The 115343-nt window shown below is 35.2% G+C and carries 96 protein-coding genes, 2 tRNA genes and 1 pseudogene (1 of these 99 running past the window's edge); 40 read left to right on the forward strand and 59 right to left on the reverse strand.

Annotated features, from left to right (window positions below; translation table 11 throughout):
• Nucleotides 1–433 precede the first annotated feature (433 nt).
• Together IWX83_RS03070 and IWX83_RS03075 are read left to right on the forward strand one after the other, a co-directional pair.
• The gene (locus IWX83_RS03070; RefSeq protein WP_196827554.1) at nt 434–922 is read left to right on the forward strand and encodes a hypothetical protein; all 489 of its coding nucleotides are present in this window, start codon (nt 434–436) and stop codon (nt 920–922) included.
• 256 nt (nt 923–1178) lie between these two features.
• Nucleotides 1179–3677, forward strand: a complete 2499-nt coding sequence (locus tag IWX83_RS03075; protein WP_196827556.1) for a DUF5686 family protein — start codon at nt 1179–1181, stop codon at nt 3675–3677.
• On the opposite strand, the gene IWX83_RS03080 is transcribed toward IWX83_RS03075, so the two are convergent.
• Both IWX83_RS03080 and IWX83_RS03085 read right to left on the reverse strand, forming a co-directional pair.
• On the reverse strand, nt 3674–4003 hold the full coding sequence (locus IWX83_RS03080) for a multidrug efflux SMR transporter (RefSeq protein WP_196827558.1): 330 nt from the start codon (nt 4001–4003) through the stop codon (nt 3674–3676). The two genes, IWX83_RS03075 and IWX83_RS03080, sit on opposite strands and share 4 nt — an antisense overlap.
• A 1-nt stretch (nt 4004) precedes the next feature.
• On the reverse strand, nt 4005–6275 hold the full coding sequence (locus IWX83_RS03085; protein ID WP_196827560.1) for a cation:proton antiporter: 2271 nt from the start codon (nt 6273–6275) through the stop codon (nt 4005–4007).
• Between the two features lie 197 nt (nt 6276–6472).
• Here IWX83_RS03085 and IWX83_RS03090 point away from each other — a divergent pair, with 197 nt between their 5' ends.
• Together IWX83_RS03090 and IWX83_RS03095 are read left to right on the forward strand one after the other, a co-directional pair.
• Nucleotides 6473–8890 (forward strand): RND family transporter, encoded by a 2418-nt coding sequence (locus IWX83_RS03090; RefSeq protein ID WP_196827562.1) that lies wholly within the window; start codon nt 6473–6475, stop codon nt 8888–8890.
• Between the two features lie 9 nt (nt 8891–8899).
• Entirely contained in the window at nt 8900–9196 is a 297-nt protein-coding gene (locus IWX83_RS03095) for a hypothetical protein (protein WP_196827564.1), read from the forward strand.
• Between the two features lie 166 nt (nt 9197–9362).
• Here IWX83_RS03095 and IWX83_RS03100 read toward each other — a convergent pair whose 3' ends face one another.
• Nucleotides 9363–9821, reverse strand: coding sequence for an RNA methyltransferase (locus tag IWX83_RS03100; protein ID WP_073352611.1), 459 nt, complete (start codon nt 9819–9821; stop codon nt 9363–9365).
• 1198 nt (nt 9822–11019) lie between these two features.
• Here IWX83_RS03100 and asnS point away from each other — a divergent pair.
• From asnS to IWX83_RS03115, 3 genes are all read left to right on the forward strand, one after another.
• Entirely contained in the window at nt 11020–12456 is a 1437-nt protein-coding gene (gene asnS / locus IWX83_RS03105; RefSeq protein WP_196827566.1) for an asparagine--tRNA ligase, read from the forward strand.
• Between the two features lie 87 nt (nt 12457–12543).
• The gene (gene rpoN / locus IWX83_RS03110; protein ID WP_196827568.1) at nt 12544–14010 is read left to right on the forward strand and encodes an RNA polymerase factor sigma-54; all 1467 of its coding nucleotides are present in this window, start codon (nt 12544–12546) and stop codon (nt 14008–14010) included.
• A 154-nt stretch (nt 14011–14164) separates the two neighbouring features.
• Nucleotides 14165–14752 carry a Uma2 family endonuclease gene (locus IWX83_RS03115; protein WP_196827570.1) on the forward strand — a complete coding sequence of 196 codons (588 nt, stop codon included), beginning with the start codon at nt 14165–14167 and terminating at the stop codon, nt 14750–14752.
• Between the two features lie 93 nt (nt 14753–14845).
• On the opposite strand, the gene IWX83_RS03120 is transcribed toward IWX83_RS03115, so the two are convergent.
• On the reverse strand, nt 14846–15436 hold the full coding sequence (locus IWX83_RS03120; RefSeq protein ID WP_196827572.1) for a thymidine kinase: 591 nt from the start codon (nt 15434–15436) through the stop codon (nt 14846–14848).
• A 245-nt stretch (nt 15437–15681) separates the two neighbouring features.
• On the opposite strand from IWX83_RS03120, the gene IWX83_RS03125 reads away from it, so the two are divergent.
• From IWX83_RS03125 to IWX83_RS03160, 8 genes are all read left to right on the forward strand, one after another.
• Nucleotides 15682–16761, forward strand: a complete 1080-nt coding sequence (locus IWX83_RS03125) for a hypothetical protein (protein WP_196827574.1) — start codon at nt 15682–15684, stop codon at nt 16759–16761.
• Between the two features lie 77 nt (nt 16762–16838).
• Nucleotides 16839–17558, forward strand: coding sequence for a 16S rRNA (cytidine(1402)-2'-O)-methyltransferase (gene rsmI, locus IWX83_RS03130; protein WP_073352625.1), 720 nt, complete (start codon nt 16839–16841; stop codon nt 17556–17558).
• Nucleotides 17555–18607 carry an NAD(P)/FAD-dependent oxidoreductase gene (locus IWX83_RS03135; protein ID WP_196827576.1) on the forward strand — a complete coding sequence of 351 codons (1053 nt, stop codon included), beginning with the start codon at nt 17555–17557 and terminating at the stop codon, nt 18605–18607. Before rsmI ends, IWX83_RS03135 begins: the two co-directional genes overlap by 4 nt.
• 13 nt (nt 18608–18620) lie before the next feature.
• Nucleotides 18621–18965, forward strand: coding sequence for a HopJ type III effector protein (locus tag IWX83_RS03140; RefSeq protein WP_196827578.1), 345 nt, complete (start codon nt 18621–18623; stop codon nt 18963–18965).
• Nucleotides 18966–19087: 122 nt separating this feature from the next.
• Nucleotides 19088–20278, forward strand: coding sequence for an ATP-binding protein (locus IWX83_RS03145; protein ID WP_196827580.1), 1191 nt, complete (start codon nt 19088–19090; stop codon nt 20276–20278).
• Between the two features lie 120 nt (nt 20279–20398).
• Nucleotides 20399–22090: a single-stranded-DNA-specific exonuclease RecJ gene (recJ, locus tag IWX83_RS03150; protein WP_196827582.1), complete on the forward strand. Its 1692-nt coding sequence runs from the start codon at nt 20399–20401 to the stop codon at nt 22088–22090.
• Nucleotides 22091–22100: 10 nt separating this feature from the next.
• Nucleotides 22101–23369 carry an MFS transporter gene (locus tag IWX83_RS03155; protein WP_196827584.1) on the forward strand — a complete coding sequence of 423 codons (1269 nt, stop codon included), beginning with the start codon at nt 22101–22103 and terminating at the stop codon, nt 23367–23369.
• A gap of 143 nt (nt 23370–23512) precedes the next feature.
• A complete protein-coding gene (locus IWX83_RS03160) occupies nt 23513–23869 on the forward strand; it encodes a hypothetical protein (protein ID WP_196827586.1) in 357 nt (118 codons plus the stop codon).
• On the opposite strand, the gene IWX83_RS03165 is transcribed toward IWX83_RS03160, so the two are convergent.
• From IWX83_RS03165 to IWX83_RS03180, 4 genes are read right to left on the reverse strand one after another with little or no spacing between them, the layout of a single operon-like run.
• Entirely contained in the window at nt 23866–24624 is a 759-nt protein-coding gene (locus IWX83_RS03165) for a UDP-2,3-diacylglucosamine diphosphatase (protein WP_196827588.1), read from the reverse strand. The genes IWX83_RS03160 and IWX83_RS03165 overlap by 4 nt on opposite strands.
• A gap of 4 nt (nt 24625–24628) precedes the next feature.
• Nucleotides 24629–25093 carry a 6-carboxytetrahydropterin synthase gene (locus IWX83_RS03170; protein WP_073355536.1) on the reverse strand — a complete coding sequence of 155 codons (465 nt, stop codon included), beginning with the start codon at nt 25091–25093 and terminating at the stop codon, nt 24629–24631.
• A gap of 34 nt (nt 25094–25127) precedes the next feature.
• The gene (locus IWX83_RS03175) at nt 25128–25301 is read right to left on the reverse strand and encodes a hypothetical protein (protein ID WP_169807426.1); all 174 of its coding nucleotides are present in this window, start codon (nt 25299–25301) and stop codon (nt 25128–25130) included.
• A gap of 6 nt (nt 25302–25307) precedes the next feature.
• Nucleotides 25308–26075 carry an enoyl-CoA hydratase/isomerase family protein gene (locus IWX83_RS03180; RefSeq protein WP_196827590.1) on the reverse strand — a complete coding sequence of 256 codons (768 nt, stop codon included), beginning with the start codon at nt 26073–26075 and terminating at the stop codon, nt 25308–25310.
• 126 nt (nt 26076–26201) lie between these two features.
• Between IWX83_RS03180 and IWX83_RS03185 the strand changes: the two genes are divergently transcribed.
• Nucleotides 26202–26275 (forward strand) — tRNA-Ala (locus IWX83_RS03185).
• A gap of 181 nt (nt 26276–26456) precedes the next feature.
• Here the strand turns inward: IWX83_RS03185 and IWX83_RS03190 are convergent.
• The 4 genes from IWX83_RS03190 to IWX83_RS03205 all read right to left on the reverse strand — a co-directional run bounded on the left by IWX83_RS03190 (nt 26457) and on the right by IWX83_RS03205 (nt 31134).
• Complete coding sequence (locus IWX83_RS03190; RefSeq protein ID WP_196827592.1) at nt 26457–27959, reverse strand: aldehyde dehydrogenase family protein; 1503 nt, start codon at nt 27957–27959, stop codon at nt 26457–26459.
• Nucleotides 27960–28172: 213 nt separating this feature from the next.
• On the reverse strand, nt 28173–29009 hold the full coding sequence (locus IWX83_RS03195) for an AraC family transcriptional regulator (protein ID WP_073355546.1): 837 nt from the start codon (nt 29007–29009) through the stop codon (nt 28173–28175).
• A 272-nt stretch (nt 29010–29281) separates the two neighbouring features.
• Nucleotides 29282–30022, reverse strand: a complete 741-nt coding sequence (mtgA, locus tag IWX83_RS03200; RefSeq protein ID WP_196827594.1) for a monofunctional biosynthetic peptidoglycan transglycosylase — start codon at nt 30020–30022, stop codon at nt 29282–29284.
• Nucleotides 30022–31134 (reverse strand): FAD-binding oxidoreductase, encoded by a 1113-nt coding sequence (locus tag IWX83_RS03205; protein WP_196827596.1) that lies wholly within the window; start codon nt 31132–31134, stop codon nt 30022–30024. The genes mtgA and IWX83_RS03205 overlap by 1 nt, the downstream gene beginning before the upstream one ends.
• 190 nt (nt 31135–31324) lie before the next feature.
• Between IWX83_RS03205 and IWX83_RS03210 the strand changes: the two genes are divergently transcribed.
• Nucleotides 31325–33226 carry a S9 family peptidase gene (locus IWX83_RS03210; protein WP_196827598.1) on the forward strand — a complete coding sequence of 634 codons (1902 nt, stop codon included), beginning with the start codon at nt 31325–31327 and terminating at the stop codon, nt 33224–33226.
• A 113-nt stretch (nt 33227–33339) separates the two neighbouring features.
• On the forward strand, nt 33340–35772 hold the full coding sequence (locus IWX83_RS03215; RefSeq protein WP_196827600.1) for an ATP-binding protein: 2433 nt from the start codon (nt 33340–33342) through the stop codon (nt 35770–35772).
• Here the strand turns inward: IWX83_RS03215 and IWX83_RS03220 are convergent.
• From IWX83_RS03220 to pdxA, 10 genes and pseudogenes are all read right to left on the reverse strand, one after another.
• A pseudogene (locus tag IWX83_RS03220) lies at nt 35769–37115 on the reverse strand (sigma-54-dependent transcriptional regulator). The gene IWX83_RS03215 and the pseudogene IWX83_RS03220 sit on opposite strands and share 4 nt — an antisense overlap.
• 120 nt (nt 37116–37235) lie before the next feature.
• On the reverse strand, nt 37236–37526 hold the full coding sequence (locus IWX83_RS03225; protein WP_196827602.1) for a hypothetical protein: 291 nt from the start codon (nt 37524–37526) through the stop codon (nt 37236–37238).
• A gap of 35 nt (nt 37527–37561) precedes the next feature.
• A complete protein-coding gene (locus tag IWX83_RS03230) occupies nt 37562–37858 on the reverse strand; it encodes a hypothetical protein (protein ID WP_196827604.1) in 297 nt (98 codons plus the stop codon).
• Nucleotides 37859–37888: 30 nt separating this feature from the next.
• A complete protein-coding gene (locus IWX83_RS03235; protein ID WP_196827606.1) occupies nt 37889–38185 on the reverse strand; it encodes a hypothetical protein in 297 nt (98 codons plus the stop codon).
• 268 nt (nt 38186–38453) lie between these two features.
• Entirely contained in the window at nt 38454–39800 is a 1347-nt protein-coding gene (accC, locus tag IWX83_RS03240) for an acetyl-CoA carboxylase biotin carboxylase subunit (RefSeq protein WP_073355552.1), read from the reverse strand.
• An 83-nt stretch (nt 39801–39883) separates the two neighbouring features.
• Nucleotides 39884–40363: an acetyl-CoA carboxylase biotin carboxyl carrier protein gene (gene accB / locus IWX83_RS03245; RefSeq protein ID WP_196827608.1), complete on the reverse strand. Its 480-nt coding sequence runs from the start codon at nt 40361–40363 to the stop codon at nt 39884–39886.
• A gap of 23 nt (nt 40364–40386) precedes the next feature.
• Nucleotides 40387–41385, reverse strand: coding sequence for a beta-ketoacyl-ACP synthase III (locus IWX83_RS03250; protein ID WP_073355557.1), 999 nt, complete (start codon nt 41383–41385; stop codon nt 40387–40389).
• Between the two features lie 170 nt (nt 41386–41555).
• Complete coding sequence (gene rpmF / locus IWX83_RS03255; protein ID WP_007137315.1) at nt 41556–41750, reverse strand: 50S ribosomal protein L32; 195 nt, start codon at nt 41748–41750, stop codon at nt 41556–41558.
• A 9-nt stretch (nt 41751–41759) separates the two neighbouring features.
• Complete coding sequence (locus tag IWX83_RS03260; RefSeq protein WP_196827610.1) at nt 41760–42302, reverse strand: DUF177 domain-containing protein; 543 nt, start codon at nt 42300–42302, stop codon at nt 41760–41762.
• Between the two features lie 85 nt (nt 42303–42387).
• The gene (gene pdxA / locus IWX83_RS03265) at nt 42388–43437 is read right to left on the reverse strand and encodes a 4-hydroxythreonine-4-phosphate dehydrogenase PdxA (protein ID WP_073355560.1); all 1050 of its coding nucleotides are present in this window, start codon (nt 43435–43437) and stop codon (nt 42388–42390) included.
• A 58-nt stretch (nt 43438–43495) separates the two neighbouring features.
• On the opposite strand from pdxA, the gene IWX83_RS03270 reads away from it, so the two are divergent.
• Entirely contained in the window at nt 43496–44083 is a 588-nt protein-coding gene (locus IWX83_RS03270) for a riboflavin synthase (RefSeq protein WP_196827612.1), read from the forward strand.
• A 33-nt stretch (nt 44084–44116) separates the two neighbouring features.
• Here the strand turns inward: IWX83_RS03270 and IWX83_RS03275 are convergent, their stop codons facing one another.
• The 3 genes from IWX83_RS03275 to mce all read right to left on the reverse strand — a co-directional run bounded on the left by IWX83_RS03275 (nt 44117) and on the right by mce (nt 45156).
• Nucleotides 44117–44344, reverse strand: a complete 228-nt coding sequence (locus IWX83_RS03275) for a hypothetical protein (protein WP_073355561.1) — start codon at nt 44342–44344, stop codon at nt 44117–44119.
• 193 nt (nt 44345–44537) lie between these two features.
• A tRNA-Ile gene (locus IWX83_RS03280) sits at nt 44538–44611 on the reverse strand.
• Nucleotides 44612–44754: 143 nt separating this feature from the next.
• On the reverse strand, nt 44755–45156 hold the full coding sequence (mce, locus tag IWX83_RS03285) for a methylmalonyl-CoA epimerase (RefSeq protein ID WP_196827614.1): 402 nt from the start codon (nt 45154–45156) through the stop codon (nt 44755–44757).
• A gap of 218 nt (nt 45157–45374) precedes the next feature.
• On the opposite strand from mce, the gene IWX83_RS03290 reads away from it, so the two are divergent.
• Nucleotides 45375–47027 (forward strand): Ig-like domain-containing protein, encoded by a 1653-nt coding sequence (locus tag IWX83_RS03290; protein WP_196827616.1) that lies wholly within the window; start codon nt 45375–45377, stop codon nt 47025–47027.
• Between the two features lie 6 nt (nt 47028–47033).
• On the opposite strand, the gene IWX83_RS03295 is transcribed toward IWX83_RS03290, so the two are convergent.
• From IWX83_RS03295 to IWX83_RS03310, 4 genes are all read right to left on the reverse strand, one after another.
• Entirely contained in the window at nt 47034–47801 is a 768-nt protein-coding gene (locus IWX83_RS03295) for an amidohydrolase (RefSeq protein WP_196827618.1), read from the reverse strand.
• Nucleotides 47802–48068: 267 nt separating this feature from the next.
• On the reverse strand, nt 48069–48815 hold the full coding sequence (locus IWX83_RS03300) for a succinate dehydrogenase/fumarate reductase iron-sulfur subunit (protein WP_196827620.1): 747 nt from the start codon (nt 48813–48815) through the stop codon (nt 48069–48071).
• Between the two features lie 88 nt (nt 48816–48903).
• The gene (locus IWX83_RS03305) at nt 48904–50904 is read right to left on the reverse strand and encodes a fumarate reductase/succinate dehydrogenase flavoprotein subunit (RefSeq protein ID WP_196827622.1); all 2001 of its coding nucleotides are present in this window, start codon (nt 50902–50904) and stop codon (nt 48904–48906) included.
• A gap of 13 nt (nt 50905–50917) precedes the next feature.
• Nucleotides 50918–51583, reverse strand: a complete 666-nt coding sequence (locus IWX83_RS03310) for a succinate dehydrogenase cytochrome b subunit (protein ID WP_196827624.1) — start codon at nt 51581–51583, stop codon at nt 50918–50920.
• Nucleotides 51584–51952: 369 nt separating this feature from the next.
• Between IWX83_RS03310 and IWX83_RS03315 the strand changes: the two genes are divergently transcribed.
• Nucleotides 51953–53314 (forward strand): hydroxymethylglutaryl-CoA synthase family protein, encoded by a 1362-nt coding sequence (locus tag IWX83_RS03315; RefSeq protein ID WP_196827626.1) that lies wholly within the window; start codon nt 51953–51955, stop codon nt 53312–53314.
• A 78-nt stretch (nt 53315–53392) separates the two neighbouring features.
• Here the strand turns inward: IWX83_RS03315 and IWX83_RS03320 are convergent, their stop codons facing one another.
• Nucleotides 53393–54874, reverse strand: coding sequence for a helix-turn-helix domain-containing protein (locus IWX83_RS03320; protein WP_196827628.1), 1482 nt, complete (start codon nt 54872–54874; stop codon nt 53393–53395).
• A gap of 161 nt (nt 54875–55035) precedes the next feature.
• Between IWX83_RS03320 and aceB the strand changes: the two genes are divergently transcribed.
• Both aceB and aceA read left to right on the forward strand, forming a co-directional pair.
• On the forward strand, nt 55036–56637 hold the full coding sequence (aceB, locus tag IWX83_RS03325; RefSeq protein ID WP_196827630.1) for a malate synthase A: 1602 nt from the start codon (nt 55036–55038) through the stop codon (nt 56635–56637).
• Nucleotides 56638–56687: 50 nt separating this feature from the next.
• The gene (gene aceA, locus IWX83_RS03330) at nt 56688–57968 is read left to right on the forward strand and encodes an isocitrate lyase (RefSeq protein WP_066075387.1); all 1281 of its coding nucleotides are present in this window, start codon (nt 56688–56690) and stop codon (nt 57966–57968) included.
• 73 nt (nt 57969–58041) lie between these two features.
• Here aceA and IWX83_RS03335 read toward each other — a convergent pair whose 3' ends face one another.
• Nucleotides 58042–60879 carry a sialidase family protein gene (locus tag IWX83_RS03335; RefSeq protein ID WP_196827632.1) on the reverse strand — a complete coding sequence of 946 codons (2838 nt, stop codon included), beginning with the start codon at nt 60877–60879 and terminating at the stop codon, nt 58042–58044.
• A gap of 202 nt (nt 60880–61081) precedes the next feature.
• Between IWX83_RS03335 and IWX83_RS03340 the strand changes: the two genes are divergently transcribed.
• From IWX83_RS03340 to IWX83_RS03350, 3 genes are all read left to right on the forward strand, one after another.
• Complete coding sequence (locus tag IWX83_RS03340) at nt 61082–62374, forward strand: aminopeptidase P family protein (RefSeq protein WP_196827634.1); 1293 nt, start codon at nt 61082–61084, stop codon at nt 62372–62374.
• A 276-nt stretch (nt 62375–62650) separates the two neighbouring features.
• Nucleotides 62651–63451 (forward strand): TIGR00266 family protein, encoded by an 801-nt coding sequence (locus tag IWX83_RS03345; protein ID WP_196827635.1) that lies wholly within the window; start codon nt 62651–62653, stop codon nt 63449–63451.
• 295 nt (nt 63452–63746) lie between these two features.
• Nucleotides 63747–64529: an alpha/beta fold hydrolase gene (locus IWX83_RS03350; protein ID WP_196827637.1), complete on the forward strand. Its 783-nt coding sequence runs from the start codon at nt 63747–63749 to the stop codon at nt 64527–64529.
• Here the strand turns inward: IWX83_RS03350 and IWX83_RS03355 are convergent.
• The 5 genes from IWX83_RS03355 to IWX83_RS03375 all read right to left on the reverse strand — a co-directional run bounded on the left by IWX83_RS03355 (nt 64526) and on the right by IWX83_RS03375 (nt 74979).
• Entirely contained in the window at nt 64526–65203 is a 678-nt protein-coding gene (locus IWX83_RS03355; RefSeq protein ID WP_231379786.1) for an ATP-binding cassette domain-containing protein, read from the reverse strand. The genes IWX83_RS03350 and IWX83_RS03355 overlap by 4 nt on opposite strands.
• A 295-nt stretch (nt 65204–65498) precedes the next feature.
• The gene (locus IWX83_RS03360) at nt 65499–68264 is read right to left on the reverse strand and encodes a PD-(D/E)XK nuclease family protein (RefSeq protein ID WP_196827639.1); all 2766 of its coding nucleotides are present in this window, start codon (nt 68262–68264) and stop codon (nt 65499–65501) included.
• Nucleotides 68265–68540: 276 nt separating this feature from the next.
• Nucleotides 68541–69983: an OmpA family protein gene (locus tag IWX83_RS03365; protein ID WP_196827642.1), complete on the reverse strand. Its 1443-nt coding sequence runs from the start codon at nt 69981–69983 to the stop codon at nt 68541–68543.
• Between the two features lie 112 nt (nt 69984–70095).
• Entirely contained in the window at nt 70096–71289 is a 1194-nt protein-coding gene (gene kbl / locus IWX83_RS03370) for a glycine C-acetyltransferase (RefSeq protein WP_196827644.1), read from the reverse strand.
• 48 nt (nt 71290–71337) lie between these two features.
• Nucleotides 71338–74979: an exodeoxyribonuclease V subunit beta gene (locus tag IWX83_RS03375; RefSeq protein ID WP_196827646.1), complete on the reverse strand. Its 3642-nt coding sequence runs from the start codon at nt 74977–74979 to the stop codon at nt 71338–71340.
• A 231-nt stretch (nt 74980–75210) separates the two neighbouring features.
• On the opposite strand from IWX83_RS03375, the gene rbfA reads away from it, so the two are divergent.
• Nucleotides 75211–75603, forward strand: a complete 393-nt coding sequence (rbfA, locus tag IWX83_RS03380; protein WP_066075410.1) for a 30S ribosome-binding factor RbfA — start codon at nt 75211–75213, stop codon at nt 75601–75603.
• Between the two features lie 3 nt (nt 75604–75606).
• Nucleotides 75607–76806 carry an FtsX-like permease family protein gene (locus IWX83_RS03385; RefSeq protein ID WP_196827647.1) on the forward strand — a complete coding sequence of 400 codons (1200 nt, stop codon included), beginning with the start codon at nt 75607–75609 and terminating at the stop codon, nt 76804–76806.
• Nucleotides 76807–76809: 3 nt separating this feature from the next.
• Here the strand turns inward: IWX83_RS03385 and IWX83_RS03390 are convergent, their stop codons facing one another.
• The 3 genes from IWX83_RS03390 to dusB all read right to left on the reverse strand — a co-directional run bounded on the left by IWX83_RS03390 (nt 76810) and on the right by dusB (nt 78401).
• The gene (locus IWX83_RS03390; protein ID WP_196827650.1) at nt 76810–77112 is read right to left on the reverse strand and encodes a type II toxin-antitoxin system RelE/ParE family toxin; all 303 of its coding nucleotides are present in this window, start codon (nt 77110–77112) and stop codon (nt 76810–76812) included.
• Entirely contained in the window at nt 77102–77335 is a 234-nt protein-coding gene (locus tag IWX83_RS03395) for a hypothetical protein (protein WP_073352880.1), read from the reverse strand. The genes IWX83_RS03390 and IWX83_RS03395 overlap by 11 nt, the downstream gene beginning before the upstream one ends.
• 73 nt (nt 77336–77408) lie before the next feature.
• Nucleotides 77409–78401, reverse strand: coding sequence for a tRNA dihydrouridine synthase DusB (gene dusB, locus IWX83_RS03400; RefSeq protein ID WP_073352879.1), 993 nt, complete (start codon nt 78399–78401; stop codon nt 77409–77411).
• Between the two features lie 296 nt (nt 78402–78697).
• Here dusB and lepA point away from each other — a divergent pair, with 296 nt between their 5' ends.
• Nucleotides 78698–80494 (forward strand): translation elongation factor 4, encoded by a 1797-nt coding sequence (lepA, locus tag IWX83_RS03405; protein WP_073209088.1) that lies wholly within the window; start codon nt 78698–78700, stop codon nt 80492–80494.
• 78 nt (nt 80495–80572) lie between these two features.
• Here lepA and IWX83_RS03410 read toward each other — a convergent pair whose 3' ends face one another.
• Nucleotides 80573–81505: a 1-phosphofructokinase family hexose kinase gene (locus IWX83_RS03410; RefSeq protein WP_073352878.1), complete on the reverse strand. Its 933-nt coding sequence runs from the start codon at nt 81503–81505 to the stop codon at nt 80573–80575.
• A gap of 105 nt (nt 81506–81610) precedes the next feature.
• Here IWX83_RS03410 and thiL point away from each other — a divergent pair, with 105 nt between their 5' ends.
• A complete protein-coding gene (gene thiL / locus IWX83_RS03415; RefSeq protein ID WP_196827652.1) occupies nt 81611–82657 on the forward strand; it encodes a thiamine-phosphate kinase in 1047 nt (348 codons plus the stop codon).
• Between the two features lie 71 nt (nt 82658–82728).
• On the opposite strand, the gene IWX83_RS03420 is transcribed toward thiL, so the two are convergent.
• The 4 genes from IWX83_RS03420 to IWX83_RS03435 form a co-directional block, all read right to left on the reverse strand.
• On the reverse strand, nt 82729–83424 hold the full coding sequence (locus IWX83_RS03420) for a response regulator (protein WP_196827654.1): 696 nt from the start codon (nt 83422–83424) through the stop codon (nt 82729–82731).
• An 18-nt stretch (nt 83425–83442) separates the two neighbouring features.
• Complete coding sequence (locus IWX83_RS03425; RefSeq protein ID WP_231379788.1) at nt 83443–85347, reverse strand: tetratricopeptide repeat-containing sensor histidine kinase; 1905 nt, start codon at nt 85345–85347, stop codon at nt 83443–83445.
• Between the two features lie 225 nt (nt 85348–85572).
• The gene (locus IWX83_RS03430) at nt 85573–85860 is read right to left on the reverse strand and encodes a 3-oxoacyl-ACP reductase (RefSeq protein WP_196827657.1); all 288 of its coding nucleotides are present in this window, start codon (nt 85858–85860) and stop codon (nt 85573–85575) included.
• 177 nt (nt 85861–86037) lie between these two features.
• Nucleotides 86038–86850 carry a LytTR family DNA-binding domain-containing protein gene (locus IWX83_RS03435; protein ID WP_196827659.1) on the reverse strand — a complete coding sequence of 271 codons (813 nt, stop codon included), beginning with the start codon at nt 86848–86850 and terminating at the stop codon, nt 86038–86040.
• Between the two features lie 480 nt (nt 86851–87330).
• On the opposite strand from IWX83_RS03435, the gene IWX83_RS03440 reads away from it, so the two are divergent.
• Entirely contained in the window at nt 87331–87846 is a 516-nt protein-coding gene (locus IWX83_RS03440) for a DUF3575 domain-containing protein (RefSeq protein ID WP_073352873.1), read from the forward strand.
• 57 nt (nt 87847–87903) lie between these two features.
• Here IWX83_RS03440 and IWX83_RS03445 read toward each other — a convergent pair whose 3' ends face one another.
• Nucleotides 87904–89445: a glycine--tRNA ligase gene (locus IWX83_RS03445; RefSeq protein WP_073352872.1), complete on the reverse strand. Its 1542-nt coding sequence runs from the start codon at nt 89443–89445 to the stop codon at nt 87904–87906.
• A 97-nt stretch (nt 89446–89542) separates the two neighbouring features.
• On the opposite strand from IWX83_RS03445, the gene IWX83_RS03450 reads away from it, so the two are divergent.
• Nucleotides 89543–90226 carry a ComF family protein gene (locus IWX83_RS03450; RefSeq protein WP_073352871.1) on the forward strand — a complete coding sequence of 228 codons (684 nt, stop codon included), beginning with the start codon at nt 89543–89545 and terminating at the stop codon, nt 90224–90226.
• Between the two features lie 334 nt (nt 90227–90560).
• The gene (locus tag IWX83_RS03455) at nt 90561–91169 is read left to right on the forward strand and encodes a superoxide dismutase (RefSeq protein ID WP_073352870.1); all 609 of its coding nucleotides are present in this window, start codon (nt 90561–90563) and stop codon (nt 91167–91169) included.
• Nucleotides 91170–91469: 300 nt separating this feature from the next.
• On the opposite strand, the gene IWX83_RS03460 is transcribed toward IWX83_RS03455, so the two are convergent.
• The 4 genes from IWX83_RS03460 to IWX83_RS03475 all read right to left on the reverse strand — a co-directional run bounded on the left by IWX83_RS03460 (nt 91470) and on the right by IWX83_RS03475 (nt 95572).
• On the reverse strand, nt 91470–93368 hold the full coding sequence (locus tag IWX83_RS03460) for an amidophosphoribosyltransferase (protein WP_196827662.1): 1899 nt from the start codon (nt 93366–93368) through the stop codon (nt 91470–91472).
• A gap of 128 nt (nt 93369–93496) precedes the next feature.
• Nucleotides 93497–94420 (reverse strand): PfkB family carbohydrate kinase, encoded by a 924-nt coding sequence (locus IWX83_RS03465; RefSeq protein ID WP_196827664.1) that lies wholly within the window; start codon nt 94418–94420, stop codon nt 93497–93499.
• Between the two features lie 95 nt (nt 94421–94515).
• Nucleotides 94516–94995, reverse strand: coding sequence for a ribonuclease HI (gene rnhA / locus IWX83_RS03470; RefSeq protein ID WP_196827666.1), 480 nt, complete (start codon nt 94993–94995; stop codon nt 94516–94518).
• A 7-nt stretch (nt 94996–95002) separates the two neighbouring features.
• Nucleotides 95003–95572, reverse strand: coding sequence for a phosphoribosylglycinamide formyltransferase (locus IWX83_RS03475; protein ID WP_196827668.1), 570 nt, complete (start codon nt 95570–95572; stop codon nt 95003–95005).
• A 176-nt stretch (nt 95573–95748) separates the two neighbouring features.
• Here IWX83_RS03475 and IWX83_RS03480 point away from each other — a divergent pair, with 176 nt between their 5' ends.
• The 6 genes from IWX83_RS03480 (at nt 95749) to IWX83_RS03505 (ending at nt 101136) form a co-directional block, all read left to right on the forward strand.
• A complete protein-coding gene (locus IWX83_RS03480; RefSeq protein ID WP_007137004.1) occupies nt 95749–95985 on the forward strand; it encodes an acyl carrier protein in 237 nt (78 codons plus the stop codon).
• Nucleotides 95986–96163: 178 nt separating this feature from the next.
• Entirely contained in the window at nt 96164–97417 is a 1254-nt protein-coding gene (gene fabF, locus IWX83_RS03485) for a beta-ketoacyl-ACP synthase II (RefSeq protein WP_196827670.1), read from the forward strand.
• A gap of 6 nt (nt 97418–97423) precedes the next feature.
• Entirely contained in the window at nt 97424–98164 is a 741-nt protein-coding gene (locus IWX83_RS03490) for a ribonuclease III family protein (RefSeq protein ID WP_196827672.1), read from the forward strand.
• A 114-nt stretch (nt 98165–98278) separates the two neighbouring features.
• A complete protein-coding gene (locus IWX83_RS03495; RefSeq protein ID WP_196827674.1) occupies nt 98279–98767 on the forward strand; it encodes an IPExxxVDY family protein in 489 nt (162 codons plus the stop codon).
• 5 nt (nt 98768–98772) lie between these two features.
• Nucleotides 98773–100203 (forward strand): pyruvate kinase, encoded by a 1431-nt coding sequence (pyk, locus tag IWX83_RS03500; RefSeq protein ID WP_091253635.1) that lies wholly within the window; start codon nt 98773–98775, stop codon nt 100201–100203.
• Nucleotides 100204–100365: 162 nt separating this feature from the next.
• Complete coding sequence (locus IWX83_RS03505; protein WP_196827676.1) at nt 100366–101136, forward strand: Bax inhibitor-1/YccA family protein; 771 nt, start codon at nt 100366–100368, stop codon at nt 101134–101136.
• A 139-nt stretch (nt 101137–101275) separates the two neighbouring features.
• On the opposite strand, the gene IWX83_RS03510 is transcribed toward IWX83_RS03505, so the two are convergent.
• The 3 genes from IWX83_RS03510 to IWX83_RS03520 all read right to left on the reverse strand — a co-directional run bounded on the left by IWX83_RS03510 (nt 101276) and on the right by IWX83_RS03520 (nt 105105).
• The gene (locus IWX83_RS03510; protein WP_196827677.1) at nt 101276–101791 is read right to left on the reverse strand and encodes a PAS domain-containing protein; all 516 of its coding nucleotides are present in this window, start codon (nt 101789–101791) and stop codon (nt 101276–101278) included.
• A 94-nt stretch (nt 101792–101885) separates the two neighbouring features.
• Nucleotides 101886–102968 (reverse strand): DNA polymerase IV, encoded by a 1083-nt coding sequence (gene dinB / locus IWX83_RS03515; protein WP_196827679.1) that lies wholly within the window; start codon nt 102966–102968, stop codon nt 101886–101888.
• A gap of 49 nt (nt 102969–103017) precedes the next feature.
• Nucleotides 103018–105105, reverse strand: coding sequence for a recombinase (locus IWX83_RS03520; RefSeq protein ID WP_196827681.1), 2088 nt, complete (start codon nt 105103–105105; stop codon nt 103018–103020).
• Nucleotides 105106–105525: 420 nt separating this feature from the next.
• On the opposite strand from IWX83_RS03520, the gene IWX83_RS03525 reads away from it, so the two are divergent.
• Nucleotides 105526–105993: a CYTH domain-containing protein gene (locus IWX83_RS03525; protein WP_196827683.1), complete on the forward strand. Its 468-nt coding sequence runs from the start codon at nt 105526–105528 to the stop codon at nt 105991–105993.
• On the opposite strand, the gene IWX83_RS03530 is transcribed toward IWX83_RS03525, so the two are convergent.
• The 7 genes from IWX83_RS03530 to IWX83_RS03560 form a co-directional block, all read right to left on the reverse strand.
• Nucleotides 105994–106470, reverse strand: a complete 477-nt coding sequence (locus IWX83_RS03530; protein WP_196827685.1) for a septal ring lytic transglycosylase RlpA family protein — start codon at nt 106468–106470, stop codon at nt 105994–105996.
• Nucleotides 106471–106553: 83 nt separating this feature from the next.
• Nucleotides 106554–106988 carry a hypothetical protein gene (locus IWX83_RS03535; protein ID WP_196827687.1) on the reverse strand — a complete coding sequence of 145 codons (435 nt, stop codon included), beginning with the start codon at nt 106986–106988 and terminating at the stop codon, nt 106554–106556.
• A gap of 95 nt (nt 106989–107083) precedes the next feature.
• Nucleotides 107084–110377, reverse strand: a complete 3294-nt coding sequence (locus IWX83_RS03540; RefSeq protein WP_196827689.1) for a TonB-dependent receptor — start codon at nt 110375–110377, stop codon at nt 107084–107086.
• A gap of 373 nt (nt 110378–110750) precedes the next feature.
• Entirely contained in the window at nt 110751–112409 is a 1659-nt protein-coding gene (gene pgi, locus IWX83_RS03545; protein ID WP_196827691.1) for a glucose-6-phosphate isomerase, read from the reverse strand.
• A gap of 184 nt (nt 112410–112593) precedes the next feature.
• Nucleotides 112594–113814, reverse strand: coding sequence for a peptidoglycan DD-metalloendopeptidase family protein (locus IWX83_RS03550; RefSeq protein ID WP_196827693.1), 1221 nt, complete (start codon nt 113812–113814; stop codon nt 112594–112596).
• 20 nt (nt 113815–113834) lie between these two features.
• Nucleotides 113835–114770 carry a tryptophan 2,3-dioxygenase family protein gene (locus tag IWX83_RS03555; protein ID WP_196827695.1) on the reverse strand — a complete coding sequence of 312 codons (936 nt, stop codon included), beginning with the start codon at nt 114768–114770 and terminating at the stop codon, nt 113835–113837.
• 2 nt (nt 114771–114772) lie between these two features.
• Nucleotides 114773–115343: the 3' portion of a DUF3108 domain-containing protein gene (locus IWX83_RS03560; RefSeq protein WP_196827697.1), read on the reverse strand. It continues 200 nt past the right edge of the window; 571 of the gene's 771 nt are visible here — the last part of the coding sequence; its start codon lies beyond the right edge, outside the window; its stop codon occupies nt 114773–114775.

Here is a 115343-nt window from a genome sequence, read left to right on the forward strand (position 1 = left end):
CAGGGAAAAGAATTAATTTTCTTTTCTTTGTTCTGAAAAAATATTTCATCTTCATTTGCGATTCCTGACTCTCGCATTTATTAATTGAATTCAAGCGATAATAAAAAACAGATTACAAAAAAAGCAATACTTTATGTGAAACCTTATTTTTATGAAGGTGACAAAAAGTATTTTGCCTATAGAATAGAATAAAAACCCCCCGCTGGCGCGAGCGTCTCGCTCGTGATGCTTGTTATGGATTAATATGATTGAGGTTTGTGCTAGTATGTAAAAAAAATTAGGATAAAGTGCGATACAAATTTTATTCACGAGCGAGACCATCGCGCCAGCTGAATACATCTGGACATGCAGATCTTTTATTTACAGATAGTAAAGGTTTTGGCAATTGCTCATTTGGTTGTTTTTTTAATTTACCAATAAAAAGAATTGATATATGGATATTAGACTAGTAAAAACAGTTTTAGTGACGGGGGTTATTTTAACTATATTTTCCTGTTCAAGCATTAAAGGCAGCACCGACCTCGATACTTATTATGGAGACGCTTTTTTTTATCCTGCATATTCAAAAAATAAACCGAGTCCTAAAAACGGTTGGATAATAGAATATAAAGAAAAAGCCTTTTTTGATTGTTTATTTCAAGGCTATAAAAACGATTCCATCTTTCGATTAATACAAAAAGAAAATTTATTTATCAATGCAGATAATATTCCAATGTCATTGTGGCCTAAAATTAAATCAGATAGTAAAAAAATAATACAGAATTTACCAGCTGCTGAATATTATAATGATGAAACAGACAAACATAAAAAATACATTTTACAAACTTGCTTATGCTATTTCGGTAGTAGAGAATTAGATTCAATTGCTAAAAAAGCTTATCAGAAACATATAAAAATGGAAAATCAGATATTTAGAGATTAATATTGACAAATTATATTAATTTCAATAATTCGACGATTTCAAGATTGTACTTTATATTTCAATTGTCTGTAATACAAAATTAGTTATATCCGTAAAATAGATGAACTTTTAGTGGTGAAAGAAGCCGAAATAATGAAGGTGTAATTATACCTTTCAGACAATAGTAAAATCCGTTCCCATTGGCGAACGGATTTTTTTATTGTTATTTTTGTCATACCAAAATGGGATTGTGCCCGTTTTACAGTAAATCCGTTGTATGAAGCAGTTGTGTTTGTTATTCTTTTTTTTATCGCTTTCCACTCAAGCACAATTTCAGGTAAATGGCATTGTAAAAGAATTTACCACTAACAAACCACTTCCATTTGCTTCGATTACTACAAATAACGGATTCAATACCATCTCTGATGTCGATGGAAAATTTAGCATCGCTACTCTACTTCCTTTTACGGAATTTACTATTTCCTATATCGGCTTTGCCAAAACAAGCATAACAATAGAAGAAAATAAAAAGTACTACGTGGTTATGCTCTCGCAAAAGACAGCTGATTTGAATGAAGTCTTGGTTCCAATTGAAAATCCCGCTTTAGCCATTATCAGGAAAGCTATTAAAAATAAAAACGGTAATAATCCTTTAAAAAAACTGAGTAGTTTTCAATTCAAATCGTACAACAAGCTCATCGTCACCGCAAATCCTGATTCTATTGATGGCCGAATCGATTCTATTTTTATCCAGAAATCTATTGGAAAACACTTCTCTAAAATTGATTCCTCTGATTATAAATTCAAAGAGGTCATTAGCAAACAACATCTTTTTCAAACCGAGAAAGTGTCCCAACATCAATTTGCTAATACTACATTAAAAGAAACCATATTAGGCACCAAAATGGCTGGTTTTAAGCAACCTGTTTATGAAATTATTGCGTTTAACTTGCAGTCATTTTCTGTTTACGATTCCAGCTATGAACTTTTTGAAACCAAATACAACAGTCCAATCGCCGATGATGCGCTAAACGATTACAACTACAAATTCTTGGACTCACTCCTCATTGACGGCAGAAATACCTATATGATTTACTTTAAAAACAAGAAAAAAAGGAAGGCGTCAGGACTGGAAGGGGTACTCTATATTGATCAAAATAATTTTGCAATCGCCAAAGCAGTCATGCGTATAAGAGGAGTTTTAGACATCAGCGGAATACACGCTTTTAAGTATATCCCCGATGAAAATCTATGGTTCCCAACAGACAAAACATTCAAAATTGTAAAAGGGAAAAATGATGACGATATAAAAATCCTTGGCGGAACCATTCAATTTGATGGCGATGTAGCGGACGATTTTAAACAACGGAAAAAAGTCGCTTCTGATTTTACGTATTTACTATCGCACACCAATAATTTTGAAATTCAGTATAATATTCCACTTCAAATAAAAAAATCAGCTATTTATATCGAAATCAAAGACGATGCAATTAACAAACCAGAACAATTTTGGGACACCTACAGAACAGACCCTTTAGATTCCCGAGATCAAAAAACGTATTTGGCACTAGACAGTATTGCTACCAAAAAACGAATTGAAAGTCGGATCCGTTTCGGACGAAAAATCATTAACGGATATTTACCTCTTGGAAAAGTCGATTTAGACTTGCGAAAGTTGTTCAGTTACAATAATTACGAAGGATTTAGATTAGGAATCGGCGGTATGACCAATGAACAATTTTCGAAAAAATTCAGGATTGAAGGCTATACTGCTTATGGAACGAAGGACGGTATTTTCAAATATAATTTGGGAATGGCCACTCGAGTAGGAAAGTTTTCTAATTCTTGGATTGGGATTTCCTATACTGATGATGTCCGAGAAATTGCAAGTACCGTTTTTACAATTGACAAGAAATCATTCAAAATTTACAATCCAATTCCCATAAACATTAGTACCTTTTACAATCATGTGAGCTGGAAATCGTATATAGAAACCAAAATAATTCCCAAAACAGAAAGCTACTGGGAACTTTCTCGTGCTGCTATTGAACCAAAATTTAATTACAGCTACAACCACAACGGGAGATCATTTACCCGTTATGTGATGACAACAGCCGTAGTTTCCTTGCGTTGGAATCCGTTCAGCGACTACATGCAAACCCCAGCTGGCCGAATCGAAGTAGAAAAACGATTTCCGAAATTTACGTTCCAATTCACAAAATCATTACCAAAAGTCCTGCAAAATGATTTTGAATTCAGCAAACTAGATTTCAAAACTGAGTATGAAAAAAAATATTTAAACGGTCAAAAAACAAGCTTACTTTTTGAAGCTGGGTATGCACTTGGCGATATTCCACTGACCCACTTATACAATACGTCTCCCAATAATATCACCAAGGAAACCATCATGCAGCGCATTACTTTTGGGGGGAAAAATAGTTTTGAAACGATGTTTTTTAATGAATTCTTCTCCAGTCAATACGCTTTTTTCCAATTTAAACATGGGTTTAGTCGTGTTACTATATTCAAAAAAATCAAACCGTCCTTAGTTCTTGTTTCTAGAATGGCTTGGGGAAATTTACGAAAACCAGAACAACATATTGGATTGGATTACAAAACATTGGACAAAGGTTATTTCGAATCTGGAATAGAGCTTAACCAACTTTACAAAGGCTTAGGATTAGGCGGATTTTACCGTTACGGACCCAATCAGTTGAGTAAATTTCAAGACAACATAGCGGTAAAAATAAGTTTCGTCCTTAATCTGGGACTTTAGTGATTAGAAACAAATTTCAATCCAATAATGGAACTGATTAACGTAGTAATAAAAAACAGTCGCCAGAAATCAGCCGGTTCTTTAAACACAAAAATTCCAACTAATACCGTTCCTACGGCTCCAATACCCGTCCATACTGCGTAAGCTGTCCCTATGGGCAACGTTTGAGTGGCTTTATAAAGCAACAGCATACTGATCGTCAAACATGCTAAAAATCCTGCTAACCACAAAGTTGCAGTCACGCCGCTACTCTCTTTGGCTTTGCCTAAACACGTGGCAAAACCCACTTCAAAAAGGCCGCCAATAATCAATAAAATCCAATTCATATTACTGTTTTAATATTAATACCGAAGGAACACCGCTCAACCAAATAGTTCTTGAATCTACTAAGGCTTTCCAACTTTCGAGACTGATTAGCATTAAATCTTGTTGGGCTAAAAATTCTTTTTTAATTATTTTATCGGTAATTAAGCTGAGGTTGTTTGGGTATTTTTGTTCCAAAGAATCGATCGCACTTTTCATTACAAAATTAGTATCGATATGCCCATTTACATCCAAAATAACGATTTTAGAATTATTATTGAAGACTAATTTTTGGATATAATCGATTACAAAAGAGTCTTCGGTGCTAAAAATTGGAATAAAAACATGGTTGACTTGCTGCAAATCTTTATCGATCAAAATCCCAATTGGCATTTTGGTTTTAGAAATAATTTGCCTCGTTCTTTCATCAAAAGGAGAGTTTTCAAACAAGCCTTCTTTTCCGGTAAACTTATCTATTAAACGATCTGGATTGATAATTCGAGTTGTAAAACCAATTACTTTCCCTAGTATGGTGCCTTCAAATATTGATTTTCCTAGACCCACCAACAACAAATCGTAATCCCCTTGATTGGCAACATCCGCAATTTCGGTTTCAATATCCATCGTTGCTTTAAAAATGGTTGTAATATCTTGTTTCAACAGTTGCGATTCTTCCACAATGGGATAAAAACTATTTTTCTCTTTATCTTCCATATTAAAAGTATGCACCTCATCACTCAAGGACAAGTGCATGACCGTAATACTGGAGGTATGTTTTTGTTTTTTAATCAAACTATTGGCCAATCGCAGCAAGGATTTCCCTTTTTCGTTATTCCCAAACGAAATTAAAATACGGTATTTATTCGCATTTGATGGTTCCAGAATTTCAACACCATCTTTTGTTTTGAAAATGTAATTAATAAAATCCAATGCTGGACCCGTCATGAACGTGGTCACTAAGGCCATAATGACCATCATTGTAAATACTTCGGGAGTCAAAACTTTAAGCTCTAAACCAATATTTAATACAATCAATTCCATTAAGCCTCTGGTATTCATCAAGGCGCCAATGGTTAAACTATCACGCCACGTTTGCCCCACAAATCGCGCCGCTAGAGCACTTCCTAAAAATTTCCCCACTACGGCTACCAAAATAATAAAACCAGTAACTTTCCATAAATACGGATCGTTAATAAGTCCAATTTCTGTTTTTAAACCCGTAAATACAAAAAATAAAGGGAGTAAAAGTATCAATGCCACATCTTCTACTTTTTCTATGAATATCGTTCTGAATTTTGGAACATCAGGCATAATTGCACCTGCCATAAATGCACCAAACAAGGCGTGAATTCCAATCACCTCCGTAGCGTAGGACGAAAGGATTAGGACCAAAAAGAAGATGGCAACAACCGGTTTTACAATGCTATCTTTAGATCCATATAAATCTCCAATTCTTTTTAAGAATGGTTTTACGATATAAATCATGGCTGCGACATACAGTACCGCTAACATGATGATGTACAGTGAACTTACGAAAGTCCCCGCTTTTACAATGGCAATGACCACTGCCAGAATGCACCAGGCCGTAATGTCATCTGCAGCAGCACAAGTGATCACAATAGCACCTAATTTAGTTTTATGAATACCCCGCTCCTGGACAATTCTAGCCAAAACTGGAAAAGCAGTAATGCTTAAGGCAATTCCCATAAACAAGCTAAAAGACAAAAACTTAACTCCTTCTGGCGCAAACTGATTGTACACAAAGTAGGCCAAGCCAATCCCAAGGGCAAACGGAATCACAATACTCGCATGACTAATTACTACGGCTTCATTGGCTTTGTTTTTGAGTACTTTTAAATCGAGTTCCATTCCTATAACAAACATAAAAAGGATTAACCCTATCTGACTCAAAAATTTTAAATTTCCTAAGGATTCAGCAGGAAATAAAGCTCCCGAAAATTCTGGAAAATACAATCCAAGTAAGGAGGGTCCAAGTACAATTCCAGCAATAATTTCTCCAATAACTGAGGGTTGACCAATTTTCTTAAAAACCCACCCAAAGACGCGGGCAACCAGAATAATAGTTATAATTTGTGCCAAAAGAATTGCTAATGGATCTTGAAAATTGTGTTGCATTGACGATAAAAAATCACCCCAAGAACCTTTTCCACTTTCTGGCGTCACGATAACTTCGCTTGCCTCTAAATTTTTACCTTTGGTTATTATCCAATACATTAATGCAGTAAAACCGCCTGTTACAACAAAATAAAACACAGTATTTCTATAATTCTTCATATCCATTTTTATGTATTCGAACCCCTTTCTAATCTGACAAAGATGCGCAATCCAAATGTATAATTTATATCCCACAAAATTATTTAATTGCAAATAAAAAACTCCCTTGAATACCAGCATAACACAACAAAAACTTTACCTTAAAACCAATACTTTATATTGGTTTTAATTACCTTTACCGCCGATAAATAGGTGATATGATCAAGTGGTTTAGTTTGGGATTTTGGGAGTTAATAGCCCGCCTTGTCCTTAGAAATAGAATTTTAATGTTATCCATTATTGTTGCGATAACAGCTCTTTTAGCTTTGCAATGGAAAAATATTCAGTTTTCATTTACCGAAGCTAATTTACTACCAGATGACAACATTGTCAACATTGAGTACAATGCCTTTTTGAATAAATTTGGTGAAGAAGGCAACCTAATTGTTGTAGGGATAAAAGATGATGCTTTTTTTACGCCTAAGGCTTTTGCCGCTTGGAACAAATTAATGACGGAAATAAAGGCACAAAAGGAAGTAGATTTAGTAGTCTCAATCAACGATTTAAAGCAACTTAATAAAAATGATTCATTACAAACCTTTGAACTTGTCCCATTTGTAAATGCCAAGAAAACAAATAGCCAAAAATACCTAAATATCATCAAGAAAGACTTGTTTCAAAACATGCCCTTTTATGAAGGATTACTTTTTAATAAAAAAAGCGGAAGTATTCGCTCTGCTATTTACCTAGATAAAAAAATCGTCAATACGGCAAAACGTAAGGATTATATTGTAAATGATTTAATCCCAAAGATTAATGCATTCGAAAAAGAAACAGGAATCGACCTGCGAGTTTCCGGAATGCCATACATCCGGACACTTAATGCCATGAGTATTGTAAGCGAAATTAGTTTGTTTATTGGTGCCTCTCTGCTACTCACGTCATTAATATTTTTCTTCTTTTTCCGATCGTATAGAGCCACATTAATTGCGATTTTAATTGTTATTATTGGTGTCATGTGGACTTTCGGATTACTAGGATTATTTAATTACCAAATCACTGTACTCACCGCATTGGTACCAACCCTAGTAATTGTAATAGGAATTCCAAACTGTATTTTCTTGACCAATAAATACCAACAAGAATACAGTGCGCACAGAAACAAAGCCAGAGCCTTGCAACGCGTTATTACAAAAGTAGGAACAGCTACTTTAATGACAAATTTAACGACAGCTGCCGGTTTCGCTACGTTTATTATTACAAGCAGTCAGCTCTTAAAGGAATTTGGTATTATATCTTCTCTAAGTATTGTTTCGCTGTTCTTTTTATGTTTAATTGTCATACCGATCTATTACAGTTATCAACCCGTTCCAAAACAAAAGCATTTAGAACATTTAGACAGGAATTATACCCGAGTCTTTATCCGATGGATCGAAAAAACAGTCAAATACAACAGACGATATGTTTATTTAATTGCGTTGATCCTATTTTCAGTCAGTCTCCTAGGCGCTTTTAAGATTAAAACATCAGGAAGTTTGATTGAAGACATGCCAAAAAACACGGGATTTTATAAGGATATTGTATTTTTTGAAAAAGAATTTGAAGGAATTATGCCTCTTGAAATCACGGTTGACACCAAAAGAAAAAAAGGCGTTATGAAGTTGTCTACTTTAGGCAAAATGGATGAACTGCAAGAAACTATCGAAACCATTCCAGAACTGTCTAAACCTATTTCAATATTAAATTTAGTTAAATATTCTAAACAAGCCTACTACAACGGTAACCCTGAATATTATGATTTGCCTAGCTCGCAAGAGCAAAGTTTTATTTTGGGCTATGCTAAAAACGCCACTAAAAACACTAAGGATAACTTAATGAAGAGCTATGTAGATAGCACAGGGCAAGTTGCTAGAATTACCACATTTATGAGAGATATTGGTACGGGAAACATGGTTAAAATTGAAGACAAGCTTTGGACTAAAGCCAATGCCGTTTTCCCAAAAGACCGCTACAATGTGGTAATGACTGGAAAGGCACTAGTATTTGAAAAAGGAACGCAGTATTTATTAGACAACTTAGTTAGCTCCTTATTGTTTGCGGTATTCTTGATTTCGTTATTAATGGTTTTTATGTTTCGTTCTTTCAAAATGGTGGTAGTGTCTTTGATTCCAAATTTACTGCCGCTCGTGATCACCGCTGGATTAATGGGTTATTTCGGAATTCCGTTAAAACCGTCAACAATTTTAGTATTCAGTATTGCATTCGGATTATCTGTAGATGATACCATTCACTTTCTGGCACAATACCGTCAAGAGTTAAAACAGAACAAATGGAAAATTAAAAAATCGGTTTTTGCTACAATAAGAGAATCTGGTATCAGCATGTTTTATACATCGGTGGTGCTTTTTGTAGGTTTCTCTGTCTTCATGCTCTCTGATTTTGGCGGAACTGTTGCCCTTGGGGGATTAATTGCCATTACACTTGCTTTTGGAATGTTGTCTAATTTGATGTTATTGCCTAGTTTGGTGTTAACATTAAACAAATCGTTAACCAATAAACAAGAATTTATAGAACCAAAAATCGATATTTTGAACAACCCAAATGAAGAAATTGACGATTTAGAAAAAAATAAATAAATTTAAATTATGAAAAATCTATTAAAAAGTACTGGACTAATTGTTTTGTTCGTTGGATTGTTTATTTCTTGTGGTGACTTATCTCAAAAAGCAGAGGAAAAAATCAATGAGTTAAGTAGTAAAACCGATAAATTGGATTCGCTAGTAAACAAAGAGCTAAAGAAGGTAAATGCACTTGATTCTTTAATCTCTAAAGAAGGCGCTAAAGTGAAAAAATTGGATTCCTTAATTAATAAGTCAACCTCAAAAATTGACTCCATTGCAAATTCTAAAATAAATTTATTAAAGAACCTCAATAATAAGTAAAGGAATAAAATACAAAAGTTCTGCTTTGGGGTTTGGATGCGGTACAAGCAGATATTTTTAATTCTGTTTGTAGTCATCAGGGAAATAATCATTCCGCAATCCATAAAGTTTCCAGTGGCCCGGATGTGATTTTTACCTCTACCCGTTTTTCGTAGCGGTAATTTTTTTAAGATCTGGGCTTATTTAGACCTCTATCATACAGTACAATACTTCCTGCAACGGATACGTTTAAGCTTTTTTCGGATTTGAATTTGACCAAATAGTGACATTTCTCAATCGCTTTTTTGGTAAGACCATTATCCTCCGCTCCTAATAAATAAACACAACGTCTTGGATGGTTGAATGTCTCTAAATCTGATGCATTTTCATCCAGCTCTACCCCAACTAAACGAGCGCCTTTAGGTAAATTTTTATAGAAATCGTCAAACGATTCATAATGAAAATAAGGTATTGATTTTACCGCATTGTGCGTATCGCAGGCTTGCTTAGCATAGCGATTCCCAATCGTAAAAATATAACTGGCGCCTAAATTTTGCGCCGTTCGCCATAAAACCCCTAAGTTTTCCGGTGTTTTACCGTTTTGAATCCCAATGCCAAAATATTCTGTTACAAAATTGTCGTTCATGGTGCAAAAATACAAAGTGTTGAGTAGTTTGCCAAGTTTTTGATTATTTGAAAAAGCAGGTTGCTTTTTAACTAGGGAATCTAGAAATGTTTACGGATGTATTTTTGGTTGCAAATTTTTCAACTTTGAGGATGTTATTTTGTGATTATTCAAGATTTTTTGATCAAAAAAAACGTACTGTCAGTAAAATTGCGATCTCAAAATTTAAAAATTATTTCATACGATCGCTTTTTCTTTGAACGGCACCTCAACTATCTTTAACAGATGTTCAGCGCGTCTTACAAACTTTAAACATTTCTAGACAATCTGGCATTGGGAGCCATTCCAAAAAACCAAGGCGAAATCTTGAAAAAATAAATCAATGAAACGTTAGAAACTTATTATAAAATTTGGACAAGTCTATTCCTCAAAATAAAAGATGCGCAATCTGCGCAACTATAATTTATCAATAATATTGAGTTTGATTAATATTAGCGCAACTACTATCATGAACTTTTTACTTATTGCAATGCTGCTAATTTTATTTGTTGGATTTAACCTATATATTTTCAATAAAATTCCTTTAGATAGAAGTTTGCAAAATATAATTATTGTTTTATGCTTTTTTATTCCTAACTATTTCTTACTCGACCATACTAATAAACATGAGAATCTTTTAAAGAAATATGAGTCTAAAAGAAATATGAATTTAGGATTTGGCTATTTTATGCTTAGTTGTGCTGCAATTTTAGTACTTGTTTTTTCTACGATATTATTTCCAGATCTTTTTGGACTTAAAAACGTTAAATAACACCACAGCTGCTGCGAGCCTTTCGCTTATGTCCAATGGCTAATTTACATTGCATTTCTTTAGATAAATAAACAAAAACAACTCCGCGATCGCGAGCTTTCCGCTCGTGCCCACTATCTAATTCATGTCCCAAAAAAGTACTTTCCAATAATAATAATAATAATAATAGCTAAAGAAAAAAGAATTTCAAAAACCGAAATTTCACACTCCCTAGCCCCGATAGCAATGGAAATCCTTATTGTTTTTGCTTTCAAAAAACAATAAGATTGTAATGCATAGCGGGAAATAGCTCCAAAAAACAAAAGGACCTTTGGATTGCTTCATTTCTCGCAATGACAATTACAAACAAATCATTTATATTTGCAATTCGGTTACAAAACAATTTTTAATATCAACTATATTCATAAAATGAGACATACAAAAGTTAAAGACTTACTAAACAGTGCCACGACGCTTCATGAAGTAAATGCAAAAGGATGGGTGAGAACTTTTAGAAACAATCAATTTATTGCCTTAAACGATGGTTCGACCATTGATAATATACAATGTGTGGTGGATTTTGAGAACACGCCAGACGAAACTTTGAAGCGAATTACTACCGGAGCGGCGATATCAGTTACTGGAATATTGGTTGAAAGTAAAGGTGCGGGTCAAAAATTTGAGATTCAGGTGGCTAAACTGGAAATCCTTGGCGACTCCGATGCGGAGAAATTCCCAATACAACCAAAGAACAAACCGAGTCTTGATTTCTTGCGTGAAAATGCGCATTTAAGAGTGCGTACCAATATGTTTGGAGCGATTATGAGAGTGCGCTCAGTGTTGTCATACGCAGTGCATAGTTATTTTCAAGAAAAAGGTTTTGTGTATGTAAATACGCCAATCATCACGGGATCAGATGCGGAAGGTGCAGGTGAAATGTTTAAAGTTACCGCTTTGCCATTTGACGGAACACCAAGAACTGAAGACGGAAAAGTGAATTATAAAGAAGATTTCTTTGGGAAAGAAACGAACCTTACGGTTTCGGGACAACTGGAAGGAGAAACTTTTGCGATGGCTTTGGGACAGATTTATACTTTTGGACCAACCTTCAGAGCCGAAAACTCGAATACGTCGCGTCACCTTGCGGAATTTTGGATGATTGAGCCGGAAGTGGCGTTCAATGATTTGAATGACAATATGGACTTGGCAGAAGATTTTATTCAGTACGTAATTAAATACGCATTGGATAAATGTCCAGAGGATTTGAAGTTCCTAGAGACGCGTTTGTTAGACGAAGAAAAATCAAAACCGGTTGCTGAAAGAAGCGAAATGGCTTTGCTTGACAAATTAAATTTTGTTTTGGAAAACAATTTCAAACGTGTTTCATACACCGAAGCAATTGACATTTTAAGAGATTGTACACCAAATAAAAAGAAAAAATTCAACTATATCATTAACGAATGGGGCGCTGATTTACAATCGGAACACGAACGTTACTTGGTGGAAAAACACTTTAAATGTCCGGTAATCTTGTTTGATTACCCGGCAAATATTAAAGCATTTTACATGCGTTTGAACGAAGACGGAAAAACGGTTCGCGCCATGGACATCTTGTTCCCTGGAATTGGAGAAATTGTGGGAGGTTCTCAAAGAGAGGAACGTTTTGATGTTTTAGTTGAAAAAATGAAAGCCTTAGGAATTGACGAAGAAGAATTATGGTGGTATTTGGATACACGTAGATTCGGTTCAGCAGTACACTCTGGTTTTGGACTTGGATTCGAAAGATTGGTTTTATTCGTAACCGGAATGACAAACATTCGTGACGTAATTCCTTTCCCGAGAACGCCAATGAATGCGGAATTTTAAAAATTTGTTTCAGGTTTAAAGTTTAAAGTTGTTGAACGTTCTGCAACCTTAAACTTTAAACCTTAAACAAAAACAACAAAATATAAAATGCTAAAGCAATTCTTAAATTTAAAATTATCACAAAAATTATCTCCACAGCAAATACAGCTGATGAAGTTAATTCAGTTGCCTACGCAAGCTTTTGAGCAACGATTACTCGAAGAAATGAATGAAAATCCAGCGCTTGAAACTGGAAAAGAAGAGGATGAGTACGAGAAAGACGAGTTCGAAAACGAAGATTATGACGATTATGATGATGCCGAATCAGAGCGCATTGAAGCCGAAGACATCAACATTGATGAGTATTTAAGCAACGATGAAACGCCCGATTATAAAACACAGGCCAACAATTACAGCGATGATGACGATGATCGCGAAACGCCCTTTGCAGCGCCAGTAAGTTTTCATCAAGATTTAATCAATCAGTTGAACACCTTTATTCTGAATGATGAAGAGCGTGATATTGCTGAATTCCTCGTTGGTAGCATTGATGATATGGGTTACATCCGTCGTAGCGTGGCTGACATGGTCGATGACATGGCGTTTACCCAAGGCATTTACACCGATGAAAAGATGGTGCAAAAAATGCTACAAGTTATTCATGAACTGGAACCTTCAGGCGTAGGTGCGCAAGATTTACAGGAATGTTTGTTGTTGCAATTGAAGCACAAAACACCTACAGAATCTGTGGAACTAGCGACTGATATTATCGAAAATCAGTTTGATGCATTTACCAAAAAACATTACGATAAGTTACTTCAAAAATACAGTGTTTCAAATGAGCAACTTAAAAAAGCCATTCACGAAATAGAGAAATTAAATCCAAAACCAGGCGGTTCTTTCACAGGAAACAACAAGGTAACTGAAAATGTGGTGCCTGATTTTGCTATCCGAATTGTGGATGGCGAACTAGAGCTAACCTTAAACGGACGAAATGCTCCTTCCCTGCACGTTTCAAAAGATTATCAGGAAATGATGCAAACGTATAAGGATTCCCGTGATAAATCAGCACAGCAAAAAGATGCGGTTCAGTTTATCAAGCAAAAATTGGATTCGGCTAAATGGTTCATTGATGCGATTCGCCAGCGTCAAGAAACACTCTTTGTGACCATGAATGCGATTATGCATTATCAGGAAGAGTTTTTCCTAGATGGGGACGAAACCAAGTTGAAACCAATGATCTTGAAGGATATTGCCGATATGGTAGGACTGGATATTTCGACAATTTCTCGCGTGGCCAACAGTAAATATGTAGAAACGCCTTATGGCACAAAACTGATTAAGGAATTCTTCTCAGAATCCATGAAAAATGACCAAGGAGAAGATGTTTCTACACTAGAAATCAAGAAAATTCTACAGAACACGATTGAGGAAGAAGACAAGAAAAAACCACTTCCAGACGATCAATTAGCGGAAATTCTTAAAGAAAAAGGCTATCCTATCGCCAGAAGAACCATAGCAAAATACAGAGAACAACTTGATATTCCTGTAGCGAGAATGAGGAAGAAAATGTAAGATTGTTAATTTTAGATTGAGGATTATGAAATGTTCAAGCAATGAAATACTCCGAATCCAATGTCAAATTTGAACCTTATAAATAAAAATACACTGTTGTTGAGCACATTAAAAACGAAGTATTTTTTTAGTAACTTTGTGAAAAAGAAGTTTTATGATAACGGACATCAATCAATTAGATTTAAATAAAACCTATTCCTATGCGGATTACTTGACTTGGCAGTTTCAGGAAAAACTAGAATTGCTAAGAGGGAAGATCTTTAAGATGAGTCCCGCACCAAGTACTACACATCAAAGAATTTCCATGGAGTTGGCAGGTGTTTTATATAATTTTTTCAAACCACATCCTTGTAATCTTTTTGCAGCTCCTTTCGATGTTCGCTTATTAGCCAAAAAGAAATCGACATCAGACAAAGAAATTTATACTGTGATACAGCCTGATTTGTGTATTATTTGTGATGATTCTAAAATTGATGAGCGAGGCGCTATTGGCGCACCAGATTTGGTTATAGAAATCTTGTCCCCAGGGAATTCTAATAAAGAAATGAAGTATAAATTTGATTTATATGAAGAAGCAGGAGTTCTTGAATATTGGATTGTAAACCCAGCCGATAAAACGGTTTTTATATATGTTTTAAAAGACAACGAGTTCATAGGAATGCATCCGTTAATTGAGGAAGATAGTATTCAAAGTAAATTATTTCCAGAATTAGATTTTAAATTAGAATCTATCTTTAATTAAAAAGAAACCCTTTCAGAATTTTGAACTCTGAAAGGGTTTTATATTTCAATCCAGTTCCGGCTCCTTCTCCTTTGGAGAGGGTTGGGGAGAGGATTACTTCTCCTGATCTTTGCGCATCGCATGGTAATACGCGGCACGACTCAAAGGCTCATATTCTTCGGTTTCGCCCAACATAACCAGTTTATCATTATCGGTTTTACGGAAACTATAATTAGCGAGATTTCCTGTGCGGGTACAAACGGCGTGAACTTTGGTCACATATTCGGCAGTTGCCATTAATGCAGGCATTGGACCAAAAGGATTTCCCTTAAAATCCATATCCAAACCAGCAACAATGACACGAATCCCTTGGTTGGCAAGATCATTACAAATTCTCACAATTTCACCATCAAAAAATTGTGCTTCATCAATACCAACCACATCACAACCTTGTGCCAAAATGGCAATATTGGCAGCAGCAGGAACGGGTGTTGAACGGATTTCATTAGCATCGTGCGACACCACCATTTCCTCATCATAGCGCGTATCGATTACTGGTTTAAAGATTTCAACCTTCTGCTTAGCAAATTGTGCTCTTTTCAAACGACGGATCAATTCTTCGGTTTTACCCGAAAACATAGAGCCACAAATGACTTCGATCCAACCAAATTGCTCTTTATGATTTACTGTATTTTCGAGAAACATTTTGTATTTTTCTGACTTAAAAAATGAATAGTTTTTATTACTTTGTAATAGATAAACCGACTTAAAAATTTTATACTTTTACGTCGTTTCAAAAGTATAAAAATTATATCAAATCGGGGATTCGCCAGCACTTATTTCAAAAAATAAAATCTTGCACATAAAGATCCCTTTTCTGAGGACGATATAGAACAGCATACAAAAACGCATCAAAACAGACCTGCCTAACACCCTATAATTTCAACAGCATGAAAAAAAAATTGGAAGCCGATTTAATCAGCATTGCACACCGAATATTACAGCTAAAAAATAAATCCGACATCAATCAATTGTACTTAGAAACACAGAAACTATACGAAAAACTTTCTGTCTTACGATTTGTGGACGAACACTTTAGTGAAGCAAAACCAACTATTGGTATAACGGAAATTAGTAAAGCAATAGAATCTATTTATGATACAACTGAATCGGTTCAACCGGAAGCAGAAGTTGTAATTGAACAAACTGCTGTAGAAGAAGCTACTGAAACGACTTTGGAACAAAACGCCGCAACAACTCCTTCAGCGGAACAAGAACCAGTTGCAACGGAAGAAGAAAGCGCTGTTGAGGAGGAAGAAACGGTAACTGAGGAAATTGATGAGGAAGAAATAATCGCTGAGGAAACTGTTGCTGAAGAAGGAGATGAAATGCCTTTGGAACAAAGAGGAGAAGTAATTGACGAGACCGAGCAAGAAGAAGAAACTGTGGTAGAACCAGAAATAGTTGCGGCTACGGAAATGGAAATAGAAGAAGAAATAATGGAAACTGAAGCGCCTTTTGAACCTGCTTTTGAATTGTCACAGGAAAAAGAAGTACAGACCGAGTTGGAAATACCAAAGAAAACAGAAGCTGTACAAATCTCTTTTGAAGATCTTTTAGGCGGCAATTATCACGATACACTTTTTGTAAAAAAACAACAAGTAGATAATATTCCAACTGCAGTAGTCATTGAAGTTCCAAAAGACGATACATCCACTGAAGCACAAAAATCAGACCCTATACAATCACAAATAGTCGAAAAGACAGAACCGAAAATAGTTTCTTTGAATGATAAATTAGCCAAAGGAATCAACATCGATTTGAATGACCGTCTGGCGTTTATAAAACATCTTTTTGGAAACAGCAGTGAAGATTACAATCGGGTTCTAAGTCAATTGATTACGTTTGATACCTTCTATGAAACTAGGGATTTTGTTCAAGAAATGGTAAAACCAGATTATAATAACTGGCAAGGAAAACAAGAGTATGAAGAACGTTTCATGGATATTATTGAGAAAAAATTCTTGTAAACTTCCTTCTGTGTTGTTGATTACGCATTTCAACAGTTTCTGATTTTATTGGGAATTTGTACCTAATTATTTTATCTATGTCAAAATTATATATCGTTCCTACGCCTATTGGCAACCTCGAAGACATGACTTTCCGAGCGATTCGGATTCTTAAAGAAGTCGATTTGATTCTCGCCGAGGACACGCGTACGAGCGGAAAATTATTAAAGCATTTCGATATTGGCACGCACATGTACAGCCATCACATGCACAACGAACATAAAACAATCGAAAATCTAATTTCGAGGTTGAAAGCTGGAGAAAATATCGCCTTAATTTCAGATGCAGGAACTCCTGCAATTTCAGATCCCGGTTTTTTATTAACACGTGCTTGTGTTGAAAACGGAGTTGAAGTAGAATGTTTGCCCGGAGCCACGGCATTTGTACCTGCTTTAGTCAACAGTGGCCTGCCTAACGACAAATTTATTTTCGAAGGTTTTTTACCTGACAAAAAAGGAAAACAAACTCGTTATTTGGCTTTAGCCGAAGAAACCCGTACCATGATTTTATATGTATCTCCACATAAATTATTAAAAACATTGGCGGAATTCATCACTTATTTTGGAGAAGACAGACCGATTTGTGTGTGCAGAGAATTGTCAAAACTGCATGAAGAAAATGTTCGAGGAACAGTAAAAGAAGTATTAAACCATTTTGAAAAAATAGCTCCGAGAGGAGAAATTGTTGTAGTTGTGGGTGGAAAAACAATAATCAAAGAGCCGAAAAAAAGGAAATTTTCGGAGGAAGAAGAGTCATGAAAAAGCAAAAAGTTATTATAATAGGAGCTGGACTTTGCGGACTTTACACTGCTTTTTTACTTCAAAAAAAAGGAATTGAAGTTCTATTATTAGAGGCCAATACTAGAATTGGAGGTCGCATAAAAACCATCACCGGCACAACAGGTGTCACCATGGAAATGGGTGCTACTTGGTTTGGAAACCAACATAGCCACCTTTTGGAAGTACTCAGAGCGTTAGAAATCCCCTATTTTAAACAACACACACAAGGCATTTCGTTATTTGAAACCATGTCTTTTGTGCCACCACAAAAATTTGAAATTTCGGATTCTGAAGAACCTTCTTTTCGTATCGTAGGCGGAACAGCAACCTTAATTAAAAAATTAATTTCTGAAATTGGCATTAAAAACATTAAAACAAATACCAAAATCACATTAATAAAGGAGGAGAACCACCATTTAATCGTTACGGACTCGGTCGGAAACAGCTATTCCGCAGATAAAGTCATTAGTACGATTCCACCTAATTTATTAGTAAACTCAGTGGTATTCGAGCCTAATTTACCCGAAAATTTCACACAATTAGCCAAGAAGACGCATACTTGGATGGGCGAATCCATTAAATTCGCTGTAGAATACAAAACTCCCTTTTGGAAAGAGAAGAAGTACTCTGGAACCCTATTCAGCCAAGCCAGCATTATTCAGGAAATGTACGACCACAGTACGGCTGATAATTTCGGGTTTGCCTTAAAAGGGTTTTTAAACGGAGGAACCTCGGTATTATCTCTGGAACAACGAAAAGAAAAGGTTACAGCACAATTGACAGCATTATTCGGCTTAGAAGCTAAAGATTATATTGCCTACGTTGAAAACGTGTGGCGGGAAGAGCCACTAACATTTCAACCTTACGAGCAACTCGTATTGGCACACCAAAATAACGGACATTCCTTATATAAAAGACCATTTCAAAACGGAAAATTATATATTTCCGGGGCAGAAACCGCGACGCAAAATCCCGGCTATATGGACGGAGCGATTGCTGCTGCAAAAACGATTGCACTAGAATTTTAATACTATTATCACTATGACCATCACCACTTTTTTAGAAAAATTAAATCAAACGCCTAAAGCCATCACCTTTGCAGAAACCATTGCGGTAATTGAAGCGCACTATGACTTTGCCCCAACGGCATTTGAGAACGGTTTGCAACACAATGTTGCTGGCGAAAACTCAGGTTCTTGTAAGTTATTGGCTTTCGCCGAACTTCAAAATCTCTCTGAAACCGCTACATTAGCTTGTTTTGGGGCCTATTATTTTGAAGATGTTTTAGGAGATCCAGAAGGAACGGATCATCAAAACATTCGTAATTTTATGAAAACTGGCTGGGATGAAATTGCATTTTACGGAACTGCTTTAACTCTAAAATAAAAATTTTGTTACTTTAAAAGAACAATTAATTTAAAAATCGTTACCTATAGATAACAAAAAAATACAAAATCGTTATTTCTATATAACGTTTTTAAATATATTTGTTATCAAAAATCAACAAAATGGAAGATCTATTAGTAGAATTTCAACAAAAAATATCCAAAACATCATTAGATTTTCAACGGTATTTGATTAATGAAATTGACTGGAACAACCAGTTAATAGCTATAAAGGGAGCGAGAGGATCAGGCAAAACGACTATGTTGTTGCAATACGCTAAACAGCATCTGAATCTAAAAACGAGTTTGTTTGTAAGTTTAGATAATTTATTTTTTATAGAAAATACATTGATCGGTTTGGCTAAAGATTTTTCTAAAATTGGAGGAACCCATTTGTTGCTGGACGAAGTTCATAAATACGCGAATTGGTCGAGAGAATTAAAACTGATCTATGACGATGTTCCCGAATTGAAAGTGATTTTCACCTCATCATCGATGTTAGAAATATACAAATCAGAATCGGATTTAAGCAGACGTGCCGTGAGCTATTATTTAAAAGAAATGTCGTTTAGGGAATTTATTGTTTTTGAAACAGGACTCAATTTAAAATGGCACACTTTAGAAGATGTATTAGAAAATCATACTGAAATTGCTACTTTACTTTTGCAACAAATAAAACCGATTCCGTTATTTTTAAAATACCTCGAGTTTGGAGCATATCCTTACTACAAGGAAAATGTCAAATTGTACCATCAGAAATTAATAAATACCATCAATTTGATAATTGAAATCGATATAAATGCAGTGGACCATATTAGTTACGATTTGATTACCAAACTTAAAAAACTATTATTTGCCATTGCTACAAGTGCTCCTTTTACTCCAAATATCACTAAATTGAGCGAAAGAATTGGAGCTTCAAGAGCGGTATTAATTCAAGCCATAAAACAATTAGAAAGAGCGGGATTAGTAAACGAATTATATCGCCCCACCAAAGGAATTGGCGTATTAACAAAACCCGAAAAACTATTTCTGAACAACACCAATCTAATGTACGTTTTGGCAAAGGCAAATACTAATGTGGGTAATTTAAGAGAAACTTTTTTTGTAAATCAATTCAAAAATTTAGCTGTAATTCATCTGGCAGATCAAGGCGCTTTTTTGATTGATGAAAAATATACATTTGAAATTGGAGGAAAAAACAAAACCCAAGTACAAATTCATAACGTCAAAAATAGTTATATTGCTAAAGACAATATTGAAATGGGAATTGGTAACATCATTCCAGTTTGGTTGTTTGGCTTTTTATATTAATTGAACAAAATCAGCTTTAAAAACTTTTGTTTTTAGAGTTTAAAAACAAGAAGCATATAATTGAAGCCCTTTGCAGGTCAGTAAAAAACTCTTAATAATAATACTAAATCCTTAATCAACATGCGTTGGAACCTCAAACCAAAACCTTCCGAAGATAAAGTGAAACATTTAGCAAAAGCTTTGAATGTGGAAGATTTTGTAGCCACTTTGTTAGTCCAACGCGGCATTGAAACTTTCGACGAAGCGAAGGCATTTTTTCGCCCGTCGCTAGACCATTTACACGATCCATATCTGATGAAAGACATGGATAAAGCAGTTGAACGAATCGAAAAAGCGATTAAAAACGAGGAAAATATTCTTGTGTTTGGCGATTATGATGTGGATGGAACAACAGCTGTTTCCCTTGTTTCTTCTTATTTAAAAACCTATTATCCACATGTGGCAACATATATACCAGATCGTTATGGTGAAGGTTATGGTATTTCATTCAAAGGAATTGACTTTGCTGACGACAATGGATTTTCACTCATTATCGCATTGGACTGTGGTATAAAATCTATCGATCATGTGGCCTACGCCAAAGCACGAAATATTGATTTCATTATTTGTGACCACCATAGACCAGGCCAATTTTTACCGGAAGCCATCGCTATTCTTGACCCAAAAAGAGACGATTGTAACTATCCTTATGATGAATTGTGTGGTTGTGGAATAGGTTTCAAATTAATTCAGGCTTTAGGCATCAACCGCAATCAAACAATTGAAGATTTGATTCCGTACCTGGATTTGGTATCAGCTGCCATTGCCGCTGATATCGTGCCAATGACTGGAGAAAATCGAGTACTAGCGTATTTTGGACTGCAAGTCATCAATACGGATCCAAGACCTGGAATCAAAGCCATCATCCACCAAATAAAAAAACAAACCTTAGATATTACCGATGTTGTTTTCATCATTGCTCCCAGAATTAACGCTGCTGGACGCATCAAACATGGCAATCATGCAGTGGAATTATTAACCGAATTTAATTTTGAACAAGCCCAACAATTTGCGTCTGAAATTGAAGCTTATAATTCCGAGCGAAAGGATTTAGATAAATTAATCACCAAAGAAGCGTTACAACAAATAGCGGAAAACAATGAAAAAGAGCGATTTACATCCGTAGTATTCCAAGAAGATTGGCACAAAGGAGTGATTGGAATAGTCGCTTCCCGCTTGATCGAAACCTATTATCGACCAACGCTTGTGTTTACTAAAAGCGGTGATAAATATGCTGCATCGGCACGCTCTGTAAAAGGATTTGATGTGTACAATGCACTCGAAGCGTGTACGGAACATCTGGAACAATTTGGTGGTCACATGTACGCTGCGGGGATGACTTTAGCGGCGGAAAAATATCAAATTTTCAAAGATGCTTTCGAAAGTGAGGTCAAAAAAACCATTCATCCCGATCTGTTAACGCCGGAAATCGCAGTTGATGCTGAGATTGATTTTGCTGCTATTACTCCCAAATTAATTCGAATTCTAAAACAATTTGAACCTTTTGGCCCGCAAAATATGACCCCCATTTTCCTCACTAAAAACATCAAAGACACGGGTTACGGAAAACCAATGGGACAGGAAGAAGAACATTTAAAGCTTTTTGTCAAACAAAACAACTCTGAGGGCATTACAGCTATAGGCTTTAATTTAGGAAGCAAAATAGAACTGACAGCGCACCAAAAACCCTTTCAAGCGGTGTATTGCATTGATGAAAATGAATGGAAAGGCAAAGTAAGTTTGCAGCTGCGATTGCGAGATATTGAACACTGATTTGGATACTATGAAAAAAAACGATCCGTACGCTGCCCTTCGTTATAAAGAATTCAATATTTTTTTATTATTGCGTTTCGCGATGGTTTTTGGCTGGTCGATGCAATTTATCGTTATTGAATGGGAAGTGTACAGCTTGACCAAAAATCCATTATCACTAGGAATGATAGGATTAATGGAAGTCGTTCCGGCTATATCGATGGCGCTATTTGCCGGACATATTGTCGATCAAAAAGAGAAAAAAGGATTGCTATTCAAATGTATTTTAGGATTTTCAATAATCAGTTTGGGATTGTTTTTATTTACGTGGCCGCCTTTTATAAAAGATTTCTCTACCAAAACTATTTTATATTCTATTTACTTTTTTGTGTTTTTAGGAGGATTGGTTCGTGCTTTTCTTGGACCTACTATATTTTCACTTTTGGCATTGATTGTTCCTAAAAAAATATATCCAAATGCTGCCACTTGGAGTAGTTCTGTTTGGCAAATAAGTTCAGTTTTAGGACCTGCGGTAGCTGGTTTTTCGATTAATTGGATTGGAGTTCATTGGTCAATGTCTGTTGTTTTAGTATGTTCTCTTCTTGCTTTAACTGCCTTAACCCAAATTGCGACAAAGCCCATTTTGAATCCAAAAATTGGTGAGCCTATAATGGAAAGTTTGAAAGAAGGTGTGAAATTTGTTTTCTACAATAAAACGATTCTTGGGGCTTTATCATTGGATATGATAGCGGTTCTTTTTGGCGGAGCTGTTGCGTTACTGCCTATATTTGCACAAGATATTTTGAAGGTGGGACCAGAAGGATTTGGTGTTTTGAGAGCCGCTCCGGCTGTTGGTGCTTTTTTGATGCTGATTATTTCCGCTTACATTCCTTTTACTAAAAATGCTGGCATGAAACTCCTATCAGCCATTTTTGCGTTTGGAATTTGCATTATCGTTTTCGGACTTTCTTCTATTTTTTGGTTGTCGGTGGCAGCATTATTTTTTAGTGGCGTGTTTGATGGAATATCGGTGGTCATACGCCAAACTATTTTGCAACTAAAAACTCCTGATCACATGCGCGGCAGAGTGGCAGCAGTGAATTCTATATTTGTTGGTTCCTCGAATGAGTTGGGCGCTTTTGAAAGTGGCTTAACGGCAAAACTGATGGGGACGGTTAGTGCAGTGGTTTTTGGCGGAAGCATGACATTGCTAACTGTGATTCTTACTGGTGCGCTATCGCCTACGTTTAGAAAGCTGGATTTACAAAAAGAGGTAGAGGAACATGAAAAGAGCGAGTAAATGCGATTCCAGCGAAAGCTATGCAGTACTTGGAGACACAAATTTATAAAAAATTTACTTTTTTCTTTTTTATGCCTTTTTTATATTTTATTATTTAGAACAAATATAAATAATGCTTATATTTGTTTCAAAATAAATTAGACATGCAAGAAATAAAACAGATCTATCATAACAATTTAGGAACAGCGTTTTACTGGAGAAAAGAAAATGATATCGTCCTAGATAAAGTTCAGCTCGTTTTTAGAGAAACGGGATTCTATTTTACAAAGCAGGAACTGCAACTATTTAAGCGTTGCATCGAAGACAGCTACCAGCAAAACAGCTTTTGCGACGATTGTGAACTGAAAAACAAATGCCACAAATTTTTATTAAAAACACCTTGTCTTCAAATTGATTTAGCGGTTTCCATGGAAGAACTTAATGCAGTAAAAGACTTGATTGAAGGCACCTTGTTTAAAATAAATTTAGATGATTATTTGTACGGCGAAGGGATGAATTAGGAATCGTACTTTTTGATTTCAAAATTATCACCATCAAAAACACCATAGGTAAAATACGTAATCCAGTCCCCTAGATTCACATACTCGGCATTTTCTCCCACAGTAACTTTCATAGGTAAATGACGGTGACCAAAAATAAGGTAATTGTAATGCTTGGTTTCTAGCTTTCTTTTGGAATAAAGGATGAGCCATTCGTTGTCTTCGCCAAGAAAAGTCACATCTTCATCGCCAGAAATCAATTTGTTTTTCACCGAAAGGTATTGTGCTAGTTTCACGCCGATGTCCGGATGAATCCATCTAAAAAGCCATTTAAAAAACGGATTGGTAAATACCTTTTTCATGCGCTTGTATCCTAAATCACCAGGACCTTTGCCGTCTCCGTGGCCAATAAGGAACGTTTTGTCGCCAAAAACATATTCTTGATTGTCATGAAATACTGGTATGTTCAATTCTTTCTGGAAGTAATCTTCCATCCATAAATCGTGATTTCCTACAAAGAAATAAATGGGAATTCCACTGTCTCGGATTTCAGCAAGTTTGCCTAGAACGCGAATAAAACCTTTGGGGACTACGGTTTTATATTCGAACCAAAAATCAAATAAATCGCCCAATAAAAATATAACTTCGGCATCTTTTTTAACTTCGTCAAGCCAAGCCACGAACTTTTGCTCTCGAGGAAAACTCAACTCTGGTGTTGGTGCACCAAAATGCTGATCAGAAGCGAAATATATTTTTTTGTTATTAGGTAATTGCATGAAGTTACAGTATGGATTTCATATTATCACTAGCAAACCACTCTGCAAAAGAAGATTCGGTTTCTTGTAGTTTTAAGGAAAAAAGAGTGATCCCTTCGGGTAATCGGCTGATAATTCTATGGGAGAAATCTACTACCATATTTTCGCTTGTGGGTTGGTAATCTACTAAGATAACATGATGTCCACGATTTATTAGTTCGTTTGCCAACTCAATGTGGGGCGTGGTGCCATTGAACACAGTGGCATGGTCAAATTGATCTACAATTTCTTCTTTTACAATCTTCTTTAAATCCGTGAAGTCAATTACCATTCCATATTTTACATTGGAACGATCTGTTATTGGAGATCCAATTACGGTTACTGATAATTTATAACTATGTCCGTGAACATTTTTACATTTGCCGTCATAACCATATAAGGCGTGTCCAGTTTCGAAACTAAATTGTTTTGTAATTCTGATATTGCTCATTAGATTTTAATTTTGATGCAAATTTAGTAAATAATTAAAGTTCTTTGTCTCTTTTTTTTGCACTAGTATACATCCAATAGGCTAGACCAATTAAAACAACGAAAGGAATAAAAGATCCAATAATAATACCTATTTGGTAACTATTGTCTGTAGCATTTTTTAATTTTTCTTCAATATTTACTTGTTGCACAAGCGTTAGGATTGTCATGATAAATTATTTTTTGAATTGTGATAATGCTTTTTTAGTAAAATCAGACAACACTAGTCTTCCAGAAATTGCAGCGCGTTCCACCAAAAGTGCTTCCCAATCTTGGGTTCCATCCCACAACACGTTCTTCATTTCGATTAAAGCATCTGGGTTATAACTGGACAATTTAGCACTGAAATTAGTAATGGCAATGTCAAGAGCCTCAATAGATTCAAAAGTACTAGCATATAATCCTTTGTCGACGGCCCAATCTGCTGATTTCCATTCTTCTGCTGCCAAAGTCATTTCGGACATAGCTGTCTTTCCAATTTTTCTTGAAACTACAGGTTCTATGACAAAGGGACCAATACCAATTGCTAATTCAGACAGTTTTATTGAAGCATTTTTTGTAGCCAAAGTATAATCGCAAGCACAAGCAATTCCTACGCCGCCTCCCACTGCCTTTCCTTGAATACGGCCAACAACAAGTTTAGAACAAGATCGAATAGCATTGATTAAATGGGCAAATCCAGAAAAAAATTGGGTTCCCTCTCCTTCGTCAGAAACCGCCAAAAGTTCGTCAAAGGAGGCTCCCGCACAAAAAGCTCCTGTACCTTCACTTTGAATCACAATGACTGTAATAGTGGGGTTAGCACTTAAATTATGAAATTCGGCTGTGAGTCTGTCCAGTAATTCTCTTGGAAAAGAATTACTTGCTGGATGACCAAAAGTTACCGTTGCAATTTTATTATCGAATGTTGTGAAGAGCGAGCCTATTGGGTTTTCTGATACCATGCTGGGGATTTTGATGTAAAGTTAGAAAAAGTAACGGAGCATTTGACTTTTTTTCAACCAGAATAGATTTGTATTTTTGAAATTTGCATTTTGAGAAATTTATATGCTATATTTGCGGTCAAATTCGGGGGATTAGCTCATTTGGCTAGAGTGCTTGCCTGGCAGGCAAGAGGTGACCGGTTCGAATCCGGTATTCTCCACAATATAAAACCGTAAATCTAATTAGTAAAGATTTACGGTTTTTTTATTTAAGTTAATGACTTAAGAACCTCTGCATGAGCAGTACTTTGATGGAGCTATTTTGATCAGATAAATCAAAAAAGGCTGTCTCAGAATAAATAGAGACAGCCTTTTTGTTTGTGCAGTAAACAGTGCCTTTACTTAAAAGAATCCAACTGGCTCTTTATCGTAAGAGATCAACATGTTTTTCACAACACGGTAATGATCTAAAGCCATTTTGTGGTTTTCACGACCAAATCCGGATTCTTTAACTCCACCAAACGGAGCGTGCGCAGGATAGGTATTGTATTGGTTTACCCAAACTCTACCCGCTTGAATAGCACGTGGAACTTGGAATAATTCGTGCGCATCACGAGACCAAACACCTGCACCTAAGCCGTAAGGAGTGTCGTTTGCGATTGCAATTGCCTCTTCGGTAGTTTTAAATGTTGTCAAAGCTACAACTGGTCCAAAAATTTCTTCTTGGAATACACGCATGTTGTTTGTTCCTTTTAATACTGTTGGTTGTACATAGTATCCTCCAGCAAGATCACCTTCATAATTACCCGCTTCTCCTCCAGCTAATACAACTGCACCTTCTTCTTTACCAATGTTGATATAGTTGACGATTTTATCGCATTGTGCTTTTGAAACTTGAGATCCGATCATTGTTTCTGGATCTAGTGGATTTCCTGCTTTAATTAGTTTTAAACGCGCTTGCATTCTTTCAATGAAAAGATCAGCAATACTTTCGTGAACTAAAATACGGGAGGGAGTCGTACAAATTTCTCCTTGGTTTAAGGCAAACATTAATGCGCCTTCAATCGCTTTACTAAAGAACTGATCATCTTGAGCGGCTACAGATGGGAAAAAAATATTTGGAGATTTTCCACCTAATTCCATAGTTACTGGAATAATATTTTCGGCTGCATTATGATACACTTTACGACCTGTTTCAGTAGATCCAGTAAATGAAAGTTTAGCAATACGTTTTGAAGTCGCTAAAGCTTGACCTGCTTCTGAACCAAAACCAGTTACAATGTTTAAGACTCCTGCAGGTAAAATATCACCTATCAATTCCATCAACATCATTACACTTGTAGGAGTTTGTTCCGCCGGTTTAACAACTGCAGTACAACCTGCTGCTAAAGCTGGAGCAATTTTCCAAGCCAACATTAACATTGGAAAATTCCAAGGAATAATTTCACCTACAACACCGATAGGTTCATGCAAAACGATACTTAAGGTATTTTTATCATGCTCTGAAACGCTTCCTTCGTCTGCACGGATAACACCTGCAAAATAGCGAAAGTGATCAATACAATAAGGGATATCAGCCGCACGTGCTTCACGGATTGGTTTACCGTTATCTATAGTTTCTAAAGTCGCTAAGTATTCGAGATTATCTTCCATTACTTGCGCAATTTTTAACAACATATTGCTACGCTCTGTTACTGAAGTGGTACTCCAAGAAGGAAACGCTTTATGCGCTGCATCCAAAGCAAGGTCGATATCTTCTTGAGTTGAACGAGCAGCTTGAGTAAACACTTTTCCATCAACTGGAGAAGGATTGTCAAAATACTGCCCTTTTACTGGAGCAACAAATTTACCGTCAATAAAATTATCATATCTTTCTTTGAAAACAGGTTTAGTTACATTTGCCATTTTTTAGTATTTAAATTATCTAGGTGTAATTATTTTTTTAAAAACGCTTTGTTTTAATTACACTACAAATGTACGGTGGAGGTAAGCGTAACAGGTTATTGATACGGTTCAAAAACTTATGAAAAAAGCTCAATTTTTATTTTAAAATCGCGACACGGCAATAAAAATAGATATAAATTCTTGTTTATTAGATTTTTATGATTTTAAATGATTTTAATAAATTTCCTTTGGACTAATTCCGAACTTGTTTTTAAAAGCGATACTAAAGTTGGAGAGATTATTATAACCTACCTCCAAATAAATATCGGAGGGCTTAAGTAGTCCTTCATGCAACAAGTCTTTCGCTCTTTGCAAGCGCTTATCTTGCAGCCATTTGCCTGGCGCCTCATTGTATTCTAAAGTAAAATGACGTTTGAAAGTAGACAAACTCATGTTGCACAAAAAAGCAATTTCTTCCAGTTTTAGGTTCGAATGCACATTGCTTTCCACCACTTTTTTAAAGGGAGAAACTTCTTTGGAGATTAAGGAATACAAATAGAATTCGAATTTTTGTTCATATTTGTATAATAGATACAGCATAATTTCTTCAAATTTTACGAGAAGCAACTGTTCTGTATAATCAGAGGGTGCCGTATTTAAAACCGATAGAGAATTTAAGAAAGTTATGATGTAGTCATCATTTTCAATTACGAAATAAGGAATTTCGTCTCGATGAGGAGAACCACTTTTAGTGTGTTTTTGTAGAAATTCAATCAGCTTTTCCTCGGAAAAAAAGAAGAGCTTGCAGTAATAAATAGCTTCCGTGTCCAATAATTCGGTCCAAAGCCAATTTCCTTTTTTAAGAAGCAAAGACTGTTTACTATTTACAGCAATTGACGTATCCGCAAAGTGAACCTGTTTTTTACCCACCTGCAAAAAACTAAACATGTTCATACTTAAATTGACCTTGCTTTTTACAACATCATTGGTCATTTTAAAATCATAAACCAATAGATCACCACTAACTTCCTGGTCTTGACTATAAATCTCGGGTATGTTTGCTATTGGCATTTGATATTTCTCAAAAGGATTATTATACTATATTAACCTGTATTTTGCTAAATACTGAAACTTATTACCGACTACTTCTCTTCATTCTATTGCTACACGAAAAGAAACTCCGCTGTAGCAACTTTCAGTTCCGAAAAATCATGACAAAATACCACCCAATTAAATAACAAGTAGTACTATAAAATAATGCGAGAATTACAATCTCTTACGACAGTTTTTCTTCTTGTTTTAAAGCTAGAGGAGTTACCATAAATGGCAGTTTTTAATACGTTTTAATATTCAATTTTACCAACTTGACGCATTACACGAACAATTTTATCTTTTCGTCGGTTGATGTAGGAGGAAGAACTAGTTGCCGCATATTTTCGTGGATTGGGTAAAATTGCTGCAATTCCTGCTGCCTGCATCGGTGTTAAACTGGAAGCTCCTTTGCGATACCAATGTTCTGCAGCCGCTTGCGCTCCATACACCCCATTTCCCATTTCGATACTGTTCAAGTACACTTCCATAATACGTTCTTTACCCCAAATGATTTCGATCAAAACAGTGAAATAAGCCTCAAGACCTTTTCTCAAATAGCTTCGGCCTTGCCAAAGAAATACATTCTTAGCGGTTTGTTGCGATATGGTACTTCCTCCTTTTATTCTTCGCCCACGTTCGTTGCTTTTGTACGCTTTTTGCATCGCAATAAAATCAAAGCCATTGTGCTTCAAGAAAGTCCCATCTTCACTGGCGATTACGGCTTTTTGAAGGTTCATGGAAATATTTTCAATTGGTTCCCAGTCGTGGCTAAAAAAAACTTCTTTTCCCGCAACCTTATTTTCAATTGCCCGAATCACCATTAATGGCGTAAACAAAACTGGAACAAATTTAAAAAACACGACAAAAAATAAAGAAAGTCCAAAGAACCATAACAAGACTTTGAATAAAAAACGGGTTAGTTTACTCATAAAAGAAGTAGGTTCTTTTTTAACGGGTTGTCTTGATTTTTTTGCTGTTATTTTTGTTGCCATTATACTAAATCTGCTAATTCTGTTCCAATTAAACTACCTATTGCCACGCCCATTCCACCCAATCGCACACCACAATATACCGTATCAGATAGTTGTGAAACAATGGGGTTTTTACTGTTGCCAATACCCATGATTCCACTCCAACGGTGTGCAATTTGGAAATCCTGATTCGGCAAAATTACTTCTTTTAATAACTGTTCCAATTTTTTTTGGACGATTTCTGTTTGTCCAAATGCGGTCGTGTTTTCCGTCTCAAAATCTAGGTTTCTTCCTCCACCCAATAAAATCCGATCCCCAATATTTCTAAAATAATAATACCCTCGATCCAAATGAAATGTTCCACGTATATCTAAATTTTTAATGGGCTCTGTGATTAAAACCTGCGCTCTTGCTGGCTTAACTGCACCATTAGTTAATTCATTTGCAAAGCCATTCGTCGCAAAAAGTATTTTCTTGGAAGTGTAACTAAAATCCCCCAGCGCGACTTCAACACTATTGCCTTTATCTAAATAAGAGGTAACTGCTTGTTGGTTTAAAATTAAAATATTTTCAGCAACTGCTTGTTTTAACAACGCCTGCATCATATTTCCAGTATCAATCTGGGCTTCAAATGGATTGAAAACTAAATATTCTTGTACTCCGTTGAATCCAAAACGATCGATTTCCTTAGCAAAAACAGCCGCTTTGAAAAGGGGTCTTAAAATTTCATTGATAAAGGGTAATTTTCGAAGACAATCTTCGTAACTACTTTCATCATCTTTTAAAAATAACTCATATCCGCCATACGGCTTAAAATCTATACTGTCATCACCAAGCTTTTTCCGCAGCAATTGAAAACCTTTCCATCGTTTCTGAACCAGATTAACCACTTCCTCCTCCGCATGGGATTTTAAGTCATCCATAATTTCCGACAGACTTCCAAAACAAGCGAATCCGGCATTTTTAGTACTCGCACCTTGTGGCAACATTCCTTTTTCCAAGACTAGGATTTTGCTGTCCGGGAATCTTTCGCGCAAGCGTAACGCAGCGTGTAGACCAACAATTCCGCTTCCTACGATAGTATAATCTACATCCGTAAACCAGTTTTTCAACTCCCAATAGCTCAAATTCATATTCAAATATTTTTCATAAAAATAATAATTTTTTGGAGCTAATCCCGCTATCCGTTGCAATCTTTTATTTTTTAAAGAAAAAAATAAAAGGATTTTCACTGCTATCGGGGCTACAAAGCAAGTGTTAAAAACAAAAAAACATTAGATTAAATTGGTTAATTTTATCGCTCGTAAAAAATCAATTACTAAAATGAAAAAAATACTATTTATACCCTTATTAATGATGAGTTTAACCGCTATGGCACAAAATGTAATGACACCAGAGCTGCTTTGGAAACTAGGAAGAGTGACTCCATTAGGCATTTCAAAGGATGGAAAAAATGTAGTTTATAAAGTAACCACCCCATCTGTTGCGGCAAATAAATCAGAAACTAAGTTTTACGCTTTACCTGTAATTGGAGGCAACCCAACCGAGGTAAAAGATACTAAAGACCTACTCAAGGATAAAAACACTTCACCTGACGGGAAATATCTTGTTTACAATGAAGAGGTGAAAATAGAAAAAGTTTTAGGAAAAGATTTCTATCCAGAACTAGATAAATCAGATGTTCAAATCTATGATGGATTGAATTACCGCCATTGGGACACTTGGAATGAAGGGAAATTCAATCATGTTTTTTACAAAGAAAACAAAGACGCTGCCGTGGGAATTGACATTCTAAAGGGAGAAAATTTTGACAGTCCACAAAAACCGTTTGGTGGAGACGAAGATTATATTTGGACACCAGACAGCAAGAGTATCCTTTATGTAAGCAAGAAAAAAGCAGGAACCGATTATGCAGTTTCTACAAACACCAATATCTTCGAATACAATCTGGAAACTGGGAAAACCATCAATAGAACCGAGGAAAACTTAGGATATGACACTGCTCCACAATTTTCTCCAACAGGGAATTTGACTTGGTTGCAAATGAAACGCGACGGTTTCGAAGCGGACAAAAACGACCTGATGGTGAGTTTCAAAGGAATAAAGATGAATTTAACGGCTAATTGGGACGGAACCGTAGATAATTTTATGTGGAGCGCTGATGGAAAAAAAGTATATTTTGTAGCGCCAATTGAGGGTACAAAACAGTTATTTGAAGTTAATTTCCCAGGTGTAACTAAAATTATGATCACTGTTAGCCAAATCACTACTGGCGATTTTGACGTTAATGATTTAGTTGGTTTTTCAGATAATAACATCATTGTAACGAAAACCGACATGAATCATGCGGCGGAAATTTTTTCTTATGATCTAAAGAAAAATTCTTGGAAACAACTTTCTAATGTCAACACTGCAACGTATAATTCTTTGGCATTAAGCAAAACAGAAAAACGCTACGTAACGACAACCGACGGTAAAAAAATGTTGGTTTGGGTGGTTCTTCCGCCAAATTTTGATGCTACAAAAAAATATCCAACCCTTTTATATTGTCAAGGTGGACCACAATCTGCCTTAACACAATTTTATTCCTACCGATGGAATTTACAATTGATGGCCGCTAATGGGTATATTGTTGTAGCTCCAAACCGTCGCGGAATGCCAGGTCATGGTGTGGAATGGAACGAGCAAATTAGCAAAGACTGGGGCGGACAAGTAATGGATGATTACCTTTCAGCAATTGATGCAGTGGCGAAAGAAAAATATGTTGACACAAGTCGTTTGGGCTGCATAGGCGCTAGTTACGGTGGATATTCTGTTTTCTATCTAGCCGGAATTCACAACAACCGTTTCAAAACCTTTATTGCCCATGATGGCGTATTTAATACTCAAAGTATGTTTGGGACAACCGAAGAAGTTTTCTTTAGCAACTGGGATTTTGGTGGAGCATATTGGGAAAAAGACAATGCTGTAGCTCAAAAAACATACACGACATTCAATCCAATGACTTTAGTGGAAAAATGGAATAAACCTATTTTAATTATACAAGGCGGCAAAGATTTTCGGGTGCCAATAGGACAAGGACAAGAAGCTTTCCAAGCAGCTCAATTGCGTGGCTTAAAAAGCCGATTTTTGTATTTTCCAGAAGAAAATCACTGGGTGTTAAAACCACAAAACGCTCAAGTTTGGCAAGGTGAATTTTTCAAATGGCTGAAAGAGACCTTGTAACAGCTGTTTTACGAAAACTTTAAACCGCACTTTCTAGTGCGGTTTTTTTGTAGAAATAACACTTTTTTGAATATCTTAACTTTAAAGCCTACTCTTATTTTTATCTTTGAAACATGGAAAATAAAAAAAGTTACATTCCGATAAAAGTTTTCATAAGCTACCTAGTTCTGGTGCTTCTTTTTGGAAGTGTCGCTTGGTTTTTATATTCTGAAAACAAAAGCTTTTCTAAAAACGAAAACCGATTTACGGAGAAAAACAGTTCTATTCTGAAGGTAAGTAATGTATTGTCCGATTTGTACGAAACGGAAAGCATGGCCCGAATCGCCATTCAGTCAGAATCTGAAAAATATTTCAAAGATTATGTAGCAAAGACTATAATACTGAAAGTTAACATTGATTCCTTGAAAGCAGTAGTTTCTACTCCATACCAAATCAAATTACTGGATAGCGTACAGGTTTTATTATCCAAAAAAATTCAGAATATTCAGCAACTTAAAGCTATAAAAAATAAAACCGAAGATGAAGCCGCAGTCAGCAATGCCATCTCCGATTTAACTAAAATGGAGTCTTCAATGCGGAAACTTCAATTAGAAGACTTTGTAAAAAGCCCTGCAATGATGGGCAATTATGAGCGGAACGTACTCCAGAAATATGTTGCCTATTTAAATCAAAATATCCCGGACGACAGCACTAACACATTAAGTAAAAAATCCTCTGATTCTATTTTATCGGTTTCAAAAATCTTGCTGAATCAAGTACAAAAAGAGACTGCAAATAAGAAAAAGTTATTGAATCTTGAAGAAAATAAATTACTTCAAAATGAACTTTCAATCTCGGATCAATTGAGGAAAGTCCTTGGAATTATAGAGAGAGAAATTATTTTAAACACAACCCAGAACTATTTAGGACGAGAAGAATCTTTAAAAAAAACCAATCAAATTGTTACTACCGCAGCGATAATTGGATTACTACTGACATTGTTTTTTCTGATTTTAATTTTGAATGACTTTTCTAAAACGCAATCATACAAGAAACAATTAGAGGCTGCTAGTTTGAAAGCTAGAAAATTACTAACTAGCAGGGAACAACTTATTTCGACAGTAAGCCATGATTTAAAAACACCATTAAGCACTATTATTGGCTACACAGAACTGCTAAGCAATTCAGATTTAAACACCAAGCAACTGTATTTTACTAAAAACATCCAGGGATCCTCCGATTATATCTCCAAGCTGGTACAAGACTTGTTGGATTTTACTCAAATTGAAGCAGGTAAAATTACCATTGAAAAAATTCCTTTTTCTTTACCTGATATTATAAATGAAGTCGGCAACAGCATTCAATCCGTTTATCCGCAAAAACCAATACAGCTACTCCTTGATATAGACCCAGCTTTGCAGCAAAGAATTGTTGGTGATCCTTTTCGACTGAGACAAATTTTATCTAATATCATAGGAAATGCATTTAAATTCACGGAAAAAGGATTCATAAAAGTTGAAGCCAAAGCAAATTTTGAAACCAATACAATAACTATCCAAATTGAAGATTCAGGAATTGGTATTGCAGAAAAAAATCAGCAAATGATTTTTGAAGAATTTACACAAGCTGATGATAAGATAGAAAAAAAATACGGTGGAACTGGCTTAGGACTTACCATATCCAAAAAAATGACAACAATCCTAGGCGGATCGTTAAGAGTAAAAAGTGCATTGGGAAAAGGAAGTATTTTTGAAATCCAAATTCCATTGTGCCATGACAACACCTTATTAGAGAAAAATCCTCTTTTTGATACCTCAAAAAAGAAGCTCATTGCCATTATTATTGATGATGATCAAAGTTTGTTACAGCTAACAACTGAAGTCCTAAGACAGCATCATTATAGTGTTTTCCCATTTAACAATGCCCCTGAAGCACTTATTTGGATAGAAAATAATGCCTTTGACTTCGTTATTACTGATATTCAAATGCCCGATATGGACGGTTTCATCTTTATAAAAGAATTACAAAACACACTTAAATTAAATTATAAGAACCAAGCAGTAATTGCAGTAACCGGACGACAGGATTTAAGTTTAGAAGACTATAAAAAAGCAGGATTCGCAACCGTTATCCGAAAACCCTTTTCACCAAAAGTCATGCTAAAAACTATAAACGCCATTTTTAACAAGAGCGAGATTCCTATCATTCCATCTAAAAATAAAAATTCTAAAAATGGCGATAAACTGTATTCACTAAAAGCACTAAAAGCATTTTTACCAAATGAAAAGGAAGCTTTAAAAGAAGTTTTAAAAGTATTTATGACTAGCTCAAGAGAGAATTTAGAGTTGTTAGAGCAAGCCACGTTAAATAACAATTATATCCAAGTTAAAAATATTGCTCATAAAATGAATCCGATGTTTAAGCAAATAGAAGCTTTCGATGTCAGCAATATTTTAGATCAATTAGAACTAAAAGACATGGAGTCACCAGAAATCAATGGTGCAGTTCGAGAGATAAAAAATAAAATAGCAGTTCTTTTTATACGGTTGGAAAAGGAAATAAATTAACTAATACCATATAATTTTAATTTATTATACAAAGTTTTTCGGTTGATTTTGAGCAATTTTGCAGCCTCCGTTTTATTGTTATTGGTTTTATGTAAAGTCTCTAAGATTGTTTCTTTTTCATTTTCCGATAACGAAAATACCGTAGTTTTTTTCTCTTCATTTAGAAAAAACTCTACGGGTAATACTGCTTTTTCAATGAAATCCCCTTGTGACAATAACGTGGCTCTTTTGATACAGTTTTGAAGTTCCCTAAGGTTTCCAGGCCATTTGTAATTTTGAAAAATAGCCATCACTTCAGGAGAAAATCCGATAATATTTTTATCCAATTCCAAATTTGATTTTTCCAGAAAAAAATCGGAAAAGAGCATCAAATCCTCTTCTCTTTCCACTAATGATGGAGAATGAATGGAGAATTCATTAATTCTATGGTATAGATCTTCCCTAAAATCACCTTTTTTAACTGCTTCCCGCAAATCTTCATTTGTTGCGGTAATAATCCGGATATCTACCTCTATTTCTTTATTACTACCAACGGGTTTGATTTTTCTTTCTTGCAGGGCACGTAAAAGCTGGATTTGATTCTCATAAGAGAGATTGCCTATTTCATCCAGAAAAATAGTTCCTCCATTAGCTGCTTCAAAGAAACCAATTTTATCTTGTATCGCTCCTGTAAAAGAACCTTTTATATGACCAAAGAACTCACTTGCAGCCAATTATTTTGGAATCGAACCACAGTCAACCGCAATGAAATTAGTATTTTTTCTGGAACTATTTTCGTGAATGCTTTTAGCGATGACTTCTTTTCCGGTCCCACTTTCACCAATAATCAAAACAGACATAGTAGTTGGACTGACTAATTGGATGTGTTCCGCAAGCTTTAGAGAAGCTTTAGAGATACCTTTTACAAATTTATTTGGATTGATTTTAACCCCTTTCTTTTCGCTTTTTACAATGGAGCTCGTTTTAAGTGGTCCTTTATCATCCGCTATTTGTAAAGCATTATTAATAACCAGTAAGACTTCTTCTGGGTTAAAAGGTTTTGATATATAATCTGCCGCACCGTTTTTTATAGCTTTAACGGCTGTACTCACATCAGCATACCCTGTCATTAAAAGTATAGGGATAGTAGGGTGAGTCATTTTGATTTCGGACATCAGTGTAATTCCGTCGTAATCAGGAAGTCTTAAATCTGTAATAATGAGATCAAATTCAGTACTTTTTAGGTTAGATTTTGCTTCCGCAGCAGAAAATGCCGTGGTAACGTCAAAGGTTTTTTTTATTAGAAATTTTTCTAATAACTTACAAAATGCCACGTCATCCTCAATCAATAAAATTTTAGCCATCACATTTTAACTTTAATGCTAAAATAAAATTATTTAAATTATATTCTCCTAATTTTTTGCAAAAAAAAGAGAGATTGTCAAAAACAATCCCTCTTTTTAAAAAATAAAAAAATTCCCCAATTATTTATTTATCCAGTTCCCTTCAGCATCCGCGTAAACAGTAGCTTTCTGGTCTCCAACTGTAATCTCTAATTTGTATTCTTTCTTTTCATTAATGTATGCTTTTCCTAAAATTGCTCCTGGATGGGCCGTTTCAAGAGCTGCTTTCACAGCATCAGGAACAGTCTCTACTTCAACATATCGTTCTTGAACAGGTACCGATTGATTTTGTGTATTTTGCAATGGAACTGTTACCGCATACGTAGATAAACTTCCCAAAATTAGGGCTGCTGATAAAATTAATTTTTTCATGGTGCTTGTATTTTACTATGGTATTATTTTAAAATCTATTTTTGAATCCATTTCCCGCTTTCATCAGCAAAAATATTGCCTTTCTTGTCGCCTATTGTGACATCCAGTTTATATTCTTTTTTTGCATTGATGTAGGCTTTATCTAAAATTGCATTAGGATAGGACCCTTTCAACGCATCCATAATCGCTACTGGAACTTCCTCTAATTTAACTTCGGTATATTCTTCTTGAGTAGTTGCTGTTTTAACTACTTGGATTGTATTTGGAACTATTGCTGCATAAGTTGACATACTTCCTAAAACGATTGCTGCTGATAAGATTAACTTTTTCATAATATTTGTTTTATTGTTATTTTTTATTGCTTATTTCTGAATCCATTTCCCGCTCTCATCGGCAAACAAATTCCCTTTTTTTCCATCAATGGTAACTTCTAATTTATACTCTTTGGCTGCATTGACGTACGCTTTGTCTAAAATTGCATTTGGATAGGCTCCTTTTAATGCCTCCATAATTGCCGCAGGAACTTCCTCTAATTTAACTTCAATATATTCTTCTTGAATGGTAGTTGTTTGTACTACTCCAACTGTAGTGGGTACTGTGATTGCGTAAGTAGATACACTTCCTAAAATAATGGCTGCGGATAAGATTAACTTTTTCATAATGTATGTTTTATAGATTGTTCATTTGTTATTGTTGTTAATGGTAATAGAATAATCGTACCACTTTTACAACACAACCCAGCATCTTCGTAAATGACTTAAAAACAATATTTTATGAAAATATCCAAACTTTGTAAACGGGGCAATTGGGGAATTTTGTGAGTACCCTGTGTATTATTTACACACCTTGCTGCTTGTTCTGAAAAAATTCGATCCAAAAAAAAACCTTGCATCGCTGCAAGGTTTTAAAAATATAAGTTTAGTTTATTTATTCTGGATCATTCATTTTGAAAGTATCCATAAATGCAGTTGTATAATCACCCGCAATATAACGCGGATCATCCATTAGCTGTCTGTGAAAAGGAATAGTTGTTTTGATCCCCTCGATAACAAATTCATCTAAAGCTCTTCTCATTTTGCTAATTGCTTCCTCACGAGTTTGCGCAGTTGTAATCAATTTAGCAATCATAGAATCATAATTAGGAGGAATCGTATATCCTGAATACACGTGCGTATCTAAACGAACACCGTGCCCTCCTGGCATGTGAAGCGTAGTGATTTTCCCTGGAGATGGACGAAAATCATTATAAGGATCTTCCGCATTGATACGGCATTCTATCGCATGCAATTGTGGTAGGTAATTCTTTCCTGATATCGCTACGCCAGCAGCAACAAGAATTTGTTCACGAATTAAATCATAATCAATAACTTGTTCTGTAATAGGGTGCTCTACTTGAATACGAGTATTCATCTCCATAAAGTAGAAATTACGATGTTTATCTACTAAGAACTCAACCGTTCCTGCACCTTCATACTTGATATATTCTGCTGCTTTTACAGCTGCAGCACCCATTTCAGCCCGCAATTTATCGGTCATAAATGGCGAAGGTGTTTCTTCAGTCAATTTTTGGTGACGCCTCTGCACGGAACAGTCTCGCTCAGAAAGGTGACATGCTTTTCCATAAGAATCGCCTATAACCTGAATTTCAATGTGGCGAGGCTCTTCAATTAATTTTTCCAAGTACATTCCGTCATTACCAAAAGCAGCTGCAGATTCTTGACGTGCACCTTCCCAGGCTTTTAATAAATCTTCCTCTTTCCAAACGGCACGCATTCCTTTTCCACCACCACCAGCAGTAGCTTTAAGCATTACTGGATAACCAAAATCTCTTGATAATTGCAAGGCCTGGTCATACGATTCTAAAATTCCCACTGAACCTGGTACACAAGGAACACCTGCTTCAATCATTGTCGATTTTGCAGAGGCTTTGTCTCCCATTCTATCAATCATCTCAGGAGAAGCTCCAATGAATTTGATACCATGTTCTTGACAAATTTTTGAAAACTTCGAATTTTCAGAAAGGAATCCATACCCCGGATGTATTGCATCTGCATTTGTAATTTCAGCAGCTGCAATTATGTTTGACATCTTTAAATAGGACAAGTTGCTTGGAGGCGGCCCAATACAAACTGCTTCGTCAGCAAACTTTACATGTAAACTTTCAGCATCAGCAGTAGAATAAACGGCTACCGTTTTAATACCCATCTCCTTGCAAGTTCTAATTACGCGTAACGCAATTTCCCCTCTATTTGCAATTAATATTTTTTTAAACATCTTCTTTTATATTTTAAATTTAAAATTCCAATAGCCAAAATTCAATTTAGAACTGAAATTTTGGCTATTGGAATTTAAAAATATTATGATGGATCTACTAGGAATAATGGTTGGTCAAATTCAACTGGTGACATATCGTCCACTAAAATTTTTACAATTTTACCAGAAATTTCAGATTCGATTTCGTTAAATAATTTCATCGCTTCGATTACACAAAGAACATCCCCTTTAGAAATAGTTTTACCTACTTCCACAAACATTGGTTTATCTGGAGATGGTTTTCTATAAAAAGTTCCAATAATTGGAGATTTTATAGTGATATAATGCGAATTTTCAACTACTGGAGCCTCAGGGACAGAGGCTACAGGTGCCATTTGTGGTGCAGCTGCTACTTGCTGAGGTGCAGCTTGAGCAGGCATTTGTTGCACATAAGTGGTCTCTGTTACATTTCCTTCCAAAGTTGTTCTGATAGTGATTTTGACATCATCCATTTCCAACTTAACTTCTGCAACTCCTGAATTTGCTACAAACTTGATTAGATTTTGAATTTCTTTTAAATCCATAATTATTTGTTTTTAGTTTAAATTTATTTTTTGTCGTATGCCCATTTTAGATAAATAGATCCCCAAGTGAATCCACCTCCAAAAGCAGCCAAAATTATAACATCACCTTTTTTGAATAAATGTTCAAAATCACTTAGCACTAATGGCAAAGTAGCCGAAGTCGTGTTTCCGTATTTTTCTATATTCATTAGCACCTTAGAATCTTCGAGGTTCATTCTGTTGGCCGTAGCATCAATAATACGTTTATTGGCCTGATGAGGAACTAACCAATCTACATCTTCATTGGTCAAATTATTTCTTTTGAGAATTAATTCGCTTGAATCCGCCATATTAGTAACCGCATACTTAAAAACAGTTTTCCCATCTTGGATAATATTGTGTTTATTATCTTTTACCGTTTGAAGAGTCGTTGGATTAAGAGAACCACCTGCATCAATTTTCAAAAAATCTCTGCCTATTCCATCACTACGAAGGTATTCATCTTGCAACCCTAATCCTTCATAATTAGGTTCAAATAATACTGCACCGGCACCATCCCCAAAAATAATGCAGGTCGAACGATCCGTATAATCTACGATAGAGGACATTTTATCTGCGCCTATCAATAGCACTTTTTTATATCTTCCTGATTCGATGTAAGCTGCTGCTGTTGACATGCCAAATAAGAAGCTGGAACAAGCTGCCTGCAAATCATATGCAAAAGCATTTGTGGCTCCAATTTGTGTGGCCACATATACGCCCGTTGCCGCTACTGGCATATCTGGTGTTGCAGTTGCCATTATCAATAAATCTATTTCCAAAGGATCAATATTGGCTTTAGCCAATAAATCTTGCGCAGCTTTTACAGCCAAAAAAGAAGTTCCTTTATCCTCATCTTTGAGAATCCTTCTTTCTTTAATTCCTGTGCGAGAGGTAATCCATTCGTCATTGGTATCCACCATAGTTTCAAGAGCTTTGTTCGTTAGCACAAAGTCGGGAACATAGGCTCCAACAGCGGTTATTGCGGCTGTGATTGTATTCATTGTATGCATTTATTTCTAGTCAAATGTTGCCATTTGAAATTTTTTAAAAGACTTGAAAATTACAAAAAAAATTCCATTCTCTTTGATTTGGAACTTCTTATTTAACGAAAATTACAAACAACAAAAAAACTCTCACGATGTGAGAGTTCGAATATCATTTCCAAAATGTATTAAGCAACAGCTACAGATTTATCTATAACAACTTGCCCTCTGTAGTACATTTTACCTTCATGCCAATACGCTCTGTGGTATAAATGCGCTTCTCCAGTGATAGGACAAGTAGCGATTTGTGCTACAGTTGCTTTGTAATGTGTTCTTCTTTTATCTCTTCTTGTTTTGGAGATTTTTCTCTTAGGATGCGCCATTTTACTATATTATTTATCCGTTAATAGTTGCTTTAATTTGTCCCAACGTGGGTCTATATTTTCTTCTTCTTTATTCTCTTCTTTTTCTTCCTTTACTATTAGCTCATTGAGCTTAGTCAGGGCTTCCGTTTTTAAACTTCCGTCTTTTATGCCCGGATGAACGCGTCTTAGAGGAACTGACAATACAATCATTTCATAAATATATTGCGCAACATCCATCTCAAATTCACCATGTGGCAGAATCAACAACTCCTCATTTTCATTGTTAAATTCCTCTCCAAAACGAACGATTAACTTCATTTCACCTTTAATTGGCAAATCAAAATCTTCGCTTGTGAGATCACAAGGTACATTTACAACACCTTTATGTTTAAAACTCAATTCTAACAGCGTACATTTTTTCTCTAAAACTACATTTACTTTGATTTTTGAATCTTGATATTCATTATAATCAAAGATTTCAAAGAACGCATTACTGACTTGATATTCAAAATGATGTTTCCCTAGCTTTAATCCTATGAAAGGAATTAAATATTCTTTTGTGTTCTTCATTTCAACAACAATTTGCCCCTAAACTTCGGGAGTGCAAAGATATAAAATTATTGCAAATCTAATAATGTTATTCACTTTTTTTTGTTCACAACTGCTTTTCTTTTGTTTTCAGTGGTTTTTTACTGATTTCGGCATGTTGATTACGTGAATGATAAATATCTATTGCTAGATATACCGCTTCTTTAAACGAGTTAAAATCAGCTATTCCCTTACCCGCTATATCATAGGCCGTACCGTGATCCGGCGACGTTCTAACCTTGCTTAAACCAGCAGTATAATTTACCCCTTTACCAAAAGATAATGTCTTAAAAGGAATCAACCCTTGGTCGTGGTACGTTGCTATCACGGCGTCGTATTTTTCGTATTGGTTACTCCCAAAAAAACCATCTGCGGCAAAAGGCCCAAAAACTAAAGTTCCTTTATCAAATATTTTTTTTAAAGCAGGTTTAAGTATCAAATCATCCTCCGTACCAATGACGCCGCCATCGCCGCAATGAGGGTTTAAGCCTAACACTGCAATTTTAGGTTTATTTATACTGAAATCCTGAATCAATGATTGTTTAATGGTTTCAATCTTTTTTCTAATCAATTCCTCCGTAAGATGAGAGGCCACTTCGCTTAAAGGAATATGATCCGTCAACAATCCTACCCTTAACGTATCCTGAACCATCAACATAAGAGCATTACCTTCTAGTTCTTGATCCAAATAATCCGTATGTCCTGGAAACTTAAATTCGTCTGATTGAATATTGTATTTATTTATGGGTGCCGTTACTAACACATCAACAAGTCCTTCTTTCAGCGCTTTAGTTGCAGCTACAAATGATTTTATAGCATACTCCCCAGCTTTTGGATCGCTTTTACCAAGATTCAAATCCAATCCTTCTCTCCACAGATTTAAAACATTTATCTTCCCTGGAACAATTTGATCTAATCTATCAATACCATGCAGTAAAGAGGTCGATTGAAAACTTTTTTTCACAAAGGACAACAGCTTAACGTTTGCAAAAATTACAGGCGTACACAACTCTAACATACGAGCATCCTCAAATGTTTTTAAAACAACTTCGCTTCCAATACCGTTTAAATCTCCAATAGAAATTCCTACGATTATATTTTCTGCTTTTTTCATCATGACATACCGTTATTTATTGCTAATTTTGAAGTGCAAATTTAGTAAAATAAAACAAGAAATGTTTACAGGAATCATAGAAACCCTTGGAACCATCCAAGAAATAAAAAAAGAGAACAGCAATCTGCACATCACGATTAATTCATCTATAACCGCTGAGCTAAAAATTGACCAAAGTGTCGCTCATAATGGCGTGTGCCTTACGGTTGTCGCCCTAACAGACAACTCCTACACTGTAACGGCGATTGATGAAACCATAAAAAAAACAAACTTAATAAATTGGAAAATTGGAGACTTAGTCAATCTGGAAAGAGCCATGAAACTAGGCGATCGACTTGACGGACATATCGTTCAAGGCCACGTGGATCAAATTGGCACTTGCACAACAGCAGCGGAAACAAATGGAAGCTGGCTTTATACCTTTGAATACGACGAAAACCTGCACAACATAACAATTGAAAAGGGCTCAATAACCGTAAATGGGGTGAGCTTAACCGTCGTAAACTCCAAGAAAAATGAATTTAGCGTAGCTATTATTCCCTATACTTACGAACATACTAATTTCAAGAACTTTGAAGTAGGCACAAAAATAAACCTTGAATTTGACGTTATCGGTAAATATGTTTCCCGATTGTACGCTAACAAATAACAAGCACCTACTACCCAAAAAAAAACTCCAACTTTACATTGGAGTTTTTTGTTTTAGTTCAAAACTGTAAATGATGTAAATTCCCATAAACAAAGCAATCAACACCAGTATAAAAATATTCTCATCAATAGCTAATCCAGGGGGCGGAGGCGGCCTTCTTCTTCCTACGGGGCTAGGTGGATTTGCACTGCCAGCAAACGCATTAAAAATGCCTAGCACTAAAATCATTAAAATAAAAAAAACGCTCTTTAAAAATTTCATAAAATTAATAAAATAAAAAAAATCATTCTTAAAGTGTAATTTGCAGAAAGATATAATTTCTTGTAAAATAAGCACATAGTTTTAACAAAACCAACAACACACTCGAGAAAAGAACATTTTTAGACAAAAAACATACTTAAAGTTGTTATAAACAAAAAAAATCTTTCAAAAAATTGAAAGATTTTTTTTATTGTGGTCCCACCTGGGCTCGAACCAGGGACCACCTGATTATGAGTCAGGTGCTCTAACCAGCTGAGCTATAGGACCGGTTTAGAGTTTGCAATATTACTACTATTTTTGGTTTGCTCCAAATATTTTTAGAAATAGATTTACTTATTCTTTTCTTAAAACTATTTAATTTACACAAAACACCTGAAAATTAGAATACTGCTCGTTCTAAATATCTGAAATTATTTTATTTCTTGACACAATTCTATCAAGACTCCGTTAGTGCTTTTAGGATGTAAAAACGCAACTAACTTGTTATCAGCTCCTTTTTTAGGAACGTCATTAAGGACAACAAATCCCTCTTCTTTCAAGCGGGTAATCTCTGCTGTAATGTCCTCAACATCAAATGCAATGTGATGAATTCCTTCTCCTTTTTTCTCTAAAAATTTAGCGATCGGACTTTCAGGCGTGGTTGCAGCCAAAAGCTCAATTTTATTAGGCCCATTCCTGAAGAAAGAAGTGGTTACACCTTCACTTTCAACTGCTTCAAACTTATAGGCAGGAGCACCAAAGAGTTTTTCAAATACTAAATTAGACACTTCTAAATCCTTGACCGCAATCCCTATGTGTTCTATTTTTCTCATTATTTATGTTTTGAACGTTTTGGCACTTTAAGTTTAAAAAATGCAAAACCACTACAATTTATAGTTCTGAATGTTTAATGCTGTAAATTTAAACATTATCTATATAAAACAAGAGGCTTATGCGGTAAGTTGCACAAAATCCTTCATAATAATTTTATAAAAAACAGCAAACACATTAATTATAATTGTTATTTTGTACATTCTAATTTTGATTTGATATGTTGAAAAACAATTTAAAATACGCTTTCTTATTATTGCTTTTAATAGTTGTAGGTTGCGCCAAAAGGGGCTCAATAACCGGTGGGCTGAAAGATACTATTGCTCCTGTATTGAAAATGAGTTTCCCAGAGAACTTCAGTACTAACTTTAAGGGCAATGAAATTAAATTAATATTTGATGAAAATGTTAAATTAAAAAACCTGAGCAAGCAATTGATTATTTCACCACCAATGAAAAACGAACCCTTAATTCTTCCAACAACCGCAAGCAAAACGATTACCATAAAGATCAAAGATACTTTACAAGCAAATACCACTTACAGCTTTAATTTTGGCCAAAGCATCGCAGATAATAATGAAGGAAACCCATACAATCAATTCAAATATGTGTTTTCTACTGGCGCATTTATTGACTCTTTAAGCCTTGGCGGCAGCATCAAAAGCGCTTTCGATAGAGAAGTAGAATCCTTTGTTTCAGTAATGCTATACGAAGTAAATGATAGTTTTAAAGATTCTATAGTTTACAAAGATGTACCTAGGTATGTAACAAATACCTTAGATAGCTTAAAAACGTTTCGACTTGAGAATTTAAAAGCTGGAAAGTATCTTCTTGTAGCCATGAAAGACTACAATAGCAACAATAAATACAACCCAAAAACAGATAAAATTGGATTTAGCAAGGACTTCATCACGATTCCTAACGATACGGTGTACGAATTAGAAATATTCAAGGAAACACTTCCTTTTAAAACTATTAAACCCATTCAAGCTTCTGGAAACCGATTATTACTTGGATATGAAGGCAAAATAAATTCAGGTATTTCTAAACCCAAAATAATCCTGAAAAACAACACTGAAATCCTATCGACGGTCATTACTAAATTCCCCAAAAAAGATTCCCTGCAAATCTGGTACAAACCCATTAAAGCAGATTCGCTAACCTTGGCTGCAGCCAAAGAAAATTACCAAGCGAACTTCAGTTTTAAAATAAAAGACCAAAAGAAGGACACACTGAGTATTATCGCTTTGCAAACCAATACTTTAAAGTTTAGAGAACGCTTTACCTTAGAGAGCAATACGCCTTTAATTCGTTTCGAAAATTCTAAAATGAAGCTGATTAATAATTCAAAAACAACGGTGCCATTTACTACAGAGTACGATGAGTTTAATCAGAAATTATATTTTGACTTTAAAAAAGAACCTTCTGAAAATTATACTTTTGAAATTTTGCCCGGAGCGTTAACTGATTTTTTCGAACAGACAAATGACACCTTAAACTACAAAATAGCAACCAAAACCACTTCCGATTACGGTAACCTAACCGTAACGTTACAGAATGTAAAACAATTTCCGCTTATTATCGAACTTACTAACCTCAAAGGAGACGTCCTAAACTCGGAATACACAGAAAATAACACCACGATAGATTTTAATTTAATTGAACCTGCGCTTTACACCCTGCGTATTATTTATGATACCAATAAAAATAAAGAATGGGACACAGGTAATTACCTTGAAAAACGACAGGCTGAGGAGGTCCTTTATTTTTCAAAAGAAATTGATGTTCGTGCTAATTGGGATGTAAATCAGCTATTCGATTTAAGCCTTCCCTACATTCCCGAACCAAAAAAGAAAACCGAAAAGAAAAACTAAGAGGACCTAGTTATTTATTTCAAATGTATCTTTATCGTTTAGAAACCCGAGTTTGTGTCTAGTAGCTAACATAATTTCTTTGTCTACTAGCACCGAAAAATTACCTTCGGCTGTAACAGGTTCCATAACATAATTCCCTAGAAAATCGATCGCTTGCGAGTGCCCTATGTATTCATAACCATTAGCATCAGTCCCAATTCTATTGACGCCAATTGCATAACTCATGTTTTCTATCGCACGGGCCTTTAACAAAGCGTCCCATGCATTGGTTCTTATTTTTGGCCAACTTGCCACATAAATTAATAAGTCGTAATCCTCGAAATTTCTGGAAAAAGCGGGAAAACGCAAATCGTAGCAAATTAACGGGCAAATTCTCCAACCCAAGTAGTCAATCACTATTTTTTGGTTTCCACTAGTGTACACTTTGTCTTCCCCAGCTAAGGTAAACAAATGCCTTTTATCATAAAATTGAATTTCACCTGATGGAAATACGAAGACCAATCGATTGTAAAAATTCCCGTTTTCCTGTATGACCAAGCTTCCTGTGATTGCACAGTTTCTGGCTTTCGCCAAAGCTTGTAACCATACAATCGTTTCTCCTTGCATGGTTTCAGCAACAGGTATGGGATTCATTGTAAAACCACTCGTAAACATTTCAGGAAGCACAATCAAATCTACATCCTGAGGAATAGCATTGATTTTTTTTTCAAAATGTTCGCGATTAGCCACTGGATTTTCCCAAACTAAAGCCGATTGAATTAAGGTTACTTTCATGATGATTTGTTTTTATAAAGGTAAAAAAAGTAGCTTGTATTGAAGTACATATCCACTACCTTTTTCTAAACAAAATGGAACTGGAAACGGATTTTCTTTTGGGTGAGGGATAGTAGTGAAAATCCTTTTATGGAATGCAATGGAATAAAAGATTCCAACGCATAGCCCGACCTTGTTTCGGCTTTTTAGACGAGACAAGGGCACCTCCAAAAACAAAAAACGCATCCAAATAAATGAATGCGTTTTTTAAAAATCTATTGCGAGGTTTTATCCTTTCAAACTTGCAGATAAATATTCTCTATTCATTCGAGCAATATTCTCTAAAGAAATTCCTTTTGGACATTCTACTTCACATGCTCCAGTGTTGGTACAGTTACCAAAACCTTCTGCATCCATTTGAGCAACCATATTCAGCACACGGTCAGCAGCTTCAACTTTACCTTGTGGCAATAAAGCAAATTGAGACACTTTTGCAGAAACAAATAACATAGCAGATGAATTTTTACAACTTGCAACACAAGCGCCACAACCAATACAAGTTGCAGCATCAAAAGCTCTATCTGCATCATGCTTAGGAATAGGAATTGTATTGGCATCGATTGTGTTTCCAGATGTGTTTACAGATACAAAACCACCAGATTGCTGGATTCTGTCAAATGCACCTCTGTCTACTACTAAATCTTTAATTACTGGGAAAGCTTTTGCTCTAAATGGCTCAATAAAGATAGTATCTCCATCTTTAAATTTACGCATGTGCAACTGACACGTCGTAACCAAACGATCTGGTCCGTGTGCCTCACCATTGATGTATAACGAACACATCCCGCAAATTCCTTCACGACAGTCATGATCAAAAGCAACTGTGTCCTCACCTTTTACAATCAATTCATCGTTTAAAATGTCAAGCATTTCAAGGAAAGACATATCTGGTTCAATTCCGTCAATTGGGTATTCTACGATTTTACCTTCTGCAGCGGCATTTTTCTGACGCCATATTTTTAATGTAAGTTTCATATTTTTAGTTTGAAAGTCATAAAGTCGAAAGTCGAAAGTCGAATGACAGGGTGCCATTTGACTTTAAGACCTGAGACATTTGACTAAATTATTTATAACTTCTTTGAACTAGTTTCACATTATCAAACACTAATTGCTCCTTATGTAGCACTGCATCGCTAGGTTTTCCTTTGTATTCCCATGCTGCAACGTAGGCAAAATTTTCGTCATCACGTTGTGCTTCTCCTTCTGGTGTTTGGTATTCCTCACGGAAATGCCCTCCACAAGATTCGTTTCTATGCAATGCGTCTTTAGCAAATAACTCTCCTAATTCAAGGAAATCTGCAATACGAAGTGCTTTGGCCAACTCTGGATTGAAACTATCTGCAGTTCCAGGAATTTTTACTTCTTTGTAAAATTCTTCTCTGATGGCTGCGATTTCGTTTTGTGCTTCCGTTAAACCTTCAGCATTTCGTGCCATTCCAACTTTGTCCCACATGATTTTTCCTAATTTCTTATGGAAATAATCTGCTGGTTTTGAACCTCCATTATTCATCAAGGCTACAATCTGTTGTTTTACATTATTCTCTGCTTGCTCAAACTCAGGCGAATCAGTAGAAATGGTACCCATTTTAATATCTGGTGCCAAATAATCTCCAATAGTGTATGGTAATACAAAATAACCATCAGCCAAACCTTGCATCAGCGCAGAAGCTCCTAATCTGTTGGCCCCATGATCTGAGAAGTTAGATTCTCCAATAGAGAAACATCCAGGAATAGTCGTTTGTAAGTTATAATCAACCCAAGTTCCTCCCATAGTATAATGCACTGCAGGATAAATCATCATAGGCGTTGCGTATGGATTCTCGTCTACAATTTTCTCATACATCTGGAATAAATTCCCGTATTTATTAGCTACGACTTCGGTTCCTAATTTAATAACCAAAGCGGTATCATTTTCGTCCAAATGTTTTAATCTAGCTTGATCTACTCCGTATCTTTCGATTGCAGCAGCAAAATCAAGGTAAACCGCTTCTCCTGTTTTATTAACACCAAAACCGGCATCACATCTTTCTTTAGCTGCACGAGAAGCAATATCTCTAGGTACTAAATTTCCAAAAGCGGGATATCGTCTTTCTAAATAATAATCTCTGTCTGCTTCCGCAATTTGCGTTGGTTTTAATTTTCCTTCACGAATCGCTTTTGCATCTTCTAATTTTGCAGGAACCCAAATACGTCCATCATTACGCAACGATTCAGACATCAATGTCAATTTCGCTTGGTGATCTCCAGAAACTGGAATACAGGTTGGATGAATTTGTGTATAGCAAGGATTTGCAAAATACGCCCCTCTTTTGTGAATTTTCCACGCTGCTGTCACGTTACTTCCCATTGCATTGGTCGACAAGAAAAATACGTTTCCGTATCCACCAGAAGCAATAACAACGGCGTGTGCGGAGTGTCTTTCGATTTCTCCTGTAACCAAGTTACGCGCTATAATTCCTCTCGCTTTTCCATTTACGATAACTAAATCTAGCATCTCGTGACGGTTGTGCATTTTTATTTTTCCACGACCTATTTGGCGGTTCATTGCTGAATACGCTCCTAATAGTAATTGTTGTCCTGTTTGTCCTTTAGCGTAAAAGGTTCTAGAAACTAATGTACCTCCAAAAGAACGGTTATCTAATAATCCACCATATTCACGAGCAAAAGGAACACCTTGAGCCACACACTGGTCAATAATATTCACAGAAACCTCAGCAAGACGGTGCACGTTTGCTTCACGCGCACGATAATCGCCTCCTTTTACTGTATCATAAAACAAACGGAAAGTTGAATCTCCATCTCCTTGATAGTTTTTTGCAGCATTAATCCCCCCTTGCGCAGCAATGGAGTGCGCACGACGTGGTGAATCTTGAAAACAAAATGCTTTTACGTTATATCCTAACTCTGCTAATGTAGCAGCAGCAGAACCTCCAGCAAGACCTGTACCAACTACAATAATATCTAAATTACGTTTGTTAGCAGGGTTTACTAAATTAATATGATCTTTATAATTTGTCCATTTGTCCGAAACTGAACCTCCTGGAATTTTTGAATCTAATGCCATTTATAATTTAATATTAATGATTAAAATGATGAAATAATGCAATGAAAATGAAACCAAAAGGAACTACAATTGCAAAAGCATATCCTAATGTATGCAAAGATTTTGAGTATTTATTGTTAAATCCTACTGATTGAAACGATGAATTAAAACCATGCCATAAGTGCAATGACAACAAAAGGAATGATAAGGAATACAAGCCCGTACGTACTGGACTCTCAAATTTTTCAGCTAATTCATGAAAATATCTAGTTTCATTCAATGGACTAACATCTACATATTTGTAAACCATTTCGGGAACCCAAAAATCATAAAAATGAACTAATAAAAACGCTAAAACTACTGATCCAGAAATGATCATATTTCTTGAAGCCCAAGAAGAATTAGCCGCTCCGTTATTCTTAGCATAAGAAATTGGTCTTGCACTGTTATTTTTATATTCCAATACAAAACCCATGATAAAGTGAAATATTACCCCTACAATTAATATAGGCTGTATCACAAATTGAACCAATGGATTATTTCCCATAAAGTGGGAAATGGAATTAAAAGTATCGGCACTGAAAACCGATGTCATATTGATAAAAAAATGCTGTGCTAGAAACAACATCAGAAAAAGGCCTGAAAGTGCCATAGCTACTTTTTTTGCTATTGACGATTTCAATAATGCAGATTTTGCCATAAGATTTAAATAATTGATTTTAAAGAATTGTACAAAAATAAAGCAATTAGACAGCAACTACAACCTTTTCGCTGTTATTTATAATGAATTTAAAGTGTTTTACACAAAACACCAAGAAATCCTTAAAAATCTAACATATACCCTAAAGTTGGCAGAAAAGCGATTAAACAAAAAAGAAAAAAATCTTAAATAGCTCATCGCGATATTGCTGAAAAAGCAAGCTGTAAACAGTCCAAAAATAGCAATTCAGTAATTTTTATCATGCTAAATTTCCAATTCAACAAAAAGTACAAGACTTGCCATTTTACGACTCCAAATCACTTGCTGTAGCTAGCTATGCTTTTAACTTTGTCTTTTAAAATTTAAAGAATGAAAATAGGAATTGACGCTATCACTTTTGATGTTGCAAAAATACATTTACCAATTAAAACTTTGGCAAAAGCCAGAAATATTGATCCAGAAAAATTAGAAAAAGGACTGGGACTGCTCAAAATGACCCTCCCGGACACCCATCAAGACACAGTAGTTTTTGGGGCTAATGCTTTGACTAAACTTATAAATACACACAACATTGAACTTTCAGATGTAGCGCGCATTTATGTGGGAACAGAAAGCAGTATTGACAGCTCAAAACCAATCAGCTCGTTTTTAGTAGCATTGATGGAAGAAAAATTTGGAGAAAACAGCTTGTCCGAATGCGATGTGGTCGATTTTACTTTTGCCTGCATCGGCGGGGTAGATGCCATGCAAAACTGTATTGATTATGTAAAATTAAATCCAACTAAGAAAGCAATTGTAATTGCAACTGATTTTGCTAAGTACGATTTAAACTCTACTGGAGAATACACGCAAGGCGCAGGCGCATTAGCCATGTTGATTACTGCCAACCCAAGAATTATTGCTTTCGAAAACCATTGGGCAACCAGCACCAAAGGCGTTTTTGACTTTTTCAAACCGTATCGAACGATTTCCAAAACAGCAATTACAGGGAATTCAACCAACGAACCTTGGTTTGAAAATTTAGAAAGTGAAATTGAAATCCACAAAGACCAACCCGTTTTTGACGGTCATTATTCCAATCAATGTTATATGGATCGAACGAGAGATGCTTACTTTTCGTTCAAAAAATTAAAAAACACCACCGAAACCGTTTACGATTCTTGGCAAAGTATTGTCATGCACCTTCCTTATGCGTTTCAAGGACGCCGCATGTTATCTGAAATTTATGCTTTGGATGCCACCAATACCACTATAGCAGGAACAGAAGATGCTGTGGAATACCAAAACATACTGAAAGATGTCAGCAAATCTGAAGCCTACAAAGTATTTGTTGCCGAAAAATTAATGCCTGCTGAAATTGCTTCATCACTGATAGGAAATCTTTATACCGGTTCTATTTTTATGGGTTTATTGTCCACTTTAGCTCATTATTACGACACAAAAAAAGAAATTTCTGGAACTACATTTGGTTTTTTAGCCTACGGAAGCGGGTCTAAATCGAAAGTATTTGAAGGAACCATTCAACCCAATTGGAAATCAGCCATGATAAGCGTACACCTCTTTGAAACCCTAGAAAAAAGCCTCGAGATTGATTTTGAGACCTACGAAAAACTTCATAAAAAGGAACAAAGAACCAGCATTCAAACTCCAAAAAACGAATGGACTCTGCATCGTATTGAAACTGAGAATCCGAATTTACTAGGGGCACGCTATTACAAGTGGGCCGAATAATCAAACCCTAAAATAAAAAAGCGACGAAAATTCTAATATGAATTTTGCGTCGCTTCCTTATTTTAACACAAAATCCACCTAACTAAACTTGGCCATATACTGCTGCACAATCAAATCTGTATTTTCATTGCGTGTTTTCTGCTCCAATTGAATTGGTGGAGAAGCTCTTTCCAAACAATTTTTAACCGCACAGGTTTCACAAGTAACTCCAACCACTTGTTTCTTAATGGAATTGGTTTCCATAAATTTAAATTTCTTTTTAACCGCTGGCGTGATCAAAATCCCTACTGAAATACTACGAATACAATCTACCTTGAACGGGTCGGGAGTTGCTGATGAAAAAACCAAGTATTCATTTTTACTGTTTTCGTAACTGGAGATTTGCGCATCAAAAAAGTGATTTTTCTTTTGCTTCAAAGATTCTTCAATAGTCCGAATAGAAACCCAGCGGCGGCAATAATGCTCATTCATTTCATTCGCATGTGGTTCCTGCTGATTGGTAATATGCAGTTCCTTTTTTATCTGGTACGTATCAGCTCCAATTTTATGAGACAATCTTAGAAAAAAGAGATTTTTTAATTGAAAATCTTTTGGCAAAATATTCGTCAACCTTTGATAAAAGGATTCTGGAGAAACATTAAATCCACTCATTAGCGCGATCATCTCTTGTGGTTTTGGATCTGTTTTTGCTAGAAAAATATTCAATTCATCAATCAATTTTTGTCTCGGTATAAGTAAGGCTCCTGCAAAATAAGAGGCATAAAAATTATTTAAAACCTGATCAAAATTATCAAATTTAATCCAGCTAAAGGTATACAACCGCTCTGTAATTTCTAAATAATTATAGGCAATTTCTTTGGCTAGAATAAATGCTTTTTGAGGTTCATCAATATCAAGCGAAAGCAATAACGTCTTACTTTTTGGCACAAATATCGATCGCAAGTCCCCTAACTGTTCTTGTTCAGAAAAAATCAGCTCTTGGATTGTGTATCCATATTCCTCAATTAATATTGCCGTGAGCTCCTCAATAGAAATTTTAGCATCAATATTTACATAAAAAGCTTTGGAGAACTCCAACACCTTTTGTTCTAAATCTTCAAAGTAGTTATTGTGCGCCTCTTGATACGAACGCAAGGAAGCCAAAAAGAAACTCTCTCTAGTCAGATTATAATGTTGCGCAATCTCAATAATCGTACTTATAAAGGCATTGACTTTTGCAGGAGCATTAGCAATAATATCGATCAGATCGTTTTCCTGAATTCCGAAAATTTCCAACGGAATTTCTTTCAAAATACCAGATTTTAGAATTTCTCCAATAGGTGCTAGATTATTATCCAGTTTTAAAGACACCATATTATCATACGAAACTTCTAATTTTTCAGCCAAAAGAATGATTTTATCTGTTTTAGGATACTTCTTCCCTTTCTCAATTTCATTTAAATACGATTTTGAAAGGTCTGTAATTTTGGCTAAGCCAAATAAAGATAAATTCTTATTCGTACGCGCCTGCTTGAGTTTTAGGCCAAAAATCAGCTTGATGTAATCCTTTTCTACGTTCATATTTCAAAGATACATTAAAAAATATTTGCGTCAAAAAAATTATTTTTCACTTTTAGCGTACGTTCGCTTGTTTTGTAAAAAACTTTTTGTAGTATTGCAGTGTTGAATAATTACATATTCCTATCAAAAGTCAATTAGTGTTAAATTAAATAAGCCATAAAATGAAATTTAAAGAAGTATATTCGGAAAATTTGTTAAATTTTTCAGAAGAAACCACGGAACGTTTCCCAGAGATCTTAACTGACGAAGCAATGACTTTTTTGTCTTTACTTCATGAGAATTTTAACGAAAAAAGACTAGCGCTTTTGGAGGAAAGAAAGAAGCAACAAGCATTATTCGATGCAGGTGCAGTACCCACTTTTCCACTTGAAACAAAAAGTATTCGACAAAGCAATTGGGAAGCAGCCACAACACCAACCGATTTATTAGACCGAAGAGTCGAAATAACGGGACCCGTCGATAGAAAAATGGTCATCAACGCCTTGAATTCTGGAGCAAAAACGTTCATGGCCGATTTTGAAGACAGCACATCACCAACTTGGAGCAACTTAATGACCGGCCAACAGAATCTTAAAGATGCTGTAAACAAAACCATCACATTAGAGGACACAGTAAAAAATAAAAAATACAGCCTCAACAATCAAACAGCCGTATTACTTGTTCGCCCAAGAGGATTGCATCTACCAGAAAAACATCTTTTAGCAAATGGAGAAACAACTTCAGGTTCGTTAATTGACTTCGGCTTGTATGCTTTTCACAATCATAAAAAGCTAATTGAAGATGGAACGGCGCCATATTTTTATATTCCGAAACTAGAACATTACCTGGAAGCAAGATGGTGGAATGAAGTTTTTGAATTCACACAAGAGTATTTAGGTGTAAAAAATGGAATATTCAAAGCCACCGTTTTAATAGAAACAATAACTGCCAGTTTTCAGCTAGACGAAATCATATACGAACTTAGAGATCATATTGTAGGGCTTAATTGCGGACGATGGGATTATATTTTCTCTTACATCAAAAAACTTAGAAATAATCCAAAGTTTATAGTTCCAAACAGAGATCAGGTAACCATGACTGCACCGTTTATGAGTGCCTATTCCCAACTAGTAATTCAAAGATGCCACAAGCGAAATATTCATGCAATTGGTGGAATGGCCGCACAAATTCCGATTAAGAATAATGAAGAAGCCAACAAAGTAGCTTTCGATAAAGTAATAGCCGACAAAGAGCGAGAAGTAAAAAATGGTCATGATGGTACTTGGGTTGCACATCCAGATTTAGTTTCACTTGCCATGACGGTATTCGACCAATACATGCCAGAAAAAAATCAAATTGCTGTAAAAAGAGAAGACGTACACGTTTCCGAAAGTGATTTATTGGAAACTCCAAAAGGAACCATTACTGAAGAAGGGGTTCGCAAAAATATTAGTATTTCAGTTTTATATATCGCTTCATGGCTCAATGGCCAAGGTGCTGCAGCTTTACATAATCTAATGGAAGATGCCGCGACTGCTGAAATTTCGAGATCACAATTGTGGCAATGGCTCCAAAACAAAGTGGTTTTAGACAATCAAAAAGTACTGAATGAAAAATACTATCACCGCTTAGCTATGGAGGAATTTGAAAAAATCAGGAAGCAGGTTGGAGATGAAAATCATGAAAAACAAAAATACAGACTAGCGGAGCAATTATTAGACATTCTAGTCGTAAACGACAATTTTATCGAATTTTTGACTATTCCTGGATACAAATACATTTAGAATACCAAATACAAAACCTATAAACAAGCAACTAAAAAAGAAGAAAAAAGATGAAAACTACAGAAACAAGAATTCAAGAATTAGTTACCGACTGGCTTACAAACCCAAGATGGAATGGTATTGAGCGTCCTTACACTGCTGAAGAAGTGGTAAAATTACAAGGATCGTATCAAATTGAGCACAGTGTCGCCAGAATTGGAGCCAATACATTGTGGAGCAAACTAAATTCTCAGGATTTTGTGGCCGGACTTGGCGCGCTAACTGGAAATCAAGCCATTCAAGAAGTTGAGGCCGGATTAGACGCTATTTATTTAAGTGGATGGCAGGTTGCTGCTGATGCAAATGTAGCTGGAGAAATGTATCCTGACCAATCTTTATACCCTGCGAACAGTGTTCCATTGGTAGTAAAAAGAATCAACAATGCGCTTTTACGTGCAGACCAAATACAAGTGGTAAATGGAACTACAGACAAGAAAGACTACTTAGTACCTATCGTTGCTGATGCAGAGGCTGGTTTTGGAGGAAACCTTAATGCTTTTGAATTGATGAAAGCCATGATTGAAGCGGGAGCTGCTGGTGTTCACTTTGAAGACCAATTGAGTTCTGCTAAAAAATGCGGACATTTAGGCGGAAAAGTATTGGTTCCAACACAAGAAGCCATCAACAAACTAGTTGCAGCTCGTTTAGCAGCTGACGTTATGGGAACACCAACCATTGTGGTTGCTCGCACAGATGCGGACGCTGCTAACTTATTAACCAGCGATATTGACCCAAGAGATGCCAAATTCATCACGGGAGAAAAAACAGGAGAAGGCTTTTTCTATGTAAATTGTGGTGTAGAGCAAGGAATTGACAGAGGGTTGAGTTATGCGCCTTATGCTGATTTAATCTGGATGGAAACTAGCAATCCGGACCTGGATTATGCAAGAAAATTTGCTGAAGGAATTCACGCAAAATTCCCAGGGAAAATGTTGGCTTACAATTGTTCACCATCTTTCAACTGGGCTGCAAAATTATCAGTAGCCGAAATGGAAACGTTCAGAGAAGATCTTGCAGCAATGGGATACAAATTCCAATTCATCACATTAGCAGGATTCCACGCATTAAATACTAGTATGTTCGAATTATCTAAAGCCTACAAAGAAAGAGGTATGGCCGGATATTCTGAATTACAAGAAAGAGAATTTGCGTTGCAACAACACGGATTCAAAGCAGTAAAACACCAAGGTTTTGTCGGGACTTCTTACTTTGATGCGGTACAAAATACAGTAACAATAGGAAAATCATCTACAACTGCCATGAAAGATTCTACAGAAGTAGCGCAGTTTTAGAAACACAATACTCCTAAAAAAAAGCATGATCTCATTGAAATCGTGCTTTTTTATTGGAATAAATTGGAATTGTTTACTTCGATTCTATAATCTCAAGATCAGTAACTACTTTCACTTTTCCTCTTTGAATACTTATTTTATTCACTGAAATTGGAAGATAATAGTTGCCGTTTTTAGCTGCTTCCAGTTTTAGTTTTTTGTCTTTATTTTTCCAATTATCAGCAGTTGCTTTACTTATGGAAAGATCATAAACGTGTTTATTAAGTCCTTTTGACGCTTTTACTTTCTGAGAATAAACGACTTCTTTCAAGCTGTTTTCAATTTGTAAAAGCACTTCTGAATCCGTATTGGAATAGAACCAAATCTCTGCTTTTGGCTCTGAAGCCTTAGCCCAAGAACTCCAGCTGTTTCCCCATTCTCTTGATTTTTTTATCTTTTTAAGTTCAAAAATATGAAGATTTTCCGCTACCACTTTATCGCTCAATTGTTGCACTTGATCCAAATTAACTTTATAAATGGAACGACCATGAGTTCCTACCACTAAATCTTTCGCTTTCTTTTGAATTACCACATCGTGAACTGCCACGTTTGGCATTCCGTTAGAAAAATCATCCCAACTTGCACCTTTGTTTAATGAAACATACAAACCGTTATCCGTTCCCAGATATAAAATATTCTCGTTGACATAATCTTCCACAATTACATTTACTGGACTTGCAGGTAAATTAGCAGCTATATTTCTCCAGGTTTGTCCAAAATCATCCGACACATACACATAACTCGTGAAATCATCATTTCGATAACCGTTTAAAGTCGCATACACTCTTTCTTTCTTGTGTGCCGACGCCACGACCCTAGAAACCCAACGATTTTGAGGTAAATTCCCCGAAATTTTATTCCAAGTCGCACCACCGTCTTTGGAAACATGAATCAATCCATCATCACTTCCTGTGTACAGTAAACCAAACTGCAATTGACTTTCGCTTACCGCAGCAATGGTTCCAAAAGCGACATTACCTTCCTTAACTCCTTGTGTCAAATCAGGCGAAATCGCAGTCCAAGTTTGTCCTTGATTCATCGAACGGTGCAAGAAATTGGATCCCATGTACAAAATATCTTGATTGTGCGAAGACAATAAAATAGGCGTTTGCCAATTGAATCGGAATGGTTTTTCGTCTTTTTTTGGCTTTGGCGAAATGTACTCTCGCTTGTTATTCGCACGATCAATTCTATAATAATTTCCAAATTGAAATCCTGTAAAAACAATATTTGGATTTCTTTTGTCGATTTGAGTTTGCATTCCGTCGCCACCCATCAAATTTTCATACGGGTATTTTCCCGTTTGGTACCACTCTGAGGAATACTTATAGTCACTTGGTCCAACCCAAACACCGTTGTCTTGCATGCCACCATAGATATTATAAGGTTCTTGCTCATCCACATTCACTGCATAAAACTGGCTCACGCTATGGGAATTCCCTTTGAACCAATGCGCTCCGTCATCGTACGAAATGTTCAACCCACCATCATTCCCATTAATTAAATGCCCAGAATTATTTGGGTTTACCCAAACTACGTGATGATCTGCATGAACATTTTCATCGCTTATGGAGGCGAATGTTTTTCCGCCATCATTCGATTTTATAATGGGTACACCCGATAAATAAATTTTATTGACATCGTTTGGATCCACTGAAATAACACTAAAATAATACCCGTACGAATAAAAGAAATCATCGATAAAATCTTGGTGGGTCTTCGTCCAATTTTTTCCTCCGTTACTTGATTTGTACACTTCGGCACCAATAACTTCAGTTTCCGCTAAACTATTAATTGTTTCCAAAACTACTTTGGCCGCTTCATTAGGTTGCAAATACCCGTTTTGAATCCAATGTTTGATGTTTTCAGCTCTGTATTTTTCGGTTAAACCGTAATTCTTTAAAATAGAATTCAGACTTTTATTGGGCAATTTCAAGAATTCGTCTCCCGGCATTGAAAAAGCAATGGGTAACGAATTGCTTTTTTTGGATTGCAACGGTCTTTTGAATTGATTGTCTAAAACGGCATAAACAGTAGTATCATCATACACCGCTAAACCAATTCTTCCAACACCTTCGCCAACAGGAAATCCACTTTCAGACGTTGAAAAAAGTTTCCAAGTCAATCCTGCATCTTCACTTTTGTAAATACCGGAGGTAGCACCACTTCCTATAAAATCCCACGCTTTCCTGTCTTTACTCCAAGAAGTCGCAAATTGAACTTTGAAATTTTTTGGCGAAACAGCCAAGTCAATAATGCCTGTTTCATTATCTATAAACAAGGTTTTATTCCACGTTTTTCCACCATCAGTCGTTTTGAAAATTCCTCGTTCTTCATTTTTAGAATACAAATGACCCACTGCGCCTACAACAACTTCATCTGGATTTGATGGATTTATCAGGATTCTACTAATGTGATGGCTGTCCTGCAATCCCATATTTTGCCATGTTTTTCCTTTATCTTCCGATTTCAAAATTCCAATTCCTGCATACGAAGATCGGGACGAATTGACTTCGCCTGTACCTACCCAAATGGTTCCTCGTTTCCAGTCGATGGCAATATCGCCCACATTTTGCGTAGGCGCTGCATCCATAACCGGTGAAAAACTCATTCCGTTATTATTCGTGTACCACAATCCGCCTGAAGCATATCCTACATAGAATTCGGTTGGGTTTTCAGGATTCACATCTACATCCACCACGCGGCCACTCATCACCGTTGGACCCACATTTTCGAAAGTAACATTCTGAAAAAGAGATTGATTTTCCATTTGCTTTTTAGCAACTAATGCTTGCTGAATGGCTTCGGTGGAAACTTGCCCATAAGAGACACTTTGCAAAATAAGGGCAGAGAATAGTACTAATTTTTTCATAAAAACTAATTTGAATCGGAAAATTAATCATAAAAATACTTATCTGAAAATTTTATAGTGTAATTAACATCCGTTTCTTTCAAAGTTAGTATTTTTGAATAATCAATATAAAAACAGGGAAAGAAGATCAAAAAATTATAGTTATTTTGAAAATAACGGATCCTAATTGCCTTTCGAACCTAAAAAAAATAAAACCACACAAATGAAATACCACCAAATTGACCGCGATTTATTTATAAAAAATAGAGCAAAGTTCATGGCTCAGATGAAGCCAAAGAGCGTAGCTATTTTCAATTCTAATGATATTTATCCCGTATCGGCTGATAGTACGTTGCCATTTGCACAACACCGTGACATCTTTTATTTGAGCGGAGTCGATCAGGAAGAAAGTATTTTATTGCTTTTTCCAGATGCTCCTCATGAACATCAAAGAGAAATGTTATTCTTAAAAGAAACTAGCGAACACATTGCCATTTGGGAAGGTGAAAAACTGACTAAGGAACGCGCTTTTGAAGTAACAGGAATCAGAACCGTGTACTGGTTACAGGAATTTGAGAAAGTATTATTCGAAATGATGACGCACGCTGAAACAATTTACATCAATACAAACGAGCATTATCGTGCTACCGTAGAAACTGAAACACGCGAAGCCCGATTTGTAAAATGGTGGAAAGACAAATATCCTGCACATGCTGTTGCCAAAAGCAACCCTATTTTGCAACGCCTGCGCTCTGTAAAAGAAACCGAAGAGTTGGATTTAATTCAAAAAGCCTGTAATATTACCGAACTTGGTTTTAGACGATTATTGCCTTTCGTGAAACCAAACGTGACCGAATACGAAATTGAGGCCGAGTTGATTCACGAATTCATTCGCAACCGTTCCAGAGGTTTTGCTTACACGCCAATTATCGCTTCCGGAAATAATGCCAATGTGTTGCATTACATCGAAAACAACCAACAATGTAAAGCCGGTGATTTGATTTTACTGGACGTTGCGGCTGAATATGCGAATTATTCCAGTGATATGACGCGTACCATTCCAGTTTCAGGAAAGTATACCAAAAGACAAAAAGCAGTGTACAATGCCGTTTTAAATGTAAAAAACGAAGCGACCAAAATGCTGACTACAGGAACACTTTGGAAACAATACCATATCGAAGTAGGGAAATTAATGACTTCTGAGTTACTCGGTTTGGGTCTTATCGACAAAGCCGATGTGCAAAACGAAAAACCAGAATGGCCCGCTTATAAAAAATATTTCATGCACGGAACATCGCACCACATGGGATTGGACACGCACGATTACGGTATTTTGACCGAGCCAATGCAAGCCAATATGGTCTTCACCGTAGAGCCTGGAATTTACATTCCTGCTGAAGGTTTCGGAATCCGCCTAGAGGACAACATCATCGTTCAAGAAAGCGGCGAGCCGTTCAACATGATGCGCAACATCCCTATAGAAGTCGAGGAAATCGAAGAATTAATGAACGCATAATACGTCTTTCCTATCTAAAACAGGCAGTCTAGAGCAATCTAGGCTGTTTTTTTTTGGAGCAGGACGTATTGTTTTTCAAAACAACGTTTCCTCCTGCTGTCCATTATATCTCTTGTTCCGTTGCACTCTACAAGAGGATACCACTTCCATCAGGGCTAAACAGAACGCATGTTTTTCAGAAGAACGAAAATGTTAAATCCATTATAAAATCTAAAAAAAGCTGTAACATTTTATACCTATTTCCAACTTATCTATTCAATCAAAACACTAAAAATCATGCAAGCACACGAAATAGACTACCACATTTACGGCGAGGAAATGCAGTATGTGGAAATAGAATTAGACCCACAAGAAATTGTAATTGCCGAAGCGGGCAGTTTTATGATGATGGACAATAACATCCAAATGGAAACTATTTTTGGAGATGGTTCCGGACAGGAAAACGGATTATTTGGCAAACTTTTAAGCGCCGGAAAAAGAGTACTGACTGGCGAAAGTCTTTTTATGACTGCGTTCATCAATCAAAACAATACCAAAAGTAAAGTTTCCTTTGCATCACCGTATCCCGGAAAAATAATTCCAATTGACTTAACGCAATTTAATGGGAAATTCATTTGCCAGAAAGATGCTTTCCTTTGCGCTGCCAAAGGTGTTTCTGTGGGAATTGAATTCTCTAAAAAACTCGGTCGTGGCTTATTTGGTGGAGAAGGTTTTATCATGCAAAAAATAGAAGGAGACGGAATGGCGTTTGTACATACCGGTGGAACGTTAGCCATAAAAAAATTAGCTGCAGGCGAAATCCTAAAAGTAGATACAGGCTGTATTGTGGGTTTCACAAAAGGGGTGGATTATGACATTGAGTTTATTGGCGGTATTAAGAATTCCATTTTTGGTGGCGAAGGTTTATTTTATGCTACACTTCGTGGTCCGGGAACAGTTTACATACAATCTTTACCTTTCAGCCGACTAGCCGACAGAATCATCGCTTCAGCACCAAGAGCTGGTGGTAGTAGTCAAGATGAAGGCAGCTTACTCGGTGGATTAGGAAGCATGCTTAATGGAGATCGACGGTTTTAAGTTTTACTAACGGCTTTCAATAAAGGGAGCCGCTTTTTATTTTAACATATAAGTCATTTAAGCAAATAGAAGTAACAATTAAATGACTTATATGGTTGAAAAACACTTTTTGTTTAATAATTCTGTTCAACTATTTTTAATCTTTATTCTTGTTTTTAGGCTAATTCGCCACAGCAATTCTAAAAACTTATATGACTGATATGTTTCAAAAAAAATAACATGTTCAACCTACTTGTACATTAATCAAGGCTTAAAAATAAATGCCTTATTTTTACAAAAAATCTAATTCGCTATTTTGAAACACATTCAATTCAAAAACACACAAATCTCGTATTCTGATACTGGAAAGGGAACTGCAGTTATCTTGCTTCATGGTTTCTTGGAAAACAAAGATATGTGGGATTTTTATGTTCCAGAATTTGCTAAAAAAAACCGCGTAATCACCATTGATTTATTAGGACATGGGGCAACGGAATGTTTGGGATATGTGCAAACGATGGAGGATAATGCCGATGTCGTACACGCTGTTTTATCAGAACTACGCATCCGAAAAGCTATTTTTGTCGGCCATTCTATGGGTGGTTATGTAGCTTTGGCTTTCGCAGAATTGTATCCAGACACCATCAAAGGTTTGGTTTTATTAAACTCGACTGCAAGAGCTGATAGCACTGAACGAAAAATCAATCGCGATAGAGCGATAAAAGCCGTAAAACTATCGTATATGAATTTTGTCTCGCTGTCTATCGCTAATTTATTCAGTGAAGATAACAGAGAGCGCCTCTCCTCAGCAATTGAACGTGTAAAAAAAGAGGCTTTAAAAACGCCGCTTCAAGGAATTGTTGCGTCACTGGAAGGAATGAAAATTAGACCGGATAGAGAAGTTTTATTACATCTCACTCCTTTTCCGAAACTATTAGTTCTAGGCGAAAAAGATCCTGTTTTAAATTACGAAGAAACCAAAGATCAAACCGAAAATACGAGCGTAAAACTAGTCACTTTTCCGGACGGACACATGAGCCACATTGAAAACCAAGACCAATTACTAATTGTATTGCTGACTTTCTTTAAGAGCATCTAAATCATTCCGGCTTTGAGATATCCTTTCTCCACTAATTCGTTTTTGTCTTTTAGGTGGTGTAATTTGCCTTCTTTCATCAAGGCGAGTCTTGTCGAAACTTTGATCACGTTTTCATAATTATGGTCGGTAATAATAATGCCTTTTGTCAGGGACATTGCTGTGATCATATCATTCACTTTATCACTCATTAACGGTGATAAACCATTGTAAGGCTCGTCTAGAAGCACAAATTCGGATGTGTTATTTAGGATTAATTTAATTTCTAAATACCGCAATTCTCCGCCAGACAAATGCTTTATTTTTTTGGCTAATATCGATTGAATCATTTCATCGGCGCAAAAGTCTTGTATTTTATCTTTAGCAAGAGACAGTAGAATTTTTTTTTTAACTGAAAATGAATTTGGAATAAAATTCTCTTGAGGCAAATAACTAATTTCGTTCAGCAGATCGCTAGTTGTTGATTTCACGGCACCATCAACACGAACAAACTTAAAATCAGCAGCTACAATTCCGAAGATGATTTTTAACAAAGTCGATTTTCCAGAACCATTTCTGCCTAAAACACCAATTATATCAGCAGTTTCACATTTTAAATATACATCCGAAATAATGATTTTTCCATCATATTGTTTTTGAACGCTATCTACTTCTAAAACACTTTTTGTCATGTCCATTTCAAAATTAGATTAATGACTAAAATCAGCACCAACGAAAAGACGAAATTGAGCAGAAAACTATAAATGAAAAGTTGCATTTTAGAGATTCCATTGTTGTAATAAAACAAATACTCGTTTTTTGAGTTCACTTCTTTAATTAACAAACTAATAAAGAAACCAAAAATAACAAGCACATACTTAAACAACTCAAATCCTCCAAATAGCCAAGCCAAAACACTAATTGACATATTTAATGTCAAAGTACTTTTGTAAAACTCAAATAGGTTGGCTAGTTTTCTGATTTGGTTTCTTTTTATATTAATTTTTCTTCAAAAGGAATAGTATCGTCTAAAATTTCACGCAGTAAAAGAACCATTTGCTCGAGATAATTACTCAAAATTGTTTCGTCTATAACGGTATTCCCTTCTTTATCTTCTTTAAAATTAAACGGAAGAAAACCTGCTTTTAAATTTTTGAAGGAGATAATTCCTGCTTCGATGGGTTTTCCTTTGGCTTCCAATTCGTACATATACGCATACGCAAGCACCTGAATGATTTTATCACTTTTTATATCTTCTGTTAATCCGTTCCATGATTTCAGCGTAACACTTGCTTTTTCTACCTTTCCTGTTTTATAATCAATGATTCGAATGATTCCGTTGCGCTCTTCAATTCGGTCCACATTTCCTTTAATCAAAACCGGGAAAGGCAGACTAGGATGTTGTAATTGGCGTTCAAAAGTTTGTTCCAACGCTAAAATTTTAATGGCATCACCGCTCTTAATACTTTCTAATTCTACTTTTAGGAAATTAGAAACATTACGTTTGGCGACTTCAAACGCTAACAAATTTCTACCTTTTTTGATTTCACCTTCTTTATAAACCAATTTGAATTGTTTTAAAACCTCTTGATCAATTTGCTTAAAACAATCTTGAATAGTACTTTCCGAAATAAATTTACCAATAAAAGGTTCATACAAAACTTTCAAAGTTTCATGAATAATGGTTCCCAAGGTGTTTAAAGCGATATTTTCCTCGACTTCTTCTACTTCACTAATGCGTAATATTTTTTGGAAATAAAACTGAATCGGATTCCGAATATAACTTGTCAGTGCGGACGGAGAAAACCCCTTACCTGCAATTTCTTTCAATCGAACCATCACACTTTCCGATTTTTGAATCACCATTGCCTGATAAGCTGTTTCAGGTAAAACGGCGTTAAAAATTTCGTGTGTCAAATTATGACTAGCCTGTTTTTCTACTTCAAGTTGGGTGATGAAGCGGCTTTTTTCACCTGCATCTAAACCTTCACTTTCGGTGTTATAAAGTAAGTAGATGTTTTTAGCCCGCTGCAGCAAATGATAAAAATGATAGGTATAAATGGCGTCTTTCTCTTTGAACGTGGGCAAACCTAATTCGCGTTTCACATCATAAGGAATAAAGGAATTTTGAGATTTTCCGGCTGGAAATTTTCCTTCATTCATGGAGGTGACAATGATAGTGTCAAAATCTAAAACCCGACTTTCAAGCACACCCATAATTTGCAAACCGTTTAAAGGTTCTCCTTCAAAAGAAACTTCAGCTAAATCAATCACTTGCTTGTAAATGGCATAAAGTGTCTCTATTTTATCAATATGTTCGTGTTTTGAGTAGTAATTAATCAGTTTATTGATGACCTTGAAAATCGCAAAAACAAAAGCTTTTGTGATTTTTTCTTCTTCATTATCGTTGCTTAAATTTTCTTTTATGGTTTGCAATAATTTAGAGATAGTCTCCAAGACAGGAATAGAACCTTTTTCCCATTTTTGGAATAACAAAAGGAACAGCTCAGTAGGAATCAGATTCAATTCCAACAGCTTGTGATGCGGAATAAAAGTATAGTTATTTTGATTAATGACATGAACAAGTTTGCTCGTTTTAGCATAAGGTTCTACCAAAGGATGTGTCAAAATATCCAACACATCTTTGTAATACAACACATAACTTTTAGCGTTTCTAGACAACGCATTTGTGTGCATCTTAAATAATTTGGCAATCAAAATTTGAGCTGGATTGTTCTTACTAGAATACCCCATCGTAATATTCAAAGCACCAACGCTTGACGGTAACGAATATAAAAGCGGCACTAAAAGATTTTCATCTCCAAGAACAACAGCCACTTTATCAAGCTTCCCCTCTGGATTTTCTTGGATAACATGCTCGATAATACTTCCCGCTATTTTTGCCTGACCAATAGTCTTTGGTGTTCCAATAACTTGAATATTTTTTGATTCCGAAAAATCGTCGACAATCCATTCAAACGGATGCAATTTATAGTGTTTCCAATTTTCTTTAAAACGCCTAACAAACAATCCGGCATCATGATAGGGATCATTTAAAAAGGTTTGATCCACATCCCAATATATTTTGGCTTGATCGGCGGCAATAAGGTGTTGAATTATTTTTTCTTCGGCTGCATTCAAAGCATTAAATCCTGCAAAAATAAATTTTTTGTCTTGCACTGAATCCGTAAAATGATTGAGATTGTTTACTGCTTCTCGGTAAATAAGACCTTGATATCCTATTCCTTTATTCAATAAATGAGTATAAAGCGATTGATAATAATTAGGTAGCAATTTCCAAAAATCAATATATTTTTCTAATAAGGTAGTCTTATTTTCGACCTCAATTCCCCATTTTTTGATATCTTCAATGTCTTTCAAATACGAAAGTACATGTGCTGGATCTAATAAATAGCGATCAATTTCATTAAAGTCCTGTAGCAGTGTTTTGGCCCAATTGGCAAATAACTCAAAAGTTTGTTGGTTCCCTTTATCGGTGATAGACAGATAGACTTCGTAGAATTCAAATAATAACTCAATTGGATCAACAGTGCGGATCCCCGCTATGTTTTGCACAAAATCTTCAATACTTATAATTTCAGGAGAAAGAATGTTTTTTGTGACTTGATTTTTTAATGCTTCAATTAAGAATATTTTAGCCCGTTTGTTTGGCAAAACAACAATGGTATTCGAAAGGGTATTAGAATAATTTTCAAGTATAACGGTAGCAATTTTATCTAAAAAAGAAGTGTTTATCATTTTATAAAAATAAAAAAACGCCCCGATAAATCGAGGCGTTTTCTAAAAATATTTTGAATAAAATTATTTTTGTAAAACAACTTCTGTTCTTCTGTTTTTAGCTTTACCAGCAGCAGTTTTATTTGTTTCAACCGAACTTCCTTCACCAAAACCAACAGCATTTAGGTTTACATCTTTAATACGTCATTCTAATAAAGCTGCTCTAAAACGTTACTCTATCTATAAAAAAAACGCCCCGATAAATCGAGGCGTTTTCTAAAAATATTTCGAATAAAATTATTTTTGTAAAATAACTTCTGTTCTTCTGTTTTTAGCTTTACCAGCAGCAGTTTTATTTGTTTCAACTGGACTTCCTTCACCAAAACCAACAGCATTTAGGTTTTCACCTTTAATACCTCTTTCTAATAAAGCTTCTCTAACTACGTTAGCTCTATCTTCAGAAAGTGTTTGATTGTATGCATCTGAACCATCGCTATCAGTATGTCCTTCAACACTGAATTTAGCATTAGGGTAGTTTTTAAGAATATTTGCCATAGCATCTAATCGAGCTGGAACATCACCAACTTTGAAAGTAGCTTTACCTGAATTAAAGTAGATTGCTCTAGCTTGAATTTTAAGGTTATCTAACGCTTCAGTAGTTACTTCAGGACATCCTCTGTTACTAGCTGGACCAGCTACAGTAGGACAATCGTCATCTTTGTCTGCTACACCGTCTCCGTCAGTATCAGGCCAAGGACATCCACCATTTTCTTTAGGACCTGCAACAGTAGGACATTTGTCATCTTTGTCAGCAATTCCGTCACCGTCAGCATCTGGACAACCGTTTAATGCAGCTAAACCAAAAACAGTAGGACAAGCATCATTTTTATCAGCAACACCATCTCCGTCAGTATCAGGACAACCGTTTAATGCAGCTAGACCAAAATCATTTGGACATTCGTCAGCACTATCTTGAATCCCATCTCCATCAGTATCAGGACAACCGTTGAATTCTTTCAAACCAGCAACTTCTGGACAAGCATCATCTTTATCGTAAATTCCATCACCATCTGTATCTTTTCCTCCAAATTTGAAGATAAGACCAGCAGTGTGTTGAAAAAGAGAAGGAGCATCTGGAGTAGCAAAATCAACATTACCTTCCGTTCTATCACCAAAAGCTTTTTTGTATCTTGTAGCAAGTTCCAAACCTACATTTTCAGAAAACCAGAAAGTCAAACCTGCACCAGGATTGAATGTTCCAAAACTACTATCTCCGAAGAAAGTATAACCTCCACCAACAGATAAAGACGGATCAATAACTTTAGATTTAATTAGGTTCATGAAGCTATATTTGATAGTAGCATCAACACCATAATACATTAAATCACCTGGATTAGTAACTAAATATCCACGATCATCACGACCTGGAGTCGCAGGAGAAAACGTTACAAATTTATCTATTTTGTTCACAGTTCCAGAAAGACCGAAAGAGAAATTATCTCCTACGTATCTAGAAACGCTTAAATAAGATACAGATGGAAGAATATTCCAATTTTCTTTAACCGCAAAAGGTTGAGAAAAATGACGATCAAGCCAGTTATGTCCTCCCTCTGCACCAGCTTTGGTGTCAACGGCATTAACTCCAAAAGCGATAGCCCAAGGATTGTTACTGTCTTGTGCGTGAGAGCTTAAACCCATCACCATCATCACAGCAACTAAAATTTTGTTAAGATGTTTCATACTTAATTTTTTTAATTACAATTTAGTTAATTATACGCAAAAGTAGTACGTAAATTTTAAACTACAAAATTAAATGTTAAAAAAAACCTTCTTACACAGTCAAAAGTGGGAATTATACAACATTCAGGGCTTTTCCAACCTCAATAAATGCCTTTATTGCCTTATCTAAATGAGCTTGTGTATGCGCTGCAGACAGTTGTACTCTAATTCTCGCCTTGTCTTTAGGGACTACTGGAAAAAAGAAGCCAATCACATAGATCCCTTTTTTTAACAGTTCGTCAGCCATAGTTTGTGATAATTTTGCATCATAAAGCATCACCGGAACTATAGCAGAGTCCCCATCAACGATGTCAAATCCCGCATTTTTCATTCCTGTTTTGAAATAATTGGTATTCCACTCTAGTTTATCGCGTAACGTGGTGTCCTTTTCTAATAATTCAAATACTTTGATGGAGGCACCTACAATTGCAGGAGCTAGGGAATTAGAAAACAAATACGGTCTCGATCTTTGACGCAATATTTCGATAATTTCTTTCTTGGCAGTCGTATATCCGCCCATAGCTCCACCTAACGCTTTTCCTAATGTTCCGGTAACAATGTCCACACGTCCCATTACACCTCTTGCTTCCAACGTTCCTTTTCCAGTAGCACCAATAAAGCCAGCAGCATGGCATTCATCGACCATCACCATCGCATCATATTTATCTGCTAAATCACAAATTTTATCCAATGGCGCTACTACTCCGTCCATTGAGAAAACGCCATCGGTAACAATCAATTTAAAACGAGTTCCAGCTTCGGTAGCTTTAATTAACTGTTGTTCTAAATCTTGCATATCACTGTTAGCATAACGATAACGAGCAGCTTTACACAATCGAACGCCATCAATAATAGAAGCATGATTCAAACTATCCGAAATAATGCAATCTTGCTCTCCCAATAATGGTTCGAAAACTCCGCCATTCGCGTCAAAAGCCGCAGCATAAAGAATCGTATCTTCTGTTCCGTAAAATTCAGAAATCTTCTTTTCTAATGTTTTATGAATATCCTGTGTTCCACAAATAAAACGAACCGACGACATACCGAAACCATGCGAATCCAAGGCGTCTTTTGCAGCCTGAATCACTTCCGGATGCGATGACAATCCTAGGTAATTATTGGAACAAAAATTTAAAACAGTTTCTCCAGTTGAAATCGTAATTTCTGCTCCTTGAGGCGAGGTAATGATTCGTTCCTTTTTAAAAATTCCGTTATCTTCAATGGTTTGTATTTCTGCTTGAAGATGTTCTTTTATTTTTCCGTACATTTTTTATGTTTTTAAAGTTCAATTTTTGCGAATAATTCATTTTTCAGGTTACAAATTTACTACATCGATTTCTTTTCCGATATAAATAAGTGCTTTTTTTACCACTTTATATCCCATTAATTCAATTGCACTTTGGTAATTTTCCAATTGCAATTGGTATTTTGAATTGTGCGTTCCCGTTTTATAGTCCAGTAAAAACACTTCATTATTTTTAGTCAGAACCATTCGATCTGGCTTGATGGTTTTTCCTTGCTTTTGAATGATGGTTTGCTCGTTCCATACTTCATTCCCTTCAGCAAAACAAATCTCTAACTCCCTGTGATTTACAATTTCCTGAATTGTATTAAAAACTATTTCTTTTTGAGCAAAAGTGATTAATCCGTCTTCAATAGATTTTGTAATTGCCAAATCAACATCATTTTTAGTTTTTACAAAAGATAAAATTTCATGAATTATATTTCCGTACTCAATTGCTTCCTGCTGATGCGTTCCCCACATTAAAGCTTCTCGCTGCGCAATTTTTATATTCTTTGGCTTCAGAATTTCCGCAACCAAAGGAATTCTTTTAGAAGTATCAACGTGCTTTTTATTTGTTGACAGTTTAGTCTCTTTCCCAAATTCATATTCTATCTGATCTGCCTTGAATACGTTTTTACTTTCCAAATAATTGATGAAAAAGGTACACATGTTGTTTGTAGGAACTTCCTCTTTTCGAGATAAATTCATATTGGAAATCACGTATAGTTGTTCTTCAGCCCGAGTTAAAGCTACATACAAAACATTTATATTGTCCAATAATTCTTCCTCCTTTTTTTGATTGTAAACCCCAGCAGCTTCTTCTCCAAACCCTTCTACCGCAACGCTATTGTCAATTAAAACCTTTGGCAAACCAAAATCCTGCTCCTCAGCATTCAGCCACAACTTATCTTTTGGTTTTCTATTATAATCTTCCTCGGCAAAAGGAAAAATCACGACTGGAAATTCCAATCCTTTCGATTTATGAATCGTCATAATCCGAACGGCATTAGTCCCTTCAGGAGACGGAATGCTGAACTTCTCGGCATTTTTATCCCAGAAATTCAAGAAATCTGAAATTCCTGCTTGGTTACGAATGTCACTCTCGAGAACGATGTCTAGGAAGTATTGGACGTAGGCATTCCCCACCCCAGCCCTCCCCGAAGGGAAGGGAGCCATAACCGGAGAAATAGAATCTTGAAAAACTTCTTGACTTACCAATTCCTTTTTTATTTCTTTTAAAACTTCTGAAATACTCTTTATGACTTGCTCATTAGTAAATCGAATCACTTTATAACCTAATATTTTTAGAGTTCGGGTTCTATTCTCATCTAAATCAATCTGTTCATCAGAGAAATGGTAATCACCATCCACTTCAACAATCAATTTTTTTGACAAACAAACAAAGTCAACAATAAAATCATCTATCAAATGTTGTTGACTGAATTTATAATCTTCTAGTGATTTAGATTTTAGCTCCATCCAAAGAACTTTCTCAGCATGTGTTGGCTCTTTTCTCTTCTCTTTTGCTTTTTCTATCAAAAGATGAGAATAATTTCCGCCTGTCATGTAGCCTAATTTATCCACACCGTTAACCGCTTCGTCACCCTTTTCTTTGGATAGGGCTAGGGAGAGGAACTTTGCCACTATAGTTTCTACAGCTTCATACAATGATTTTTTTCGAATGTTTTGAAACGAAAGTGAAACATCAAAACTCATCAACCAGTTTTCAAAATCCGTTTCTTGAAACAACGACATTCCTTTGGCAATAAAATCATGAACGGGTAATTTATCCTGACTGTTTTGAGCTAAATATTGAAGAAAGTTTGCTTTGGATTCCAAGTCAGAACTATTTTTCAAATATTTCAATAAATGAATAATCAATCTAACTTCCGTCGCATTTTGAATCATTAACGTTTCTGATGACAACAGCGGAATTTGTTGTTCAGTCAAATAAGTAGCAATCGCAATTCCTTGACTTCGTTTTCTGGTCAAAATTACAATGTCTTTGTATTCAAAGCCCTCCCTAATTACTTTTTGAATGGTGTTTAGTGTCGCTAAAACATACAATTCTGTTTTATCCAACGCCTCTTCCTCCCCCAAAGATTCGGGATTAACATCTGTTTTTTCTACTTTTGGAATGAAAGAAATATTTACATAACCGCCCTTTTTATCATTCAACTTCTGATGACTGTGATTGGCATATAAATCTTTATAATCTAAGTGCTCAAATTCATTCGACAGCATTTTAAAAAAATCATTATTGAATTCAATTACCTGTGAATACGAACGGTAATTTTTATCTAAATGTTTGAGAACTTTTTCCGGATTATTAAACGGATTTTGGTCTTTACTCAGATCTATAAATTGCTCTGCTTTGCCGCCACGCCATCTATAAATAGATTGTTTTGGATCGCCAACAATCATCAAAGTCCCCTTTTCACCATCAATTTCGCTAGATGTGGCATTATCAATTAATGGAATCAAATTTTGCCATTGCATTTCGGATGTATCCTGAAATTCGTCTATAAAAAAGTGACGATACCGTTCTCCCAATCGCTCGTATATAAAAGGAGCGGGTTGGTTTTGAATTTCCCTATGAATTATTGCATTAAATTCGGAAATAGATAGCACGTTTTGCTCGCTTTGGATTTTTGCCAATTCATTACTAACAGTGTTCAACAACGACAAAGGCGTTATGTTTTTTAGGAAAGCTTTGTAGAAATCTCTCTTTTCGAAAGCTTTATAAATAGTATCTACTAGTTGAAGTAATTCAGGAATTATGTTTTCAATAATCGCTCGGTCTTTTGCCGTTTTATTGATTTTTATAGCATCAAATTCGTGATACGTTTTATTTTTTGGATTGAATTTCCCTTCTTGAATGCTGATCAAATGTTTTGGGAAATGTCCTGCCGAAAAAGACTTACTATCGATTCCGTTTTTTTCTATTAACAAAAGTGCTTCCTCGGCAAAAGCTACACTTTCTATCTCCAAAACTTTGCAGGCCTCGTTCAATTTTGCTTTAATTGCTACAAAATCAGCTATTGACTTGTCTTGGAAATGGGTAATTTCGTTTCGGTTATTTTCGTTTAAAACCAAACGACCGGTATCAAGAATTTCCCGTGAAATATCCCATGATTTGTCATCATCGGTTTTTTCCATCGTGAAATCAATCAATAACTTTGTCAATGTTTCATCTTCTCCGGCTTGAGCGATTATGGCATCAACGGCTTCTACCAACAAATTTTCAGTATCCAAAGTAACTTCAAAAGTCATAGGCAAACCTAAATCATGAGCAAACGCGCGAATTACTTTGTGCGTGAATTTATCAATAGTCGAAATATCAAAAGCGGCATAATTATGAATGATATGCTTGATGATTTGTTGTGATTTGGTTTTTATTTGAATAACAGAAAGTGCTGTATCCACTGCCAAATCCTGCATTAAATCTACTGCTTTTGAGCTTGGTTCGTCTTTGGCAAATTCAGAAAGACTGCCTACGATGCGGCTTTTCATTTCGTGTACCGCTTTGTTCGTGAAAGTAATGGCGAGAATATTGCGATACGCGTCATTTTTCTTGGCAACAAGAATAATTTTTAAATATTCTTTGACTAACGCATAGGTTTTTCCGCTACCTGCCGATGCGTCGTATATGGAGAAGGATGGTCTTTGCATTAAGATTTTTGATTAACGATTTTAAATTTCTGATTTCTGATTTAAGATAAGCTTTCTAATTTCCTAAATCTCCTAGCCCTGATGGAAACGACATCCTTTCTTGCCGGTTTTCGGCAGGAAAGATATAGTGAACAGCAGGAAATAGCTCCTAAAAACACAACTATTAACAGGTTACTTTTAAAATTTGTCCTGAAACTTCGGGATAAACCTTAAAAGTAGTATTTTTGCAGCATGGAAACAAATAGACAGAAAAAAATAGGTGGGGTGATCCAAAAAGATTTGGTGGATATTCTGCAAGGTGAAGTGAGAAAAAACGGAGTTAGTAATTTGATAATTTCGGTATCCAAGGTTGTTGTTACTTCAGATTTATCTGTAGCGACGGTTCATTTAAGTGTTTTCCCTCAGGATAAAGCAAAAGAAATTTTGGAGGCCGTAAAGTCGAATTCTAAAACAATAAAACATGACTTATCACAAAGAGTGCGTTTGCAATTGAGAAAAGTTCCAAATTTGGTTTTCTTTATTGACGACTCTTTAGACTACATTGAAAAAATCGATACTGCCTTGGCAAATAGAGACAATCCTATAGAAAATAGAGAGCTGCTGGACAAACGCAGATTCCAATAAAATTTGAATTTCCCCCTTTACATAGCCAAACGCTATATTCTTAGCAACAGCAAAAACAACGCTATCAATATCATCAATCGCATTGCCAGCATGGGAATTATTGTTGGTGCCATGGCTTTGTTTATCGTTTTATCCGTCTTTAGCGGCTTGAAAGATTTTAGTCTTTCGTTTACCAATGACATTGATCCCGATTTAAAAATTAGTAGTATTTTAGGTAAATCCTTTCTTATTTCTCCAGATCAAGAAAGTAAAATTAAGAAAATTGAAGGTCTTGCATCCTATACCAAAATTATTGAAGAGCGGGTTTTATTCACTTTTGATGGCAAACAGGAAGTCACGTATTTGAAAGGTGTAGATGCTAATTTTAATCAAGTAAATGCTATTGAAACCAAACTTTTCAACGGCCAATGGTTGAAACCAGATACGTATCAAGTGGTAGTGGGCTACAGTATTGCTCAAAAATTTTCGATGGGATTGTTGGATTTCAATCGTCAATTAGAAGTTTTGGTTCCTAAACCAGGAAAAGGTGCTATCGAAAATCCCGAACAAGCTTTTAACAAAACGGATGTAATACCTGTTGGGATTTATGCCATTAGTGAAGACTTGGATTCTAAATATGTTTTTGCCGATCTAGGTTTGGCTCAGGAATTATTGGAATATAAAACCAATCAGGTTTCGGGAATTGAAATCAAAACGAAAACTGGCGCTGATGAAAGTGCAATTACAGAACAACTTCAAACTATTTTCAATAATAAAATTACCGTAAAAAACAGAGCGCAACTCAACGAATCGCTTTATAAAATGTTGAATACAGAGAATATTGCCGTGTATTTAATATTTACTTTGGTGATTGTCGTGGCACTTTTTAACTTGATTGGCGCGTTGATTATGATGATTTTAGACAAAAAAGGAAACCTAAAAACCCTTTTTAATTTAGGAACCGAAATCAAAGATTTACGTAAAATATTCTTGCTACAAGGTACTTTATTGAGTGTTTTTGGCGGAATTATCGGGCTGGTTTTAGGAATTATAATCGTTTTGCTACAAGAATATTTTCAACTAATTATGATTACACCCACTCTTGCTTATCCGGTGATTTTCTCTCTCGAAAACGTATTGATTGTCATGGGTACGATTGTCACGCTTGGCTTTATTGCTTCCTTAATTGCCAGTAGTCGCGTGAGTAAGAAGTTGTTGGAGTAGGAGTTATACTATTTTAGACAACTTGTTTGGAATGTCCTCTTTAGTATGCCAAAAAGCCAAAATAGAAACTTCACTATTTTCCGAGATATAGTACAAACCATAAGGAAATCTGTCTAACCAAAATATTCTGATTTCAAAATAACGGCACTGAAAATTTTCAGGATTTTCAGCAATAGCATTGAAGCCAAATCGTATTTCTTTTTCAATTCTTTTTGTTAAAACCTTATTTATTAAAGCATAATACGCAATTGCATTTTCAATTTCGATAGCGGCATTAGTCTTTAAGATGAGTTTGTTATAACCCATATTTAGATTTTAAAGAATCTAAAAAGTCAAGTGCATCTACTCCAGATATCGGATTTTCTTGATGTTCCAATACTCTTTTGTCTAGTTCTCTTTTTTGATTTTCTGATAATGTAACGGGTTCGATTTCGTACAATACAAAATTCTTCACTTTCTGAATGATAGAAGCATCATTAATGTTTTGAAGTAAATCAATTAAAAAAGATTTTTCGGTTTGAATACTCATAATCAAAATTATTAATAACAAATATAATAAAACTTATCTACAACTAATTGTCTTTAACTTTTATGTAAAAAATCTAAACCACCTCGTAACCCACATACGCATCTTCGATTTCATTTAAGGCAGCAAACAATTCTTCCGGACGATCTAGTGTAACTAACTGTTGTTTATGAGGCTTAAAAGAATGAATTCCTTTGAAATAATTGGTGTAATGCGGTCGTGTTTCCACAATTCCTAATCGTTCGCCTTTCCATTCCATAGCCCAAGTTAAATGGTTTCGCACGGCTTCGACTCTATCGATAACTGTTGGCTTCGCTAAATGCTCTCCTGTTTTGAAGTAATGTTTGATTTCGTTGAAAATCCAAGGATAACCAATTGCAGCGCGACCAATCATGATACCGTCAATACCGTATTCGTTTTTATATTGCAATGCTTTTTCAGGGGAATCAATATCACCGTTACCAAAAATAGGCATCGTAATTCTTGGGTTGTTTTTTACTCGGGCAATATGCGACCAGTCAGAATGACCTTTATACATTTGGGCTCTTGTTCGCGCGTGAATGCTCAAAGCAGCCACGCCAATATCTTGTAAACGCTCCGCAACCTCATCAATATTAATCGAATTATCATCCCAACCCAAACGGGTTTTTACGGTTACTGGTAAATGGGTACTGTCTATAACGGCTTTTGTTAAGCGAATCATTAAATCAACATCTTTTAAAACTCCAGCACCGGCTCCTTTACAAACGACTTTCTTAACTGGACAACCAAAGTTGATATCAATTATATCTGGGTTTACGGCAGAAACAATTTTGGAGGACATTGCCATAGCTTCCTCGTCACCGCCAAAAATCTGAATTCCCACAGGACGTTCGTAGTCGAAAATATCTAATTTCATTCGGCTTTTGATGGCGTCGCGGATTAATCCTTCGGAAGAAATGAATTCAGAATACATCATATCGGCACCATGCATCTTGCACAATCGACGAAAAGGTGGATCGCTCACATCCTCCATAGGAGCTAGAAGTAAAGGGAAATCAGGGAGTTCTATGTTGCCAATCTTGACCATCTGCTTTATTTTTGTGCAAAATTACAACTTTTAGGTGAACCACCGAAAGCAGGAAGAGAAAAGACTTAGTTATAAACCTTTTAGTTTGTAAATCTAAGCTTTGAAACTATTGATTTTAACGTATATTTGCAGATTAATTGTCGTACTGACGGGTTTTCGCGTGAGGGATAGTAGTGGAAATCCTTTTCCTTTTTTCTTTAAAAAGGAAAAGATTGTAGCGGAAAGCCCGACCCTTGTGGTCACGCCCACGCTTCGACTGTGCTCAGCATGACATATAAATTTGATATAAACGGAAAATGAAACATATAAGAAATTTTTGCATTATTGCACATATTGATCACGGGAAAAGTACGCTTGCGGACCGTTTACTTGGGGCGACTCAAACGGTTACGGCTCGTGAAGAGAAGGCGCAATTGCTGGATAACATGGACTTGGAACGCGAACGTGGAATCACGATTAAGAGTCACGCGATTCAGATGGAATATACGTATAAAGGACAGGAATACATCCTGAACTTGATTGACACTCCGGGACACGTGGATTTTTCGTATGAGGTTTCTCGTTCGATTGCAGCCTGTGAAGGTGCGCTTTTGATTGTAGATGCCGCACAAAGTATCCAGGCACAAACGATTTCAAATTTGTATTTGGCTTTAGAAAATGACTTGGAAATTATTCCGGTTTTGAATAAAGTGGATTTACCAAGCGCCAATCCAGAGGAAGTAAGTGACGATATTATTGATTTATTGGGATGTAAATTGGAAGATATTATCCATGCATCTGGAAAAACAGGTTTTGGTGTCGAAAATATTTTGGCCGCTATTATCGAAAAAATTCCGCCGCCATCAGGAAATGTCGATGAGCCATTGCAGGCATTGATTTTTGACTCACATTACAACCCGTTTCGCGGAATTGAAGTTATTTTCCGTGTGAAAAACGGACAGATTAAAAAAGGGCAGAAGATTAAATTCATGGCTACGGGAAATGAATACTTTGCAGACGAGATTGGTACTTTAAAACTAAATCAAGTTCCGAAACAAGTCATTTCAGCAGGTGATGTTGGGTATTTAATTTCTGGAATTAAGGAAGCCAAAGAAGTAAAAGTAGGAGATACGTTGACGGATGCAAAAACGCCAACAACGAATATTATTAAAGGTTTTGAAGATGTGAAACCAATGGTTTTTGCTGGAATTTATCCTGTAGATACTGAAGATTATGAAGAGTTGAGAAACTCGATGGAAAAATTACAGTTAAACGATGCTTCGTTGGTCTTTCTACCGGAAAGTTCTGCAGCTTTAGGTTTTGGTTTCCGTTGTGGATTCTTGGGAATGTTACACATGGAAATTATTCAGGAGCGTTTAGAGCGTGAGTTCAATATGACTGTTATCACAACAGTTCCCAACGTTTCGTATTTGGCTTACACCAAAAAAGATCCTACGACACCACTTATTGTAAATAATCCTTCGGACTTGCCTGAGCCATCGCGTTTAGATCATGTTGAAGAACCTTTTATCAAGGCTACGATCATCACAAAATCAGATTATGTTGGAAATGTAATGAGTCTGTGTATCGAAAAACGTGGGTTGATTACCAATCAAACGTATTTGACTACGGAACGTGTTGAATTGACTTTCGATATGCCGTTGGCTGAGATTGTATTTGATTTTTACGATCGTTTGAAAACGGTTTCTAAAGGATATGCTTCGTTTGATTATACGCCAATTGGAATGCGAACTTCTAATTTAGTAAAAGTAGATATTTTATTAAATGCTACCATTGTTGATGCTTTGTCCTCTTTGATGCATGCTGATAATGCGTATTCCATTGGTAAAAAAATGTGTGAAAAGTTGAAAGAATTGATTCCAAGACAACAATTTGACATTCCAGTTCAAGCTGCGATTGGAGTAAAAGTAATTTCTCGCGAAACGATAAAAGCGTTGCGTAAAGACGTTACCGCCAAATGTTATGGTGGAGATATTTCTCGTAAACGTAAATTATTGGAAAAACAGAAAAAAGGGAAGAAACGTATGAGATTAGTTGGAAACGTTGAGATTCCACAAGAAGCGTTTATGGCTGTTTTGAAATTGAATGATTAGATTTTTTAGTATTAAGATTTAAGTATAAAGTATTAAGATAGAACCTGATAATGTAAAAATTGTCAGGTTTTTTTGTTTTTATTTATTCTTCAACCATTCAAACAATCGTTTTGCATCTTCGCCTTTAAACAATTGGGTTCCTTCATTCATCGTTGCTGCTGATCCACAAGCAACTCCCCAACGAATGACTTCTTTCAGACTTTTATTTTGCGAAAGCGCCCAAACCATGCCACCAACCATACTGTCACCGGCACCAACAGTACTTTTCTTAGCAACATTAGGAGCAGGAACACATTCATAAGAATCTTTCGTTACCAAAACTGCACCTTGCGGTCCAAGAGAAACCACCACGATTTCGGCACCGCCTTTGGCAATGATTTGTTTGGCGGCTTCATTTACTTCTTCTAGTTCCAATCGTTCTATGCCAACCAGTTTTGCGAGTTCACCTACATTTGGTTTAATCATATAAACCCCAACTTCTAATGCTTTTTTTAATGCATCGCCTGAAGTGTCCACAATTAGTTTAGCATTTGATTTTTTTGCAATTTCTGCAATTTTCGAATAGAAATCATCGGACAAACCTTCATTCAAACTGCCACTAGCTACTAAGAATTTTGGTTTTAAAGCTGCTATTGTTTCAAGTATTCTATTGCTTTCCTCTTCGGAAATTTTTCCACCTGTAAACCCAAATCGGTACTGTGAATTCGTATTGTCATCTACGGCAACAAAACTTTCTCTGGTCCAACTTTGAACGGCAACGGCTTCATAAGCAATCGATTCTTTTGCAACTAAATCTTCCAGCATTTTACCTGTTGGTCCGCCAGAAGTAAAAACCGCTAATGAATTTCCACCCAGACGGGAGATTGCTTTAGATACGTTGATTCCGCCTCCACCAGCATCAAACCGTGGTTCCTCACATCGTATTTTCTGTTCTGGGACTAATCCTTTAAAATGAGTGCTCTTATCTAAAGCTGAGTTGACTGTTATAGTGACGATATCAAATGATTCCATTGTTGATGAATTTAATAATTTAAAGATGCGAAAAAATGGCGAAAATTGATACAATTCGAGGCGAATATTTCTTTGTATATTTGCAACTTCAAAACAATAAAAATAATGATCGAAGATAAAAGCCCACAACGCACAAGTATTGCCCAATTAGGAGAATTTGGATTAATTGACCATTTGACAAAAAACTTTGAAATCAATCAGCCTTCTACTTTAAAGGGAATTGGGGATGATGCTGCCGTTTTGGATTTCAAAGATAAAAAAGTAGTTGTTTCTACAGATTTACTGATCGAAGGAGTACATTTTGACTTGGCTTATATGCCGTTAAAACATTTGGGCTATAAAGCTGTTGTAGTCAATGTTTCTGATATTTGTGCGATGAACGCCAAACCAACACAAATCACGGTTTCTGTAGCGGTATCCAATCGTTTCCCATTGGAAGCATTAGATGAATTGTTTGCAGGAATTACACATGCAGCCCGTGAATATAATGTTGATGTTATAGGTGGCGATACCACTTCCTCACAAAAAGGATTAATTATCAGCATTACTGCTATTGGTGAAGCAGATGAAGAAGAGATTGTGTATAGAAACGGTGCCAAAGAAACTGATTTATTAGTGGTAACCGGTGATATTGGTGCTGCGTATATGGGATTACAAGTTTTGGAACGTGAAAAGCAAGTTTTTCAGGTAAATCCAAATTCACAACCTGATTTAGATGCATATACGTATTTAATCGAACGTCAATTGAAGCCGGAAGCCCGCAAGGATGTTCGAACTTTATTGCACGCTTTAGAAATAAAACCAACGTCAATGATTGACATTTCAGATGGATTGTCATCAGAAATTATGCATTTGTGCAAACAATCTAAAGTAGGTTGTAATTTATACGAAGACAAATTACCAATCGATCCGCAGTTTATCAATGTATGTGAAGAATTCAATATTGATAGCACTACGGTGGCCATAAACGGCGGCGAAGATTATGAGCTACTTTTCACCATTGCAATGGAGGATTTTGAAAAAATAAAGGGGAATCCAAATTTTACCATTATTGGACATATGACTCAAGAAAGTGAAGGGATTCATTTAGTTACTCGAGCAAATACTAAAATTGCTCTTAAAGCGCGCGGGTGGAATGCTTTGAGTGAGTAAAAATTACTACTAAAACAAAAACGACATTTATCAAAATGTCGTTTTTGTTTTTTATTTGAATTTCAAGAGCGTCAAAAAAGTAATCCTTTATTTTTAGCTTCTTTCACTAAGTCAGCATCGCTGCCCTCTTCTATTTTTAATAATTCTTTTAAATTTATTTTCCTTCTTTCTATTGCACCTACTGAAATTGGAATGTATTGCGTCATATCCTGTAACGTCGTTCCTTTAGAAATGTGAAATAAAATTTGCTTGTCAAATTGATCTATTTCGATAGCATCCGCTTCGGATTGCTTTAACATTTTAAGGACAGATTCACTGTAATATTTTTCGTTTTTTATAACTTTATCAAAGGCAAAAAGCAATTCATCAAAAGTTAAATCGTTTTTTATGACCAACCCGTTTGGGTTTATCGTATTAATAATTGTTTTTATCTTCAGCAACTCTGTGTACATGGTAAGCAAAATAATTTTGCAATTTGGCATGTAGTCCGACAATAATTTTGCTAAATCTTCCCCGGAAAACATACCTTTTTCTTCATAAGGAGGCATGCTAATATCTAAGAAAGCAATATCAAACGGAGCAATGGCGGGATTTGTAATAATGCGATACGCTGATTCACAGTCTTTAGCTTGTGTTATAACAAATTCAAATTCTTTAGGATTGTATCTTGTGATTGCATTTTTATATCCTTCAATAATAAAAGGATGGTCATCAACAATTAGTATTTTATTTTTAACAGTTTCTTTAGTAGCTAAATCAATCATCATCTTCTCTGGTTTACTTTTTTATTCTATTGGCAAGGTAACTGTTATGATTGTTCCTTCTCCTTTTTTTGATTTTATGTCGACAACTCCATCACATTCATTGGTTCGAAAAAGGATGTTTTGTAATCCAATTCCTTTCTTAGCTGTTTTCACATTAAAACCTATTCCATCGTCGCTCATTTTCAAAATCAAATGATCTTCCGCCTTTTTAAATTCGATGCGAATGGTGTTAGCTTGAGCATATTTATTAATGTTTTGAAGCGATTCTTGAAGAATCCGGTACAAATTAATTTTTACAGAATTACTAACAACTTCCCATTTAATACCAGAATCCACAATTGAAATTAGTTTTGATTTATAGGTCTTTTTTTGCTCTTCGAATAAGCCGTCAATAATGGCGACGAAGTTATTAATTAATTCCGACTTCTCTCTATTTAGATCATGCGAAATTTCACGAATGTCTTGCTCTATATTTTTCAATTCCGACAAATAGTTCGTTCGCTGGTTTACCGCTAATTCATCTTGAAATCCATTTAATCCATCTAAGTTCATTCGCACACCAAACATTCTTCCCAACACACCATCATGCAACTCCCTTGCTACTCTTTTCTTCTCTTCAATTCTGCCCGATTCGATTGTATTCTGTTGTGAGATCATCAAATTGTAGATTTCTGCATTGGCAATTTGTTGCTGCTGCTTGAATAGCAACTCCCTGTTTTTTGCCTTTTGAGTCTTAATAACAAAAATAAACAACCCCAATACGCCTAAAGCAGTAAAAAGAAACACTAAATTTCTATTTTGCGCTACTAAATCGCTATTTTCATCCTTTATTTCATCTGTTTCATACTCAATACGGGTGAACTTATCCCCCATTTTACGCTCTGCCGTTTGGAGACTGTCATTAATGTGAATGTATTGTTTGGTGTAACTTGAAGCATTTTGTGGCTCTATAATTGCCAACCGCTTAAGTGCTGCTAGCACACTTCTGTAATTTTTAGAACTTACGGATTCATTAAGTGCTTCTTTTGCATATTGTAAAGATTTTACCGAATCCTTTTTGAATGCAAAATATTCTGAAAGATGCATTTTATTTGCAATAATTCCTGAAGCTAATTGTAAACTTTCACGAAGTTTAAGCGATTGATAAAACTCTTCTGGCAAGCCATAAAAATCTCCAGTTTTAAATTTAGAATACGCTAAATTATCTACTAGCATAGCATACAAAGAAGGCTTGTCTATTTTTAGACTTTGTTGATTTAACCCTTCTCGGAAATAAGTTATGGCTTTATCGTGACGATTCATATTCTGATAGACGTACCCAATATTATTTAAAGACTCCGCTTTAGATTGAAAAACAGACGGTATGTTTTTATCATCAATACTGGCTAAGGCTTTCGAATTATATTCTATCGCTCTCCCGTAATTTCCCAATTCATTGTGTATTAACCCCAAATGATTATAAGAAATATAAATGACATCACTTGCCCTTTCTCCTTTAACTACACGCAAAGCATTAAAAACTGCAATCTCACTCCCTAAAAAATCTCCTTCGTTAAATTGCAGTATAGCTTTATTCAGACGAGTTCTAGCCAAATTATAATTATCATTCCGTTGTAAATACATCTTTTCTGCTTTAGAAAAATACATAAAAGCACTATCTGAAATTGCTTGTGACACATAAAAATCCCCTAAATAGGCATAGGCTTTTGTTTTACTGATAGTATCTCCGCTAATTATTGATTTCTCTAAAATAAGATCAACCGTTTTTTTAAAATCGGCCCAATTATCCATATTATAATAGCGGTTCGCCACTTTAAATAAATTGGACTTATTTAAAGAATCAAAAGGCTGATCAATAATAATTAAAAACGCTTTTTGATTGAATTGCTTTCTTTTATCGCGAGACAAACCGAAGTCGTTTGCCATAGAAAGATAGGAGGAAAGACTATCCTCTGAGGAATTAATTATAGTATTAAATTTATTTTTTTGGGTACATCCAAAAAAAACAAATACCAAAAGCAGGAAAATAGGATAAATACTTTTCAATAGTTCCTTTTGAGTTTCTTCAAAAATAGTAAAACTATTGAAATAAAAAAAAGCTGTCAATAAAATTGACAGCTTTTTTTTATTTTTTTGTAAAATTCCGAACTCTTATTCGTCCACTTTTTTATTTCCTCCAGTCGATCCAGAACCTATCAAATCTACTTTTTTGTTTCCACCAGTTGAACCTGAACCAATCAAATCTACTTTCTTATTTCCTCCTATTGATCCCGAACCTATTAGATCCACCTTTTTATTTCCTCCAGTAGATCCTGCTCCAACAATCTCTACATTACCATTCGCATCAATTACTACTATAGGATCTGTTTTTGGAGTTGTGAATGAAGTCAATACCATTACTAAAGAAAATAAACCGATTGTTAAGATTGCTTTTTTCATAATTTGGGGGTTTTGTATTTTTGTTATTTGTTTGTTTGTTTTAGAATCACATTAGCGTTAAATTCTTTTGTAAAACTACACAGACAACATCAGTTTATTCTCTAAAAAACAGCGTTTATGGTAGAATGCGGTCGTTTAAGAGTGAATGACCGCCAAATTAAAGTAGATGACTGTTTTTTAGATTTCAAGATAATTTCCGTTGGCAAATTCTGAGATAATAAGGTCAATATTTACCTTGTAGGATTTAGAAAAAGGAAGTTTTACAGCACTGTTTTTAATATAACAAACTGAATTTCCGCTATGAATTCTTGAAATATAATTGCGATTGACAATGTAACTGTTGTGGATTCTGATAAAGGGGTAGGACAACACCCCTTCAAAGTGTTTTAATGTCTTAAATGCCGTTATCATTTCTCCATTGTACAAATGAAGGTCCGTTGAGTTATTATCCGCTCGAAGGTAACAGATGTCTTTTGCATCGATGTAGCGATAATCTCCATAAGACTTAATACATAAAGTCAACGATTGACCTTGACTTACTGTTTCCTGTTGAGGCAGAAATACTGGCTTCACATCATTAAAAATAGGCTCATTTAAATCCTCTGCTTTTTCAACTTTCGACTTATTCAATTTTAAAGTTAATTTGATTAAATCGATACGCAACAACGGTTTTAATAAATAATCTGTGACTCCGTGCTGTATTGCCTCAAAGGCTAAGTCTTTTTTGCTGGTTGTAACAATAATTTTAGGAATCACTTTTAAATATCGGTGCAACTCATTAATAAGTGCTAGAGACAAATTACTAGTTGTTGTAGCAGGATCTATTTCTAGAAATACTAGTGCAGGCGTGTGTTCCAATATAAGATTTAGTCCCTCCGAATAATTATTTGCGGATGCTAGAAATTCAAGCTCCGAAAAACGATCAGCAATGCCTTTTGTTTTCAAAACATCTTCTTGATTAACATCAATAATAATGTACGAATAATTCATCAACGGTTTTCCAGGAATTGTTAGGCATTATCTTAAATAGCTGAAGCAAAATACACTTCAGAACATTAACTTATTAGGATAGATTTGAGAAATTATTAAATAAAAACTTGATATATTAGCTAAAAAACTCTTATTTAACATTCTAAAAATAAGCATTTAACCATTTTTCAATAAAGGTTGTTAATATGTTCTTAACAAATGTTGATATATTAAGATGAAATGCAAATATATCCGTTAAAGAGCATTTTTACTGTCTTACAAGAAATTGAAAATCGAAGATTTAGCGCCAAACCTACTTAAAAAACTGTGTATCAGGAATAAAAAAAAAGATCCGTTAGTAATTATTTCTTGTATTCACACTGCTCAGTAATGGCACTTTATCCCTTAAATAAAACTTGTCCGAATTAACATGTAAAAAAATTTCACAAAAAACACTTTTTTTACAAATTTATCTTACTTTTATGCAAAAAAACTACTACTATGAAAAAACTATTTATTGTGTTGTGCTTCGCTTCTTTTTTATCTGGTTTTAGCCAAGAAAAAGAAACAATTGATTTCAAGCGAAACGAGATTAAACTAAATGTTGCGTTTTTAGTTGCAGGTGCTTTCGAAGGCACTTTTGAAAGAATAATAAACGAAGAATCCGCTTTTGGTGTTTCGGTATTTGTTCCAATAATTGAAGACATTGAACCAAATTTTCAGTTAACACCTTACTACCGCTATTTTTTTGGTAAAAAACCCGCTGCAGGATTTTTTGCGGAAGGATTTGGTATGTTAAACTCTTATGAAAGCTACATTTATAGCAATACTAATAATTCAAATATAGAAAACAGAACTGATTTTGCTCTTGGTTTTGGTTTAGGCTCTAAATGGATTACTAGTAAAGGTTTTGTTTTTGAAATAAATGCAGGCGTTGGAAGAAATTTATTCAATAGTAGTGATACCGATTATGAGATCGTTGGTCGCGGTGGAATAACTTTCGGCTACCGATTCTAAACAATAAACAAAAAAGCTTCTCCATCGAGAAGCTTTTTTTATACAATACAAAAACAATTACATTTTCATCAACCAGTTTTTCATTGAAACCTCATTTTCTATAATGGTTTTCAAGTCTGCAATGGCAACACGATCTTGTTTCATGGTATCTCTATGACGAATCGTTACGGTTTGATCCTCGATTGTTTGATGATCCACCGTAATACAAAACGGTGTTCCCAACGCATCTTGCCTTCTGTAACGTCTTCCTACAGCATCTTTTTCATCATAAGCTACATTGAAATCCCAACGTAAATCGTCAATTATCTTATGTGCAATTTCTGGCAATCCATCTTTTTTAACTAATGGCAAAATAGCCGCTTTTGTTGGAGCCAGAACCGAAGGTAATTTCAGCACTGTTCGTGTTGAACCATCTTCCAAGGTTTCTTCCTTTAATGAAGTGGCAAAAACTGCTAGAAACATTCTGTCTAATCCTACCGAAGTTTCTACCACATAAGGAACATAATTTTGATTCAATTCCGCATCAAAATACTGTAATTTTCTACCCGAGAATTGTTCGTGTGCTTTTAAGTCAAAATCAGTTCTGGAGTGAATTCCCTCTAATTCTTTGAATCCAAAAGGAAAATTAAATTCTATATCAGCGGCTGCATTGGCATAATGCGCTAGTTTTTCATGGTCGTGAAAACGGTAGTTCTCTCTTCCTAAACCAAGAGACAAATGCCACTTTAAACGAGCGTCTTTCCAAAATTCATAATGCTTCATTTCTTCGCCTGGACGTACAAAAAATTGCATTTCCATTTGTTCAAACTCACGCATTCTAAAAATAAATTGTCTTGCAACGATTTCATTTCTAAACGCTTTTCCAGTTTGTGCAATTCCAAAAGGAACTTTCATTCGCCCTGATTTTTGTACATTCAAGAAATTGACAAAAATACCTTGAGCTGTCTCTGGACGCAAATATAAATCCATTGCTGAATCAGCTGAAGCGCCCAATTTTGTTCCAAACATCAAGTTGAATTGACGTACTTCAGTCCAATTTCTAGAACCTGATTCTGGACAAGCTATTTCTAATTCTTCAATTAACGCTTTTACGTCTTCTAAGTCTTCATTCCCTAAAGAACGTGCCATTCTTTCTAGAATTTCTCTTTCTTTAGCTTTGTACTCCATTACACGAGCATTTGTTGTAACAAATTCTTGCTCATTGAAAGCATCACCAAAACGAGCTCTTGCTTTTTCGATTTCTTTGATTGCTTTCTGATTTAGCTTTTCGGCATAATCTTCAATCAAAACATCAGCTCTATATCTTCTTTTCGAATCTTTGTTATCAATCAATGGATCATTAAAAGCATCTACGTGGCCTGATGCTTTCCAAGTCGTTGGATGCATCAAAATGGATGCGTCAAGACCGACAATGTTATCGTTCATTTGAACCATCGCTTTCCACCAGTATTCGCGTATGTTCTTTTTTAATTCTACTCCGTTTTGTGCATAATCATAGACTGCACTTAAACCATCGTATATTTCGCTTGACGGAAAAATAAATCCGTATTCTTTTGCATGCGAAACTACATTCTTAAATAAATCTTCTTGTTTTGCCATAATGATGCAAAAATATAAAAAGTGAACTTAAAAAAAAGAAAATTGTTAAAGATTGAAGCATTGATTTGTCTATTTTTATAAATAAATCCCTGATTACATGTTTGAAAGCCTTATTAATCTCTTTTTTCCAAAAGTCTGTTCTGGTTGCAGTTCTTTTTTATTGACCAATGAAAATGTGATTTGTACCATTTGCCGCCACGATATTCCGCTAACGAATCATCACCTCAATCCAGAAAATGAGGCGTACAAAAAATTCTATGGAAGAATTCCCGTCATTCACACTTCGGCATTATTTTATTTTCATAAAAAGGGCATTGTGCAAGAACTAATCCATAATTTAAAATACAAAGGGCACGAGGAAATAGGAACCATTCTAGGCGAATGGTGCGCCGAAGATTTAAAAAATATCGAACTATTACAATCAGTAGATGAAATCATTCCCGTTCCCTTGCATAGCCGAAAATTAAAAGAAAGAGGGTACAATCAGGTAACTGCGTTTGGGAAAGCACTATCTTTCAATTTAAATCTGACTTATAACGATTCCTTATTGCTTCGCAATGTGTATTCAAAAACACAATCCAAGAAAAATCTTTTAGGTAGAACAGAGGGCATTGCTACGGTTTTTGATGTTTCGTATACGGAGAAAGATCACAACAAACATTTCTTATTGATTGATGATGTTATCACCACTGGAGCCACACTTGAAGCATGTTCTCGAGCCATACTTAAAATTCCGGGTGCAAAAATTAGCATTGTTTGTATGGCAATGGCGCAATCTTAAAAGATAATTTTCGATACTAATTTTTTTCGAAAATTAAACAATGGTATAAAACACAATCGGATTTTAAGTTCAATAACTTCACCTCACTGTTATTCTAATAGGAGTTTGTGAACTATGTTTTAAACGTAAACCCTTTTTATTTTTTTCGATAAAAAACAAAAAGATTGCAGCTGGAAACAGGAATTAACTCTTAATTAGCAACGAATTGTACTTTTAATAAAACACACTATCAGTTAATTTAATGAAATTATAACGAAATAGAATTTCCGTTTCCAAAGTTTAATGTTTAAATTTGGATAAAATAATAACATAAATTAATTTAAACAATCATATTATGGCTTTTGAATTACCACAATTACCTTATGCGTATGACGCATTAGAACCTTATATTGATGCACGTACGATGGAAATCCATCATTCAAAACATCATAACGCTTACATTACCAACGTAAATGCTGCTATTGCAGGGACGGATATGGAAGGTAAGACGATTGAAAATATCTTGATCAACCTTGATATGAAAAACATGCCCGTTCGCAACAACGGTGGAGGTTTTTACAATCACAGCTTATTTTGGACTGTAATGACACCAGATGGTGGCGGACTTCCAACAGGAGATTTGTTGGCTGCAATTGAAGCTGCTTTTGGAACTTTTGAAGAATTTAAAGCAAGTTTTAGTAAAGCTGGAGCTACTCAATTTGGTTCAGGATGGGCTTGGCTTTGTGTTCATAAAGGCGGAAAAGTGGAAGTTTGCGGTACTCCAAACCAAGATAATCCATTAATGCCAGGCGTAGGTTGTGGTGGAACTCCAATTTTAGGAATGGATGTTTGGGAACATGCTTACTATTTGCATTATCAAAACAGAAGACCAGATTATATCGAAGCTTTTTTCAATGTAATTAACTGGACGGAAGTGGCTAGAAGATTCGCTTTAGAGAAATAAACAAAGAGGTAAAAGAAAGCTTTTACTATATAAATTGCTTTCCTTTTCCTTTAAAAACAAAAAAGTCGGATGAGCTCATTAGTTCATCCGACTTTTTTTTGTTGTTATCTTTTAACCTCATTTACTTCATTTTACTCCATAAAAAAGGTGGAATTTCTTCCACCCTTTTTGCCCCAAATCTACCATAAACTTAACCTACTAATGTTATGGTGATTCAAATTTATACTAGTTCTTGGTTGCTACCAAATAAATTAGATGAACAACTTAGAAAACCGATTAAAAACTTACAGCCCTAGATTATCAGTATGCTCTTGCGTCTTTTCCTTCATAAAAATTCATGAAGGCACGGTTTACTACTCGGTTACCTCCTGGCGTAGGATAGTCTCCGGTAAAATACCAATCGCCTAGATTTTTTGGACAAGCGACATGTAAATCCTCCACGGTTTGAAAAATAATTTTCACCTCTGCCTTGATTTCAGGAGAGCTTAACATTTCTGCAATCTTATCTGAAACTTCTTGTGGTTCAAAAGGAGCGTATATTGCCGTCACATAATTAACAACCTCACTATCTTTAAAGTTTTCCTGTGCTTTACATTTTGCATATACTTCATCAACAATATGATACAAGTTTCGTTCTTTAAGCAATTCTAATGCTGCTTTAAAGGCCACTAATCCTTCCAGTTTAGCCATGTCGATTCCGTAACAATCTGGATATCTAATTTGAGGCGCTGATGAAACAACAACAATTCGCTTTGGATTCAAACGATCCATCATTTTGATGATACTCATTTTCAAGGTAGTTCCCCGAACAATACTATCGTCAATAATAACCAAATTATCTGTTGGTTTAATCACGCCATAGGTAACATCATATACGTGCGCAACTAAATCATCCCGACTGCTATCTTCTGTAATAAAGGTTCTAAGTTTTGCGTCTTTTATTGCGACTTTCTCGGTCCGTATTTTCACCGAAAGCAATTCTTGTAGCGATTCCTTTGTTAAGGTATTTCTGTTTTGAAGAATATAATTGTTTTTTCTTTGGTTCAAGAAATCCTGAGCTGCTTCGACCAATCCGTAGAAAGAAGTTTCAGCCGTATTCGGGATATAAGAGAAAACCGTATTGTCTGTATCTTGATCAATTGATTTCAAAACTGCTGGAAGAATAAGTCTTCCCAGTGTTTTTCTTTCTTGATAAATTTCAGCATCACTACCTCTAGAAAAATAAATACGTTCGAAAGAACAGGCTTTTTTAACCGTTGGTGGAAGAATTTCCTTCATAGAAATCGTTCCGTTTTTCTTAATTATCAAAGCATTTCCTGGTTCAATTTCTTGTACTTTGTCAAAAGGCACATTAAAAACAGTTTGAATAACAGGTCTTTCTGAAGCCACTACCACAATCTCATCATCTTGATAAAAATAAGCGGGACGAATTCCTGCCGGATCTCTGAAAACGAACGAGTCTCCGTGACCCAAAAGGCCTGCCATTGCGTAACCTCCATCTAAATTTTTTGAAGCTCGGGTCAATATTTTTGCTACATCTAACCGCTCTGCAATTACTGGTGAAGCTTCTCTTTTGGTAAGACCTTCATTTTTACATTCTTGATATAAATCGGTTACTTCATCATCTAAAAAGTGCCCTATTTTTTCCATTACAGTAACGGTATCTGCCATTTCTTTTGGGTGCTGACCTAGTTCAACCAAACTTTGAAAAAGCTCTTTCACATTAGTCATGTTGAAATTTCCAGCTAAAATCAGGTTTCGATGCATCCAATTATTCTGACGTAAAAAAGGATGAACGCTTTCAATGCTATTTTTACCAAAAGTTCCATAACGAACGTGTCCTAAAAACAATTCGCCTAAATACGGTATCTTGTGTTTTTGAAGTGCGACGTCATCTGCGTACTCTGGATGAGCCGCCATTTCCTCATTTATTCTGTCGTTAATTTGAGCAAAAACATCTTGAATAGGTTGGGCGTGATTGGAACGTACGCGACTGATGTATCGTTCCCCTGGTTCCACGTCTAATTTTATGCTTGCAAAACCAGCACCATCTTGTCCGCGATTGTGCTGCTTTTCCATCAAAAGATACATTTTTTGGATTCCGTAAAATGCCGTTCCGTATTTTTCTTTGTAAAATTCAAGCGGTTTAAGTAGTCTAATTAAGGCTATACCACACTCGTGTTTTAAAGCATCGCTCATTGTAAGGTTGTTTGTGTTGTTGTGTTATTCTAAAATAATTTGACCTGATTAAAAAAAACGGTAAATCAGATGTAATTCCCTGCTAATTTTATTTAACAAAAAAACCCCGTTTCCGAGGTTTCAATATATTATAATTCTATGTCAAATTGTGTCAGTGATTTGAATTGTTGCAATCTGGATATTACTTCCTCTTTATCTAAATCAACCATTCTCTCGGTTCCAAATTTCTCCACACAAAAGGAGGCCAAATTCGATCCTTGAATAATTGCATTTTTCATGTTTTCGAATGAAATATTTTCACTCTGAGTTAAGTAGCCAGCAAAACCTCCCGCAAAGGTGTCTCCTGCTCCGGTTGGATCAAAAACTTCTTCAAGTGGTAAAGCGGGAGCAAAGAAAACTTCTTTATTGTGAAAGATAAGTGCTCCGTGTTCCCCTTTTTTAATCACAACATATTTAGGTCCCATCGTGTGAATTTTTGCAGCTGCTTTCACTAATGAATATTCTCCTGAAAGCTGTCTTGCTTCCTCGTCGTTAATCGTAATTACATCTACCCGTTTTATTACGTCCATCAATTCCGGCAATGCACAATCCATCCAAAAGTTCATAGTATCCAATACTACTAATTTAGGTAGTGTTTCCATTTGGTCCAAAACACTGCTTTGTACTAGTGGATGTAAGTTTCCTAACATTACTATTTCGGCATTTTTGTAGTCTTGAGGAACTTTTGGTTGAAAATCAGCCAAAACGTTTAATTGAGTATCGAGTGTATCTCTAGAATTCAAGTCATTGTGGTAACGACCACTCCAGAAAAAAGTTTTTCCACCATTTACCACTTCAAGACCAGAAATATCTATGTTTCTTGCAGTCAATAAGTCTAAATATTCTTGTGGAAAATCATCCCCAACTACAGAAACTATAGCGGATTGTACGTTAAAAAAAGAAGCAGATAGACCAATATAAGTTGCTGCACCACCTAAAATTTTGTCCGTTTTTCCAAATGGAGTTTCAATTGCGTCGAAAGCTACTGTTCCAACAATCAATAATTTATTCATTATATACGTTTCGAATTAAGGGGCAAAGATAGTTTATAAGTTGTAAAGTTGCAAAGGGTCTAAAGCGTAAAATTTTGCCAATTAAAATCCTTAAATCACAACAACTTCGTCTCTTCCTTTTCATAAAAAGCATCGACTGAAAGTTGTTTTTGCATTGAAGCCATTACGGCTAATTCATCGCACCTTTCGTTTTGAACATGATTATTATGTCCTTTAATCCATTTGAAATCGACTTTGTGTTTTCTGTATACTAATAAAAAACGTTTCCACAAATCAGAATTTTTCCGATCTATAAATCCTTTTTTCTCCCAGCCTAAAACCCATTTTTTGACCACGGAATCGACCACATACTTAGAATCCGAAACTATTAAAACCCTAGTATTTGGATTTTTTAGTTTTTCTAGCCCAACAATAACACCCAGCAGCTCCATCCTGTTATTAGTGGTTCGCCGAAACCCTTCGTAGAATTCTTTCTTATACGGTTTTCCTACCCATTCCATCACCACTCCATAACCGCCGTTTCCGGGATTTCCTTTGGCAGCGCCATCCGTATATATATGTACGTCGTGATCCATTTCTGAATTAAATTATTTGATTTAGAATTCCTTCAATTACCGTTGGAAAATATTCTTGTTCTACTAGATGTATTTTTAAAGCAACTTCTTCTGCTGTTTCGTCGCCCGTTAAAACAACACTTTGCTGAAAAATAATGTTCCCTTCATCATAATTTTCGTTTACAAAATGAATGGTAATTCCCGTTTCCTTTTCCTTATTTTCAACAACTGATCTGTGAATATGCATGCCATACATTCCCTTTCCTCCATACTTAGGCAACAAGGCGGGATGAATGTTTATGATCTTATTGGGATAAGCGCTTATGATGTTTTTGGGAAATTTCAATAAAAATCCTGCCAAAACAATCCAATCCGGTTTGAAATTATTTAATATTTGTAATACTTCACCTTCATTTAAGTCTTCTTTCGAGAAAATTTCTAATGGTACGCTATACTTTTTTGCTTTCTCAATTACGCCAGCAGTTGGGTTGTTTGTAAAAACAGCCACGACACTTCCAGTTTCAGTTTTTTCGAAAAACTGCATGATGTTTTCAGCGTTAGTACCCGATCCAGAAGCAAAAACAACAATTTTTTTCATAACCTAGTCTCTTTTAATTGTACAAAAAAAAGCATAATAATTGAAAATAAATAACATTGCGTCTGCTTTGTTAAAATAAATTTCATAAATTAGATGTCACATTTATTAACTAAATAGTTGTTTTAAAATAAAGTTTTTTATTTTTGCCAACAAATTAAATTCTAAAATTAAAGATTATGTCAGACATTGCATCAAGAGTAAAAGCGATTATCGTAGACAAATTAGGTGTTGACGAAAACGAAGTTGTAACAGAAGCAAGCTTCACTAATGATTTAGGAGCTGACTCATTAGACACTGTTGAGCTTATTATGGAATTCGAAAAAGAATTTGACATTCAAATTCCAGATGATCAAGCAGAAAACATCGCTACTGTAGGTCAAGCAATCTCTTACATCGAGGAAGCTAAAAAATAATAAAGACACACCCGTTTGCAATCCTGTAAACGGGTGTTATTATTTTTTTAAAATTAAATTCGAGATTGAAATTCAATCAAAACTATATTTATTGTAACACCCATGGCTCTTTTGTAATATAATACAGTAAAGAAAGCATGGGTTTTATTTGTTTAAAGTTAACAAAAATAAAGATTTTATGGTATTAAGACGAGTTGTAGTAACAGGTTTAGGCGCTCTTACACCTATTGGAAATAATATTGAAGAATATTGGAACGGACTTATTAACGGTGTTAGTGGAGCCGCACCAATAACCTATTTTGATGCTTCAAAATTTAAAACTCAGTTTGCATGTGAATTAAAAAACTTTAATGCGGAAGATTTTTTAGATAGAAAAGAAGCTAGAAAAATGGACCGCTATGCACAATACGCAATGGTTTCCTCTGATGAAGCGGTGATTGATGCTGGTTTTAATTTCGAAAAATTAGACAAGGATCGTGTAGGTGTTATTTGGGGTTCTGGAATTGGAGGCTTGGAAACCTTTCAAATCGAAATGTTGAACTTTGCGGCAGGTGATGGCACACCAAAATTCAATCCTTTCTTTATACCTAAAATGATTTCTGACATTGCCGGTGGACACATTTCTATAAAATACGGATTTAGAGGTCCAAACTTCACAACGGTTTCTGCTTGTGCTTCTTCCACTAATGCAATTATAGATGCTTTTAATTACATAAGATTAGGTCATGCCGACGCTATGGTAACTGGAGGCTCAGAAGCCGCAGTAACTATTGCAGGAATGGGTGGTTTTAATGCCATGCATGCCTTATCAACCAGAAATGACGATCCCAAAACAGCTTCTCGTCCCATGGATAAAGACCGAGATGGTTTTATTTTAGGTGAAGGTGCTGGCGCGTTAGTATTGGAAGAGTACGAACATGCAATAGCACGTGGTGCTAAAATTTATTGCGAAATAGGCGGTGGCGGTATGTCTGCTGATGCTTATCACATAACTGCACCTCATCCTGATGGATTAGGCGCTAAAAACGTAATGCTAAATTGTTTAAGAGATGCTGGTCTTCAAGCTACTGATGTAGATGGTGTGAATATGCACGGAACTTCTACTCCCCTTGGTGACATGGCAGAATCTAAAGCAATATTGCATGTTTTTGGTGAACATGCCTACACGATGAATCTAAATTCTACTAAATCCATGACAGGTCATTTACTTGGAGCAGCCGGAGCAGTAGAGACTATCTCTTCGATTCTTTCGTTAAAACATGGAATAGTACCTCCTACCATAAATCATTTTACAGATGATGAAAACATCGATTCTAAACTAAACTTCACCTTCAACAAAGCTCAGAAAAGAGACATGAACGTTGTTATGAGTAATACTTTTGGTTTTGGAGGTCACAATGCTTGTGTATTAGTAAAAAAATTAGAAATCTAATTATAGATGCGTATAATCAGAAAAATATTTTCAAAATCCCGTTCTCTAGAAGACGGGATTTTTTTTGATTCTATTCAGAAAATTTTAGGATTTTCTCCTGTAAATCTTGATTGCTACAAAAAAGCATTTACCCATCGCTCCTCAAATCGTTTGGATATATTAGGGAATCCTATTAATTATGAACGTTTAGAATTTTTAGGAGATGCCATGCTAAGTTCTGTTATTGCTGCTCATTTATTCAATAAAGCCCCAGCAGGTGACGAAGGTTATCTTACTAAAATGCGCTCCAAGATTGTAAGCAGAGAACATTTAAACGAACTAGGAAAAGATCTTAATTTAGTCCAATATATCGAAAGTAAAGTGCCTCTTCAGCATTTTGGCGAAAACATTCATGGCAATATTTTTGAATCATTAGTGGGAGCAATCTATCTCGACCGTGGTTACGTTTATTGCGAAAAATTCATTCAAAAGAGAGTCATAATTCCTTACGTAGATATCGCAAGACTTGAAGGAAAAGTAATCAGCTATAAAAGTTTAGTTATCGAATGGTGTCAAAAAGAGAAAAAAATATTTCATTTTGATATTTTCGAAGACAACGCGATCGATGGACAACGCTTGTTTGGTGTAAAACTGAGCATAGATGATAAAGTAATTGCGAAAGCCAGAGCGACTTCAAAAAAGAAAGCAGAAGAAAAAGCATCACAGCGTGCTTATTTTGCATTTCAGGAAAAAATGGACAGAAAATAATTTCAATATTCTTAAAACTATAACGTTATCGTTCATAAATTAACAAAAACATACTCTCTCAAGAGCCTAATACTTCGATAGAAATACTATATTTACATCTTATTTTTTCATAAAATGGCTATTCATAAACTGGATCTTGGCGAATTTGACGAAATAGATTACTATCTTTTTGCAATTCATACTTCATTAGAAGACTATCGATTGGCCTTTTTTATTAATCAAAAATTGCCAGTGAATCTTAGTAAAAGTGAAAATGAAATTCAGATCACTATAAAAGAAGGACAAACAAATTTTTCCAGATTTTATTATAATGATCAAGAAAGTAGCATTTCCTGGAATTTAATTCAGAATAAAAATGAAGTGCTCCAATTTAATAAAGGAGTCACGCACAATCTATTTTCAAATGTGACTCTAGAAGTAGCAACAAAAGTTTTTTTACTTCCTGAATTTAAAAAAGTAGATTATTTTTTGAAAATTGAAAAGAACAACGATGCTATGGACATATCCAACATACAACTACTATTAAATACCATAGACAGCATATCCGCAGTTTATATAGTAGAAACCAATCAAATAAAATCTAAAAACAATTTAATTTTTTAATACAAATGCTTACAAACAAAAAAACTAAAATTGTAGCCACACTTGGGCCCGCATGTAGTACAAGAGAAATCATAAAAGACATGATTGACGCAGGTGTAAATGTGTTCCGAGTAAATTTTTCACATGCTGACTACGAAGATGTAAAAGAAAAGATAAACCTTATAAGAGGTTTAAATGAAGAGTTTGGCTATACCACTGCTATCCTTGGCGATTTACAAGGTCCTAAACTTCGCGTTGGAGTAATGGAAGAAGGAGTTGTAGTGCAAGATGGAGATTTAATTACCTTTACGACCGCCGAAGACATCCTTGGTACGGCCAAAAAAGTTTTCATGAAATATAAAAACTTTCCAAATGATGTAAATCCTGGCGAAAGAATCTTACTTGATGACGGTAAACTTATCTTTGAAATTGTGGAAACTGATAAAAAATCAGAAGTTATTGCACGAGTAATTCAAGGTGGCGAATTGAAATCTAAAAAAGGAGTTAATTTACCAAATACTAAAATATCTCTCCCTGCAATGACTGAGAAAGATATTGCAGATGCGATATTTGCTATTGAACAACATGTCGATTGGATTGCATTGTCATTTGTAAAAACACCAGAAGACTTACAAGACTTGCAGGAATTAATTGCCAAACATTCGGACTATAAAATTCCAATCATTGCCAAAATCGAAATGCCTGAAGCACTAGAGAATATCGACAAAATTGTTGCTTACTGCGATGGTTTGATGGTAGCACGTGGTGATTTAGGTGTGGAACTTCCTGCTCATGAAGTCCCTTTAGTACAGAAAGAATTGATTCGCAGAGCCAAAACTGCTCGTATACCTGTAATTGTTGCCACACAGATGATGGAAACAATGATTACTAGCTTGACACCTACACGTGCCGAAGTAAATGACGTAGCGAACTCCGTTATGGATGGTGCTGATGCAGTAATGCTTTCAGGAGAGACTGCAACCGGTAATTATCCAGTTCAGGTAATCCAAAAAATGACACAAATTATCGAAGCAGTTGAGGATTCTCCACTTATTCAAGTGCCACAAAACACTCCACAAATAAAAACAAAACGATTTATTACTAAAACGATTTGTCATCACGCAGCCACTATGGCAAATGTGATTAAAGCAAAAGCCATTTGTACATTGACAAACAGTGGGTATACTGCTTTTCAAATTTCAGCTTGGAGACCAAATGCACATATTTTAGTTTTTACCTCCAATAAAAGAATCCTAACCCAACTTAATCTACTTTGGGGAGTAAAATCTTTTATTTACAATAAAGATGAAAGTACAGATGATACCGTTACTGACGTTAACGAAATTGTAAAAGAAAAAGGATTTGTTAAAAAAGGAGATTTTCTTATTAATTTAGCAGCAATGCCAATTAAGGATAAAGGAATGGTTAACACCTTAAGAGTTTCAGAAATAGAGTAGATTGTCCGTTTATGGAGGCTATCTTAAAACCGTCTTGCTAATGCTGCAAGACGGTTTTTTAATTGCATCAAATACCTCTCTTTTGCAAAAAAAATTAAGAACAATTAAACACTCTTATGCAAAATAAAATTTATATTTGACTAACAAAAAATCACTCCAATTATGAATTTTAGTTCTAAAAATCCATTTTTAAACAATAAAACTTTTTCGACTGCAGTTTCTAAAAAAGACCAAGTACATCAAGCCATTATTATCGATTATAATGACGAGATGACGTTATCAGGAACTATAAATAGAAGTTTGATTTTATTCTTACTACTCACAGCTTCCGCAACCGTAATTTGGTGGATGACATTTAATGGAATGAATCCAATAGCTCCAGCAATTGGAGGTGCCGTCATGGGATTAGTTTTAGTGCTTATTGCTGCTTTCAAACCACAATATTCTCCTTATTTAGCTCCGGGATATGCGCTGTTTGAGGGATTATTTATTGGTGGAATTTCAGCAATATTTGAAGCAAAGTTTCCTGGAATCGTGATTCAAGCCGTTGGCGCAACATTTGTAACTTTTATGGTTTGCCTAGTATTGTATAAATATAAAATTGTTAAAGTAACAGAACAATTCAAATCAGTCGTTGTGGCTGCAACTCTTGCCATTGCAACCTACTACCTAATTTCTTGGGTTTTTTCAATGTTTCGCAGTTTTACACCTGTGCATTATGGGAACTCACTGATGAGTATTGGAATCAGTATTTTTGTAATCGTGATCGCTGCTTTAAACTTATTCTTAGATTTTGACCGAATTGAAAAAGGAGCTGAACAAAAAATGCCAAAATACATGGAATGGTATAGTGCTATGGGTTTGATGATAACATTAGTTTGGCTGTACATCGAATTTTTAAGACTGCTTTCTAAACTGAATAGCAGAAACTAACACATTCTTACAGAATTTTAAAAAAGAAAACCCTTTACAGAATGAACATGCCCCAAAAATTTAGCTACTAATTGGGGCATTTTTTATGGAAAGAAAAGTAAATTAGTACTAAGCACTTAAATTAGAAAGGGTCTCTATATTATGCTGCTTTTTCAAAAGCGATATAATGCCTTAATTCACCCTTACTATTAAAAACAGGGAATCCTTTTATCAAACAAACATAAACCTCCCCATTCTTTTTATAATTCATAACTGTTTTTTCAAAAGGCTGCTGGTGTAATATTGCCTTACGAATTTCATTCGAGGTAATCTGGTTTGTCGCTTCTCCTTGAAACATTTTTGGACTTTTACCCAGAACTTCTTCTGCAGTATATCCATTCATTGTCTCCATGTTATGCGATGCAAAAACAATTTTTAACTTCACATCCGTTACTACTATTACCTGCTCTTTCAGGCTGTTTTTAAGATCCCAATTGTTTTGAGCCCATTTATTTTGTAACGCAATTGCATTCAATTTATTCAAATCTGCAAAAAAGTTTTTTATTGCACACACAAAATCATTGTGAAAATCCCAAGAATATACCGGCACAGTCTTAATACTTAAACTATTGTGATACAATGCAATAGCCTCTTCATATTGTCTAAAATTACTCATGATACATTGATTTAATGATCAAATGTAATTTTATTTTCAGTAATAAAATAATACTTTTCAAACTTTAACCCTTGTTGAACGCGCTGTGTATCAATTAGAAATCAAATTTTAACTGTACCACTACGAATTTCTTTTGCTCTGTATTCAAATTACTCACTGAAATACCAAGCAATCGCACTGAATCCTTCATTCGTTCTTGATACAAAAGCTCGCTTACAATTTTTAATAGTAAAGTTTTATCCGAGATAAAATAAGGTAGCGTTTTACTGCGGGTTTGCTGTGAAAAGTTGCTATATTTTATTTTTAAAGTTATTGTTTTACCGGCAACATTGTGTTTTTTTAATCTTTTCTCTAGGGAATTCGCTATACTCTCTAATTTCTCCATCATAAAAATTTCCGAAGAAAGATTAACATCGAAAGTATGCTCTGCGGCTACTGATTTAGTAATTCGATTTGATTTAACCTCACTGTTGTGAATGCCTCTCACCACATTGTAATAGAAATTACCAGATTTACCAAAGTGTTTCTCTAAAAAATCTAAGGACTTGTTTTTTAACTCCAATCCTGTAAAAATTCCTAGCTGGTACATTTTTTCTGTTGTAACTTTCCCTACACCATGAAATTTCCTGATGGCTAGTTCCTCTAAAAAAGAAACAACCTCTTCTGGATTAACTGTTTTTTGACCATTCGGTTTGTTGTAATCACTGGCAACTTTAGCCACAAACTTATTAACTGATATCCCTGCCGAAGCGGTTAAACCGACTTCATCAAAAATGCGTTGCCTGATTTCCATTGCTAATAAGGTTGCGCTTGGATTTCCTTTTTTATTTATAGTAACATCTAAGTAAGCTTCATCAAGCGATAAGGGCTCCACAAGATCCGTATACTCATAAAATATTTTTTGAATCTTGCTAGATATCTGCTTGTACCTGTCGAATCGTGGTGGAACAAAGATAAGATCAGGACAATTTTTCTTAGCCATTACTCCGCTGATGGCGCTATGAACTCCAAATTTCCTAGCCTCATAACTTGCTGCAGCAACAACTCCACGGTTTTCTGAACCTCCAACAGCAATGGGTTTCCCGCGCAAAGCCGGATTGTCCATTTGCTCAACAGAGGCATAGAAAGCATCCATGTCAACGTGTATAATTTTCCTATTTGGATTTAATTCCTGCATCTTAATCGAATTGAATAACCATCCTACTTTTTCAATGACTTGCTATATCCTACAAATTTTCAACCTCTTTAACATGCAAATAATTTTCGGCTACAACTGATTTATTTTTGATTTCTGTTGGAAAAAAGAAACTAAAGGGTCTTGACTTGAAATGATTTAAAATCGACACGGTTACGAATCGAAGTTCAAATAATGAGATCGCTCTTGAACGAAATGCCAAACCTAATGAAAGACTAAAACTCACCATGAAGTTGACCAATCCTATAATTCCAATGCCAAAAATACCCCAAAATAACATCGAATCACTAACTTCGTAATTGGCTCCATACAAAGCTAAAGCAAGGTTTCCACTAGCAAAAGTAATGTGTCTAATGTCGAGATTCAATCCTAAAAACAACCCAATAGAGGCCGTGCTACCCATGAATATACCAAACCAGAAATTAGAAATAATTCCTGCCCATCTTTTTTCATACAGTTTTGCTAGTTTCAAAGTTTTTGTTTTTCCTAAATTCCTTTTAAGAAAAGGATGTTCTGTAATTCTAAAATAGACCTGATTGTGCTTGTCCCTATTGGCCACACTGCCCGAGATAATTCCCGATAAAAACAGAAAGACTCCAGCTATAGCTGCATGAAGTATCGCCAAAGAGTGAATGGGACTCAAATCAATAAGTAACCCTTCCCATTTAGTTGCAGCTATATTGTACTGCATCGTATAATCTATAAGCCAGATTCCCAGTAAGGAGACAGGAAAAGCCATAATTACATTTCCCACAAAAGCGATAAACTGAGAACGAAATACTCGAGCAAATAGAATAGCAAAAGCTTTATACTTTTCAGCATCTCTTCCCTGCTTCAATACACCTTCTTCTAGCGCTTTAATCAAAGCCGCCGCAGTCATTGCAGGCTGTTTAGTCGCCAAGGTAAAGCCCAACAGATAAATTGCTATAAAACCAAAAGCATAATTCATACTGTAAATAAAGGCATGTCCAAAAAAACTGGTATCGGCCTTAGAAAGCAACACTTTTATAACACACATAATTCCCACTATGAAACCACCGCCTAGCGCTGTTTTGAACATTTTAAAATATTCCTTACGACCCTCTGTAATATATTGCTCCCCGGTTTTAGCTGTATGTTGTGTAATCTCGTATGAAATCAATTGGGTACTTTCTGCTACAAATTTTCGAACATTATTTTTGTAGCAATTAAACTTTATTAGTCGCGAAGCTAATATGATCCCATTGTTCTTTTTATCCTTCTCGCTATCTACTATCAATAATGAAATTAAAAATTTAAGTCGCTCTAATTGCTGTCTAATTTTTAATAAATTCTGGTTTACCCTCAATGATATACCGTATTTGGAGCTGTTATGAAATGCTTTCTCCACAAATTCTTCGCATTGCTTGTGCAAAACTAATAACTGCGCATAGGACAAATCCTCTGAAGTAATGTAATGCCTATCAGAAATTCTAATTCGATCTTCCAACAAAAACAATTCCTTTTCAAAAGCAGAAAATGGACTTTCGAGATTATCAAATTCGGGAACCATTTTGATTACATCCGTCTCCATTGCACGACCACTGATGCGTTGTGTGATTAAATGCATAGCCACTAATAACTCTGACAAAATAGAATCGGGTGCTGCACTATCGTAAATCGACCTGAATTTCAAAATATCGTAAACTTCACCTAATTGGTTCAATGGTATTTGGTTAATCCAAATCCCATCATTGGCAAGATAAAAAACCTGATTCAGTACATATTCTAAAGTATCAATCTGTGGCTGATAAGGAAAGAATTTAGCGAAGATTCTTTTTTTTACTTCAAAAAGAAAATCTACATCTTGCAAAATAGCAGCATCAGAAAGAATTTTATTAAATTTCCTGTCTTTTAAAATCTCTTTGAGGTAGATAGAAAACTGTTTCCTACAAGCATAATTTTCTTTTAAAAAAGAAATCATTTCTTGTAAATCGACCTTTTGTCCCTTTTTGACTTTTAAAGGGCGTATCAGACGAATTAATTCAACTAAAGGTTCCAAGCTGTCGTTTGTCTCACGCCAAGATTGTGCTTCACCAAAAAATTCAGTTAAAAGTCCTGCAATAGTGGCCTTAGGCTTAGCTTTGAAAAATACCTTCATTCTTTTAATTCTATTTTTGTAAAAATACAAATAGGCCAAACAAATTCAGCGAACTTATTCATAAAAAATTGATTCAAAAGGGCAAAAAAGTAAATAAAGACTCTTACTTTTTTAAATTGTCGTCTCTTATATTTTCGAGATTATAATTATAGTGCTGCAAAACCTTTGCAAAGGGAACGCAACTTCACCTCTTCGAACTAAAACAGCACTTTGTTTGGTTATAAAAGACATAAAACCACTAAAGTAAAAATATTTAATACCTTTGAATTCTGAGATTAAAAACAATAACAAAGAGAATCTTCCAATACTTAAACTGTTTTTTAAACAGAAAAAAGGATATTAGGAATTGTCTGTTTCAGCAAATAAACTTACTATTGCTGTCCAAGTAAACAATGACAAGCATTATAAACTCAAAACGATATGATTGAAATAGAAAGAAAATTTTTAGTTAAAAACGAATCGTTCAAGGCAGTTGCTTTTGCTCAAAATCACATTGCGCAAGGCTACTTGAGTTCAGTTCCTGAACGTACGGTTCGAGTTCGCATCAAAGGTAACAAAGGATTTTTGACCATAAAAGGGAATTCAAATAAAACAGGAATGTCCCGATTTGAATGGGAAAAAGAAATTCCTATTACTGAAGCTAAAGCATTACTACTATTATGTGAAGAAGGCGTCATTGAGAAAACCCGTTTTGAAATAAAATCTGGGAATCACACTTTTGAAGTAGACGAGTTTTATGGTAAAAATGAAGGATTGATTGTTGCAGAAATCGAACTTAATACTGAGACGGATTCTTTTGATAAACCAGAATGGCTTGGTGCTGAAGTCACCGGTGACATCCGTTATTACAATGCTTATTTAAGCAAAATTCCCTTCCAAAAATGGTGATTATTTATTCAATACTTCAATAGTTACCAGCATTCCCCCACTGCCTCTATTGGAAGTAATATCCATAAATGCACGCTTTGAGAGGTCAATTTCCCTAGACTTTACAAAAGGTCCTCTATCTGTGATTTCCACAATTACCCATTTTCCATTTTTTTCATTGGTGACTCTAACTTTTGTCCCAAAAGGAAGTTTTTTATGTGCGGCCGTATATTTGTTATTGTCAAATTTTGTACCACTAGTAGTGCGTCTTCCGTTGAATTTATCTGCATAATAAGATGCATGGGCAGCTTTTTTGAAAGGCTTAAAAACGCCTAATACCGCAACTAAAGAATCCAATTTTTTCTCCTCAATTTGAATTACCATTTTACTCTTTTTGATGGAGTCTTTTTGAACTAAGGTTTTCTGTCTTACTGAACTTTGACTATAGACCGCGCAACTTATTACCAGTAAAAAAAATAAAGTAATTGATTTTTTCATATATCTTGTGTTAGTTAAACCTATTTTACAAAAACCATACCTAGAAAAAAAAAGCTCTATTTCTAGAGCTTTTTTTTAGGTTTTTATAACCATATTTTCCATGGAATTCTGCTCAATATAAGTAATAATCCCAAACCATATAAAATAGAAAAGGTTTTAAATTTTGACTCACTAGTCAACAATTTTTTATGTTTAGACCAACCTATAGTGATTAAGGCAATAGCAATAACATTGATTAACGGATGCTCCAGTGCTAACAATCGGCTTTCCGTTGTTAAACCTCCCATTCCCACTGCTTTTATCATATTTAATCCGTTAGGTGAAACAAAATATAAAATGATACCCACTAAAAATTGAATGTGAATTGCAATCAAGGCAAACAAGGCAATTTTTCGATCTTTGGAAAGAAATTCTTTTTTAGAAAACATTCCAATTAAGGAATTTACCACCGCAACCACCAATACTAAAAGAGCCAAATAAGCCCAGCCAGAATGAAATTTTTGAATAAAATCGTACATATTTATTATTTTTGTTTTAACAAATATAACAAAAAAAGGCATAAAAAAACCACGTCTCTCAACGTGGTTTTTAAAATATTCAAAATCTTAAAATATTATTTTCCAAAAATATATCTCAAAGTAAACTGTGCTTGCCAAACATCAAATGTTGACGCGTTTTTCTGAAAAGTATCTTTAATTAGAACTCTAGTTCCGTCAGCTTCTACTTGAGTTGCTAATTGATAAAAAGGAACATTAGCAGTCGTAGTTCTGTAATTTAAAACATTCGCATTAGTAACTCTTTGCGTTACACCCCAATCTTTATTGATAAAATTAGTAAAGTTTAAGATATCAGCTCTAAATTGGAAGTTATTCTTTTTACCAGCAATCGTAATGTAAAAATCTTGAGTTGCAGATAAATCTAATCTATGTAACATTGGCAAAACTCCTCCATTTCTTTCAGCATACTGTCCTCTTCTTGTAGAAAGATATTTATCTTGATTGATGTAAGCATCATAAGCTAATTGTTGTTGTGCTTCTGTGTAAGCTGTCACAACAGTTCCATTTGTTACTGAAATTGGTTGGAAACGAATTTCATTAGCGCTATTTGGCACATAAATCAAATCATTATTATTCACTCTATCTCCATTCATGTCTCCTCCATAAGAATATGAAAACGGTCCTGACTGCTCACCAATATAACCTAAGTTGATTGACGTAGCTGCTCCTACATTTTTACCATATTCAATTTTATAACCAACGATACCTACTAATCTATGTGGTGTATTGTTATTAGACAATGCTAATGGCAAATCATTATTTCCATTTACAGATCTAGCACCAGTCCATGAACCAGAAGCAATAGAACCAGGAGACAATAAATCATTAGCACTTGAGTGCGTGTATGCGAAGGATCCCCAAAGACCTTTTTTATATGGATATTCTAATTTAAAAGTGGTAGAATAAAAATATCCTTTATCTGTATTACTTAAAACAACAGCACTTGAAACATTATCATTTACACGAACACCTGCATCAGTACGAGCATATCTTGGTCTGTTGTCCGGCCCACTAAAAGTTCCAACAGGAGCATCAAAGTTTGCGTTATAATAATTAATTGCATTAATGTTTCTTTGAAAAATCCCCTCAACTGTACCTACAAAACCAAAAGGAAGTTTTTGATCAACAGCTATGTTTGTTTTCCAAACTTGAGGAAACTTAAATTTTTTATCTGAAAAAGCCAATTCAAACGTAGTAGGAAGAGTTGGAGTAGCTGGAATAAAATAATCATTAGGATTAGGAGTAAACCCATATCCTCCGGCTGCCAATGCAGCACCACTAACGTCTACAAAACCTGTAAGTACCCCATTATTTCCAATAGCATTGGATAAATAAACTGATGGCGCTCTACCTGTAAATACACCACTACCTCCACGAAGTAAAGTAGATGCATCGCCATTTAAGTCTAAGTTGAAACCAACTCTAGGCTCAAATAAATATTGTGTGTCAGGCATATCACCTGTGTTGAACTTTTGTCCTTGTGCAAACGTCAATGCAGTAACTGCAGGATTTTCAAGAGCTGTATCAGCAAACCAAACTGCTGAAGCACGAAGACCTACCGTTAATTTGAATCTATCACTCAATTTCATTTCATCTTGCGTATATAAATCAAGTTTATTTGATTTAAATATTTGCAATGGCTCTTGAGCACCTGGCAAAGCTGAATATCTAAATTGTAAACGTGCAGGAAGTGCCGTTGTAGATGGTAATCCTCCTGTATTAGCTGATTGATTTGCCGCAGCGTAAAAATCAGTTAAAGAGTTAAACACGTAAACACCGTTTGATCCAGAGAAAAACAAGTTGCTTGATTTAAAACGTTCAAAATTAGTACCAAATAATAAAGAATGTTTCCCTACCGTTTTAGTTAAATTATTTGTGAAGTGCAATGTAGAATAAGACAATTTGTTACCTTGTGTAAAAGGATCTAAACCAGCTGAAATAGCAGTAGTAGCTCCATCTAAAATATCAATTGTTGGGAATAAACCACCACCTTGTAAAGCTCTATCTTCTATTTGTTTGTCATAACCTGCGATGAAGTTATTGTACCAAGAATTGCTTAATTTACTATTCAATTCCAAAACAGCTGATCTTGTATTATCTTGTATAACATAACCACTATTTTTAAAAGACATTGCAAGTGGGCTAGTTCTTCTATTACCAAAACCTAATGAATTTGAGTTTGAAGTCAACTCATCAGAATTTGAATCGTGATGAACATAACGAGCTGTTAATTGATGATTGGCATTAATATTCCAGTCAATTCTAGCTAGGTATTTTTTTGAAATTCTTTCTGCATCATAGTTCTCCCATGGTCCAGTAGTATAATTAAATTTCTCTTGTAAGAAATTAGAAAGTGTTTCCATTTGCGCATAAGTTGGTCGAGAGACCTGAGCACTTTGCTGTGGAGAACCTGTAGAGGTCCAAGTTGTAGCTGGACTTAAATTTTCAATTGTTTCAAAATTTCCAAAGAAAAACAATTTATCCTTGATGATTGGCATTCCAATTCTAGCACCCCAGATTTTTTCTTCAAATTTTCCAGGAACAATAACTCTTTCTCCCGCTTTAGTACCAATAAAATCTTTTTTATTGCTACGGAATGAATTATATACTGATCCCTCTACATCATTTGTCCCACTTTTTGTAACGGCATTTATTCCAGATCCTAAAAATCCAGATTGACGTACATCATAAGGAGCAATGCTTACTTGTAATTGTTCGATAGCATCTAAAGAGATTGCTGTAGAACCTGTTCTACCTCCTGCTTGTGAATCACTACCTAAACCAAAACCATTATTGAATACAGAACCATCAATAGTAAAGTTATTTAATCTTGAATCCTGTCCTCCAAAAGTACCATTACTACCTGCATTGGCATTGTACTTTGTGATTGAATTTATTGAACGTGCACCTGTTACTGGCACCGCTGTTATTTCTCTATTAGAAAATTGTTGAGAAGCTCCGGTTCTTCCTTTATTGAAATTACCTTTTGATTTTGTAGAAACAATTACTTCACTTAAAGCATTTGATTCTTCTTCTACAACAACATTTACAGTTAAGTTATTACCTAAAGGAGCGGTAATTTCTGTGATTTCTGTTGTTTTGTAACCAACGTAGGTCACCTTTACTGTATAAGGACCTCCTGGTCTAATTCCTTGCACTGCATACCGTCCATTACCATCCGTAGTAGAATAGTATTTAGTTCCTGTTGGCTTGTGAACAACCTCAACCGAAGCTCCCGGAAGAGTTTCTCCAGCATTTGATTTAACAGTACCAGACATAGCAGAACTAGTAACCTGCGAATGACCTACAACTGATAAAAAAATAATCAAAATAAAAATAATTCTTTTCATTTTTGTTTTTTGTTTAGTTTAAAAATATTTGGCAAAATTATAACATTTTTAGTTTAATAAGTTAACACAACGTTAAGAATTACTGTTTTTCTAAAAAGCAGAAATTCATTTAAAAATAATTTTATCGATATTTTTAACAATAAAAAGACTTTTTATCAATTAATAGCTATTTTTATTAAATTATTATCAATATTTATCCAATTGTAACCATTAAAAAAAACTCAAAAAACTTAAAAAAACTATTAAAACAGAGACACTTAGCCATAAAAAAGCCCTGATTTCAATCTAATCAGAGCCTTAAAAGCTATATTAACTACTCTAAAAAGAGCTGTCAATTCAAATTATGTGAAAATTTATTAAAAATATAAATTTTTTACTTGTTTTTACTTCTTAAAAAATGATTCAATAAAAAGGCAGTAGAACTATCATGACCTTGAACTTTTTCTGTCTTAATTTCCTCTAATATAGAGTTTGCCAATTGTTTACCTAACTCGACTCCCCATTGATCAAAACTAAAAATATTCCAAACAATACCTTGAACAAAAATTTTGTGTTCATACAATGCAATCAAAGAACCCAATGTTTTTGGAGACAACTTTTGGATTAAAATAGAATTCGTTGGCTTATTGCCTGAGAAAACTTTAAATGGCAAAAGAAACTGAGCTTTATCTTCTGAAATACCTTGTTTATCAAATTCAGCTTGAACTTGTACTGCTGATTTTCCATGCATTAAAGCTTCCGTTTGAGCAAAGAAGTTAGACATTAATTTATCATGGTGATCATTGTCTCCGTATAAAGGAGTTATAAAACCTATAAAATCTGCAGGAATCAATTTTGTTCCCTGATGAATTAACTGAAAAAAAGCATGTTGTGCATTTGTTCCCGGTTCTCCCCAAATTATAGTTCCCGTTTGATAATTCACTGGATTTCCGTCACGACCCACACTCTTACCATTGCTTTCCATCGTTCCTTGCTGCAAGTAAGGTGCTAATTTTTGCAAATATTGCGTGTATGGAATCAAGGCTTCACTTTCGGCACCAAAAAAATTATTGTACCAGACACTCAATAACGCTAAGACAACGGGCATATTTTTATCAAAATCTTCCGTCTTGAAATGCTCGTCCATTTCATTGGCTCCTTTTAGCAAGTCGTCAAAATTATCGTATCCAACAGCTAAACTTATCGTAAGTCCAACAGCACTCCACAAAGAGAATCGTCCGCCAACCCAATCCCACATCGGAAAAACATTTGCTTCATTTATACCAAACTCCGTTACTTTTTGAATATTAGTCGAAACCGCAACAAAATGTTTAGCAACATCTGCTTGAGTTGTGCCAAAATCTTTTGATAAAAACCATTTTCTGATCGTTTCAGAATTAGTCAATGTTTCTTGTGTGGTAAACGTTTTAGAAACAATAACAAACAAGGTTGTTTCAGGATTCAACTTTTTAATGATTTCATTGACATGATCACCATCAACATTGGAAACGAAATGAACATTTAAATGATTTTTATAAAACTGTAATGCCTCTACCACCATAGCGGGTCCCAAATCTGAACCACCAATACCAATATTTACAACATTTGTAAATGCTTTTCCCGTAAAACCAGTTCTCTCACCAGAAGTTACTTCATTCGTAAATGCTTTAATTTTATTTTTTACTTCATAAATTTCAGGAATTACATTAATTCCATCAACAGTAACAACCGCTGATTCCTTAGCACGTAAGGCAGTATGCAATACAGCTCGGTTTTCAGTTTGATTGATTATGGCACCATCAAAATAATCCGCAATAGCACTTTTAAGCCCCATTTCATCAGCCAGTTCCATTAATAATTGAATGGTTTCCTGATCAATACAATTTTTTGAATAATCAAGTAAAAAATCATTCCATTGCAGGTTAAACTTATCAATTCTAGTAGGATCCAGTTTAAATAATTCCTGCATAGACACTTTTTGCATCTTGTTGAAATGCATTTCTAGTTTCTTCCAAGCAATTGTTTCCGTTGGGTTTATCGTATTTAAAGCCATTTATAAAGGATTTGTAGTATTGTTAAAATTGGGACAAAAATACTCAAATTTGTTTTAATGGAAAATAGGTTTTGATTTATATAACAATTTTGCAGCAAAACAGTTAATTTTTGAAGTACGAAATAAACGAAAGACTTGTCATTTATCACCAAAAACAATCCAAAGTCTATAAAAAAGGAGTCAATTATAAATTGGCAACGCTGTCTAATACAAATTTCAACGGCGTAATTTGTTTATTAAAGCGATTTTTACTAGCACCACTCATCGGTTCTCCAGTAGGCAATTTAAGCCTCAGCGCATCCACTTGTCTTCCATTTTTCCAAAAACGATAACATACATGAGGTCCAGTTGCAAGACCTGTACTTCCTACCAAACCAATAACTTGACCTTGACTGACACGCTGTCCTCGTCTTACTAATATTTTTGACATGTGCAGGTATTGCGTAGAATAAGTTCCGTTGTGTTTTACTTTTACAAAATTTCCATTTCCAGCCGTAAATCCACTTTGCTCCACAACACCTCCAGCTGTAACGGTAATAGGAGTTCCGCGTGGAGCAGCATAATCCGTTCCTTTGTGCGCTTTCCATCGGTGTTGGACCGGATGAAACCGACTGGATGAAAATCGGGATGAAATTCTGCTGAATTTAATAGGTGATTTAAGAAAGAAATTTTTTAGGGTTTTTCCTTGCTCATCAAAGTACTCTTTTTTATCTGAATTGGGATTCTGCGCAAAAGGAAAAGCATAGATAATTTTACCTCTGTATTCAAAAAACGAAGCTTCCAACTCTTCCACGCCGTCATAGATGCTATCATTTATGAATCGTTCCGTAAAAGTTATTGCAAACCGATCGCCTTTTTTGAGCTTCATAAAATCTATAGAATAGGCATAAATTTTAGCGATTTTGCTGGCTAGCGCTCCTTCTATCTTTGCATTGCCTAAGGTTTCAGACAATGATTCTTTTAAAACTCCGCCAATGGTTCGGCGTTTAATCGTAATGGGTTTTATTTTTTTGTAAACAACCACTGCGCTATCTCGCATATCAATTACGTAATAGGTCAACGCATCCGGTTGATATATAAAAACCTGTAAGTCATTCTTTTTATTTTTGGACCGAAGCAAAGTAAAAGGCTTGTTTATCCTGATGCTTCTTACATCAAAACTATCTCTTACTTTAGCGACAATATCAAATACTTTTCGATCTCCAATATATTGCTCTTCTAGTAATGTACCAAAAGTATCCCCTCTTTTCACAGTGTCCTGAACTACATTAAAATCAGCATACACAAACCCAAATTCACTTTTTTTAGGGACTAATTTTACTATCTTTTCCTCCTTTATTTCCTCTACTTTTTTACATGATACTAAAGAAAATAGCGCTATAATAACTATAAATATTTGTTTCAAACCTTGTTTTTTAATTCAACTTACATTTCGACTCCCCAATTTTCTAATTCATGGCTACTCCATAGTTCCGGGAAGAAAATTCTTCTTTGGTATTTTGGATGCATGTATTTTTTCCAGTCACTTCCACCTGTAGCTTCGCCATCTCCTTTTCCGCTTTGATCAATGTATTTTTTTGCTGTATTCAAATGCTGCATCACCCAAGTAATATTAACCGTATGGTCGTAATGACGCATCGCTTGAACTAATTCAGGATTTTTTTGATCCAATTCCGGCAGTTGCTTAAATTTTTGCCAAATATTTATGGTGTTGTATTCCTCCATGTGCGCTAGGAATTCCTTTTTATATTTTTTTTCAAATTCCTCTAATAGGAAAGATTTTTTTCCAGTATGATAATCTTTACCAGCAGCTTGCCAATACAAATGCTCTAAGGCAAATTCATAAGGCGTATTTCTATCAATTGAATCTCTATAACGATGGTCGATCAGATTTATTAGGTCTGTGGACGAAAATTCTATCAGACGGTATTGTGCGCTTTGAAAACCACTAGCGGGAGTTAACGTATTTCTAAACTTCATGTATTGCTCTATTTCCATCCCATCGCCCATAATGCTGAAAGAGGTGGTTAACATATCAAAGTAACGACTAATTCGCATCAACCTTTCTGTAAAAAACACGGTATTTATTTCCTTACAATAAGAGATTTGTTGCATTTCCCATAGAATCATTTTGAATATTAATTCATTTACTTGGTGATACATGATGAAAACCATTTCATCAGGAAGCGTCGTTCTTTGGATTTGAAGATTTAACAAAGCGTCTGTTTGAATGTAATCCCAATACGTAATAGGTTTAGACCAAAGCAATCCTTCTAACTGTGTCTCTGTTTTTTGATTTATTGCATTGTATTTAAGCTCAATTTCTTTTAAGATAGCTTCTGAATTCTCGTTATTATTCATTATTATTTTGTTTTAAAAGGAGTCTTCAATCCTTTGTATGCATCAATATCTGCTTTGATTGAACCTACAGCTAAGCTGGCTTTTATTCTAAGTGGCAATTTATTATCGTCATCCGAAATCCAAACGGTAAGACTTTCTTGCTCCTTAAAAACACGCCCTGATTGAACTAAAGGTCTAAAAATCATCGCTGGGATAACGCCAAATTTAGTGGTAATATTTTCTCGCCCCATAAATTTTAGCTTAAATTTTGTAGTTTCATCATCAAAAAACATGTCAATGGCCACGGCTTCGCCAATTTTTAACTTATCAATATTAGGATGATTCCTTAAATAATAAAAAGTCGATAAAATATCTTGTGTGTTTTTTGGGATGTAAAGTGTTTTTTCTGTCTTGTGTTTATAATCTTTTACAACCACTCTATTGCTGGATTGATTGAAAAAACCTTCTTGATTTTTAGTGTACCCTCCTTCATCAATTTTTCGAACAAATTGATATGGATTTCTGGTTTCTTTGTCAATATAACTTTCGTATAAATCGTCCACCTTGAAGAAAAATCGAGACATTCCAGTAGTG

Origin of the sequence: Flavobacterium sp. CG_9.1 (assembly GCF_015751645.1) — a bacterium.
In the GTDB taxonomy this organism is placed as follows: Bacteria; Bacteroidota; Bacteroidia; order Flavobacteriales; family Flavobacteriaceae; genus Flavobacterium; species Flavobacterium xanthum.

Coding starts and splice junctions, on each gene's coding strand:
- IWX83_RS03505 (WP_196827676.1), top strand. CDS start 100,366: ATGAATTTTAGTTCTAAAAATCCATTTTTAAACAATAAAACTTTTTCG.
- IWX83_RS03225 (WP_196827602.1), bottom strand. CDS start 37,526: ATGAAAAAATTAATTTTATCAGCAGCCCTAATTTTGGGAAGTTTATCT.
- IWX83_RS03320 (WP_196827628.1), bottom strand. CDS start 54,874: ATGAACGTAGAAAAGGATTACATCAAGCTGATTTTTGGCCTAAAACTC.
- IWX83_RS03175 (WP_169807426.1), bottom strand. CDS start 25,301: ATGACAATCCTAACGCTTGTGCAACAAGTAAATATTGAAGAAAAATTA.
- accB (WP_196827608.1), bottom strand. CDS start 40,363: ATGGATTTAAAAGAAATTCAAAATCTAATCAAGTTTGTAGCAAATTCA.
- rpoN (WP_196827568.1), top strand. CDS start 12,544: ATGCTAAAGCAATTCTTAAATTTAAAATTATCACAAAAATTATCTCCA.
- IWX83_RS03340 (WP_196827634.1), top strand. CDS start 61,082: ATGAAATACCACCAAATTGACCGCGATTTATTTATAAAAAATAGAGCA.
- pgi (WP_196827691.1), bottom strand. CDS start 112,409: ATGGCTTTAAATACGATAAACCCAACGGAAACAATTGCTTGGAAGAAA.
- IWX83_RS03310 (WP_196827624.1), bottom strand. CDS start 51,583: ATGGCAAAATCTGCATTATTGAAATCGTCAATAGCAAAAAAAGTAGCT.
- IWX83_RS03100 (WP_073352611.1), bottom strand. CDS start 9,821: ATGAACGACAATTTTGTAACAGAATATTTTGGCATTGGGATTCAAAAC.
- IWX83_RS03490 (WP_196827672.1), top strand. CDS start 97,424: ATGCGTATAATCAGAAAAATATTTTCAAAATCCCGTTCTCTAGAAGAC.
- IWX83_RS03140 (WP_196827578.1), top strand. CDS start 18,621: ATGACCATCACCACTTTTTTAGAAAAATTAAATCAAACGCCTAAAGCC.
- IWX83_RS03080 (WP_196827558.1), bottom strand. CDS start 4,003: ATGAATTGGATTTTATTGATTATTGGCGGCCTTTTTGAAGTGGGTTTT.
- rnhA (WP_196827666.1), bottom strand. CDS start 94,995: ATGGATCACGACGTACATATATATACGGATGGCGCTGCCAAAGGAAAT.
- IWX83_RS03375 (WP_196827646.1), bottom strand. CDS start 74,979: ATGCAAAGACCATCCTTCTCCATATACGACGCATCGGCAGGTAGCGGA.
- IWX83_RS03125 (WP_196827574.1), top strand. CDS start 15,682: ATGAAAAAAAAATTGGAAGCCGATTTAATCAGCATTGCACACCGAATA.
- IWX83_RS03390 (WP_196827650.1), bottom strand. CDS start 77,112: ATGGGTTATAACAAACTCATCTTAAAGACTAATGCCGCTATCGAAATT.
- IWX83_RS03420 (WP_196827654.1), bottom strand. CDS start 83,424: ATGATGATTGATTTAGCTACTAAAGAAACTGTTAAAAATAAAATACTA.
- rsmI (WP_073352625.1), top strand. CDS start 16,839: ATGTCAAAATTATATATCGTTCCTACGCCTATTGGCAACCTCGAAGAC.
- IWX83_RS03455 (WP_073352870.1), top strand. CDS start 90,561: ATGGCTTTTGAATTACCACAATTACCTTATGCGTATGACGCATTAGAA.
- IWX83_RS03180 (WP_196827590.1), bottom strand. CDS start 26,075: ATGGTATCAGAAAACCCAATAGGCTCGCTCTTCACAACATTCGATAAT.
- IWX83_RS03300 (WP_196827620.1), bottom strand. CDS start 48,815: ATGAAACTTACATTAAAAATATGGCGTCAGAAAAATGCCGCTGCAGAA.
- aceA (WP_066075387.1), top strand. CDS start 56,688: ATGAAAACTACAGAAACAAGAATTCAAGAATTAGTTACCGACTGGCTT.
- IWX83_RS03145 (WP_196827580.1), top strand. CDS start 19,088: ATGGAAGATCTATTAGTAGAATTTCAACAAAAAATATCCAAAACATCA.
- IWX83_RS03290 (WP_196827616.1), top strand. CDS start 45,375: ATGTTGAAAAACAATTTAAAATACGCTTTCTTATTATTGCTTTTAATA.
- IWX83_RS03195 (WP_073355546.1), bottom strand. CDS start 29,009: ATGCCAATAGCAAACATACCCGAGATTTATAGTCAAGACCAGGAAGTT.
- IWX83_RS03205 (WP_196827596.1), bottom strand. CDS start 31,134: ATGAATTTGAGCTATTGGGAGTTGAAAAACTGGTTTACGGATGTAGAT.
- IWX83_RS03555 (WP_196827695.1), bottom strand. CDS start 114,770: ATGAATAATAACGAGAATTCAGAAGCTATCTTAAAAGAAATTGAGCTT.
- IWX83_RS03260 (WP_196827610.1), bottom strand. CDS start 42,302: ATGAAGAACACAAAAGAATATTTAATTCCTTTCATAGGATTAAAGCTA.
- IWX83_RS03070 (WP_196827554.1), top strand. CDS start 434: ATGGATATTAGACTAGTAAAAACAGTTTTAGTGACGGGGGTTATTTTA.
- rbfA (WP_066075410.1), top strand. CDS start 75,211: ATGGAAACAAATAGACAGAAAAAAATAGGTGGGGTGATCCAAAAAGAT.
- IWX83_RS03215 (WP_196827600.1), top strand. CDS start 33,340: ATGGAAAATAAAAAAAGTTACATTCCGATAAAAGTTTTCATAAGCTAC.
- IWX83_RS03360 (WP_196827639.1), bottom strand. CDS start 68,264: ATGATAAACACTTCTTTTTTAGATAAAATTGCTACCGTTATACTTGAA.
- IWX83_RS03530 (WP_196827685.1), bottom strand. CDS start 106,470: ATGAAAAAATCAATTACTTTATTTTTTTTACTGGTAATAAGTTGCGCG.
- IWX83_RS03305 (WP_196827622.1), bottom strand. CDS start 50,904: ATGGCATTAGATTCAAAAATTCCAGGAGGTTCAGTTTCGGACAAATGG.
- kbl (WP_196827644.1), bottom strand. CDS start 71,289: ATGTACGGAAAAATAAAAGAACATCTTCAAGCAGAAATACAAACCATT.
- asnS (WP_196827566.1), top strand. CDS start 11,020: ATGAGACATACAAAAGTTAAAGACTTACTAAACAGTGCCACGACGCTT.
- IWX83_RS03475 (WP_196827668.1), bottom strand. CDS start 95,572: ATGAAAAAAATTGTTGTTTTTGCTTCTGGATCGGGTACTAACGCTGAA.
- IWX83_RS03430 (WP_196827657.1), bottom strand. CDS start 85,860: ATGAAAAAAGCAATCTTAACAATCGGTTTATTTTCTTTAGTAATGGTA.
- IWX83_RS03235 (WP_196827606.1), bottom strand. CDS start 38,185: ATGAAAAAGTTAATCTTATCCGCAGCCATTATTTTAGGAAGTGTATCT.
- IWX83_RS03115 (WP_196827570.1), top strand. CDS start 14,165: ATGATAACGGACATCAATCAATTAGATTTAAATAAAACCTATTCCTAT.
- recJ (WP_196827582.1), top strand. CDS start 20,399: ATGCGTTGGAACCTCAAACCAAAACCTTCCGAAGATAAAGTGAAACAT.
- IWX83_RS03165 (WP_196827588.1), bottom strand. CDS start 24,624: ATGCAATTACCTAATAACAAAAAAATATATTTCGCTTCTGATCAGCAT.
- IWX83_RS03535 (WP_196827687.1), bottom strand. CDS start 106,988: ATGTACGATTTTATTCAAAAATTTCATTCTGGCTGGGCTTATTTGGCT.
- IWX83_RS03495 (WP_196827674.1), top strand. CDS start 98,279: ATGGCTATTCATAAACTGGATCTTGGCGAATTTGACGAAATAGATTAC.
- IWX83_RS03520 (WP_196827681.1), bottom strand. CDS start 105,105: ATGAAGGTATTTTTCAAAGCTAAGCCTAAGGCCACTATTGCAGGACTT.
- dinB (WP_196827679.1), bottom strand. CDS start 102,968: ATGCAGGAATTAAATCCAAATAGGAAAATTATACACGTTGACATGGAT.
- IWX83_RS03085 (WP_196827560.1), bottom strand. CDS start 6,275: ATGAAGAATTATAGAAATACTGTGTTTTATTTTGTTGTAACAGGCGGT.
- accC (WP_073355552.1), bottom strand. CDS start 39,800: ATGTTTAAAAAAATATTAATTGCAAATAGAGGGGAAATTGCGTTACGC.
- mce (WP_196827614.1), bottom strand. CDS start 45,156: ATGAGAAAAATAGAACACATAGGGATTGCGGTCAAGGATTTAGAAGTG.
- IWX83_RS03345 (WP_196827635.1), top strand. CDS start 62,651: ATGCAAGCACACGAAATAGACTACCACATTTACGGCGAGGAAATGCAG.
- IWX83_RS03315 (WP_196827626.1), top strand. CDS start 51,953: ATGAAAATAGGAATTGACGCTATCACTTTTGATGTTGCAAAAATACAT.
- IWX83_RS03275 (WP_073355561.1), bottom strand. CDS start 44,344: ATGAAATTTTTAAAGAGCGTTTTTTTTATTTTAATGATTTTAGTGCTA.
- IWX83_RS03170 (WP_073355536.1), bottom strand. CDS start 25,093: ATGAGCAATATCAGAATTACAAAACAATTTAGTTTCGAAACTGGACAC.
- IWX83_RS03210 (WP_196827598.1), top strand. CDS start 31,325: ATGAAAAAAATACTATTTATACCCTTATTAATGATGAGTTTAACCGCT.
- IWX83_RS03230 (WP_196827604.1), bottom strand. CDS start 37,858: ATGAAAAAGTTAATCTTATCAGCAGCAATCGTTTTAGGAAGTATGTCA.
- IWX83_RS03155 (WP_196827584.1), top strand. CDS start 22,101: ATGAAAAAAAACGATCCGTACGCTGCCCTTCGTTATAAAGAATTCAAT.
- IWX83_RS03355 (WP_231379786.1), bottom strand. CDS start 65,203: ATGGACATGACAAAAAGTGTTTTAGAAGTAGATAGCGTTCAAAAACAA.
- IWX83_RS03395 (WP_073352880.1), bottom strand. CDS start 77,335: ATGAGTATTCAAACCGAAAAATCTTTTTTAATTGATTTACTTCAAAAC.
- IWX83_RS03465 (WP_196827664.1), bottom strand. CDS start 94,420: ATGAATAAATTATTGATTGTTGGAACAGTAGCTTTCGACGCAATTGAA.
- IWX83_RS03095 (WP_196827564.1), top strand. CDS start 8,900: ATGAAAAATCTATTAAAAAGTACTGGACTAATTGTTTTGTTCGTTGGA.
- IWX83_RS03460 (WP_196827662.1), bottom strand. CDS start 93,368: ATGAGCGATGCTTTAAAACACGAGTGTGGTATAGCCTTAATTAGACTA.
- IWX83_RS03190 (WP_196827592.1), bottom strand. CDS start 27,959: ATGGCAAATGTAACTAAACCTGTTTTCAAAGAAAGATATGATAATTTT.
- IWX83_RS03425 (WP_231379788.1), bottom strand. CDS start 85,347: ATGGCAAACGACTTCGGTTTGTCTCGCGATAAAAGAAAGCAATTCAAT.
- mtgA (WP_196827594.1), bottom strand. CDS start 30,022: ATGGCAACAAAAATAACAGCAAAAAAATCAAGACAACCCGTTAAAAAA.
- IWX83_RS03365 (WP_196827642.1), bottom strand. CDS start 69,983: ATGAAACATCTTAACAAAATTTTAGTTGCTGTGATGATGGTGATGGGT.
- IWX83_RS03540 (WP_196827689.1), bottom strand. CDS start 110,377: ATGAAAAGAATTATTTTTATTTTGATTATTTTTTTATCAGTTGTAGGT.
- lepA (WP_073209088.1), top strand. CDS start 78,698: ATGAAACATATAAGAAATTTTTGCATTATTGCACATATTGATCACGGG.
- IWX83_RS03480 (WP_007137004.1), top strand. CDS start 95,749: ATGTCAGACATTGCATCAAGAGTAAAAGCGATTATCGTAGACAAATTA.
- pyk (WP_091253635.1), top strand. CDS start 98,773: ATGCTTACAAACAAAAAAACTAAAATTGTAGCCACACTTGGGCCCGCA.
- IWX83_RS03090 (WP_196827562.1), top strand. CDS start 6,473: ATGATCAAGTGGTTTAGTTTGGGATTTTGGGAGTTAATAGCCCGCCTT.
- IWX83_RS03335 (WP_196827632.1), bottom strand. CDS start 60,879: ATGAAAAAATTAGTACTATTCTCTGCCCTTATTTTGCAAAGTGTCTCT.
- IWX83_RS03510 (WP_196827677.1), bottom strand. CDS start 101,791: ATGAGTAATTTTAGACAATATGAAGAGGCTATTGCATTGTATCACAAT.
- thiL (WP_196827652.1), top strand. CDS start 81,611: ATGATCGAAGATAAAAGCCCACAACGCACAAGTATTGCCCAATTAGGA.
- IWX83_RS03410 (WP_073352878.1), bottom strand. CDS start 81,505: ATGGAATCATTTGATATCGTCACTATAACAGTCAACTCAGCTTTAGAT.
- IWX83_RS03270 (WP_196827612.1), top strand. CDS start 43,496: ATGTTTACAGGAATCATAGAAACCCTTGGAACCATCCAAGAAATAAAA.
- IWX83_RS03135 (WP_196827576.1), top strand. CDS start 17,555: ATGAAAAAGCAAAAAGTTATTATAATAGGAGCTGGACTTTGCGGACTT.
- IWX83_RS03120 (WP_196827572.1), bottom strand. CDS start 15,436: ATGTTTCTCGAAAATACAGTAAATCATAAAGAGCAATTTGGTTGGATC.
- dusB (WP_073352879.1), bottom strand. CDS start 78,401: ATGGTCAAGATTGGCAACATAGAACTCCCTGATTTCCCTTTACTTCTA.
- fabF (WP_196827670.1), top strand. CDS start 96,164: ATGGTATTAAGACGAGTTGTAGTAACAGGTTTAGGCGCTCTTACACCT.
- IWX83_RS03295 (WP_196827618.1), bottom strand. CDS start 47,801: ATGAAAGTAACCTTAATTCAATCGGCTTTAGTTTGGGAAAATCCAGTG.
- IWX83_RS03525 (WP_196827683.1), top strand. CDS start 105,526: ATGATTGAAATAGAAAGAAAATTTTTAGTTAAAAACGAATCGTTCAAG.
- IWX83_RS03440 (WP_073352873.1), top strand. CDS start 87,331: ATGAAAAAACTATTTATTGTGTTGTGCTTCGCTTCTTTTTTATCTGGT.
- IWX83_RS03450 (WP_073352871.1), top strand. CDS start 89,543: ATGTTTGAAAGCCTTATTAATCTCTTTTTTCCAAAAGTCTGTTCTGGT.
- aceB (WP_196827630.1), top strand. CDS start 55,036: ATGAAATTTAAAGAAGTATATTCGGAAAATTTGTTAAATTTTTCAGAA.
- rpmF (WP_007137315.1), bottom strand. CDS start 41,750: ATGGCGCATCCTAAGAGAAAAATCTCCAAAACAAGAAGAGATAAAAGA.
- IWX83_RS03075 (WP_196827556.1), top strand. CDS start 1,179: ATGAAGCAGTTGTGTTTGTTATTCTTTTTTTTATCGCTTTCCACTCAA.
- IWX83_RS03160 (WP_196827586.1), top strand. CDS start 23,513: ATGCAAGAAATAAAACAGATCTATCATAACAATTTAGGAACAGCGTTT.
- IWX83_RS03445 (WP_073352872.1), bottom strand. CDS start 89,445: ATGGCAAAACAAGAAGATTTATTTAAGAATGTAGTTTCGCATGCAAAA.
- IWX83_RS03435 (WP_196827659.1), bottom strand. CDS start 86,850: ATGAATTATTCGTACATTATTATTGATGTTAATCAAGAAGATGTTTTG.
- pdxA (WP_073355560.1), bottom strand. CDS start 43,437: ATGATGAAAAAAGCAGAAAATATAATCGTAGGAATTTCTATTGGAGAT.
- IWX83_RS03250 (WP_073355557.1), bottom strand. CDS start 41,385: ATGAATACAATCACAGCCGCAATAACCGCTGTTGGAGCCTATGTTCCC.